General features: G+C 39.1%; 112 protein-coding genes, 4 tRNA genes and 2 pseudogenes. 54 read left to right on the forward strand and 64 right to left on the reverse strand.

The features are described from left to right. Positions 1 to 68: 68 nt before the first annotated feature. The 3 genes from FY049_RS11840 to FY049_RS11850 all read right to left on the reverse strand — a co-directional run bounded on the left by FY049_RS11840 (position 69) and on the right by FY049_RS11850 (position 3,030). A complete protein-coding gene (locus FY049_RS11840) occupies positions 69 to 1,154 on the reverse strand; it encodes a DUF6670 family protein (protein ID WP_353163539.1) in 1,086 nt (361 codons plus the stop codon). Positions 1,155 to 1,180: 26 nt separating this feature from the next. Next, entirely contained in the window at positions 1,181 to 2,008 is an 828-nt protein-coding gene (pssA, locus tag FY049_RS11845; protein WP_105713951.1) for a CDP-diacylglycerol--serine O-phosphatidyltransferase, read from the reverse strand. Between the two features lie 164 nt (positions 2,009 to 2,172). Further along, positions 2,173 to 3,030 carry a 23S rRNA (adenine(2030)-N(6))-methyltransferase RlmJ gene (locus tag FY049_RS11850; protein ID WP_004717951.1) on the reverse strand — a complete coding sequence of 286 codons (858 nt, stop codon included), beginning with the start codon at positions 3,028 to 3,030 and terminating at the stop codon, positions 2,173 to 2,175. 116 nt (positions 3,031 to 3,146) lie between these two features. On the opposite strand from FY049_RS11850, the gene FY049_RS11855 reads away from it, so the two are divergent. Further along, complete coding sequence (locus FY049_RS11855; protein ID WP_004717953.1) at positions 3,147 to 3,749, forward strand: 2OG-Fe(II) oxygenase; 603 nt, start codon at positions 3,147 to 3,149, stop codon at positions 3,747 to 3,749. A 104-nt stretch (positions 3,750 to 3,853) separates the two neighbouring features. Then, positions 3,854 to 4,381 carry a hypothetical protein gene (locus FY049_RS11860; RefSeq protein ID WP_004818848.1) on the forward strand — a complete coding sequence of 176 codons (528 nt, stop codon included), beginning with the start codon at positions 3,854 to 3,856 and terminating at the stop codon, positions 4,379 to 4,381. Between the two features lie 129 nt (positions 4,382 to 4,510). Here FY049_RS11860 and FY049_RS11865 read toward each other — a convergent pair whose 3' ends face one another. The 4 genes from FY049_RS11865 to FY049_RS11880 form a co-directional block, all read right to left on the reverse strand. Then, positions 4,511 to 4,765, reverse strand: coding sequence for a DUF2789 family protein (locus FY049_RS11865; protein ID WP_004818847.1), 255 nt, complete (start codon positions 4,763 to 4,765; stop codon positions 4,511 to 4,513). A gap of 233 nt (positions 4,766 to 4,998) precedes the next feature. Further along, positions 4,999 to 5,985 carry a malate dehydrogenase gene (locus FY049_RS11870; RefSeq protein WP_004717959.1) on the reverse strand — a complete coding sequence of 329 codons (987 nt, stop codon included), beginning with the start codon at positions 5,983 to 5,985 and terminating at the stop codon, positions 4,999 to 5,001. 170 nt (positions 5,986 to 6,155) lie between these two features. Next, the gene (locus FY049_RS11875) at positions 6,156 to 6,815 is read right to left on the reverse strand and encodes a ribonuclease T2 family protein (protein WP_004717962.1); all 660 of its coding nucleotides are present in this window, start codon (positions 6,813 to 6,815) and stop codon (positions 6,156 to 6,158) included. Positions 6,816 to 6,853: 38 nt separating this feature from the next. After that, a complete protein-coding gene (locus tag FY049_RS11880) occupies positions 6,854 to 8,827 on the reverse strand; it encodes a transglycosylase SLT domain-containing protein (RefSeq protein WP_446083754.1) in 1,974 nt (657 codons plus the stop codon). A 289-nt stretch (positions 8,828 to 9,116) separates the two neighbouring features. On the opposite strand from FY049_RS11880, the gene miaB reads away from it, so the two are divergent. Genes miaB through ybeY form a run of 3 tightly spaced genes read left to right on the forward strand, consistent with a single transcriptional unit; the run spans position 9,117 to position 12,214 of the window. After that, positions 9,117 to 10,571 carry a tRNA (N6-isopentenyl adenosine(37)-C2)-methylthiotransferase MiaB gene (gene miaB / locus FY049_RS11885; protein ID WP_004717965.1) on the forward strand — a complete coding sequence of 485 codons (1,455 nt, stop codon included), beginning with the start codon at positions 9,117 to 9,119 and terminating at the stop codon, positions 10,569 to 10,571. A gap of 38 nt (positions 10,572 to 10,609) precedes the next feature. Beyond that, a complete protein-coding gene (locus FY049_RS11890) occupies positions 10,610 to 11,719 on the forward strand; it encodes a PhoH family protein (RefSeq protein WP_004717967.1) in 1,110 nt (369 codons plus the stop codon). A gap of 9 nt (positions 11,720 to 11,728) precedes the next feature. Next, positions 11,729 to 12,214, forward strand: a complete 486-nt coding sequence (gene ybeY / locus FY049_RS11895; protein WP_004818840.1) for an rRNA maturation RNase YbeY — start codon at positions 11,729 to 11,731, stop codon at positions 12,212 to 12,214. Between the two features lie 121 nt (positions 12,215 to 12,335). Here ybeY and FY049_RS11900 read toward each other — a convergent pair whose 3' ends face one another. Beyond that, a complete protein-coding gene (locus tag FY049_RS11900; RefSeq protein ID WP_446083755.1) occupies positions 12,336 to 13,187 on the reverse strand; it encodes a PHP domain-containing protein in 852 nt (283 codons plus the stop codon). A 44-nt stretch (positions 13,188 to 13,231) separates the two neighbouring features. Here FY049_RS11900 and FY049_RS11905 point away from each other — a divergent pair, with 44 nt between their 5' ends. The 4 genes from FY049_RS11905 to mnmC all read left to right on the forward strand — a co-directional run bounded on the left by FY049_RS11905 (position 13,232) and on the right by mnmC (position 16,729). Continuing rightward, positions 13,232 to 13,846: an inner membrane-spanning protein YciB gene (locus tag FY049_RS11905; protein WP_004717972.1), complete on the forward strand. Its 615-nt coding sequence runs from the start codon at positions 13,232 to 13,234 to the stop codon at positions 13,844 to 13,846. A 26-nt stretch (positions 13,847 to 13,872) separates the two neighbouring features. Then, positions 13,873 to 14,175 (forward strand): YciI family protein, encoded by a 303-nt coding sequence (locus tag FY049_RS11910; protein ID WP_004717974.1) that lies wholly within the window; start codon positions 13,873 to 13,875, stop codon positions 14,173 to 14,175. A 4-nt stretch (positions 14,176 to 14,179) separates the two neighbouring features. Continuing rightward, positions 14,180 to 14,701, forward strand: coding sequence for a hypothetical protein (locus FY049_RS11915; protein ID WP_446083756.1), 522 nt, complete (start codon positions 14,180 to 14,182; stop codon positions 14,699 to 14,701). Positions 14,702 to 14,800: 99 nt separating this feature from the next. Beyond that, the gene (gene mnmC, locus FY049_RS11920; RefSeq protein WP_262782144.1) at positions 14,801 to 16,729 is read left to right on the forward strand and encodes an FAD-dependent 5-carboxymethylaminomethyl-2-thiouridine(34) oxidoreductase MnmC; all 1,929 of its coding nucleotides are present in this window, start codon (positions 14,801 to 14,803) and stop codon (positions 16,727 to 16,729) included. Positions 16,730 to 16,778: 49 nt separating this feature from the next. Here mnmC and FY049_RS11925 read toward each other — a convergent pair whose 3' ends face one another. Then, positions 16,779 to 17,093, reverse strand: a complete 315-nt coding sequence (locus FY049_RS11925; RefSeq protein ID WP_004717980.1) for a rhodanese-like domain-containing protein — start codon at positions 17,091 to 17,093, stop codon at positions 16,779 to 16,781. A 91-nt stretch (positions 17,094 to 17,184) separates the two neighbouring features. Between FY049_RS11925 and FY049_RS11930 the strand changes: the two genes are divergently transcribed. The 3 genes from FY049_RS11930 (at position 17,185) to FY049_RS11940 (ending at position 18,898) form a co-directional block, all read left to right on the forward strand. Further along, on the forward strand, positions 17,185 to 17,673 hold the full coding sequence (locus FY049_RS11930; protein ID WP_004717983.1) for a YajQ family cyclic di-GMP-binding protein: 489 nt from the start codon (positions 17,185 to 17,187) through the stop codon (positions 17,671 to 17,673). Positions 17,674 to 17,701: 28 nt separating this feature from the next. Further along, positions 17,702 to 18,205, forward strand: a complete 504-nt coding sequence (locus FY049_RS11935; RefSeq protein WP_446083757.1) for a DUF4442 domain-containing protein — start codon at positions 17,702 to 17,704, stop codon at positions 18,203 to 18,205. Between the two features lie 171 nt (positions 18,206 to 18,376). Then, on the forward strand, positions 18,377 to 18,898 hold the full coding sequence (locus tag FY049_RS11940) for a nuclear transport factor 2 family protein (protein WP_446083758.1): 522 nt from the start codon (positions 18,377 to 18,379) through the stop codon (positions 18,896 to 18,898). An 81-nt stretch (positions 18,899 to 18,979) separates the two neighbouring features. Here FY049_RS11940 and FY049_RS11945 read toward each other — a convergent pair whose 3' ends face one another. From FY049_RS11945 to FY049_RS11955, 3 genes are all read right to left on the reverse strand, one after another. Further along, positions 18,980 to 19,348: an acyl-CoA thioesterase gene (locus FY049_RS11945; RefSeq protein WP_154130156.1), complete on the reverse strand. Its 369-nt coding sequence runs from the start codon at positions 19,346 to 19,348 to the stop codon at positions 18,980 to 18,982. A gap of 74 nt (positions 19,349 to 19,422) precedes the next feature. Further along, the gene (trxC, locus tag FY049_RS11950; protein ID WP_419258116.1) at positions 19,423 to 19,854 is read right to left on the reverse strand and encodes a thioredoxin TrxC; all 432 of its coding nucleotides are present in this window, start codon (positions 19,852 to 19,854) and stop codon (positions 19,423 to 19,425) included. Further along, positions 19,855 to 20,751, reverse strand: a complete 897-nt coding sequence (locus FY049_RS11955) for an alpha/beta hydrolase (RefSeq protein ID WP_446083759.1) — start codon at positions 20,749 to 20,751, stop codon at positions 19,855 to 19,857. It lies immediately after the preceding gene. 126 nt (positions 20,752 to 20,877) lie between these two features. Between FY049_RS11955 and FY049_RS11960 the strand changes: the two genes are divergently transcribed. After that, on the forward strand, positions 20,878 to 21,216 hold the full coding sequence (locus FY049_RS11960; RefSeq protein ID WP_056516927.1) for a TIGR01244 family sulfur transferase: 339 nt from the start codon (positions 20,878 to 20,880) through the stop codon (positions 21,214 to 21,216). Between the two features lie 253 nt (positions 21,217 to 21,469). After that, complete coding sequence (gene msrA, locus FY049_RS11965) at positions 21,470 to 21,991, forward strand: peptide-methionine (S)-S-oxide reductase MsrA (RefSeq protein WP_004717992.1); 522 nt, start codon at positions 21,470 to 21,472, stop codon at positions 21,989 to 21,991. A gap of 115 nt (positions 21,992 to 22,106) precedes the next feature. Here the strand turns inward: msrA and FY049_RS11970 are convergent, their stop codons facing one another. The 5 genes from FY049_RS11970 to FY049_RS11990 all read right to left on the reverse strand — a co-directional run bounded on the left by FY049_RS11970 (position 22,107) and on the right by FY049_RS11990 (position 25,856). Continuing rightward, positions 22,107 to 22,511 carry an ExbD/TolR family protein gene (locus FY049_RS11970; RefSeq protein WP_004717995.1) on the reverse strand — a complete coding sequence of 135 codons (405 nt, stop codon included), beginning with the start codon at positions 22,509 to 22,511 and terminating at the stop codon, positions 22,107 to 22,109. Further along, positions 22,511 to 23,134, reverse strand: a complete 624-nt coding sequence (locus FY049_RS11975) for a MotA/TolQ/ExbB proton channel family protein (protein WP_446083760.1) — start codon at positions 23,132 to 23,134, stop codon at positions 22,511 to 22,513. Before FY049_RS11975 ends, FY049_RS11970 begins: the two co-directional genes overlap by 1 nt. Positions 23,135 to 23,165: 31 nt before the next feature. Then, positions 23,166 to 23,990: an energy transducer TonB family protein gene (locus tag FY049_RS11980; RefSeq protein WP_004818828.1), complete on the reverse strand. Its 825-nt coding sequence runs from the start codon at positions 23,988 to 23,990 to the stop codon at positions 23,166 to 23,168. 221 nt (positions 23,991 to 24,211) lie between these two features. Further along, a complete protein-coding gene (gene purU / locus FY049_RS11985; protein WP_446083761.1) occupies positions 24,212 to 25,078 on the reverse strand; it encodes a formyltetrahydrofolate deformylase in 867 nt (288 codons plus the stop codon). Between the two features lie 85 nt (positions 25,079 to 25,163). Continuing rightward, a complete protein-coding gene (locus FY049_RS11990) occupies positions 25,164 to 25,856 on the reverse strand; it encodes a TetR/AcrR family transcriptional regulator (RefSeq protein WP_034611676.1) in 693 nt (230 codons plus the stop codon). Positions 25,857 to 25,967: 111 nt separating this feature from the next. Here FY049_RS11990 and FY049_RS11995 point away from each other — a divergent pair, with 111 nt between their 5' ends. The 4 genes from FY049_RS11995 (at position 25,968) to FY049_RS12010 (ending at position 29,887) form a co-directional block, all read left to right on the forward strand. Next, positions 25,968 to 27,416 (forward strand): coniferyl aldehyde dehydrogenase, encoded by a 1,449-nt coding sequence (locus FY049_RS11995; RefSeq protein WP_016539261.1) that lies wholly within the window; start codon positions 25,968 to 25,970, stop codon positions 27,414 to 27,416. Between the two features lie 165 nt (positions 27,417 to 27,581). Beyond that, on the forward strand, positions 27,582 to 27,818 hold the full coding sequence (gene rpmB, locus FY049_RS12000) for a 50S ribosomal protein L28 (RefSeq protein WP_000048256.1): 237 nt from the start codon (positions 27,582 to 27,584) through the stop codon (positions 27,816 to 27,818). Between the two features lie 12 nt (positions 27,819 to 27,830). Further along, complete coding sequence (gene rpmG / locus FY049_RS12005; protein ID WP_003654787.1) at positions 27,831 to 27,986, forward strand: 50S ribosomal protein L33; 156 nt, start codon at positions 27,831 to 27,833, stop codon at positions 27,984 to 27,986. 182 nt (positions 27,987 to 28,168) lie between these two features. After that, the gene (locus FY049_RS12010) at positions 28,169 to 29,887 is read left to right on the forward strand and encodes a cation:proton antiporter (protein WP_004718008.1); all 1,719 of its coding nucleotides are present in this window, start codon (positions 28,169 to 28,171) and stop codon (positions 29,885 to 29,887) included. A gap of 263 nt (positions 29,888 to 30,150) precedes the next feature. Here FY049_RS12010 and FY049_RS12015 read toward each other — a convergent pair whose 3' ends face one another. From FY049_RS12015 to FY049_RS12035, 5 genes are all read right to left on the reverse strand, one after another. Beyond that, positions 30,151 to 30,429 (reverse strand): hypothetical protein, encoded by a 279-nt coding sequence (locus FY049_RS12015; protein ID WP_004718010.1) that lies wholly within the window; start codon positions 30,427 to 30,429, stop codon positions 30,151 to 30,153. A 108-nt stretch (positions 30,430 to 30,537) separates the two neighbouring features. Further along, positions 30,538 to 31,041 (reverse strand): DUF6586 family protein, encoded by a 504-nt coding sequence (locus FY049_RS12020; protein ID WP_004718012.1) that lies wholly within the window; start codon positions 31,039 to 31,041, stop codon positions 30,538 to 30,540. A 220-nt stretch (positions 31,042 to 31,261) separates the two neighbouring features. Further along, positions 31,262 to 31,513: an RNA recognition motif domain-containing protein gene (locus FY049_RS12025; RefSeq protein ID WP_004718014.1), complete on the reverse strand. Its 252-nt coding sequence runs from the start codon at positions 31,511 to 31,513 to the stop codon at positions 31,262 to 31,264. Positions 31,514 to 31,599: 86 nt separating this feature from the next. After that, positions 31,600 to 33,591, reverse strand: coding sequence for an ATP-dependent helicase (locus tag FY049_RS12030; RefSeq protein ID WP_056516924.1), 1,992 nt, complete (start codon positions 33,589 to 33,591; stop codon positions 31,600 to 31,602). Positions 33,592 to 33,779: 188 nt separating this feature from the next. Beyond that, positions 33,780 to 34,916: a glycerate kinase family protein gene (locus FY049_RS12035; RefSeq protein WP_224964688.1), complete on the reverse strand. Its 1,137-nt coding sequence runs from the start codon at positions 34,914 to 34,916 to the stop codon at positions 33,780 to 33,782. Between the two features lie 99 nt (positions 34,917 to 35,015). On the opposite strand from FY049_RS12035, the gene FY049_RS12040 reads away from it, so the two are divergent. Further along, the gene (locus tag FY049_RS12040) at positions 35,016 to 35,465 is read left to right on the forward strand and encodes a carboxymuconolactone decarboxylase family protein (protein ID WP_034611667.1); all 450 of its coding nucleotides are present in this window, start codon (positions 35,016 to 35,018) and stop codon (positions 35,463 to 35,465) included. Between the two features lie 187 nt (positions 35,466 to 35,652). Here the strand turns inward: FY049_RS12040 and FY049_RS12045 are convergent, their stop codons facing one another. The 6 genes and pseudogenes from FY049_RS12045 to FY049_RS12070 all read right to left on the reverse strand — a co-directional run bounded on the left by FY049_RS12045 (position 35,653) and on the right by FY049_RS12070 (position 41,745). Continuing rightward, positions 35,653 to 36,216: an HdeD family acid-resistance protein gene (locus FY049_RS12045; protein WP_004718021.1), complete on the reverse strand. Its 564-nt coding sequence runs from the start codon at positions 36,214 to 36,216 to the stop codon at positions 35,653 to 35,655. Between the two features lie 137 nt (positions 36,217 to 36,353). Beyond that, a complete protein-coding gene (locus FY049_RS12050) occupies positions 36,354 to 37,112 on the reverse strand; it encodes a hypothetical protein (protein WP_446083762.1) in 759 nt (252 codons plus the stop codon). A 244-nt stretch (positions 37,113 to 37,356) separates the two neighbouring features. Then, positions 37,357 to 38,070: pseudogene (locus tag FY049_RS12055) on the reverse strand (NYN domain-containing protein); the annotation flags it as partial. A gap of 111 nt (positions 38,071 to 38,181) precedes the next feature. Beyond that, complete coding sequence (gene topA, locus FY049_RS12060) at positions 38,182 to 40,824, reverse strand: type I DNA topoisomerase (protein WP_446083763.1); 2,643 nt, start codon at positions 40,822 to 40,824, stop codon at positions 38,182 to 38,184. A 26-nt stretch (positions 40,825 to 40,850) separates the two neighbouring features. Then, positions 40,851 to 41,300 (reverse strand): ammonium transporter, encoded by a 450-nt coding sequence (locus FY049_RS12065; RefSeq protein WP_004718027.1) that lies wholly within the window; start codon positions 41,298 to 41,300, stop codon positions 40,851 to 40,853. A 106-nt stretch (positions 41,301 to 41,406) separates the two neighbouring features. Further along, complete coding sequence (locus FY049_RS12070; protein WP_151801769.1) at positions 41,407 to 41,745, reverse strand: winged helix-turn-helix transcriptional regulator; 339 nt, start codon at positions 41,743 to 41,745, stop codon at positions 41,407 to 41,409. A 148-nt stretch (positions 41,746 to 41,893) separates the two neighbouring features. Here FY049_RS12070 and FY049_RS12075 point away from each other — a divergent pair, with 148 nt between their 5' ends. Continuing rightward, entirely contained in the window at positions 41,894 to 42,640 is a 747-nt protein-coding gene (locus FY049_RS12075; protein ID WP_224964685.1) for an SDR family oxidoreductase, read from the forward strand. 105 nt (positions 42,641 to 42,745) lie between these two features. Here the strand turns inward: FY049_RS12075 and FY049_RS12080 are convergent, their stop codons facing one another. The 8 genes and pseudogenes from FY049_RS12080 to FY049_RS12115 all read right to left on the reverse strand — a co-directional run bounded on the left by FY049_RS12080 (position 42,746) and on the right by FY049_RS12115 (position 51,745). Then, positions 42,746 to 43,783 carry a hypothetical protein gene (locus FY049_RS12080; protein ID WP_224964684.1) on the reverse strand — a complete coding sequence of 346 codons (1,038 nt, stop codon included), beginning with the start codon at positions 43,781 to 43,783 and terminating at the stop codon, positions 42,746 to 42,748. 140 nt (positions 43,784 to 43,923) lie between these two features. Then, the gene (locus FY049_RS12085) at positions 43,924 to 45,663 is read right to left on the reverse strand and encodes an acetyl/propionyl/methylcrotonyl-CoA carboxylase subunit alpha (protein WP_056516905.1); all 1,740 of its coding nucleotides are present in this window, start codon (positions 45,661 to 45,663) and stop codon (positions 43,924 to 43,926) included. Between the two features lies 1 nt (position 45,664). Continuing rightward, entirely contained in the window at positions 45,665 to 47,245 is a 1,581-nt protein-coding gene (locus FY049_RS12090) for a 5-oxoprolinase subunit B/C family protein (protein ID WP_224964683.1), read from the reverse strand. Between the two features lie 19 nt (positions 47,246 to 47,264). Next, positions 47,265 to 48,071, reverse strand: a complete 807-nt coding sequence (locus FY049_RS12095) for a putative hydro-lyase (RefSeq protein ID WP_446083764.1) — start codon at positions 48,069 to 48,071, stop codon at positions 47,265 to 47,267. A gap of 19 nt (positions 48,072 to 48,090) precedes the next feature. After that, complete coding sequence (locus FY049_RS12100) at positions 48,091 to 48,849, reverse strand: LamB/YcsF family protein (protein WP_004718041.1); 759 nt, start codon at positions 48,847 to 48,849, stop codon at positions 48,091 to 48,093. 35 nt (positions 48,850 to 48,884) lie between these two features. Beyond that, positions 48,885 to 50,136: pseudogene (locus FY049_RS12105) on the reverse strand (NRAMP family divalent metal transporter). Positions 50,137 to 50,467: 331 nt separating this feature from the next. Next, positions 50,468 to 51,376 carry a LysR family transcriptional regulator MumR gene (gene mumR / locus FY049_RS12110; RefSeq protein WP_004718045.1) on the reverse strand — a complete coding sequence of 303 codons (909 nt, stop codon included), beginning with the start codon at positions 51,374 to 51,376 and terminating at the stop codon, positions 50,468 to 50,470. A gap of 123 nt (positions 51,377 to 51,499) precedes the next feature. Further along, on the reverse strand, positions 51,500 to 51,745 hold the full coding sequence (locus FY049_RS12115) for a SlyX family protein (protein ID WP_004718047.1): 246 nt from the start codon (positions 51,743 to 51,745) through the stop codon (positions 51,500 to 51,502). Between the two features lie 35 nt (positions 51,746 to 51,780). On the opposite strand from FY049_RS12115, the gene FY049_RS12120 reads away from it, so the two are divergent. Next, on the forward strand, positions 51,781 to 53,691 hold the full coding sequence (locus tag FY049_RS12120; protein WP_446083765.1) for an ATP-binding cassette domain-containing protein: 1,911 nt from the start codon (positions 51,781 to 51,783) through the stop codon (positions 53,689 to 53,691). 123 nt (positions 53,692 to 53,814) lie between these two features. On the opposite strand, the gene FY049_RS12125 is transcribed toward FY049_RS12120, so the two are convergent. Further along, positions 53,815 to 54,264, reverse strand: a complete 450-nt coding sequence (locus FY049_RS12125) for a GNAT family N-acetyltransferase (protein ID WP_446083766.1) — start codon at positions 54,262 to 54,264, stop codon at positions 53,815 to 53,817. 365 nt (positions 54,265 to 54,629) lie between these two features. On the opposite strand from FY049_RS12125, the gene FY049_RS12130 reads away from it, so the two are divergent. Further along, positions 54,630 to 54,845: a hypothetical protein gene (locus tag FY049_RS12130; protein ID WP_262782164.1), complete on the forward strand. Its 216-nt coding sequence runs from the start codon at positions 54,630 to 54,632 to the stop codon at positions 54,843 to 54,845. Between the two features lie 127 nt (positions 54,846 to 54,972). Here FY049_RS12130 and FY049_RS12135 read toward each other — a convergent pair whose 3' ends face one another. Both FY049_RS12135 and FY049_RS12140 read right to left on the reverse strand, forming a co-directional pair. Then, positions 54,973 to 55,950, reverse strand: coding sequence for an acyltransferase family protein (locus FY049_RS12135; protein ID WP_446083767.1), 978 nt, complete (start codon positions 55,948 to 55,950; stop codon positions 54,973 to 54,975). A gap of 37 nt (positions 55,951 to 55,987) precedes the next feature. Continuing rightward, positions 55,988 to 56,539 carry an O-acetyl-ADP-ribose deacetylase gene (locus FY049_RS12140; protein ID WP_446083768.1) on the reverse strand — a complete coding sequence of 184 codons (552 nt, stop codon included), beginning with the start codon at positions 56,537 to 56,539 and terminating at the stop codon, positions 55,988 to 55,990. 117 nt (positions 56,540 to 56,656) lie between these two features. Between FY049_RS12140 and FY049_RS12145 the strand changes: the two genes are divergently transcribed. Together FY049_RS12145 and FY049_RS12150 are read left to right on the forward strand one after the other, a co-directional pair. Beyond that, positions 56,657 to 57,592: an LpxL/LpxP family acyltransferase gene (locus FY049_RS12145; RefSeq protein WP_335954349.1), complete on the forward strand. Its 936-nt coding sequence runs from the start codon at positions 56,657 to 56,659 to the stop codon at positions 57,590 to 57,592. A 185-nt stretch (positions 57,593 to 57,777) separates the two neighbouring features. Continuing rightward, entirely contained in the window at positions 57,778 to 58,341 is a 564-nt protein-coding gene (locus FY049_RS12150) for a hypothetical protein (RefSeq protein ID WP_166783073.1), read from the forward strand. Positions 58,342 to 58,379: 38 nt separating this feature from the next. On the opposite strand, the gene FY049_RS12155 is transcribed toward FY049_RS12150, so the two are convergent. Together FY049_RS12155 and FY049_RS12160 are read right to left on the reverse strand one after the other, a co-directional pair. Then, positions 58,380 to 58,697: a hypothetical protein gene (locus FY049_RS12155; RefSeq protein WP_224964677.1), complete on the reverse strand. Its 318-nt coding sequence runs from the start codon at positions 58,695 to 58,697 to the stop codon at positions 58,380 to 58,382. Positions 58,698 to 59,028: 331 nt separating this feature from the next. Next, positions 59,029 to 60,147, reverse strand: a complete 1,119-nt coding sequence (locus FY049_RS12160) for an endonuclease/exonuclease/phosphatase family protein (protein ID WP_446083769.1) — start codon at positions 60,145 to 60,147, stop codon at positions 59,029 to 59,031. 185 nt (positions 60,148 to 60,332) lie between these two features. Between FY049_RS12160 and asd the strand changes: the two genes are divergently transcribed. The 5 genes from asd to truA all read left to right on the forward strand — a co-directional run bounded on the left by asd (position 60,333) and on the right by truA (position 66,290). Next, positions 60,333 to 61,451, forward strand: coding sequence for an aspartate-semialdehyde dehydrogenase (asd, locus tag FY049_RS12165; RefSeq protein WP_056516877.1), 1,119 nt, complete (start codon positions 60,333 to 60,335; stop codon positions 61,449 to 61,451). Between the two features lie 162 nt (positions 61,452 to 61,613). Beyond that, positions 61,614 to 63,119 (forward strand): FimV/HubP-related protein, encoded by a 1,506-nt coding sequence (locus tag FY049_RS12170; RefSeq protein WP_446083770.1) that lies wholly within the window; start codon positions 61,614 to 61,616, stop codon positions 63,117 to 63,119. Between the two features lie 46 nt (positions 63,120 to 63,165). Further along, positions 63,166 to 64,461, forward strand: coding sequence for a hypothetical protein (locus FY049_RS12175; protein ID WP_446083771.1), 1,296 nt, complete (start codon positions 63,166 to 63,168; stop codon positions 64,459 to 64,461). Between the two features lie 48 nt (positions 64,462 to 64,509). Further along, positions 64,510 to 65,484, forward strand: a complete 975-nt coding sequence (locus FY049_RS12180) for an asparaginase domain-containing protein (RefSeq protein ID WP_333664578.1) — start codon at positions 64,510 to 64,512, stop codon at positions 65,482 to 65,484. 8 nt (positions 65,485 to 65,492) lie between these two features. Then, complete coding sequence (truA, locus tag FY049_RS12185; protein WP_004718082.1) at positions 65,493 to 66,290, forward strand: tRNA pseudouridine(38-40) synthase TruA; 798 nt, start codon at positions 65,493 to 65,495, stop codon at positions 66,288 to 66,290. Positions 66,291 to 66,375: 85 nt separating this feature from the next. Here truA and FY049_RS12190 read toward each other — a convergent pair whose 3' ends face one another. After that, positions 66,376 to 67,386: an AraC family transcriptional regulator gene (locus tag FY049_RS12190; RefSeq protein ID WP_004718084.1), complete on the reverse strand. Its 1,011-nt coding sequence runs from the start codon at positions 67,384 to 67,386 to the stop codon at positions 66,376 to 66,378. A 228-nt stretch (positions 67,387 to 67,614) separates the two neighbouring features. Between FY049_RS12190 and infA the strand changes: the two genes are divergently transcribed. Continuing rightward, entirely contained in the window at positions 67,615 to 67,836 is a 222-nt protein-coding gene (infA, locus tag FY049_RS12195) for a translation initiation factor IF-1 (protein ID WP_004718087.1), read from the forward strand. A gap of 359 nt (positions 67,837 to 68,195) precedes the next feature. Beyond that, on the forward strand, positions 68,196 to 68,597 hold the full coding sequence (locus tag FY049_RS12200) for a hypothetical protein (protein WP_327858081.1): 402 nt from the start codon (positions 68,196 to 68,198) through the stop codon (positions 68,595 to 68,597). Between the two features lie 145 nt (positions 68,598 to 68,742). Here FY049_RS12200 and leuB read toward each other — a convergent pair whose 3' ends face one another. The 4 genes from leuB to leuC form a co-directional block, all read right to left on the reverse strand. Next, the gene (gene leuB / locus FY049_RS12205) at positions 68,743 to 69,822 is read right to left on the reverse strand and encodes a 3-isopropylmalate dehydrogenase (protein ID WP_224964671.1); all 1,080 of its coding nucleotides are present in this window, start codon (positions 69,820 to 69,822) and stop codon (positions 68,743 to 68,745) included. A 42-nt stretch (positions 69,823 to 69,864) separates the two neighbouring features. Beyond that, complete coding sequence (locus FY049_RS12210; protein WP_004718093.1) at positions 69,865 to 70,434, reverse strand: hypothetical protein; 570 nt, start codon at positions 70,432 to 70,434, stop codon at positions 69,865 to 69,867. 105 nt (positions 70,435 to 70,539) lie between these two features. Continuing rightward, positions 70,540 to 71,190 carry a 3-isopropylmalate dehydratase small subunit gene (gene leuD, locus FY049_RS12215; protein WP_004718096.1) on the reverse strand — a complete coding sequence of 217 codons (651 nt, stop codon included), beginning with the start codon at positions 71,188 to 71,190 and terminating at the stop codon, positions 70,540 to 70,542. Positions 71,191 to 71,211: 21 nt separating this feature from the next. Beyond that, on the reverse strand, positions 71,212 to 72,660 hold the full coding sequence (leuC, locus tag FY049_RS12220) for a 3-isopropylmalate dehydratase large subunit (RefSeq protein ID WP_004718099.1): 1,449 nt from the start codon (positions 72,658 to 72,660) through the stop codon (positions 71,212 to 71,214). 424 nt (positions 72,661 to 73,084) lie between these two features. Here leuC and FY049_RS12225 point away from each other — a divergent pair, with 424 nt between their 5' ends. After that, entirely contained in the window at positions 73,085 to 73,333 is a 249-nt protein-coding gene (locus tag FY049_RS12225) for a DUF2061 domain-containing protein (RefSeq protein WP_171252552.1), read from the forward strand. 29 nt (positions 73,334 to 73,362) lie between these two features. Here the strand turns inward: FY049_RS12225 and FY049_RS12230 are convergent, their stop codons facing one another. Beyond that, positions 73,363 to 74,001 (reverse strand): hypothetical protein, encoded by a 639-nt coding sequence (locus tag FY049_RS12230; protein ID WP_224964670.1) that lies wholly within the window; start codon positions 73,999 to 74,001, stop codon positions 73,363 to 73,365. A 421-nt stretch (positions 74,002 to 74,422) separates the two neighbouring features. On the opposite strand from FY049_RS12230, the gene FY049_RS12235 reads away from it, so the two are divergent. Then, positions 74,423 to 75,280 (forward strand): LysR family transcriptional regulator, encoded by an 858-nt coding sequence (locus FY049_RS12235; protein ID WP_004718104.1) that lies wholly within the window; start codon positions 74,423 to 74,425, stop codon positions 75,278 to 75,280. Between the two features lie 120 nt (positions 75,281 to 75,400). On the opposite strand, the gene FY049_RS12240 is transcribed toward FY049_RS12235, so the two are convergent. Both FY049_RS12240 and FY049_RS12245 read right to left on the reverse strand, forming a co-directional pair. Next, positions 75,401 to 75,643: a DUF2789 domain-containing protein gene (locus FY049_RS12240; RefSeq protein ID WP_004718105.1), complete on the reverse strand. Its 243-nt coding sequence runs from the start codon at positions 75,641 to 75,643 to the stop codon at positions 75,401 to 75,403. 178 nt (positions 75,644 to 75,821) lie between these two features. Next, positions 75,822 to 76,472: an HAD family hydrolase gene (locus tag FY049_RS12245; RefSeq protein WP_096732890.1), complete on the reverse strand. Its 651-nt coding sequence runs from the start codon at positions 76,470 to 76,472 to the stop codon at positions 75,822 to 75,824. A gap of 184 nt (positions 76,473 to 76,656) precedes the next feature. On the opposite strand from FY049_RS12245, the gene FY049_RS12250 reads away from it, so the two are divergent. Both FY049_RS12250 and ptsP read left to right on the forward strand, forming a co-directional pair. Beyond that, the gene (locus FY049_RS12250; RefSeq protein ID WP_004718109.1) at positions 76,657 to 77,160 is read left to right on the forward strand and encodes an RNA pyrophosphohydrolase; all 504 of its coding nucleotides are present in this window, start codon (positions 76,657 to 76,659) and stop codon (positions 77,158 to 77,160) included. Between the two features lie 77 nt (positions 77,161 to 77,237). After that, complete coding sequence (gene ptsP, locus FY049_RS12255; RefSeq protein ID WP_004718112.1) at positions 77,238 to 79,532, forward strand: phosphoenolpyruvate--protein phosphotransferase; 2,295 nt, start codon at positions 77,238 to 77,240, stop codon at positions 79,530 to 79,532. Between the two features lie 31 nt (positions 79,533 to 79,563). Here the strand turns inward: ptsP and FY049_RS12260 are convergent, their stop codons facing one another. Then, the gene (locus tag FY049_RS12260) at positions 79,564 to 79,752 is read right to left on the reverse strand and encodes a DUF7230 family protein (RefSeq protein WP_151957446.1); all 189 of its coding nucleotides are present in this window, start codon (positions 79,750 to 79,752) and stop codon (positions 79,564 to 79,566) included. A gap of 327 nt (positions 79,753 to 80,079) precedes the next feature. Between FY049_RS12260 and FY049_RS12265 the strand changes: the two genes are divergently transcribed. Continuing rightward, positions 80,080 to 81,105, forward strand: a complete 1,026-nt coding sequence (locus FY049_RS12265) for an OmpA family protein (protein ID WP_446083772.1) — start codon at positions 80,080 to 80,082, stop codon at positions 81,103 to 81,105. 524 nt (positions 81,106 to 81,629) lie between these two features. Further along, the gene (locus tag FY049_RS12270) at positions 81,630 to 81,824 is read left to right on the forward strand and encodes a hypothetical protein (protein ID WP_004718119.1); all 195 of its coding nucleotides are present in this window, start codon (positions 81,630 to 81,632) and stop codon (positions 81,822 to 81,824) included. A 212-nt stretch (positions 81,825 to 82,036) separates the two neighbouring features. Here FY049_RS12270 and FY049_RS12275 read toward each other — a convergent pair whose 3' ends face one another. Then, positions 82,037 to 83,695 (reverse strand): acyl-CoA dehydrogenase family protein, encoded by a 1,659-nt coding sequence (locus tag FY049_RS12275; protein WP_446083773.1) that lies wholly within the window; start codon positions 83,693 to 83,695, stop codon positions 82,037 to 82,039. Positions 83,696 to 83,775: 80 nt separating this feature from the next. On the opposite strand from FY049_RS12275, the gene FY049_RS12280 reads away from it, so the two are divergent. From FY049_RS12280 to FY049_RS12295, 4 genes are all read left to right on the forward strand, one after another. After that, positions 83,776 to 84,411 carry a TetR/AcrR family transcriptional regulator gene (locus FY049_RS12280; RefSeq protein WP_034611615.1) on the forward strand — a complete coding sequence of 212 codons (636 nt, stop codon included), beginning with the start codon at positions 83,776 to 83,778 and terminating at the stop codon, positions 84,409 to 84,411. Between the two features lie 507 nt (positions 84,412 to 84,918). Then, on the forward strand, positions 84,919 to 86,439 hold the full coding sequence (locus tag FY049_RS12285; RefSeq protein ID WP_004718136.1) for a catalase: 1,521 nt from the start codon (positions 84,919 to 84,921) through the stop codon (positions 86,437 to 86,439). A 102-nt stretch (positions 86,440 to 86,541) separates the two neighbouring features. After that, positions 86,542 to 86,988 (forward strand): thiol-disulfide oxidoreductase DCC family protein, encoded by a 447-nt coding sequence (locus FY049_RS12290; RefSeq protein ID WP_446083774.1) that lies wholly within the window; start codon positions 86,542 to 86,544, stop codon positions 86,986 to 86,988. After that, complete coding sequence (locus FY049_RS12295; protein ID WP_105714048.1) at positions 86,975 to 87,373, forward strand: DoxX-like family protein; 399 nt, start codon at positions 86,975 to 86,977, stop codon at positions 87,371 to 87,373. The genes FY049_RS12290 and FY049_RS12295 overlap by 14 nt, the downstream gene beginning before the upstream one ends. A gap of 2 nt (positions 87,374 to 87,375) precedes the next feature. On the opposite strand, the gene FY049_RS12300 is transcribed toward FY049_RS12295, so the two are convergent. The 4 genes from FY049_RS12300 to FY049_RS12315 all read right to left on the reverse strand — a co-directional run bounded on the left by FY049_RS12300 (position 87,376) and on the right by FY049_RS12315 (position 90,743). Further along, the gene (locus tag FY049_RS12300; RefSeq protein ID WP_239046538.1) at positions 87,376 to 88,026 is read right to left on the reverse strand and encodes a hypothetical protein; all 651 of its coding nucleotides are present in this window, start codon (positions 88,024 to 88,026) and stop codon (positions 87,376 to 87,378) included. 64 nt (positions 88,027 to 88,090) lie between these two features. Beyond that, positions 88,091 to 88,615, reverse strand: coding sequence for a hypothetical protein (locus tag FY049_RS12305; protein WP_446083775.1), 525 nt, complete (start codon positions 88,613 to 88,615; stop codon positions 88,091 to 88,093). A 56-nt stretch (positions 88,616 to 88,671) separates the two neighbouring features. Next, entirely contained in the window at positions 88,672 to 89,802 is a 1,131-nt protein-coding gene (locus FY049_RS12310; protein ID WP_081409385.1) for an MBL fold metallo-hydrolase, read from the reverse strand. Positions 89,803 to 89,804: 2 nt separating this feature from the next. After that, entirely contained in the window at positions 89,805 to 90,743 is a 939-nt protein-coding gene (locus tag FY049_RS12315) for a cation diffusion facilitator family transporter (RefSeq protein ID WP_004818752.1), read from the reverse strand. Positions 90,744 to 90,871: 128 nt separating this feature from the next. Between FY049_RS12315 and FY049_RS12320 the strand changes: the two genes are divergently transcribed. The 3 genes from FY049_RS12320 (at position 90,872) to FY049_RS12330 (ending at position 93,577) form a co-directional block, all read left to right on the forward strand. After that, positions 90,872 to 91,330 (forward strand): GNAT family N-acetyltransferase, encoded by a 459-nt coding sequence (locus FY049_RS12320; RefSeq protein ID WP_004718150.1) that lies wholly within the window; start codon positions 90,872 to 90,874, stop codon positions 91,328 to 91,330. A gap of 542 nt (positions 91,331 to 91,872) precedes the next feature. Further along, on the forward strand, positions 91,873 to 92,781 hold the full coding sequence (gene hcaR, locus FY049_RS12325; RefSeq protein WP_446083776.1) for a DNA-binding transcriptional regulator HcaR: 909 nt from the start codon (positions 91,873 to 91,875) through the stop codon (positions 92,779 to 92,781). Between the two features lie 124 nt (positions 92,782 to 92,905). Then, positions 92,906 to 93,577 carry a DUF1345 domain-containing protein gene (locus tag FY049_RS12330; protein ID WP_056516824.1) on the forward strand — a complete coding sequence of 224 codons (672 nt, stop codon included), beginning with the start codon at positions 92,906 to 92,908 and terminating at the stop codon, positions 93,575 to 93,577. 139 nt (positions 93,578 to 93,716) lie between these two features. On the opposite strand, the gene FY049_RS12335 is transcribed toward FY049_RS12330, so the two are convergent. The 4 genes from FY049_RS12335 to FY049_RS12350 all read right to left on the reverse strand — a co-directional run bounded on the left by FY049_RS12335 (position 93,717) and on the right by FY049_RS12350 (position 96,922). After that, positions 93,717 to 94,322: a glutathione S-transferase family protein gene (locus tag FY049_RS12335; protein WP_096732858.1), complete on the reverse strand. Its 606-nt coding sequence runs from the start codon at positions 94,320 to 94,322 to the stop codon at positions 93,717 to 93,719. A gap of 57 nt (positions 94,323 to 94,379) precedes the next feature. Next, positions 94,380 to 95,081, reverse strand: coding sequence for a helix-turn-helix transcriptional regulator (locus tag FY049_RS12340; RefSeq protein ID WP_034611595.1), 702 nt, complete (start codon positions 95,079 to 95,081; stop codon positions 94,380 to 94,382). An 80-nt stretch (positions 95,082 to 95,161) separates the two neighbouring features. Further along, the gene (locus tag FY049_RS12345) at positions 95,162 to 95,830 is read right to left on the reverse strand and encodes an HAD-IA family hydrolase (RefSeq protein ID WP_004818744.1); all 669 of its coding nucleotides are present in this window, start codon (positions 95,828 to 95,830) and stop codon (positions 95,162 to 95,164) included. A 153-nt stretch (positions 95,831 to 95,983) separates the two neighbouring features. Continuing rightward, the gene (locus FY049_RS12350; protein ID WP_446083777.1) at positions 95,984 to 96,922 is read right to left on the reverse strand and encodes an RluA family pseudouridine synthase; all 939 of its coding nucleotides are present in this window, start codon (positions 96,920 to 96,922) and stop codon (positions 95,984 to 95,986) included. 770 nt (positions 96,923 to 97,692) lie between these two features. Here FY049_RS12350 and FY049_RS12355 point away from each other — a divergent pair. The 6 genes from FY049_RS12355 to FY049_RS12380 all read left to right on the forward strand — a co-directional run bounded on the left by FY049_RS12355 (position 97,693) and on the right by FY049_RS12380 (position 104,005). Further along, complete coding sequence (locus FY049_RS12355; protein WP_419338343.1) at positions 97,693 to 101,112, forward strand: Rne/Rng family ribonuclease; 3,420 nt, start codon at positions 97,693 to 97,695, stop codon at positions 101,110 to 101,112. Positions 101,113 to 101,319: 207 nt separating this feature from the next. Further along, positions 101,320 to 103,161 carry a long-chain-acyl-CoA synthetase gene (locus FY049_RS12360; protein ID WP_151956656.1) on the forward strand — a complete coding sequence of 614 codons (1,842 nt, stop codon included), beginning with the start codon at positions 101,320 to 101,322 and terminating at the stop codon, positions 103,159 to 103,161. A 195-nt stretch (positions 103,162 to 103,356) separates the two neighbouring features. Next, positions 103,357 to 103,432: transfer RNA gene (locus tag FY049_RS12365), tRNA-Lys, on the forward strand. Between the two features lie 92 nt (positions 103,433 to 103,524). Next, positions 103,525 to 103,600: transfer RNA gene (locus FY049_RS12370), tRNA-Lys, on the forward strand. A gap of 93 nt (positions 103,601 to 103,693) precedes the next feature. After that, positions 103,694 to 103,769 (forward strand) — tRNA-Lys (locus FY049_RS12375). A gap of 160 nt (positions 103,770 to 103,929) precedes the next feature. After that, positions 103,930 to 104,005 (forward strand) — tRNA-Lys (locus tag FY049_RS12380). 399 nt (positions 104,006 to 104,404) lie between these two features. Here the strand turns inward: FY049_RS12380 and FY049_RS12385 are convergent. Continuing rightward, positions 104,405 to 107,380: a cytosine permease gene (locus tag FY049_RS12385; RefSeq protein WP_446083778.1), complete on the reverse strand. Its 2,976-nt coding sequence runs from the start codon at positions 107,378 to 107,380 to the stop codon at positions 104,405 to 104,407. 608 nt (positions 107,381 to 107,988) lie between these two features. Here FY049_RS12385 and FY049_RS12390 point away from each other — a divergent pair. Beyond that, a complete protein-coding gene (locus FY049_RS12390) occupies positions 107,989 to 108,759 on the forward strand; it encodes a TorF family putative porin (protein ID WP_262782199.1) in 771 nt (256 codons plus the stop codon). A gap of 222 nt (positions 108,760 to 108,981) precedes the next feature. Here the strand turns inward: FY049_RS12390 and FY049_RS12395 are convergent, their stop codons facing one another. Continuing rightward, positions 108,982 to 109,653 (reverse strand): hypothetical protein, encoded by a 672-nt coding sequence (locus tag FY049_RS12395; RefSeq protein WP_446083779.1) that lies wholly within the window; start codon positions 109,651 to 109,653, stop codon positions 108,982 to 108,984. 328 nt (positions 109,654 to 109,981) lie between these two features. Between FY049_RS12395 and FY049_RS12400 the strand changes: the two genes are divergently transcribed. Then, positions 109,982 to 110,242: a PspC domain-containing protein gene (locus tag FY049_RS12400; RefSeq protein WP_224964658.1), complete on the forward strand. Its 261-nt coding sequence runs from the start codon at positions 109,982 to 109,984 to the stop codon at positions 110,240 to 110,242. 139 nt (positions 110,243 to 110,381) lie between these two features. Here the strand turns inward: FY049_RS12400 and FY049_RS12405 are convergent, their stop codons facing one another. The 3 genes from FY049_RS12405 to FY049_RS12415 all read right to left on the reverse strand — a co-directional run bounded on the left by FY049_RS12405 (position 110,382) and on the right by FY049_RS12415 (position 113,945). Then, the gene (locus tag FY049_RS12405; RefSeq protein ID WP_224964657.1) at positions 110,382 to 111,482 is read right to left on the reverse strand and encodes an HPP family protein; all 1,101 of its coding nucleotides are present in this window, start codon (positions 111,480 to 111,482) and stop codon (positions 110,382 to 110,384) included. Between the two features lie 122 nt (positions 111,483 to 111,604). Further along, positions 111,605 to 112,021 (reverse strand): lysozyme inhibitor LprI family protein, encoded by a 417-nt coding sequence (locus tag FY049_RS12410; protein ID WP_224964656.1) that lies wholly within the window; start codon positions 112,019 to 112,021, stop codon positions 111,605 to 111,607. 439 nt (positions 112,022 to 112,460) lie between these two features. Continuing rightward, positions 112,461 to 113,945 (reverse strand): FAD-binding oxidoreductase, encoded by a 1,485-nt coding sequence (locus FY049_RS12415; protein WP_224964655.1) that lies wholly within the window; start codon positions 113,943 to 113,945, stop codon positions 112,461 to 112,463. 153 nt (positions 113,946 to 114,098) lie between these two features. Between FY049_RS12415 and FY049_RS12420 the strand changes: the two genes are divergently transcribed. Both FY049_RS12420 and FY049_RS12425 read left to right on the forward strand, forming a co-directional pair. Further along, a complete protein-coding gene (locus FY049_RS12420) occupies positions 114,099 to 114,617 on the forward strand; it encodes an exonuclease (RefSeq protein ID WP_446083780.1) in 519 nt (172 codons plus the stop codon). Between the two features lie 240 nt (positions 114,618 to 114,857). Beyond that, positions 114,858 to 115,250: a hypothetical protein gene (locus FY049_RS12425; RefSeq protein ID WP_056516786.1), complete on the forward strand. Its 393-nt coding sequence runs from the start codon at positions 114,858 to 114,860 to the stop codon at positions 115,248 to 115,250. The last annotated feature ends 93 nt before the right edge of the window (positions 115,251 to 115,343 follow it).

A 115,343-nucleotide genomic window follows, 5' to 3' on the forward strand; every position in this document is an offset into this window, starting at 1 on the left:
TTATTTTTCATTATATCTATCACTTGCTTATTTATTCTTCTAAATTGGCCTTATTTCTGTTTTTTGGTCTATTTTTTAAGCATGATCAGCACAGGACTGCTCGATTTATTTGATAATTTATTGTCTTTATCTATTTCCTGCCATTTTAAAGGGCGGCAATCTATATATTCACAGTAACCACCCTCACCTTGATAATATTCATCATTGAGATGTAGTTGATAAACAAAACTTCCAACATAACCCGCGGCTAAGCCAAATTTATAATCACCACGGCTTTGTGCTTGAATATCAATTTTGGTATTTTCATCTTGATATTGCCATTCAAACTCGCGTGGTAAATACATCTCCTGATGATTTACTGTTGTCACTTTAGGGAACACCCGATGAATATTGAAACAGACCTGTCGATCAAGCATTTTTGTTTCATTGTTTTGAATATCTCGAATATAGATACGTGAATGTAAAATATTATTCATCTGATCACGACTATGCATAAAAATAATCTGTAGATCATCATTCACTTGAATCAATTGATATGTATACAGCGCATAAGGCAGATAAGGAAAATTCACTGTTTTCATATATTCAAAAACAGCATTTTGTTCAATTTGGTAATTTTGATCTTTGTATTGAATTGTCCCTTTACAATGTGCAACCAAAGACCAGTGCTGTGCAAATCCAAATTTCAAATGAATAAAATGAGAAATCAAAGGTATTGTTGTAATGCTTAAATTCACACTCAATTCGTCATCTTGTCTTTGAATAGTAAAATCAGGAATTTTTCCAAACACTTTTTCTTTTTGACCAAATGTATAGGTCACATTGCTATTTTCATCAAGGTGAAATTGGCATTCATGCTGAATTGAGTATGAGTTTAATTGTCCCACCATATGGGGGCTGGAGCTGACCAGTAAGGTTGCTGTATCTAAAGCAGTTGTTGAGATTTCATTGTTATTGCAAAAAACAGGACTATTGGGCTGTCCAATCAAACTAAAAAAATTGAGGTAATGCAACGGCGCAGGTAAATTGGCAAGCACTAATTTTTGATGAATAATTTTATATCTGTCTTGTGGGGGATGACAGCAAAGTTCTATAGGCTTTTGAGCTTGATTCAGCTGTTTAGACTGATCTAAGAAATCTTGAAACAACCGCATATCAAGCCCCCTTACCTTTTTATCTTTTATTCAACAGTAGTCTTTCTCGCTAAGAATGTTGTCACAAAACCAGAAATCGCATAGATAATCGAAATGACTAAAATCCCTACAGGAATATTATAAGTGATTGCTGCAAGGATAAAAACTGCTATAGGCAACACAAAGAATGGAACACGTTTACGGTCTACTGTTTTAAAAGAATAATATTTAATATTTGATATCATCAACAAACCCACTGCAATGATAACAAATGCATTGGTCGCTTGAATCGCAACATCTTTTAAATCAAAAATATAGGTAAAATCTTGTCCAACCCATACCCATGCAATAATAATAATCGCTGCCAATGGGCTTGCCACACCGATGAAATAACGCTTATCGACCACACCAATTTGTACATTAAAGCGGGCTAAACGAAACGCAGCACACGCGGTATAAACAAAACAAGCAGCCAAGCCAATCCGCCCTAGATCATGCAAACTCCAGCTATACATCAAAATTGCTGGCGCAACACCAAATGCCAAGAGATCAGAAAGTGAATCGAATTGTTCACCAAAAGCACTTTGTGCACCAATTGCACGAGCAACACGACCATCTAAACCATCAAATAGTGCTGCAAGGAAAATCGCATAAACGGCTTGAGTGAAGTCACCATTCATACTGGCAATGATCGAGTAAAAGCCAGATAACAATGCAGATGTTGTAATCAGGTTAGGCCACAAATAGATTCCGCGACGTTTGACCTTCTGCCCTTCATGGGTATGCTCTTCTTCTTCCACTTCAAAAGTAATGCCATCAAATCCATGGTCTTGATTAGAAGAGTTTGGGCTTTCTGGTTTATTTATATTTGTCATTTTTTGAATCCTATCTATGGCTCTTATGGAGCTGTTGATATCTCACTTAAATATTTTATCACATTCATTTTTAAGTGAAATTGATGTGAATTACTCAATGTATTTCGTCTTAATTTGTAATTCACACCATCGTTCATGTTTCTGTTGATATCCAATCGAATGGATTATTCACCCACTAACCAGCGAACAGCAGCATGCCCACCATTTTCACTCATACGTAAATGTGGGAACAACCATTGCAGTGCCTCATCAGCGTCGTTAGAGAATTTCCAAGGTGGATTAATCACCAACAAACCACAACCATTCAACCCGACTGGTGTGTCATCTGGCCAAACACAAACTTCACAGACCAACTGACGGCGAATCCCTGTTTTCATCATTTTCTTTTCAAAACGATCAATCATGGCACGATCTTTAATTGGATACCAAATTGCAAATACGCCTGTTGGCCATTTTTTATGTGCAGTGGCAATCAACTCGACCAATTGCGGAAAGTCTTTACGTTCTAATTCATAAGGTGGATCGATCATCACCAAACCACGTTTTTCTTTTGGTGGAATAACCCCCAAAAGACCTTCATAAGCATCACGCTCATGTAAACCCGCACGTTTATCACGAATATTAAAATACAATTGTTGAAACACATCACGCTGCATTTCAAAAATAGTCGCTTTATCAATGTCACGCATGCCTTCAAGCGCAAACCATGGTGAACCTGGATAAGCACCTTTACCTGAACCTGCACGCATATCTTCAACAATTTTAAGATATTGTTTTACACCTTCAGGCGCATTACGTTTAATCGACTCATCAAGCTTAACCAGACGATGAATACCGGTTAAGAATTCACCTGATTTTTGTGCTTCAGAAGTAGATAAATCATATTTACCTGCACCACCATGTGTATCTATATAGCGATATGGTTTGTCTTTAGTATTTAGACGTGTCAAAAGTTGCAGCAATAACACATGTTTCATGACATCGGCAAAGTTGCCTGCATGGAAATGGTGACGGTAATTCATGTTTCGATTAATTCCTGAGTTCAACAATCATTTTAACACGAAAAAATATTTCTTCACTGTCCATCGTTTGTTCTAATATAACAACATATCTTTATTGCACTATTTTTTGGTAATTTATGGAAGCGCTGCTACTCCCAAAGTCATGGAATGTTGATCAAATTCTTGATGATTTAGATCAACATGGATTTACCATTATTGATCATGCTTACTCCGCTGAATACGGACTTCAACTGGTTGCAGAATGTACTTCAAATTTAAATCGCTTTCGTGAAGCAGCAATTCAAAATGGTGTGATCAGCAATATTCGCAGCGACCATATCTTGTGGATCAATGAAGAGCTCACGATCGCACAACAACATATTGATGCACTCAAACAGCTCTCGCAAATTTTAAACTACTCATTTTATTTAGGCATTCAGGATGTAGAAGCACATTTTGCCTGCTATAACGCAGGTGAATTCTATGCACTTCATCGCGATAATCCACAAGGTAAAAATGGTCGTATGATTTCTACGGTGTATTATCTACACCAAGAATGGCAGGATGACTGGGGCGGAAAGTTACACTTACAGGATAAAAATAATGTTTGGCATACAATAGATCCCCAGCCTAATCGTATTGCCATGTTCCAAAGTGATTTATTACATGAAGTGCTAGAAGCCAAACATCAGCGACTATCAATTACCGCATGGCTAAGAAGCGACAATACTGTGTTGTAATATACTCAGTTTTCAAATTTGCAACGCTGTATCTCTATAGGCCAAGCTTTAAATTATTGAAATAGACCTCATAATACTCTTCATAAATTCAGAGGATTCAGCACATGTTTGATAATACAAAACAAATCATCTCGCGTATTGGGGAAACAGATCAATTGTATTTGTCAGGCAATACACCTGAACTTGCACTTGAACGTGGGGACTTACGCTTACAACTGGTCACTCAAAGTCATTCAAAGCAGGAACAAATTCATTTCTTGCAAGAAGCCATTGTTTTACTTGAAACTGCACGATTTGAATATGAAGAAATGCCAATGTCAGTCTACATTCAGCTTTCTTTGCATTTGGCCAAAGCTTATATGATTTACTTTGAATTAACCAAAGAATCACGTTATGCCTTGATTACGCAGCAGATTTTAAAACCATTGGCACAACATCATCATGCTGATATTTACTTTATGTTGGCTTATGCATCTGTGAGTAAAAATGAATTTGCATTGACTCGTCACTGGCTGAGTAAATATATCAAGACAACTGATTTTGATTTAACCTTACTGCAACAACACACTGCCTTTAGACCTGTTCGCAATGAAGCTTGGTTTAGTCAAATGATTCAGTCTAAATTACATTGATCAGCGCTATGCCCTTTCAAAATAACTCAATTTGTTATTCGTTTTGATCAATGCTAATTTGATCGATGCGAAATAGAAAAGATGGCCATAACGGCCATCTTTTTTGTTGCTCTGGGGGAAACTAAATCATTAGGCTGTTAGCTTATACGCATCTAGATGTAATTGTTGGTTTAACTCGTCAATCCAAATTGCCCAATCATCATCTTGTATCAAATGACTAATTAATAAGTCACGTTGAGATTTATTCCAAAACGGCGCTTCATGTAATGAAAGATTTGCTGGCAATTGATGAGTGCGTACATATAGCTCAATTGCTGCGGGACTATTTGCCAAACCAAGTTGAGAAAATAGTAATTCTAAGGATGGTGTGTTCGTCCTGAGCATATTGCCTCCTTATATAAATTTATTTGTCATCTTTTATTCAATTAACTTATAAGAAAATAATTTTAAAAGATAGTCTAGATTTTAATTTTCTTGTTTCAATTTGTGATTAAAAAACAAACAAATGTTGGCTTAATATAAATTATCTATTCTCAAGATGTTTGATTTGAAGCATAAAAAAAGCACTCTAAATAGAGTGCTTTTTCAAAATTAATCTTTAAAAGATTAATTTTTAATTATTTAAGCATATCAGCAATAGCTGCGCGCTCTTCTTCAAGTTCTTGAAGTGTTTTGTCCATACGTTCACGGCTGAATGCATCAATTTCTAAGCCTTCAACACGAGTGTATTCGCCATTTTCACAAATTACAGGAACACCGTACATCACACCTTCAGGAATTCCATAAGAACCGTCAGAAGGAATACCCATTGTTACCCATTCGCCATTGGTGCCAAGCGCCCAATCACGCATATGATCGATCGCAGCATTTGCAGCAGAAGCAGCAGAAGAAAGACCACGCGCTTCAATGATTGCAGCACCACGTTTACCAACAGTTGGAAGGAATACGTTTGCGTTCCAATCAGCATCGTTGATTTTGTCTTTTAAGCTTACGCCATTTGCAGTTGCAAAACGGTAGTCCGCATACATTGTTGGAGAGTGGTTACCCCAGACTGTAAGGTTTTTGATATCCGCTACAGCAACACCCGCTTTTTGAGCAATTTGAGTCAACGCACGGTTGTGGTCAAGACGTAACATTGCTGTAAAGTTCTTCGCTGGAAGATCTGGAGCAGATTTCATTGCGATATAAGCATTTGTATTTGCAGGGTTACCTACAACAAGTACTTTAACGTCACGGCTCGCAACTTCGTTAAGTGCTTGGCCTTGACCAATGAAGATTTCACCGTTCACTTTCAACAAGTCAGCACGTTCCATACCAGGACCGCGTGGACGTGAACCAACCAATAACGCGTAGTCAGCATCTTTAAATGCAACTTTTGGATCATCAGTACCGATCATGCCAGCCAATAATGGGAAAGCACAGTCATCTAATTCCATCATTACGCCTTTAAGCGCAGCTTGAGCTTTCTCAAATGGAACTTCTAACAATTGCAAAATAACGGGTTGGTCTTTACCAAGCATTTCACCGCTAGCGATACGGAATAATAAGCTGTAACCGATTTGACCAGCTGCGCCAGTAACGGCAACGCGAACAGGTTGCTTCATGTAATTATCTCCAATGAGGATCGTTAATGTGATTAAACGGTTAAATCCGTTTTAATCGAATTATCATAAACGGCAAAGATTGTACTCCAATCCTTTAACAGTTGCATGTAAAAGAGAATGCTTTTCAACAAAAGTATGATAGGAAATATAAATAAAATTCCTCAGAAGAACTAATAAGTCCCTTTGATCGAGAATGTATTTGGGCAGTTTGAAACGATGTGATTTGAACATTGTTTATACTGACCATTGACCCGATAACACACTTGAACCTCGGTTAACACTGGGTTTGATGATGAACTTTGACAAGTAAAACGGATACTGTCGTTATTCATTCCCGGGTTTAATCTAACAAATTGAGTTTTTAACGCATTATGTTGCACATTTTTGTTTTCAGAGCTGGTTAAATCTGCAGGAATTTTCAAACGATCTGCTAAATTAATCACAGTTCTAAAATATTGACTCGCATTCATTGGAACACAGCCACCCACACTACGCCACAATTGAATACGTGCATTTTCCTCAGGCATTACCCGTGCAACCACCTTAGCTTGTAAAGGCGTTAAACTTGCAGATGTATTCGTAGTGCAATTCCGCTCTGTCGTTTCAGGCAACAGACCTGTGATTGTCAATGAATAACCTTCGAGACATTTGCGTTGCTTTTGTTTTGAAGAATCAAGTGCACAGACAGCAGGTGTCAACTGGACTTGCATGACATAGCCTTGTAATTGCGGTGCAGCATGTAACTGCACATTGAGCCCAAACAATCCCGCAAAGCATAAGCTCCATGCTAAGCAAGATTGTTTCAATTTACGCAAAATTTTGAAAATCATTGATTTACCAACAAAGTTTCATCCAAGTCCAAATAGTTTTATTGTGAAACACGGGTTGGAATAACAGGCATACGACTTTCAATCGCTTGAGGCCCTTGTCCCAACAAGATTCCATAATGTGCTGCATTGGTCATCACATTTTTTACATAGTCACGTGTTTCATTCAGAGGAATAGATTCTGTATATTGATCTGCTGAAAGATTTTGATAATCTGGTTGCCAACGTTTCGCGCGATTTGGCCCAGCATTATACCCTGCGGTTGCCAAGACAGGATTACTGCTTAATTGACCATGAATCATCGATAGATAGAAAGTACCATAGCGAATATTGGTATTGGCATCACTGAGCGCAGCAGGATTATAAGTTTCACCCATTTGTTTTGCCACCAACTTTGCAGTGCCTGGCATGATTTGCATCAAACCACCTGCACCAACATGTGAGCGAGCAGCAGTTACAAAACGGCTTTCTTGGCGCATTAAACCATAGGCCCAAGCAGGATCAATACCCGCATTACGGCTATGACTCACCACTAACGACTGATGAGGTGTTGCATAACGATAAACATAGTTATGTTTTTTCTCAGTACGTTCTGCCGCATAAATTGCACGATCATACCAGCCCATCTCAGTTGCACGTTTTGCCGCAGCAAGCAGCAACCCATCATCATGTTTTAAGTATGCCTGACGTACTGCCCAGTTCCATTCCCTATTGGTATAAGTTGCAGGTGCATTAATATTTCGTAAAGTAAATGCACGACGGAAATGAATATCGCTATTTAAGCGTTGCTGATCATCAGTTGAAGGCTGTTCTCTGGCAGGGCTATCATTATACTTTTGCCCCAAATGATCTTTAGCAAGCAGATTATGATAATCATCACCCGACATTGCCAATCGTTGATAGATATCTTTGGCGGTTCTTTTAGATTGTGCATCATTGCGTTGTTCTGAAGCACGCGCCAACCAATATTGCCAACGGTCTTCTTGCTTTTGTGTCACGCTCATACTGTCTATTGCACGAATCACACTTTCCCAAGCCCCAAATCGAATGGCTTGTCGTGCATAAACTTCTGCTTCTTCTGCACTGAAAGGCACACCATAGCTTGCATCAAAATTTTGCAGTACTTCACGATTAAAATTATTTTTCATGACGGTCGTTCCGCCGATATAACCGACTGTACGATAAATATATTTTTGTACATCTGCTGGTACACCCTGAACCAACTTAGGTACCGACTGCAAAGCGCTGGTTAAATCCGTATCTGCTGCACGACCCAGTGCATAAACCAAATAAGCATAATCTTCTACATTGTTTTTTGGTGCAGACCATAAATAATTTAATGGATTGGCTTGGATTTGGTTCAATTGGGTTAACGATAAATTAACGCCAATCGTTTGTGCGGTAGCGATGGCTAGACCAGACTGCCCTGCTCTCAGTTGTGTATATAATCGTTGTTGGCGATCTTGGGCGGTCATGAGTGGGCTACTAAGCATCATGCGGCCTAAACCATTGCATGATTCAGGTTGAGAATTGGTTGCCAACCAAACATCTTTAAATTCAGCATAGACCAAAACGTCTCCAGTTTTCGCACGAACTTGAGCAACAGCACAACGTTCTGCTTGATCTGGATTAGAGACATATTGCAATACAGGTTGCGCACTGGCGTAATCTGCTTGTTTCACCTTTTCTTCGACATAATCCGCAGCTAACTTTTCCGCCATCGCCGATTGAGGATAACGTTGCGCAAAGCTAATAATATTTGCAGGAGGTTGAAAAGCGAGATTTGAATTCAGTGACCAATACTCAGGATAATAGCCCAAAGCATCATTTTGCATTGAAGAACGGTATTGTTCTAAAGCGCTTGGATTATTTGCATTACGTAAAGCATCATTAAACTGCTCTTCAGCAGCATGAGCCACTTGCAGGCTTGTACATGCAACTGTTCCTAAAAGGTAAAGTTTTAATTTATTTTGCTTAAGTTGCTGCTTTAACACCGTTTTTCTCTCAACCTGCATGATGTGCCTTTAACATACTGATGCACTTATTTGTGCCTAGTTTAATTATTCTAATCCATTTCTACTGTTGTGTTATGTAACCTTATGATTCATCATTAATATTGTTCTCTATTTTTTCTTCATAATTTTCATTTTCAATGCCCTACAATCCAATAAATGGCAATAGCCGCTAAATATTTTCCTGAGTTCACTCTAAATGCTATAAAATAGCGCGCCTTTTATGAGTCTGTTAAAATAGCAGGCTTAGTACACATTCAAAATTCCCTTTATTCATAGGAAAGACGCCTCCATGACGGTTCAAACCTTCATTCCCAATGGTGCCAAAGCTGCCTCAGAAAACACTGTAACCCAGCCACAGCACACCCCAGCCGACGGTGCAGTAAAAAAACTGTATATCGAAACGCAAGGGTGTCAGATGAATGAGTATGACAGTCATCGTATGGCAGATCTTTTAGGCGACTCACACGGTTATATTTTAACCAAAGATCCAAGTGACGCAGATATCCTGTTAATGAATACCTGCTCAATTCGAGAAAAAGCCCAAGAAAAAGTATTTTCTGAGTTGGGTCGCTGGCGCAAATTAAAAGAAAAAAATCCTGATCTCGTCATCGGTGTTGGTGGATGTGTTGCTTCTCAAGAAGGCGACAACATTCAAAAACGTGCACCGTATGTCGATATGGTTTTTGGCCCTCAAACCTTGCACCGTTTACCGCAAATGCTGGATCAGCATGTTGAGCAAATCGAAAAACCGAAAAAAGACAAAATTAAACTCGTAGATATTTCATTCCCTGACATTGAAAAATTCGACTTTTTACCTGAACCGCGTGTTGAAGGTTACAAAGCGTTTGTTTCAATCATGGAAGGTTGTTCAAAGTACTGTTCTTTCTGTGTGGTTCCCTATACTCGTGGTGAAGAAGTTTCTCGTCCTTTGGATGATGTCTTGGCAGAAATTGCCGGTTTGGCTGAAAAAGGCGTTCGTGAAATTAGCCTTTTAGGACAAAATGTAAACGGTTACCGTGGTGAAACTTTTGAAGGTGAAATTTGTACCTTTGCAGATTTATTACGTTTGGTTGCAGAAATTCCAGGAATCGGTCGTTTACGCTATACGACTTCACATCCGCTAGAATTTAATGAAGATTTGATTCAATGCTACCGTGACCTACCACAAATGGTTTCACATCTGCATTTACCTGTACAAAGCGGCTCAAATGATGTGTTACAAGCGATGAAGCGTAACCACACCATTGATGTCTATATCGAAAAAATTGCCAAACTGCGTAAAGCTCGTCCAGATATGCATTTATCTTCAGATTTCATCATCGGCTTCCCTGGTGAAACTGATGCACATTTTGAAGAAACCTATCAGTTTATCCAAGATTTAGACTTTGATCATTCTTATAGTTTTGTTTATTCAAAACGTCCTGGCACACCAGCGTCTGAATTACCTGATGACACTTCTGATGCAGTCAAGAAAGAACGTTTAGCCAAAGTTCAACACTGGATTAAGCAATCAAGTATTCGTAAAACCGATGCGATGTTAGGGACCATTCAACGTGTACTGGTTGAAAATGTTTCTAATAAAGATCCAAATTTATTGGTCGGTACAGCTGACAATACACGTTTAGTAACATTTGTAGGTGACGCCTCTTGGGTCGGACGCTTTGCAGAGATTGAGGTTACAGAGATTAAGACCCTAAATTTAGTTTATGGAGAACTCTTGAATCTTGAGCCTGACGTGGCGTAATGTAAGGGTATAGACTTTACTTTAAAAAAGGATATCTCTTGACTGCAGCGATTCGACGTACAGTAGCTTTTCCAGGTATTTCAGTTGAACGTTTAAAAAGCATGTTAGGTGCTTATAACGGTCATCTGAAACAAATCGAACAACGTTTAAATGTCAACATTTCTCATCGCAACGATAACTTCTATATCGATGGTGATTTAGAAGCAGTTGAGAGAGCTGAAGGTTTATTGCAGCGTTTGCATGCAGAAGCTGAACTCTCTCAGCAAATCAGTGCTGATACGATTCATTTGATGATTCAAGGCAGCCAAACTGACCGTGAGTTACAAGACGACCTTTCAGACAATGAGCATACCGGTTTAGATGATGTCTGGTTGCAAACGCGTAAAGGTCGAATCAACCCTCGTGGTGCCAATCAAAAACGTTATGTACAACGTATTCTACAAAGCGATATTTCTTTCGGAATCGGCCCTGCAGGTACAGGTAAAACCTATCTTGCAGTCGCTGCTGCGGTAGATATGCTAGAACGTAATGAAATTCAACGGATCCTTTTGGTTCGCCCTGCTGTTGAAGCTGGGGAAAAACTCGGTTTCTTGCCGGGTGATTTAAGCCAAAAGATCGACCCATATCTACGCCCGCTTTATGATGCATTGTATGAAATGCTTGGCTTTGAAAAAGTTGCAAAACTGATTGAGCGTCAAGTGATTGAAGTTGCACCGCTTGCTTATATGCGTGGCCGTACATTAAATCATTCCTTTGTGATTCTCGATGAAGCACAAAACACCACCCCTGAACAGATGAAGATGTTTTTGACCCGTTTAGGTTTTGGTTCTCGTGCAGTGATCACTGGGGATATTACGCAGGTCGATTTACCACGCGGGCAACAGTCTGGTCTTGCTCACGCATTGCGTATTATCGAAAAAATCAAAGAAATTCACATCACTCGCTTCCATTCCCGTGATGTCGTTCGTCACCAGCTGGTACAAAAAATTGTAGAGGCTTATGAAGGATGGGACAGTGAACAATACCGTTTAAGTGCTGAAGCACGTGCAGAACGTAAAGCACGTCAAGAAGCCTTAATTTCTGAAAATGATTCTGCCGCAGATGCTCAACATGAAGAACATACTGCTGCAAATCAGGAAAATGTTTAAGGACTGTTTTTGAAACTTAGCTTATCGTTACAACAAGCGTTTGAAGCACCAGAATTGGTGCTCAAACGTGTCTATGTAAAAAAAGTCATTGAAACAACACTACGTCATATTGATGTAGACCAAGATTGTGAAATCGGAATTGCGTGTGTTGATGAAGATGAAAGTCACAAATTAAATTTTGAATATCGTGAAAAAGACAAACCCACCAATGTATTGTCTTTTCCAAGTGAGATTCCTGAAGAAGTTTTACCCATGCTCGATGCATTACCCATCGGTGATTTAGTCATTTGCATCCCCGTGGTTTTACAAGAGTCGATTGAACAACAAAAAACACCTATTGAGCATTTCACTCATATGCTGGTTCATGGCACCTTACATTTAATGGGTTATGACCATGAAACTTCTGATGATGATGCCGAGGAAATGGAAGCGCTCGAAATTGAAATCTTGAAAAAACTAGGCTTTGAAAACCCTTATACTGTTAAAGAAAGTTGATTTTATAATCAACCCAAATCCCTCTACCATAGAGGGATTTTTTGTTTCATTCAAATGAGATGCCTTTCCAAAACAGATCTCATTCGAAAATCTAAGTATTTGAATACATCATCACGATGTATTATCGGAAACTCTCCCAAATCCCTACTTGCCCTTCTTTAACACGTGGAATATTGCCCAATTTAATCCAAGGCATATTGTCACCATGAAAATCACTCCCCACAGAGACTTTTAAACCATATTCAGCAATCATTCGATCAACCATTTGTCGTGTTGAAGCGGGTTCCATTGCGGGTGGAAGCTCAACAGCATCCCCACCATATTGTGCAAAGATTTCAATTAAATAACGGGTATTTGTTGCTGATAGATCATAACGTGTTGGGTGTGCCAATACTGCAAAACCTTGACTTTCATGAATCACTTGAATGGTTTCTGCCAAACCTAAACCATCAAATTTTACATAGGCTTTTTTACCTTCCTTAATGTATTTATCAAATGCCTGCTGTGCACGCTGAACAAAACCCTTTTCTACAAGGGTCTTGGCAATATGCGTCCGAGTAATCCGATCAGGTTCACCATCCACCTTTGCCACAACTTCTGCATAAATATCCTGATGAATCAAAGGAATTAGCAGATCACAGATTTGCTTGGCTCGCTCAGCACGAATTTTCTTCTGTTGCGTTAAAAGCTGTTGTAATGGTTCAGGATTTTGCATATTGAGCGCAACAATATGCACACCATAACTTTTTTTAGTCTCAGGTCTGGACCATTGACTAGAGATTTCTACACCTGAAATGATTTGAATTGGTTGATTTTTTGCAAATTGTTCAGCTTGTATTAAGCCATCCATGCTATCGTGGTCCGTCAATGCAAGTGTATGTATGCTTTTCTCGATGGCAGCTTGAACCAATAACTCTGGCGTCAGAATCCCATCAGAAATATTACTGTGAGTATGTAAATCTATGCCTTGCATCTTTTATACTATCCCATCAACCTGAACAGACTAGATACTTTAACATGAAAGCACTTTTAGACTTTGTGCCCCTCATAATTTTCTTTTATTTATACAAAACGGTTGATCCTAAAAACACCGATCATCCATTATTACAATTGATCGGCTCAGCAGGTGGTGTAAATAACAACAACATTCTTGTTGCAACTACAGGTCTGATTATTTCAATGCTTGTGGTCTATGGTGCATTATTCATTTTCCAAAAATTCCGTCTGGATAAACAACAATGGTTTGTTTTGTTCATGACCGTCATTTTTGGCGGAATCACCTTAATGTTGAGTGATGACTTCTATATTCGCCTGAAAGCTGCAATTTTGAATTTAGCCTTTGCTGGCGCGTTCTTACTCTCTCCCTATTTTGGTAAAGAAAAGAAGCCACTCATTCAAAGATTATTTGGTCCTGTTTTAAACCTGACTGAAAAAGGCTGGAAAAATCTAAACTTTGCATGGGCTGCAATGTTCATTGTCATGTCTTGTTTACATATTTTCTTCGCATTTTTATTTGCAGGTGGAAAATATTGGGGTGAATTTACAGCATTTGGTGACATGATCGTCATGTTTTCCTTTATTATTATCCAGTTTGTTATATTACGAAAACACTTTAAATCTACCGATGAATAAAGTGTTTTAGAAAATCGAGAAATATCATGCCATTATTTGTAATTACGTGTACAGATCAAGCAGGTACAGTAGAAAAACGTCTTGCTGTACGCCCACAACATTTAGCTCGACTCGAGAAGTTAGATGCTGAAGGCCGTGTCATCGTGGCTGGGGCGATGCCGATTGATCGTGAAAATCCACAAGCAGGTTTTTATGGCAGTACTTTAATTCTCGATTTTGACAGCCGTGAAGCTTTGGATGAATGGTTAAAAGACGAACCTTTCTTAAAAGAAGGGATTTATAGTCATATTGATGTTAAACCATTCAATAAAGCATTGCCTAAGGGATAACATAATGCGCGTTGTCGTCCAAAGCTTACTTAGCCTGACTTTAAGTTCTTTTGTACTTTTATCACCTGTTGTATCGGCTGAGCCTACTCAATCTTCAGCGACTCAAGCAACGACGGCAGCGCCTACTCAGGCGGCCCAACCTGTTGCACCGCCAAAACCGAGTATTATTTCTGCTGTAGCAGGTGCAAATTCCAGCACCCAAACACAGGCGCAAGCACAAGAAAACAAACCTTTAACGGCTGAACAAATTAGCAAAGAAAAAGCGTCTCAAGATGCCAAAGCTAAAGCTTTGGTTAAAGACCAAGCAACACGTTTACAGCAACTTGAAAAGGCCAATTTAGAAGCCCTTTCACAGAACCAAGAATTACAACTCAAAAATGACAATCTGGGTGTACAAGTTCAAGTTCTACAAAGTGAACAAAGTGCGCAAATGTTCTTATATGGTGCTGCGACCATTGCTGTTGGTGTTTTACTTGGCTTTTTAATCGCAAGCTATATCTATACCAAACGTCGTCGTCAGTGGTAAGCCCACTGCTTTGACTTTGCACTTAGAAAGTTTCACGCTATAACCTGATACTGCGAAATGTCAGGTTTTTTCATTTTAATTATCAAAAGGTAATCTGCTTTGTCAAATGCCATTCAAACTGCCGATTTAGACTGGCAATGTATTGATGGAATTGAAGTTCCAATTTCCAAACAATTTGGTGATGTCTATTTTTCTAAAGACAACGGGTTACTTGAAACCCGACACGTATTTTTGAATGGTAATGATCTTTCAACACGACTTGCAGATTTAGATGATTTTGAATATTTCTGTGTTGGTGAAACTGGCTTTGGTACAGGATTAAATATTTTGGCATTGTGGCAACTTTGGCACAATGTTCGTCCAGATAATCACAGCCACCTACATGTGATCAGTGTAGAGAAGTTCCCCTTGTCTAAACAGGATTTAACCCGTGCGTTGAAGGTCTGGACTGAACTTCAACAATTTTCTGATCAGTTGATTCAACACTATCCATTACCCATCGCAGGTTGTCACCGTTTAAGCTTTCCAGAAGCGCGTTTTTCAATTGATCTGTGGTTAGGTGATGCACATGATGTATTTCCAGCAATGGTAAAAGCCCAACAAGTTAATGCATGGTTTTTAGATGGATTTGCACCCTCTTGTAATCCAGATATGTGGGAAGACAAAGTTTTAAACAATATTGTCAGACTGTCAGATTTTGGAACAACTTTTGCCTCATTCAGCGTGGCAGGTGTGCTTAAACGGGGTCTAAAACAGCATGGAATCACTATTTCACGTCCGCGTGGTTTTGGTCATAAACGTGAAATGCTAAAAGCCATTTGGAATCCATCTGAGCAAGCAGTCGAAGAAAATCAATCACAGTCAATGGACCTTGCAGCGCAAAATATTCAAAAAAAAACACGGAAAAATCAAAATAATTTCAATCAACGCCAAATCGCCATCATTGGTGCTGGAATTGCAGGTCTAAGCTGCGCATGGGGATTTGCCCAAAGAGGACATCAAGTTACGATTTACGACCAATCAGCGCCTTTAGCAGGTGCTTCTGGTAACCCTCTAGCCTTATTAAATCCGAAACTATGCCCCATCGAGCAAAGTTCGGAACATTTAATGACCTTGGCTTGGCAACATGCCCTACAGCACTATCCAAAATTTCAGGCTTTTCGTGCTATTGCGGTTCAACAATTAGTACAAAAAAATGCTGAACATTTACTGGATTTAGCAGCGCAATATCCTCAAGATTTACTCAAAACTCAAACAGCCGATGATTTAGAGCTACAAACCACGCTAGAGAGCTTACAGCTCACTCAAGCGGGTTCAATTTATCCCCAGCAACTCAAAGACCAAATTCTTGAACATCCGCTGATTCAATTTAAACATGCTCACATTCATAGTATTGTTCAATCGAATCATCATCAATTAACACTACAAGATAGCCAGCACACAGATCTTAGTGATTTTAATCATGTGATTGTATGTTGTGCCAAAGAAAGCCATGCTTTTTTTGAGCAGTTCCCTATACTCAAACCGATCCGTGGACAAGTCAGTTGGCTCAACAATATTAAACACCGATTAGATCCGCAATACGCCTACAGTTATGGTGGCTACTGCATGCAGCTTGATGAGCAGCATTTGATTTTAGGTGCTTCTTTTTATCCAAATCGTGATGACACTGAAGTTTTGCTTGAAGACCATGTGCATAACTATGAACTTATCCACAGTGTGTTTCCACAATACGCAGAATCACTCTGCAAAGTGGATGAATGGCACGGACGTGCTTCAGTACGAGCCCAAAGTCTGGACTATTTTCCATTACTGGGAAAAGTTGAAGCTGAGAAAGAGATTTATACATTTTCTGGGCTTGGCTCTAAAGGTTTTTTATTTGCGCCCTTGTGTAGTGAAATCTTGGTGGCTTTGGTCCTTAATCAAGCTTGCCCGATTCCTCAAAATTTATTGCAAAAATTAAATCCAAACCGCTTTCAAAAGAAAGTAAAAGCCAAAAAACCTTATTTTAAACCGATTCAATCATGATTCTTTTTTATTGATTATCTGTAATAAAAAAGCGCCTTTCGGCGCTTTTTTATGAACCCTGTTCTAATGGGAGACCTGCATCACGTGCTGCACGTGTTCCCCCCATAAGTACAACGTAATCACGAGAATCATCTAAACTCTCTAATTTTTCAGCAGCTCGAGGCGCTTTACTTCCACCACCACATAAAATGTAAATGGACTGATCCGAATTCACTTGAGTCAAGCTCTCAGCACTTAAACCATCTATAGGCTGATTTACAGCCCCTTTTACATGGCCTTCGGCAAAGGCTTTTGCATCACGAACATCCCAGATAACTGCATTTTCTGGGAACTCAAATGTTGTAATTTCTAATTTACGGATCATTGTGCACTCCTTTGATGTAAACAACACTTGGCAAATGAAGAAAACATCCCTAGCATCTCAGATATTCTTTCCATTTGTAAAGGTCTAAACTATGCCATCTTTCGATATTGTTTCAGAATTAGAGATTTTTGAAGTAAATCATGCTGTTCAAAACACACAAAAAGAAATTGCAACACGCTTTGACTTCCGTGGTCAGGACGTTTCAATCGAAATTAATGAAAAAGCCAAAGAAATTAAAATTTCAACTGAAAGTGATTTCCAATGTGAACAAGTCTATAGCATGCTTGAAAATCATTTCTTTAAACGTAAAATCGATATTCAAGCCCTTGATCCACAAAAAATGACGGCTTCAGGTAAAAATATTGTGCAAGTGATCAAGCTTAAAGATGGACTTGACTCAGATACCGCAAAAAAAATTAATAAAGCCATTAAAGAAAGTGGCGTCAAAGTGCAATCTTCTATCCAAGGTGACAAGATACGTGTAACTGATAAAAAGCGCGATACATTACAGCAAGTTATGGCATTTTTAAAAGAACAACAATTCGGTGTACCTTTACAATTTAATAACTTCAAAGACTAAGGTCTTTAGCAACACTATAGGTTAAGACATGACTCAGACCAACCGTTTATCTAAACTTGTGAAAGCGACTTCTAAATTCCCTAAAGGCATTCGTAGTACGCTCTGGAGTAAGGCGTTTGGTCGAGTTGTGCCTATGGTGGGCACAGCCAATATTAAGTACCTAGAAGTCAGCCATTCAAAAGTTGTGGTGGAAATTAAAAACCACCGTGCTATGCAAAACCATATTGGACAATTACACGCTGTTGCAATGGCGCTGATTGCTGAAACAGCAACAGGCTTTGTCACAGGTATGAATGTTCCTGATAGTTCAATTGTATTGATCAAAAGCATGCATATTGAATATAAACGACCGTCTAAAGGTGATATGACAGCAACAGCGACATTGAGAAAAGAACAAATTTTAGAAATGCAAAGCTCTGAAAAAGGTGAAACACTGGTTCCAGTCACCATTATGGATGAGTCTGGAAAAGAGCCTGTCGAATGCCAAATGGTGTGGGCTTGGGTGTCAAAAGAACGCCTAAAAAAGAAATAAATACAAATCTGCAAATGTAAATAAAACTTACTGTTTAGTTAGTATAAAATTTACCAAAGTACAAATAATGAGTGACGATTATTCACTATATTCATGCTTACTTACTCATCAAGATGGTGTTATTTCCACCACCATCTTGAACTATTAAGACTTGAACTATAGAGAATAACCATGCGATCAGCTACGCCAAGAAAAATTATTTTACTCAGCCTCATTCTAAGCCCTATTTTGTTTCTCACTGCATGTGCCCAAAATCCAAGTCACGTTGCTACTGCTGCAACGGGCAACACATTAGCAGCGAAATCAAACACCCAACAAGCGCAACAAAATAAAACCATTGTGACTGATTTTTATGAAGGTGTATTTCAAAAGCATCAAGTTAAAGCATATGCAGATCGTTATATTGGTGACCAATATATTCAACACAATCCGCGTGTTCCAGATGGTAAAGCGCCCTTTGTAAATCACTTTACCCAGTATTTCCAAAAAAATCCTGAAGCAAAAAGTGTAATCAAACGTGCTGTCGCAGAAGGAAACTTAGTATTTTTACACGTTCATTCAGCTCAAAATCCACAAGATCGTGGTGTTGCGATTATCGATATCTTTAGAGTCGAAAATGGAAAAATTGTTGAACACTGGGATGTACAACAAGCTGTTCCAGAATCAAGCGCCAACAGCAATACCATGTTTTAACACAGTATTTAAATCAAACGATCTAAGCACCTATTCCATAAGAAATCCCAAACAATGTTGGGATTTTTTTATCTTGAGCATTCAAGCACTTTGCGACGCTAAATACTTCTGCTTTACATCTTCAGGAATTTGGCGTTTATTTCCCGCAACATCTACAGCGACAAAGGTAAATACACCTGCAGTGACACGTTTGGCAGCACGAGAACTGTCATGACTATCCCAAACTTCGATCTGCATTTGAATCGATGTATTACCGACCTTTAAAAGCTTGGTATAACAGCTGATCACATCCCCCACTTTTACGGGAACAAGAAAAGTCATCTGATTAATCGAAATCGTTGCACAACGCCCTTTACTAAAGCGTTCTGCATGAATTGCACCAGCCAAATCCATTTGTGAAACAATCCAACCACCAAAAACATCACCACTCCAGTTTGTATCTGCTGGCATTGCGATGGTTTGTAAAGACAGTGTACCTTCAGGTTTTACATGAGAATCTGACACAATAACTCCGAGCCCGTGAATTACTTATGGGCATTCAATTGTTGATCTAACCATTCTTGTAATTGGTTAGCACGTAACGCACCACTTATTCTAGCAACTTCCGTGGTTTTATTCATTAAAACCACGGTTGGGATACTGCGAATATTAAATGCACTACTTAACCGTGGATTCGCTTCAGTATCAATTTTAGCAAAAACCACATGGGGGTTATTTTTTGCAACTTCAGCAAAATGCGGTGCCATCATTTTGCATGGGCCACACCACTCTGCCCATAAATCAATCATAATTGGCAAATCACTATGACTGACAAAGTTACTGAAATTTTGTTCATTTAACTCAATAGGAGCAAGTGCAATCAAATTTTGATGACATTGACCACAAGTGGGTTGAGCATTTAGTTTATCTTCGGGAACTCGGTTTTTTGCGCCACATGATGGGCATACAATAATCATCTAGCTCACTCCAATATGTTGATGTAAAAACTCTAATTGGGTCAAAATTGATTTTTCCAACCATTTCCCATGATAAATATCAAAATGTGCCATATCCCATTCATGATATTGCACAAAAGGTGCAATATTTGTTGCCGTTTCTCGGCTAGATTCAATGGGGATAAAACTGTCTTTTTTAGCCGCAATAAATAGCACAGGAATATTAATACTTCTGACAGTCTGAATTGGTCTAAAACGGATTAAATTAAAAAATACCCGTGCCGGAACTTCACCACTCCAAAAGTAGTCTGGATTTACAATCGACATATAGCCGTTATAACTATCTTTGGTCGGAATAAAACATAAATCAAAGGGATGTACCACAGGTAAGGTTCGTGGAAGCATACCAACTTTTGCCCCCATATAATCTTGACTGGATATTTTTAATGCCTTGGGTAACTGTTGAATTGGAAACAATTTTGCAGTTTCTGCCCCATCCACATAAGGCACTTGCACCATAATAGCTTGGACACTCTTTAGCTCATTTGCAAGACTAAGTACATAGCCTCCACTCAAAGAGGTCCCCCAAAGCGCTATTTTTTTTGGATTAATTTTCTTTTGTGTTGCGACATAACTGACCACGGTTTTCCAATCATCCAACTGATTCTGCAATGAAATCAGTTCACGAGGAAAGCCTGTACTTCCTCCCCAAAAACGATAATCAAACAGCACAACCGCATAGCCTGCCTGTGCAATTTTTTGCGCATAGCTCACCAACTTAAATTGTCTTAAACATGCAAATCCATGAGCCATAATAATAACAGCAGGTTTTTTTAGATTTTTAGGTCGATAAAAATCCGCCGCTATGACTTCTTGTCCAATGGGAATATATAGTGGTTCAACTGTATATGCGTACATACACACTCCATTGCGTTATCTTTTATAGATATTTCTTTTATAAATCTTTTATCGTTCAAACTCAGTTCTGAGCTTAATGCTATTATATATAGCATATTGGATTTTAAATCATATAGGAGTGACGAAATGAGTGAAAATGTTGGTTTTGCTGGTCAAATTGGTCCAGAACATATTGCTCAAGTGGCAGAAAAAGGCTTTAAGTCTATAATGAATAATCGTCCTGATATGGAAGGCGGAACAGAACAGCCTACAAGTGCTCAAATTGAAGAAGCTGCACGTGCTGCAGGTTTGGACTATGTATTTCTACCTGTCGTTGCTGGTCAAATCACAGAAGTTGATGTCAGAAGCTTTGCCAACCGCTTTAACGAGCTTCCAAAACCAGTACTCATGTTTTGTCGTACAGGTAATCGTTCAAATAACCTCTATCAAATTGCAAAACAAATGGATTTATTAGATGACGAATAAATTCTCATGAATATAGAAGGCATTCTATTGAATGTCTTTTGGTTCACCTTAAATGGAAAAGCTTAAGTTTTTACAGCAATTCGAATAGATTGCACTTTTAAAATTTTGCAACAATTTAAACAGATCTGTTTAGTGAATCAAACAGGTATTGTACCTATGCTTAAATGGTTATATGACAAACTAAGCAAGTTCACGATATGATCTTTGGCATCGTTTCGTCTTTTCCATAATTTAAAAATAAAGGGATCTTCACATGCAACAGGCTCTATTTGGTGGTGGCTGCTTTTGGTGTACCGAAGCCGTATTTTTACAGCTCAAAGGTGTCAATCACGTAGTCAGTGGTTATGCTGGCGGGCATACTCCCAATCCAACTTATGAAGCAATTTGTAATGGGGATACCAATCATGCTGAAGTGATTTTGATTGAATTTGATGAACAGCAAATCAATTATCAACAATTACTCACGGTTTTTTTTGCAATTCATGATCCAACTACATTAAACCGCCAAGGCAATGATATTGGAACACAATATCGTTCGGTGATTTATTACTTCAATGAACAGCAAAAACTTGAATCTGAACAATTTATTGAGCAGCTTAAAGCAGATGGTTTAAATATTGTGACTGAACTCAGTCCAGCACCCACCTTCCATCCTGCCGAAGAATATCATCAAAACTTCTTTGCCCGTAATCCTGCGCAAGGTTATTGTAATTTTGCCATTCCACCAAAATTACTCAAACTTCATAGCCAATTTCAAGATCTTTTAAAAGAATAAGATCACTGAAAATACTTCACTTTATATAACAAAAGTGAACTAACCCAATAGCCAAAATATCAACATAAAAAAACCTCCTTAAAAGGAGGTTTTAAAATATTTGTAATTATTTAAATTAATTATCACTCATAAAGGCAAGATCATTTAATCCTGCTTCACTTGCACGAGACATCACTTGTGCAACGGTATCATAGCGAGATTCTTTATCCGCTCTCAACTGTACAGCTGGTTTTACTGGCTTTTGACCTTCTTCATCAAATCGTTTAGCCAATTCATCTAAAGTGATGACTTTATCATTCCAAGCCACATCGCCATTCTGATTGATACTGATGGTAATTGCTTCAGGTGGAGGCGCGATTACTTCAGCAGTGGTCTTTGGTAAAGTTAATGGTATCGATGGGTTAGCAACGGTGGCTGTCACCAAGAAGATGATCATCAATACCAACATAATATCGATCAGCGGAATGAGATTCATCTCATTCATGCCAGAATCGTTGTCTTCTCCCAATTGAAAAGCCATTAAGCTTGACCTCCAACTAAACCTTTACTGGTAGATTCAGATTCAACTTTTTGCGTTGAAGAATCTTGTTGTAACATCGTATCAATTAACAAACCATGTGCTTGATCTTGCAACTCATTTGACAATGTACGGTTAAAACGTACGCAAATGTTATATGCCAATACCGCTGGAATCGCAACAGCAAGACCTAGACCGGTCATGATCAATGCCTCACCAACTGGCGTTGCAACTTGAGCTAAACCTGCTTGACCACTTTTACCTACAGCAACAAGTGCGTGGAAGATTCCCCATACCGTACCAAATAAACCAACAAATGGTGCAAGTGAAGCAATCGTTCCTAAAACTGAAATACCTTTTTCAGCATTGGCCTTTTCTGCTGAGATTTGACGTAGTAACGCTTGTTCTGCAACTGCTTTACGTTGGTCAAAGCTTAATGGCGCAAGCTTGGCTTTTAATGCTTTTAAAGCCTGAGCAAGGTGATCCTGAGCAACCTGCTTGAGTTGACGCGTGCCTAGAATACGCAAAATGAACACAGTCCACGTTGCAATAGACATTGCCAATAACACGAAATACAGTGTCTTACTGACCGCATCAGCATGTTGCCAATAAACTGAAAAGTTCATATGCACATTTCCTAATTCTTAAAAAAATTATTTACTTTTTAGAGACCGACAATGCAAAATCTTGCCTAATTTTAAATGGTACACCCGCACCATTTTCTCTATAAGCTTTAAATTTTGCAGATTGAGTCTGCTTAACAACATAACTATCTAAACTTGAATTACCACTGGATTGAAGAATACGGACATTGGTAATATTTCCGCCCGCATCCGCAGTAATTTCTAGATTCACAACTTTTGTTCCATCTTCTGGAGACATCAGTTTAAGTAATTGCTCTTTTGCGATACGTGGACTACGACTCCAAGACACCTGACCTTCATTTACATTACGCGGCGTGTTTCTTTGCTCTTGATCACGACGTTGACGATCGCGCTCATCTTGCTCACGTTTTTGACGATCACGTTCATCTTGTTCACGTTTCTGCTGTTCCGCACGCTTCTGATCATCTTGACGTTTTTGCTCATCTTGACGTGCCTTATCCTGCTTCTGTTGCTCTTCTAAACGCTTTTGTTCTTCAAGCTTTCTTGCCCGATCATCATTTTCTACAGGTTTTTTCTGCTCAATGATTTTTGGCTTAACCACAGGTTTAGGCTCAACTTTCTTCTCTATAGGTTTCGGTTGAACTTTAGGTTTGATGGGTTCAGATGGAGGAGGTGGCGGCGGTGGAACATCTTCTTTTAACTTTAAAAATTTGATTTTTAAAGGTTCTTTCTTTATTTGAGGCAGTTCAAATGGTTTCATATGACTTACCCCCCACAACACACCTACGTGCCCGACAACAACTGCTAACACTGCAGCAAGGACTTTTTTCTTCATCGGTGGTGGCGTTTGAAGTGGTGCAATGGAAGACTGACTCATAAGAATCTAAATACCTAAAATTGAGCAAACTACAAAAAATTATTCAGTTTGTAGATTAAGCTCATCGGATAGAACAATTAAAGTGCAACAATGATAAATGAGAAGTGTTTTCATTTGCAACTGGTTTTTCAATGTTTTTAATCGATTTTACAAATTAAAAATAAAAAAAGGATGCTTAAAGCATCCTTTTTTACGACTCATATTAAATGAATATTCACATGTTATTGAAAAACAACAGTCTTATTGCCATCGACAATAATACGGTCTTCTAGATGCCATTTTACCGCTCTAGCAAGTACGTTACGTTCAACGTCTTGGCCTAATTCACGCAGTTGATCCACAGTAAAATCGTGGTTTACTCGTTCTACATCTTGCTCAATGATTGGACCTTGATCTAGATCAGCCGTCACATAATGCGCTGTTGCCCCAATCAATTTAACGCCTTTTTCATAAGCCTGTTTGTATGGATTTGCCCCCACAAAAGCAGGTAAAAATGAGTGATGAATATTGATCACTTTCATTTCCCACTTTTGTACAAACTCTTCATCGAGAATTTGCATATAACGCGCGAGAACCAATAAATCATTCCCTTGCATTAACTCATCGATCTTTGTATAGACTTCACGTTTATTTTCTTTATTAACAGGAACCACATAGAAAGGAATACCAAAGTTTTCTACAGACTCACGTAAGTCTTCATGGTTTGAAACCACTTGAGTAATTTCACAAGGTAAGCCACCACGTGAATGACGCCATAACAACTCAAGCAAAGCATGGTCAACTTTAGACACCAAAATACCGACTTTTTTAATGTCGCTCACCAAAGCCAAACGCCAATGCATACTATAACGTTCAGCCACATTGGTTGCGAAAGTTTGAATGAGACTCTCACGACGGGATTGCAAATGATCAAGTTCAAACTCAACACGCATAAAATAACGCCCGCCCTGAGCTTCAGTTGCGTATTGATCAAGCGCAGTAATGTTCGCGCCCTGATGATACAAAAAGCTCGATACAGCTTGCACGATTCCTGGCTTGTCTTCACAAGTAATCAGTAGACGCGCTGTGTTGGCAGTAGTCATGTTCATGTTGATGGATATCACTTATAAGTTAATTTAAAAAACAGCCGAATATTTTAACGCTTTTTCATCAGCTTTCAATCTTGATTCAGCATCAATCGCGTTTTACCGCAGATAAACTGGCAAATAATTCCGAAGAACCGAAGCTTTCTAGCAAACGTTCATAGGTTTCACGGCTTTCGCCACGTAAATAAGGACCTTCTAAAAACACCATCTGGCGCAATGCTTGCCAAATCCATTTTTCATCTAAATGGTTGGAATCACTTAAATGCCCAGACATATACAGGAAGTTTGTCCAGTTGGTCAGGACAATCCAAATATTGATGATGAGTGCTTCAATTTCAGAAGGTGTCATCTGCATCAGTCCCGCTTCAACAAAGGCATGATAAATTTTTTGCCCTTGTTGCATCACCTTGCCAGCAAAGCGAGGATAAATTTTTCTAAAGTCGTCGTTATTTTCAATTAAATGGTAAACATCACGATGTAGAAAGCGATATTCCCATAGCTGACTACTTAAAACTTGGAAATAACGGATTTTGTCATTCGCATTGACTCCACGGTCATCGGGTAATGACAGCATATCTAAAGTTTCTTTTTGGTATTGTTCCATCAATTCTTTGATGATTTCTTGTTTGTTTCGAAAATGATAATACAAATTTCCAGGACTGATCCCAAGCTCTGCTGCAATATGATTCGTTGTAACTGCACGTTCGCCGCGCTCATTAAAAAGTTGCAGACTAATCTGCAAAATTCGGTCTTTCGTTTTCAAAGTTTTGGAGCTCGACATCCTATTACCATTTTTAACCGTTAGCACAAGCTAACATAAAGTGACTTGACTATTTAGAGTATTTACTCTAAAAATTATATTATATTAACCTATTCGTAAATGGTGTTTGTCATGAACAGTCATACAAAAACAAATTCAATGACTTCTTACTCACCTGAAGTTCAACGTATGCATGACATTCTTGAACAACAGAAAGTCGCTTATCAACGCTACCCTGTTCCTACAGCAAAGGAACGTATTGAACGTTTAGCTCGCTTAAAGAAAGTTCTGGTAAAATACCAAGATCAATTTGCAGAAGCAATCAATCAAGACTACGGCAATCGTTCAATCAGCGAAACTAAAATTGGTGAACTACTCACATGTTTAGAACAAATTAAATATTATAGCAAGCATTTAACAGCATGGATGAAACCATCTAAGCGCCATGTGTCTATCTTACACCAACCAGCCAAAGCTTGGGTGCAATATCAGCCTTTAGGTGTGATTGGAATTATTGCACCATGGAACTATCCATTATTGCTTTCTGTTGGCCCACTGATTTGCGCCTTGGCTGCAGGAAATCACGCAATACTCAAGATTTCAAGTTCATCTTCTAATTTTGGCTTCGTACTTGAAAATGCACTCTCAGAAGCATTTCCACAAGAATTGGTTGCCGTGGTCAATGGCGGTGGTCAAATTTCCGATGCATTTTCACATTTAGCATTCGATAAAATCATTTTTACTGGCTCTACCAATGTCGGTAAAACCGTGATGTCCGCTGCTGCCGAAAATCTAGTGCCTGTTATTCTTGAGCTTGGTGGTAAATCACCTGTAATCGTACACCCTTCAAGCGATCTCAATCTGGTCGCTGAACGTATTGCTTTTGGTAAATTGTGGAACTCTGGTCAAACCTGTGTAGCACCAGACTATATGTTCCTACCTCGAGGAAAAACTGCCGAGTTTATTGAAAGCTTTAAACAAGCTGCAACAACAATGTACCCGACGATTCGTGATAATCAAGATTACACCAGCATCATCAACGATAAGCAGTACAACCGTGTTCAAGGTTATTTAGAGGATGCACGTCAACAAGGCGCTGAGTTGATTGAAATCAATCCTCAAAATGAAGAATTAGCGAGTGTACGTAAAATTGCCCCAACATTCTTAACAGGTGTTCTACCTACAATGGACATTATGAAGAATGAAATCTTTGGTCCAGTGCTTCCAATTATGGAATATGATCAAATTGACGATGTAATTGACTTTATTAATGGCAGACCGCGTCCACTTGCTTTATACTATTTCGACTTTGACAATGCCCGCGCAGAATACGTTTCTCAACGTACCCATTCTGGGCATTTCGGTCAAAATGCCGTAGTTACCCATGTTGCACAAGACGATTTACCATTTGGTGGCGTTGGTGCATCTGGCATGGGCAAATATCATGGCCCAGAAGGTTTCTTTGGTTTATCACATGAGCGTTCAGTAATGTCTATTCCTAAGCTATTTAGCTTAAAATTCATATTAGCGCCTTATGACAAAGCCCTAAATAAGATTTTAGAGAAAACTTTCTTACGCTAACTGATCAAGGCATGATCTATCAAATTAGATCATGTTGCGTTTTGACGAATTCCGCTTGTCTTTTAAGCGGAATTTTGGTATAAAACGCCCCTTGAATGAATTCAATCCGTTTTATTTTGACTGGCCATACAGATTTGCTGTTGGCTAAATCAATGGAGTTACACCATGTCTAAGGTTTGCCAAGTTACCGGCAAGCGTCCAGTCGTTGGTAACAACGTCTCACACGCCAACAACAAAACTAAACGCCGGTTCGAGCCGAACCTGCATCACCACCGTTTCTGGTTAGAAAGCGAAAAACGTTTTGTACGTCTTCGTCTAACCACTAAAGGTATGCGTATTATCGACAAATTGGGCATTGAAAAGGTTGTTGCTGACCTTCGTGCTCAAGGTCAAAAGATCTAAGGAGTCTGAACCATGCGTGATAAAATTCGCTTAGTTTCTACTGCTGGTACAGGTTATTTCTATACCACTACTAAGAACAAACGTACTATGCCGGAAAAAATGGAAATCAAAAAATTTGATCCAAAAATCCGTCAACACGTAATCTTCAAAGAAGCTAAAATTAAATAATTTTAGTTTTCTTAAAAAATACGATCCATTTGGGTCGTTTTTTTTGCCTTTTTTTTCTTCGACTTGTTAAACTCTTTAGCGAATTTGGCACTGATTGTGCATTTTATATGGCTTTATACAAAGTCATTACCTTAAGAAATGATTTTTTGAATGATTTCTCCTGAAGATTTAAGGAGTATTTAGTGCCTCATGATGTAGATCTGATTATTTTACTTGCAGTTGGTTTTGGTATAGCCCTGATCTTTGGCTATATCGCTGCACGATTACGCCTGCCACCTTTGATTGGTTATTTAATTGCGGGAATTATCATCAGCCCCAATACCCCAGGTGTTGTTGCAGACATCGCGCTGGCCAATCAGCTTGCTGAATTAGGCGTCATGTTCTTGATGTTCGGTGTCGGAATGCATTTTTCCCTCAACGATTTAATGCAAGTCCGAAAAATTGCCCTCCCTGGTGCAATTTTACAAATCGCGGTTGCGACCTTACTGGGTATGGCAGTTTCCATCTTTTGGGGCTGGAGCTTTGGTTCTGCACTGGTCTTTGGCTTAAGTTTATCCTGTGCAAGTACGGTGGTTTTACTCAAAGCATTAGGTGACAAAGGGCTACTTAACTCGGTGAATGGTAAGATTGCCGTTGGCTGGTTGCTGGTCGAAGATCTGGTCATGGTTTTAGTCTTGGTTCTACTGCCTGCAACAGCGGTACTTTTAGGCGGACATCCTATTGCAGGACATGAATCTGATCAAAACATTTGGTTAACACTCGGCATCACCCTATTAAAAGTAACTGGTTTTATCGCCTTTATGCTCATCATTGGGAAACGCCTTGTGCCAATGATTATGCAATATGTGGCACGTTTAGGCTCTAGAGAGCTTTTTACTTTAACCGTAGTCGCAGCGGCAGTTTCAATCGCTTATGGCTCATACGCAATCTTCGGCGTTTCTATGGCACTTGGAGCGTTCTTTGCCGGAATGGTGGTTAAAGAATCAGATTTTAGTCATCGTGCAGAAGAAGAAACCTTACCTTTACGCGAAATTTTCTCGATTTTGTTCTTCGTTTCTGTCGGGATGTTATTTGATCCACGTATTATTGTGGAACAGCCTCTGCATATTTTAGCAGTCATTGCCATTATTATGATTGGTAAGACGCTGGCAGCGATGGCATTGGTGTTATTTTTCCGTTATCCCATCAATACAGCATTAACAGTGGGCGCCAGTTTGGCACAAATTGGAGAGTTCTCCTTTATTCTGGCAACCTTAGGCTTGTCACTGGGATTACTTAGCCCTGAAGCGCAAAACTTAATCTTAGCGGGTGCTTTATTTTCTATCACCCTCAATTCATTTCTATTTTCTGCGATCGAACCTGTGCAAAACTGGATCCGTGAGCGTTCGCATTTAGCGCGCTTACTTGAGCGTAGCGGTGACCCATTGGCGATGCTTCCAGATGAAGTTGATCAAGCGTATTTACGTGATCAAGTGGTGATTGTTGGTCATGGTGAAGTCGGACGTCGTATTACCAAAACATTGATGGATGATGGCATCAAAGTGGTCATCGCTGAAGAGAACCGCGAAATTGTAGAGAATTTGCGTGAAAAAGGCATCGCTGCGGTTTCTGGTCGAGCAACAGAACCCAGTGTTTTGATTCAAGCCCATATCCAACATGCACGACTATTGGTGATTTCACCGATGGATATTGTAGATATTCATAAAATTGTCGATACTGCTAAGCTGCTTAATCCTGAGATTCAAGTGTTAGTTTGTGCTGAAAATAAAGAAGAGGCTGAAGTGATCCGTAAAGATAATGTTGGTGAAGTCTATTATGCAAAAGAAGAAATGGCGAAAAACATGAGTAATCATATTTTAAACCAGATCCAAATTGCTCATCATCATGAACCAACACATTGAATTAGGATAATCTTTAAAACGTAGATCTTTTAAAAGGCAGCTAAAACCACACGACTGTTCTTTGTGGACCTTGGAAAGTCGTGGTGCTTCCATTATGTAATGGTATCGATAACGATGTTGGATGGGGGATCACCACCCCATCTAACAAAAGATTTAAAACTTCTAGAATTTGATGCCATTTGCGTATATCAGGTTATTTGCATACAAAGAAAAACGCACTCGAAAGTGCGTTTATTGTATTTATTCTAGAATAAATGAAATCACTAGCTCATAAATTTTGGTTGTTCATCAACAACTTCAGCGTGCCATTCATCTGCCTGTTTTTCAAGTAACGCAAATAATGCAGCCTGAATCATCTGTTGTGCAATCGCTGGCGTTTGATCACCCAGTAATGCTTTCACTTCTTCATTAAATTGAATAGTGACCAAGGGCTCTTTTTCAGAACCTGCATTACGCAGTGCCAGCTCCCCACTTTCGAGCTGTACCAACTCCAAAATAGCTTCCTGATTTCCAAATAACTCTTTTAACTGTTCGATAGACATAAATCCTCCATGCTCAACATGGGGCAAGGTGCTGAATGCACTTTGCATCTTGTAGATATTTTATATAGTCATTTAAAACAAAATTTCAAGTATATCTGATCAAAAAGATCAGAATTCAACCATTTCATTACGAAAACCATCAATAAGTTGCGATAAATCTCGGTGCCACTCTCTTAAAATCTTTGTATCAGGCAACCAAGCTTGTGGTGTTTGCGTCACTTTGATAATTAAGTTTGATGATGTTTCATCCTCTGGTTCTGGTGCACTTGGTTCAGGTGCATATTGACAAAGTCGATACGCTCTTTTAAGTTCAGCAATAAATCCTTCTTTGGCTAATTTTTGCATCACTAAAACTTCTGGTGAGACTTGTCCTTTAGCCGCCATATTTTCTTCGATTGACTTTAAGGTTGGGGAAAAATCATTTAAACGGTAATAACGTACCAACTCTTGCAGAAATGCTAAAACCGCGCCATGTAAATGAAATACTGCTGCTTCACGATGTGCTTGAGCTTGTTGAACATTTTCAGTTTGTTCTCCCTGCATACATGCAAGACGAGCAAAATAAAGTTTTTGATTGGTACGGTCTGCATGAAAGCGAGCTACACGTGACATGGAAGTTCCCTAAGATTTTGGCATTCTTTACAGTCTTAGCTTAATCTTTATTGAACAAAAATCACAATGAATTTTATCCATGTTGTATGTCAATAAAATAGATAGCGCTCGTTTTTACAAAAATATCAATTTAAGTTTTTATTTTTATCATGGTTTGACGAGATTATTTAAATACTAAAATAAAAAAGGAGCAATAAATGCTCCTTAGACTATCTGTCAATTATGCTTCTGGCTTATCTTCCGCTGCTTTTACACGAATTCCATGACCATGTAAGCGCAAGGTATTTAAACCTTTAATCGCTTTAACTGCTTCTCTACCATGTGGCATTTCAACAAAAGCAAAACCTTTCGATTTACCTGTTGCAGCATCAAGTACTAGAGTACAAGTATCTACTGTACCGTATTGCTTAAATAACTCTAACAATTCAGCTTCAGTTACAGTACGTTCTAAATTACGAACTAAAATTTTCATCTCACAACCTTAAAATATAAACGAGGCAAAAAACATCAAAAAGCACTCGCCTACCTACTTTTTGAATGAAAAACGATTGCTATAGTTTAATCTAGATCTATACCAAAATCTAAATTAATCGCCCGACGCTCGATTAAGGCACTTTTTACAGTTTGCTCTCGCTGTCTATAGTGAGTTTCTGTGCTACATAAATTTCGAGTTAAATCATTGAGAAAATAACTTTCAATCTTACGCCCTTGTTCATCTGTTTGCGTATGTGCCCAAAAACTTAAATTTTGTTTGGTTAGAATAAGTTCATTTTGTGCGCGTGTTAAAGCCACATAAAGTACACGGCGCTCTTCTTCAACTTCATCGAAATTGCCTTGTGCACGTGCATTTGGGTATTGCCCCGCAGAGACATTTGCCACATAGCAAACCTTTTGTTCTGTCCCTTTAGCAGAATGGATGGTAATTAAAGTCACCACATCATCTTGCGACTGACGCTCAATTTCACTGATTGAAACAGGGTCAAGTACATATTCTTCTAAGAACTCGCTCAGTTGGGTATGTTTAGACGCCAGTTGCTTGACCAGATCAAAATCACCCACTCGTTTATGCCAATCTTTTTTGGCATAGTTTTCTTCAAGTTGGTTGAGAATAGCCTCTACACCGAGTTTTACACAGGCTTCAACTTCGGTTTTTAATACACTCATTTGCTTCATGATCAGCAAAGTATTGTCAGGAATGCGCCCAAACTTCTCTAATTTTTCTGTAATTTTCTCAATATCTGCATCCAGTAAGAGCTGTTGCGCCAGCTTACTCGCACCGACGTCGCCCACGCCATTCCATAAGGTTAAAAACCGCATCCACGCAATATCATCCAATGGGTTAGCAATAACACGCAATAAACTCAATAAGTCTTTGACATGCGCTGTTTCAAGCAACTTCATCCCTCCAATAAATCGGTAGGGAACATTGGCTTGGATAAAAGCAGCCTCAATATGTCTTGCCGCAAAGGCTGAGCGCACCAACACCATATGGTCATGCCAAGCTGAACCTTCCAATAAATGCCGCTCTTTGATGTCGATCGCGATCCATTTTGCTTCATCAAACTCATTTGGAAAAACATGCATTCGCGGTTTAATGCCATCACCACGATAAGCTTCAAGTTTTTTATCGTAATGAATCGAACTTTGATCGAGTAACCAGTTGGAAAAATCTAAAATTTCTTGAGTAGAGCGATAATTTTTTTCTAATTTGAAAATCTCTGCATCTGGCACACGCTCTTTAAAATGGTGGATATTTTCAAAATCCGCACCACGAAAACCATAAATCGACTGTGCATCGTCTCCCACGCAAAACAGTGATGTTTTATCTTTTAATGGTTCAAGAATTGCCCACTGCAAAGGATTGGTATCTTGCATTTCATCAACCAGCATGTACTGACATAAGCCCGCAACATAATCCGCTAAACCATCGGACTGTGCCAAAGCAGAAGCAACCACGGCGAGAATATCATCGTAATCTAGAAAACTACGTGCCCGCTTACGGGTTTCGTACTCTTTCATGATTTCTGCGATTTGCTCTTTATCGTCTAAAAACTCAGGCAGTTGCTTTTCTAAAGCTAAACTTAGTTTTTGCCGAGTATTGCGTGCAAAGGAATATAAATCACAAAGCTGTTGTGGTTTAGGCAAGGCGTTGGGATTCTTTTTATCATCCTTTCCACGAATCAAACGGAACAACATCAATTGATCATCACGATCTATGATCGAAAATTGATCCAATCCAAAAGCTTTTGGCACGCGTCTAAGTAAATACATGCAAAAGGTATGAAATGTAGATGCGCGTAACCCTTTGGCCTGATCACCTAAAGCAAGTTCTACCCGCGCCACAATCTCGCTGGCAGAACGGCGGGTAAATGTCAAAATTTGGATTTGATTGGCAGGAATGCCTTGATCAATTAAGTATGCAGCTCGTGCCACAATGGTTTTGGTTTTGCCACAACCTGCCCCAGCAAGAACTAGACTATGTTTTGTTTCAGTCGTAGCAGCTTGTTTTTGTTGAGGGTTTAATTCATTAATCAGGTTGGCTAAACTCATTTTCACTCATCATTTTATGGATGGCTGCTAGTTTAGCAGAGCTATAGTGAAATTATGCATTTTAACCCAAGAATCAAGTCGTGAATTGACGCTTAAATCAGGACATACCAATGAAGAAAAATTCAAGACAATAAAAATTTATCGTCCATAGCAGCGATTAAAGGAGGGCTTCTACAATAAAAACCGCCTTATAGTCTTAACAACCGTGCCACACTCTCACAACAGCGTTCTAAATTTTGCTCACCATGCTTTAATGCTGTTGCTAAATCACATGCACCATCAACAATACCAAAAATTGCACTAAAGCCTTCTGCATAAAGCTCCTCGACGCCTTCACCGATATGCCCTGCAAAAACAATCACAGGTTTATTCAACTGCTTGGCAACTTGCGCTACCCCAAAAGGTGTTTTGCCAAACTTGGTTTGAAAATCAATACCACCCTCTCCAGTAAACACATAATCTGCTTGTGCAATCATCTCCTCAAGTTGGGTTTCTTTAATCACGATTTCCACACCAGAGCGTATTTTTGCACCCGTAAAAGCCATAAGTCCGAAACCCAAACCGCCTGCAGCACCAGCACCCTGTAGATTTGCAACATCAACATTCAACTGTTGTTTCACCAACGCAGCAAAATGATCAAGGTTTTGATCTAAGATCCCAACCATCTCAGCAGTTGCTCCTTTCTGTGGCGCAAAAATAAAAGAAGCACCATTTGGGCCACATAATGGATTGTTTACATCACTGGCAATAATAATCTCAGTCGCTTTTAAACGCGCATCGAGTTGTGAAAGATCAATGCTTTTGATCTGCTGAAGCTGCCCACCACCCACGTCTACAGGGTGGTTATTCTCATCTAAAAATTTTGCCCCTAAAGCCTGTGCCATCCCGGCACCAGCATCATTGGTAACACTACCACCCAGACCAATAATGATTTTACCAACACCCAAATCCAAAGCGGCTTTGATCATTTCGCCTGTACCCAGAGTTGATGTAATTAAAGGATTGCGTTGAGACTTCTCGATCAGATGAATACCGTTTGCCAGCGCCATTTCTATAACAGCTGTTTGACCGTCATCAATTAATCCCCAATAGGTCGATATTCGTTGCTGAGCCAATGGACCAGTGACCTCAACATATACTTTACGACCACTTCGTGCAGAGACCAAAGCATCGACTGTTCCCTCACCACCATCTGCCATAGGTACATGAATAAACTGTGCATCAGCAATGACTTTTTCAATGCCACGTTGCATTGCAAAACAAGCTTGTTCGGCTGTTATACTTTCTTTAAATGAGTCAGGCGCAAGAACAAAAACTTTAGACATGAGCAAATGCATTTTGGTGAGATTCAAAAATTAACATAACGATTTTTCGAGTATAGATAAACTAATAAATTCATAACTAAGACTAAAGAAATGACAACTATGCAACGTGTAAACCTTGGTAAGACTGCCCCAGAACTATATAAAACGGTCATCGAGCTTGAAAATTTATCTATGCAAAAAGTTCAGCAAGCTGGGCTTGATGTTGGATTCTCTCATTTGCTCAAATTAAGAGCCTCGCAAATTAACCAATGTGCTTTCTGTGTTCGTATGCATACCCAAGATGCAATTAAAGCGGGCGAGTCAACGGATCGTATTGCGTTGATTAGTGCTTGGCGTGAAAGTGAATACTTTACTGAAAAAGAACGTGCGGCTTTAATTTTAATTGAAGAGATCACTTTAATTGCCAATCAACATTTTCCAGATAGCGCTTATGAACAAGCTGCACAGCATTTATCCAGTGATGAAATCACGGCGATTGAATGGGTTGCGATTGTGATCAACACATGGAACCGTATCGCCATTTCCAGCCAGTATAAAGTCGCGAAATAAGCTGAGTTTCAACGCTTAAATCATTTATCTAGGCAGCACCTCGCTTTTCAGGAATGTTAATTGAGATAAGATTTAACTGAATACTGCTCTAGTTGCATAAAAATTTACACCAAAATGCAAAACGCCTGATCTCATTGATCAGGCGTTTTGTTAAAAGCACATATGATTTAAAACATTAAATGAAACCTTAATGACTCGCAGGTGGGATTTGTTTAATTGCCGCAGCAAAGGTGAGATAGTTGACTCCTTGGAATAAAATATCCACACCTAAAAATAATCCGAGTACCCAAAAAGGAGAATCTGGTGATGCCAGAATAATTGCACCTGTTGCCAAGGTTAAAAGCCCTGAAAATAATGTCCACCCCCATCCAGACATTGGTTTCAACATAAATGCATTAAAAATACGAATAAAACCGCCAATCAATAAAGCAATTGCCAGTAAATTGGTTAATACCACTGCAGTGGTAATCGGAGATTTAAATGCATAATAACCCGCTGCGATATACAACACACCAAACAACGCCCAAAGCCAGCGGAAGCCACCATCAAAAATTTTAAATGCTGCAATCAGGTGTAAAACCCCACCGATCATCATTAAAGCACCAAACAATGCAACAACCGTCAATGTTGCCATACCCAGTGAAGCCAATAGCACTAATCCAAAGATCACCAATAAAGCTCCAAGCAGAAGATACCATTTACGGTTTTCATGGAGTTGATGACGAACTAAATCATTTCCTACAGTACGCATAATTCTTCTCTTGGTTGTTATTCATTCATTTTATTGTTGATCTAATTCAGGTGTTTGTCTGTATAAAATCTGCATCTATACCAGAATAAAGCTTTGTTTGAGCAGAATCTAAGCGATAAACAGCACAGCTCTATACACTACTTCACCCAACCCATTTCTTGTGCAGTGAGTCGACTGATCATGGTATCTTCTAGATCTTCAGGTGTCTTACTTTTGCTTTCTGAAAGCGCAATATAGCCGCCCATAATTTCTGCACGCTGTTGTGGATAACGTGGTTGTTGTTCAGGATTGGCATAGCCTGTCGGATAGAGAGGCTGCCCTGTTGTAAAATCATATTTGTCTTTTGCACCAAAGGTATGCAGTAACTCATGTACAAGAACGACTTTATTACTCGAACTTTGCTTCGGCGATGCAAATAGATTCACAGAACCAATACGCCCACGTTCCAATGCAGTAGAGTGTTTCAATACTTTCTGCAACTTGAGATCATAATAATTTAAATACAGGGTCACTGATGGTGAGCCATCTTCTCCTTGATGCTGTTTCCATGCATAAAATCTAAATTTTAAGCTCCACAAAACTGTATCCAAGATACGACCTGATTCTGGGAACTTAGGCGGCAAGGTATTTAATTCACGTCCAAGCTGAAAATGAAACGAAATCGGTTGCCCACGAAATGCTTGAGACTGTAGACCTAAATAATGTTCAATTTCTTCAAGATCATCTGTTGAAATTTGCTGAATATAGGCTGATGTGGAGCGTTGACCATCTGCATTGATCGGATGTAATAAAACAACGATTGGCTTGCTCCAATCTTGATTCATATCACGCCATGCGTTCACTGCAACAATCAACAGAATGACCAGTAAAATACCAACTCGAATCTTTTTCCACATTCTTTTTTTTCAATCCTTACGAAATTGATTTACCCAATTTAATCTTATTACCATTGAACTCAACCCAACCGCCATTTATTGATAAAATTGCTTTTTCAATCGAATCATAACCATATGATTCGATATTTAATTTAGGCTCTAAAGTTTTAATATTATTAACAACACTTTTAATATCGACCCAATTATTAGTTTCAGAAGCTACTTTTAAAGCCTCCTGAGTTAACTTGATGATTACTTTAAAATTTATTTTTCGTACAAGTAACTGGCTTTTTACTTCTTTAATTTCAAATAGTTCTAATGATCTAATCAGCCCTGAAAACTTCGCTCTACCATATACCCTTGAATCGAAATCAGGTTTAACCGCACTTAAGTATTGATTCACAGTTAATAAGTTTGCCCAGCCATGCTCATCTGCTTTATCTCGAATTGTTTTTAGAATAAGTACTAAAACATCTTTATCAATACTGATCTGACCTTGAGTAACCTTTTCGTTAATATTTAATTTTAAATCAATTGGTTCCCCATCTATAAAATTTTTGACATCAATGAATTTATCGCATGCGCTCACAAATGAAATAGGAGTAGAACTTTTACCAAAACCATGAACAAATAGCCCCTTTTCACGGATTTTTAATGCTAATGGAGTAAAATCGCTATCACTGGATACTAAGCAAAAACCATCGAATGTTCCGCTATAAAGTAATTCCATAGCATCTATGACCATAGCAATATCTGTTGCATTTTTACCAACAGTATAAGCATATTGTTGAACAGGGCTCATACCATATTTTAAAGCTATCTCATACCAACCTTTTAAAGTTGGATTACTCCAATCCCCATAAACACGCTTTACACTTGCAATTCCATATTTCGCCACTTCTTCCAATACAGAAGAAATCGAATTGACAGATGAATTATCCGCATCAATTAAAACAGCAAATTTTTTAGTATTTTCCATAACATCCCCCATTTTTAATTTTTTCATCAATCAATTCATCATAACGTTTTCAATAAAAATTGATATAAAAAATGCCCACCTATGTGAGCATTTTATTGATTATTTCAAAGCTTAAGCTTCTACCCATTTCCCATCTTGGTAGACCAAAGACCATTTGGTTTGTTTACCTTCTGGAGTTTCTGAACCAATATATTGCGCTTGGTTTTTACGGCTAAACTTAACCAATGTTGGATTACCATCTGGATCTTGATCAGGTGCTTGCAAGATAAACTGATACTTAGGATCAAGTTGATCTGCAACTGAACGTAACTCCGCAACCTTCGGTGCACGTGTTTCGCGTACTTTAGGGAATTTGCTTGCCGCCAAGAATAAACCCGCTGCTCCATCACGTAGAACAAAGTAATCATCATGTTTGACTGAACGTAAATGTTCCATTTTGATTGGGTCGACACGAGGTGGCGCTGGCTGACCATTTTTCAAAACTTTACGGGTATTGTCACAACTCATACAAGCAAAATATGGACCAAAACGACCCGTTTTCAACTGCATCTCGCCATCACATTTATCACATGGAATGGTTGGACCATCATAACCCTTGATTTTGAACTCGCCTTCTTCCAGCTCGTAACCATCACAATCCGGGTTATTTCCACAAATATGTAACTTGCGACCACCATCAATCACATAGCTGTCCATTGCAGTACCACATACTGGACAACGTTTTTTCGACATTAAGTCAGCAGTTTCAGCACTGTCATCATCAGAAAGTATAGCCAACGACTCAACTGGTGTTAAATTCAATGTCCCTTTACAGCGTTCTTTTGGTGGCAAGTTATAACCAGAACAGCCAAGGAATACACCCGTCGTCCCTGTACGAATCTGCATCGGGCGTTCACATTCTTTACAGTGAACAGCTTCAACTTCTACAGGTTGATTACGGCGCATGCCGTTTTCGCCCTGTGCTGTGGTTAAACGCTTTTTAAAATCACCGTAGAAACTATCTAACAGCTCTTTCCAATTACGTTCACCATCTGCAACTTTATCCAATTGACCTTCCAAATCTGCAGTAAATGCATAATTCATCAGGTTATTAAAATTCTCGTCTAGACGATCGGTAACAATTTCACCCATCTTCTCTGCAAAAAGACGGCGATTGTCGAGTTTGACATAACCACGATCTTGAATCGTCGAAATAATCGCAGCATAAGTCGATGGACGACCGATTCCACGTTTTTCCAACTCTTTTACTAAAGATGCTTCAGTAAAACGTGCAGGTGGTTTAGTAAAGTGTTGAGAAGGATCAAGTTTCTCAAGTTTGAGAATTTCACCCACTTTGACTGCAGGTAATAAAACATCATCATCAGACTTGTTCGGACCACGAACTTTGGTAAAACCATCAAAAACTAAAGTACGACCTTTGGCTTTGAGTTCTACACCATTCGCATCAACCAAAATCGTTGAGGATAAATACTCTGCTGGGGTCATTTGACATGCAACAAATTGACGCCAGATCAAATCATATAAACGTTGTGCATCACGCTCAACACCCGCCAAACTATCGCCTTTTAAGGCAACATTGGAAGGACGAATCGCTTCATGGGCTTCTTGCGCATTGGCTTTATTCCCATAACGATTTGCTTTAGCAGGTAAGTACTTTGCACCAAATTCAGTTTCAATATGATTACGCACCATACTGACAGCATCATCACTTAAGAATGTTGAGTCAGTACGCATATAAGTAATAAAACCAGCTTCATATAAGCGCTGTGCAAGCATCATGGTTTTCTTTACTGAAAAACCTAAGCGAGTACTTGCAGCTTGTTGCAAGGTTGAAGTGATATAAGGCGCACTTGGATTGACCTTCGTTGGCTTATCTTCACGTATTGCAACTTTATATTCAGCATCTTTTAAAATTTTCAATAAAGCATCTGTTTGCGCTTTATTTTGTAATTTTAATGTTTTGCCGCCTTGTTTGACTGCTTCTAAACGAATTTCATCTTTTGCAGAATGAGTGTCTGCAAAAACTTGCCAGTATTCTTCAGGAATAAAGGCACGAATCTCACGCTCACGCTCGACCACCAATTTTACTGCAACCGACTGTACACGCCCAGCAGAGAGGCCACGCGCAATCTTTTCCCACAGTAGTGGTGAAACCATGAAGCCCACCACACGGTCGAGAAAACGACGTGCCTGTTGCGCATTCACACGGTTTAAATCTAGACGTGTAGGTTGTTTAAATGCTTCTTGAATGGCATTTTTGGTAATCTCGTTAAAGACCACACGATGGTAACGGCTATCATCACCACCAATCACTTCTCTTAAATGCCATGCAATCGCTTCTCCTTCTCTATCCAAATCCGTTGCGAGATAGATTTCATCTGCATCTTTGGCTAGTTTTTTGAGTTCAGCGACCACATGTTCTTTGCCTGGAAGCACTTCATATTTGGCTTTCCAACCATGCTCAGGATCGACACCCATACGATTGACTAAAGCGGATTGTGCTTTTTCAGCCTTCTGTTCATCCGTCAACTTGGTACGCGTTGCAGGCTTTTTTTCTGTCGATTTACTTGAACCACCTGTAGGTAAATCACGAACATGACCTACCGAAGACTTCACAATGTAATTTGAGCCTAAATATTTATTAATCGTTTTCGCTTTTGCAGGCGACTCCACAATCACTAATGCACGTTTTTTCCCAGCATCAGGAGAATTTGCTGTTGTGCTTTTGGATGTGGACCGAGGAGCGTTCGCCATAATAAACCACTGTTCCTATTATTAAGTTAAATTTCAGCCAATTTAAGTAAATATGCCTTCATATCATCAAGCTGTGTTGCTCTGAGGTCAGATTCTTCATCCCAATAAAGCCCTACACAGTTGGCCTGCATATCAATAGCATAAATCCCTTTTAATGCAATGGGAAAATCTTTAAATTTCTCATCACCGAGGACCACTTGAAGCTTTTGCTCTTCTACACGGGCGCGCATCAAAGCTAAGCGTGCATCTGGAATCAGTACACTATAATAAGCCACCATACTCGCACGAGACTCTGTTGCCATCGGGATTTTCGTCCACTCTGGTGCAGCCACTAAACGTGGGTGTAAGCCCATCTTGCGTGCTTTCTCTCGCATTAAACCTAATGCTTTTTCTCTAGGGCTTACGCGTAAGCCAAAAATTGAGCCCAATACAAAAACAATAATAACGAGCGCAACCCAAAGACCAGTGTGTTCCATAGTTCACCTTTTAATTCCTATATTAGAGTTGCATAAGCTGAATATAAAACGCAAGTTTAAAATTAAAATTACCGCCAATTACTGATTTTGAGGTCAGTTTAATTTCTTATTTTTCATTCATATTTTTTTCATAAAGCTCCATCCAGCTTCCCAATGACTGAATAGCACTTTGCAGCGTTTGTCCTAATTCGGTAATTTGATATTCCACTCTAGGCGGTACTTCTGGGTAAATCTGCTTGGTTATAAGTTGGTGTTGCTCCAGCAGTTTTAAATGTTTCGACAACTCTTTTTGTGGGATTGGTGCTAAAGCCTTCTGTAATTGGTTAAATCGAACAGGATGTTTTGCTTCAATAAGATGATAGACAATTGGCAATACCCATTTTCCCGAAAATAATCCAACAAATCGCATAATCGAACAATTTTGCTCATATTGCAGTGTCGTCATTTCTCTACCTTACATAAAGCTACATTTTATAGCCTTTGAGTTTAGTCTATTTCAAACCAAACAACGACTAAGTCACCAATTGGTAAGTACTTACTTTGGCAAATAAATTTTCACAATATAAGAGTTTGTAGACATTTTAGTGAAAAACATGCGATTAAAGAATAAAACGGTTTTAATTACTGGCGCAACCAGTGGAATCGGTTTTGCAGCAGCACAACGTGCAATAGAAGAAGGTGCTTTTGTTGTGTTTACTGGCCGAAATCCAGATCAAATTGTACTGACACAAGAACAATTCGGCAGCCAAAGTTTGGGCATCCAATGTGATCACTCAAGCTTAGTATCACAAGATCATTTTATTGAGAAAATGCAAGAATTATCCATTAAATTCGATGTGATTTATATCAATGCAGGCAATGTTAGCCATGAAGCATTTGGACAATGGACCGTTGAACAATTCGATGCGATTTTCGACACCAATGTAAAAGGTCCATTTTTTCTGATACAAAGCTTACTTCCAATGATCAAGCCCCATGCTTCAGTGATTTTATGTGGTTCGACCAGTATTCATATTGCCTTAGAGAAAAGTAGCGTTTATGCTGCCTCAAAAATCGCCTTGCGTTCTTTGGTTAAGACCTTATCTAGAGAACTTTTAGCCCAGCAAATACGATTTAACTTACTTTCACCGGGACCAACCTTAACCCCTGCCCTCAACAAAGTTGCGAGTACACCCGCTGAAGTTGAACAGCTCAAAGCCAGTATTGAAAATCTTGTGCCAATTCAAAGGTTGGCGGATCCAGTCGAAATTGCCAATGCCTTTATTTATCTTGCTTCTGATGAAGCTAGATTTATTGTCGGTAGCGAACTCTTGGTCGATGGTGGCGTAGCAAATTTATAAGCATAAGCAAAGCTATAAAAATACAATGTATGGCTTAATAAAAAAGCGCTAAATATTCAAATCTAAGCGCTTTTTTATGTTGCTCTGAGCAGCTTAAAAATCGCCCTAATTTAAATACATTTCATGACTATAAACAACTTCATGACCATTCCAATAAATATAGCCTTTTTCAATCAACTCTTTAAGCAATAAACGGATATCTGATTTTGGAAACATTTGCTCCAATAAATCACGCAACTCATAAATATCTTTAGGTTTATCAGTTTTTAAATTATTCAATTTATGAATAACTTCAATTTGCACTGGATCTATTTTTGCAAAGTTTTTAAACAAAACCTGATGTACTGCACCCACTGAATCTTGCTGATCCATTTCGTGTAACACCTGATCTGAATCAACACGTAATTTTTCTAAAATTTGATCAATTTTTTCAAGTTTGATATTGGGTTGTGCTGCGGATTCAGTCTCAGTTGGAAGTGCTAAAACAGGTTTATCGATATCGAGACTTGTCCATTGTTTCAAGACTTTTTTACGATAAGCCACCTGATCATCAAAGCGTTTGACAATTTTTAAATTGATTAACATTCCAACCAGATGCTGAGCTTTTTCTGGCACAACTTGCAAAATATTCACAATAGAATTCTTTAATTTTTCAATGGTATTCGGTTTGCCTGTCATCTCTCCCAAAGCATCGCAATACTTTTTAACCATTTGCAAATACGGCTTATTTTGAATGGTTTGTAGACTAGGTATCGAGTACTTGTTGCGTTGACGTTCCAACGTGGATTGGACTTGAATAAAACTACACGCTAGATCAGCGCTACGCATCAGATCTAACAATAAGGAACAACTTGGCATCGCAGAAATGACTTCAATCTGCATCTCTGGCTCTAATAATGCCAATAATTGTCCCACCACAACTGCATATTCATATTCCTTTTCAGATGCATTCGGTACTTCTAAAATCACCACCTGACCACTGCTCACCCAGCCTGAAAATTCAGTTAAATCTTCCAGTGAGTACTGGAATTGTCCCGTACAATTGAAAAGATAGAGTGTTGGGTAATGTTCAATAATCTCCCGCAGCATTTTGGCTGTAGGCATATTATTTTCAAGATCGAGAAGAACAGCTTTATTCGGCATGGTCAAAAAGTTTGCAACTGAACAGTGGCAAGCATTACAACCAGCTTTCAACAAAAGGTCAAATAAAATTGGAAATTTAATCCTAAATTCCCAATTCCATCTGACTTAAATGTATAAGCTTTAGATTTTAAAGATAAATATTATTGGATGGTTGCAATCACTTGATCAGCCTGACACGTGCTCCCGACTTCTTTCAGCAATTCAATTTGACCACTTTGATGTGCCAAAACTTGAACTTCCATTTTCATAGCTTCCATAATTGCCACAACTTGCCCTGCACTCACTTGCTCTCCGGTTTGGACTTTCCATGCAATAATGGCCCCATTAATAGGCGCTTGTAAGTGCTCAGGTTGAAGTGCGAACTCTGTGCTTTGCGCTGGTTGTTGCTCCACCTGAACTGCACCTTGAGCAAACATTCCTGCAGGTAGGCCTAGACGGTGTAATTTCCCATCAATTTCGATATAGCTTAAAACCATCGCTTGTTGATGCTGAGGAATCGCGCGTCGAGTTGATTTTAAGTCTTGTTTAAAATCATTTTCAATCCAACGCGTATGTACTTTAAATTCGTCGGTAAAATCAGGCTCATTCAGCACGGCACGATGAAAATCTAAAACTGAAGCCACCCCCTCAATTTTAAACTGCTTTAAAGCGCGTTTTGCGCGACGTATTGCGATTTCACGCGTTTCCCCCGTCACAATCAGCTTTGCCATTAAAGAATCGAAATGGCTGGAAACCAGAGAGCCTGTACGCACGCCAGTATCGACACGCACACCATGACCAAAAGGTGCTTCAAATAAACTTAGTGTACCAAATGCTGGAATAAAACCACGGCTAGGGTCTTCTGCATTGATACGAAACTCAATGGCATGGCCTTGTGCTTTAGGGGTTTCTTTGATCGATAATTCTTCGCCCAAAGCCACCTGAATTTGCTCAACCACCAAATCAACTCGCGCTGTTTCTTCGGTCACGGGATGTTCAACTTGCAACCGCGTATTGACTTCTAAAAATGATAAAGTTCCGTTTTGGCTCAATAAATACTCGACTGTCCCTGCTCCAACATACTGAGCAGCCTGACAAATATTTTTTGCTGAAGTTAAAATCTCTTGGTAAATCTCATCACTGATAAATGGTGCTGGAGATTCCTCAACTAATTTTTGATTGCGGCGCTGTAAAGAACAATCGCGTGTACCTAAGACCACCACATTCCCATGCAAGTCGGCAATCACTTGCGCTTCCACATGACGAGGATTGTCTAAGTACTGCTCAACAAAGCATTCGCCACGACCAAAGGCCGCTTTTGCTTCACGGACAGCAGAGTCATAGAGTTCTTTCACTTCTTCAAGCTTCCAAACCACTTTTAAACCACGACCACCACCACCAAATGCCGCTTTAATTGCAATAGGCAAGCCATATTGTTTTGCAAAGGCTAAAGCCTCATCTGCATTATTCAATGGGTCTTGTGTGCCTTGTACCAAAGGAGCACCCACTGAAGCAGCGATTTTACGTGCTTCAATTTTATCACCCAACTTGGTAATTGCTTCAGGAGATGGGCCTACCCACTTCAAGCCTGCATCAATCACAGCTTGTGCAAATTCAGCCCGTTCCGATAAAAAACCATAACCAGGATGCACCATGGTGGCTTTTGATTTTTTAGCAATATCAATAATGGCATCAATATTTAAATAGGTTTCTTTTGCGGTTGCGCCAACCAAACCCCATGCTTCATCTGCAAGTTCGACATGTAAACTGCCGATATCGTCATCTGCATACATTGCCACAGAAGCAATGCCCATATCACGACAAGCATGGATAATACGCACAGCAATTTCACCACGATTGGCAATCAATAATTTTTCATTTACATATTTTTGCTGGTTCATCTTAGTTCTCGATATCTACAAATTCGGCGATTTTTCTAAATTTGATATGGCAATCCGCAGGTATTTGTGCCACCAAATCCCAATGATGCTTGGCAACCGAAGCAATCACAGGATAACCACCTGTTAATGGGTGATCATTCATAAACAATACAGGTTGACCATTGGGTGGAATCTGCAAAGCACCAATACATGTGCCTTCGCTTTCCAATTCATGGTGAATCTTACGTGTTAAGGGCGCTTTCCCAGATAAACGTAATCCCACTCGATTACTTTCATTGGTGACTAACCATGCTTGATTGCACAGTTTTTCAATACTGCTTTGCTCAAACCAATCCGTTCGAGGTCCCATCACAATATCAAGTTCAATCGTATCGCCAAGGGACGGGAGATTGGATTTTGGCACTTCGTTGATGCTGATATTGGATGGGACGACTTGACCTTGGTAAATGACATCACCCGTTTTTAAAGGGGCTGGACCAAGAATGGCTAAACTGTCAAAAGAACAGCTATTTAAAATGGGTTGAATATCCAAACCACCACGAACCGCAAGATAATTGCGTAACCCTGCGCTCGGCGTTTGAATTTGAAATTCATCTCCCTCATCCAGTGCAATCGCCTGATAGCTGTCAAAATCTGCTTTTTGACCATCTGCAAATTTCACATGGATATTGGAAATTGCACCTGCCACGCTAATGACAGCTGAATTTTGCATGACTGCTTTTAAACCACCATTTAGCACCTCAATCACAGGCGTATCCGTTGGATTTCCCACGATTCGATTGGCACAATGCATCGAAGCGACATCCATCGCCCCTGCTGTACCCACACCGATATTGCTGTGCTGAAAACGGCCTTCATCTTGAATCGAAACTTGCAAGCCAGATGCCGTGATTTTGAATAGGGAGTGTTTTAAAGTTAAATCTTGTCGTGGTGTGATTTGCTTGGGCACATCCACAGATACAGGATGATGGGTTATATCCTCAAAATGCACCCGCATTCCTGGTCGTAAAAGCGCAGGATTTTGACGCTCCAAATCCCACATTTTTTCTGACGTTGTTCCAATCAATTGCCAGCCACCCGGACTATCTTTTGGGTAGATACCCGAGTATTGCCCAGCAAGCCCAAGTGAACCTGATGGAATTTTTTTACGTGGTGTTTTTAGACGAGGAATATCTGTAAAGGGCTGATCAAGGCTACTCATATAAGCAAAACCTGGAGCAAAGCCAATAAACGCAACGTCCCAAGTGCTTTGATGATGTTTTAATATCAGATCGGCTATAGAGAGGCCTTGAAGTTCCGCCACTTGTGCTAAATCTTCACCATCGTAACGAATCGGAATAATCACTTCCTGCGTATTTCGATCAAAGCCTGAATCAAGGTTTAAAGTACCAATCAAAACACTCAAGGTTTTAAAGTCAGTCTTGATTTCGTTAAAACAAATCAAAATTGTTTTTGCAGCAGGAATTAAATCTTTGATTCCATTCAAGTGTAAATTTTGCAATTTACTGTATAACGCCAAAGTTTCTTCTAAACTAGAAAGTTCAATCAAGAAACTGTCGGAATTTACCGATAAAAATCGCATTTACTGATCCTTTCTTGTCTTAACGCATCCACGCACGATCAGGTATGTCAGTAATCAACATATGTCCTGGTGCATGGCTAATGGCAAATGGGATTTTCGAGTTCATGATTGCAGCTTGAGGCGTTACACCACATGCCCAAAATACTGGAATTTCACCCTGTTCAATACGTGAGGCATCACCAAAATCTGGCTGATTGATGTCGCGTATGCCCAAACTTTCAGGATGACCAATATGTACGGGAGCACCATGAACACTCGGCATACGTGCCGTAATTTTTACAGCCTCAGCTATTTGATGGGCAGGAATGGGGCGCATAGAAACCACCATATTTCCTGAAATACGTCCAGCAGAAAGGCATTCGATATTACTCAAATACATCGGTACATTGGTCTTGTCATGGATATGACGCACTTCAATCCCCGCTTCTTGCAAAGCTGTTTCAAAGGAGAAACTACAGCCAATTAAAAAGGTCACTAAATCAGGATGCGCGTTATAAAGCTCACTCGCATCCGTGAGCTCATCAACCATTTCACCGTCTTTCCAAACACGATATCGTGGAAAATCCGTACGAATATCTGAGTCAGTAGCCAATCGAGAGTGGTATACGCCTTCTTCCAAAACATCTAATACAGGGCAGCTTTGCGGATTACGCTGTGCGTACAACAAGAAATCATATGCCCAGTCTTTAGGTACAGAAATCATATTCACTTGGGTCATCCCAGCAGCCATTCCTGCTGTAGGTTGGTCAAAACCTGCACGAATTTGTTGTCGCGCATCCAATGCAGCTTTTAGCTGAACTGGATCGGCTTTAATCTCTTTAAACATGTGTCTTGTCCTTATTGTTTTATGCACAAAATGAACGAACTTGAATGTCGTTTGTTAACAGCTCAGCTTTAATCGCTGCGGACATTTCTAGTGCACCTGCGGTATCACCATGCAAACAAATCGTATCGGCTTGAATTGGGGTAAATACGCCATCAATTGACTCAACCCCACCATTTTTCAACATCGCAACCACACGTTTTGCCACAAACTCAGCATCATGCAAAACAGCACCTTCCAAACGGCGTGAAACCAGTGAGCCATCGCGGTTATAAGCACGATCAGCAAAGGCTTCTGAAACCACTTTTAGACCTGCCTGACGTGCTTGTGCAACCAAATTTGACCCAGCCAAAGCAACCAGTACCAATGCAGGGTTATACATTTTAATAGCTTCAATCACGGCTTCGGCTTGTACAGAATCTTTGGCAATGGTGTTATACAACGCCCCATGCGGCTTGACATATTGCACTTTTGAACCAGCAACTTTTGCCAAACCGTCAAGCGCCGAAATTTGATAGAGCACATCCGCGATCAGCTCATCTTGAGACAAATCCATATTACGGCGACCAAAACCAACCAAATCTGGGTAGGAAACATGCGCACCAATCGTGACATCTAATTTCACTGCTTGTTGAAGCGTCTTCAATATTCCCAACGGGTCACCTGCATGAAAGCCACAGGCAATATTGGCGCTACTGACAACAGGTAAAATTTGCTCATCATTGCCCATTTTCCACGAGCCAAAACTTTCACCCAAGTCACTATTTAAATCGACATACATTGTGATCATTCCTTTTCAATTGAGTGTGGAGTTGATTAGAGCTTGGTGAGGTAATTAAATACCGTCGTGAATGACATATAACCCATCCACCATGTGAGTAAGCAGGTTAATACACCCAAAACCAGCAACCATTTTGGATAATTATAATTGCCCATCATGTCTTTACGACATGCCGCAACATAGACAAAAATCGTTAAACCAATTGGTAATACCAAACCATTAAAACCACCCACAAAGATCAGTAAGCCCGCAGGTGTTGCACCTAGAATCACGTAAAGCAACAGGGCTAAAGAAATAAAGCTAATGGTGAGGTAGTTGGTATGTTTAGTGGTTAAGTTCTGTTTAAATGCGGACATAAATGAAACAGAGGTATAGGCTGCACCAATTGTGCTACTGATTCCCGCTGCCCAAAAAATCAAACCAAACAGTTTAAAACCAAATGTACCCGCAGCATATTGGAATGCTTGCGCAGCTGGGTTGGCATCGTGACTTGCTAAATCAATATTTGCACCACTGACCACAACCCCTAAGAATGCCAAGAACAATACATAACGCATGATCCCGACCACCACAATACCTTTGGTTGCGGCTCTGGCCACTTCATCAATATTCTCTGGTCCAACCGCACCTTTGTCCAATAAACGATGTGCGCCCGCATAGCAGATATAACCACCTACGGTACCGCCAACAATAGTTGTAATGATGGCGAAATCAATTTGATCAGGTGCAAAAGTTTGTTGAACGGCTTGCCCCACTGGTGGCATGACAATGAATGCAACGATCACGATCAAAACGATTTTGAGCAACCCCAAAATAATCATGCTCTTGTCCATCGCCAGAGTGGCTTTTCTGGAAGCAAAAATCAGAATTGCCAAAGCACCACTCAGCACGCCGCCGACCTTGGTATCCAACCCAAAGAGTGCATTTAAGCCCAGTGCAGCACCCGCAATGTTACCGATACTAAAGAAAAACCCACCTAAAATGACCAGAAATGCGAGTAAGTAACCACTCCCCGGTAAGGCTTTATTGGCAATATCAGAAGCGCGCATTTGCGTTAAGGTGACCACACGCCAAATGTTTTGCTGAACAACATAATCAATAATGATCGAAACCAGGATTGCAAAGCCAAATGCAGCACCTAATTTCACTGTAAATACAGCGGTTTGAGTTAGAAAACCTGGCCCCATCGCAGACGTTGCCATCATAAAGATAGATGCAACAATTGCCCATTGACGGTCAGACAAAAAAGAAGATTTCAATAAAGACATGTAGGCGTTCCTCATCCATTTGAGCTTAATCAACGCTATTTCAAGTGAAACAAAGAACATCTATTTTTCTAAAATACGAGATTCTTTAATCCTTTAAACTTTTAAGATTTTCTGGTTATGCTGAACCAAATCTGTATTTCAAATAAAAGCATAGGCGAAGGTCAGTCACAATAAGACTTTATCCAAAATTCATTAAACATAAGATATTGAATTTATATATTTTTATTATTTTTAAAATCATTTAATAATGAATATTTATCACTTTCTATAAGTTCTCATTATCAATATTTCATATTTTTGCAATTTTTAAATCAAAACCAAAGCTGCATAAAATGCCGTTTTATTGTTCATTATCTAATTTTATTATTCAGCTTTTTCATGGCATTTTCCGAAGTTAAAACCGCTAAATCCGTCAACTTTTCTTTTAATGCGGTGTTATTGCCTTGTGTATAGATTGCGGTAAAGTGGAATGTCTTTAATTGGATTGGCGTATCCAAAATTTCCAATCGCCCATCTAAAATTTCTTTGATTGCCGTTAGTTTAGGTACCACTGCAATCCCTAAACCTTGTTCAGCTAAACGTAATAATGTGACCAACGAATAACTTGTGATGGATAGCGGTTCATCGATCTTCTGTTCTTTCATTTTGGCTTTGAGCTCTTTATAAGGATAGGTAATTCTTGGATAGGTTAAAATGGTATGCGACATCAATGTCCGCAATGACATCTGCCCGATTCCACCTTTAAATGAAGGTGATGCCAGAAAGCTTAATTCAAAATCACACAATGAACGTTCTATACATTCAAAAGGCAAAGTTGGCCCCAGTAAAAACGCCATATCCAAATCACCAATGCGTACACCTTCTTGTAAATCTGGAGTTAAATTCACCACGATTTCGATGGAAACTTTGGGAAACTCTTGCTGGACTTGCTCCATATACTCCACTAGCCAAGTATGGACAATCGTTTCGGAAACCCCCAAACGAATCGTTCCTGTTAAATACTGACTTTCTGTAAGTTCAGCCACCAAGTCTGTTTCCAGTCGCATAAACTTTTCAGCATATTTAAATAAGGTCATGCCCTTATGCGTGGCTTTGATTTGACGAGAACTGCGATCAAGCACTTTAAAACCGAGATCATTTTCAATCGCAGTAATTTTTTGAGAAATTGCAGGCTGTGTCGTGTGAAGCTTTGTTGCGGCTTTATTAAAACTGTTTAAGGTCACCACCCAATAAAATGCTTCGAGGTTTTTTAAGTTCATAATCCATTTTAACCCACAAATTTAGCGCTTGCGTTATGCAAATCCTTTGCCAATATCACTGCTATGTGTGAATTTACACCTGATTCAGCACACCTCAGCCACTCATATTTCACATCCGTTGCATCAATAATGCGGAGGACGATTGGTCATTGGGTCAAATGCTGCAATACCTTCTGACAAATCAGCAGATTCTATACGTTGGTAAATTAACTGCATTTGTTTTTTTAAATCAGCGATTTCCAAGCTTTGTTGCGCCACTTGATCATTTAATTGTTCGACTAAATCATCTAAAAATGCAATTCGGACTTGCAAATCTTCTATGGGTGCGGAAAATGACGCCTGATCATCAATATTTTTATGTTTAGTCATTTTTAGTCCTCAGTGTGGGATGTTTAGGAAACCGTATGGCCTATATTACTATAAGGGATGTCCAACTTGCGTTTGGTGGACCTGCCCTGCTCGATGGCGCAAACTTCAATTTAGAACGAGGCGAACGAGTCTGTCTGATTGGTCGTAACGGTGAAGGTAAGTCTACTTTACTCAAACTGATTGAGGGAAGTTTATTGCCTGATCAAGGTGAAATTGCATTACAAAATGGTATTACAATTTCTATGCTTGCTCAGGATGTACCGATGGATTCGGGCAAAGTTGCCGATATTGTTGCCGAAGGTGCAGGAGAAGCCGCGCTCGTCCTAAAAGAATACCATGAAGCCAGCGATGCTTGTGTATTAGGTGATATGGAAGCTTGTGATCGTATGGGCAACCTACAACATAAGCTCGATTTGCTCGATGGTTGGGCATTAGAAACCAAAGTAAATTCTATCTTGAGCAAAATGGGCTTAGATCCTGAAGCAGATTTAGCAGATTTATCAGGCGGGCGTAAACGCCGTGTACTTTTAGCACGTGCATTGTTGACGCAACCTGACGTTTTATTACTTGACGAACCAACCAACCATTTGGACGTAGAAAGTATTGAATGGTTAGAGAAATTCTTACTCGATCAAAACAATCTCACCCTGTTATTTATTTCCCATGACCGTGCTTTTGTTGACAGTATTGCGACACGTATTGTGGAGTTGGATCGTGGTGTTTTACGTAGTTATGAAGGTAACTACTCACGCTATCTCGACTTAAAAGCACAGCAAATGGAAGCTGAAGAAAAGCAGAATGCGCTGTTTGATAAACGCTTGGCTGAAGAGGAAACTTGGATTCGTCAAGGGATCAAAGCACGTCGTACCCGTAACGAAGGTCGTGTACGTGCATTAAAAGATTTACGTGAACAATCTAAAGCACGTCGCTCACAACAAGGTAAAGTGAGCATGGCGACTCAAGAGGCGAATCGTTCAGGTAAATTGGTCTTTGATATTGAACACTTAAGTGTGGCTTTTGGTGATAATGCACCGATTATTAAAGATTTCTCTGCGTTAGTACTGCGTGGCGACCGTATTGGTTTAGTCGGTGATAATGGTGTAGGTAAAACCACCTTGATTAAAGCCATTTTAGGTGAACTTGAACATGCCGGTTCGGTGAAAACAGGTACACAGCTTGAAGTGGCTTATTTTGACCAATTACGTAATGCGCTAGATCTTGAAAAATCAGTAATGGCCAACGTGTCTGAAGGCTCAGACTTTGTCGATGTTAATGGTGGTCGCCGTCATATCTACAGCTATTTACAAGACTTTTTATTCTCGCCTGAACGCGCACGTACTCCAGTAAAAGCACTTTCAGGTGGTGAGCGTAACCGTATCCTTTTGGCAAAGTTATTGCTTAAACCGTCTAACCTTATTGTGATGGATGAGCCAACCAATGACTTAGACATGGTGACTTTAGAATTACTCGAAGAGATGTTGAGTGATTATAAAGGGACTTTGTTATTGATCTCACATGACCGTGCATTTATGGATAATGTTGTGACATCAACTTGGGTATTTGATGGTAAAGGCAATATCGATGAATACATTGGTGGCTATCAAGACTATTTAGAACAACGTCCAGATCAACGTGTTGTCGATCAGAAAAGTGATGTAAAAAAAGCCATTGCTAAAGCGGAAGCTGCTGCGACGCCTGCTGAACCAGCCGTTAAAAAAGTGAAGTTGAGTTATAAAGATCAACGTGCTTTAGAACAGTTACCCGCAGAAATTGAAGCTTTGGAAAAAGAACAAGCTGAACTGACTGCAAAACTTGCAGATGGTTCTTGGTTTTTGACTGATGCAGATGCAGCCACCAAAGCGTCGCAACGACTTGGTGAGATTGATGAACTGATGCTTGAAAAAATGGAGCGTTGGGATGCATTAGAAGAAATGATCAAAGGTTAATTCTTGTAAAATCTTTAAATAAAAAAACTCCGCAAATATGCGGAGTTTTTATTGAGCCTGCCGACATTGAAACCAACAACATAGATCAATCATCTTATAGATATACAATACATATTTTCAGCTTTATGTATTAACCAGATTCAAAGACATTGAAACATAACGCAACCCATGATTTTCAATGGTTTCATCTTTCACCACAAAGCCAAATCGTTCATAAACAGGTTGTGCATTACAGCTTGAATTTACCGTAAATACTGAAACACCAGACTTTTGCACCTCCTGCAAGATAAAGTTCCACATTGCTCGGCCAACTCCCTGAGCTTGCTTCTCTTTCGTTATAAAGAAATGAATCAAATGGACAGGATTCTTATACGCAATAACACCGATCATCTGCTGATGATTGCTATAAACAAAATAGTGAATTTCAGGATTCTCAAACATTTTTTCAATCATACTTACGCAAAACAGTTGTCGCCCACTGTCATTAATTGCAAACTCATCAATAAAAGGCGCAATCAATTGGGTAATTGCAATTAAGTCCTTTATGGTTGCTCTTCTGATTGTCTTATTCATGTGAGAGGCATTCCAATAGTGGAGTAGCAGTAAAAGATCAAAATGCTAAATTTAAGTCTGTAATCAGAGTTCCGTTCTCTAGCTAATACTTTAAATGATACATAACAGACTCTTTCATTTTTAAAAATAAACGCACTTATTTAAATGGCTCAGTTCAAGTTAAAATGACGGCAATACTTTACTGATTAAAATTAAATAAAACTTAAAAAATCAAAGCACTTACCATTCCCCACTCATCTTACCAATGATCATTTCATTTATACTGAATTTCGCTACAAGCACTTCATGATGTTTCCATACAAATCCACCAAGATATGATTATCGAATCTAGTTCAGATCTCGAATTATTTAGTGAGAATATGATCATGAAAAAAGTTACATCATTACTTGTTGCAGCATTCACCACAGCAATTTTCGCAGGCTCTGCAATGGCAGCGACTCCAGCTCAGCATTCAACTCAAGCGGTTAAAACCCATCAAGTGCAAAAACAACATAAAGCTGGTCATAGCCAAAAACACCATGCTGCTGCACAAAAATCAGCAACAGCAAAAAAAGTAGAGGGTAAAGCAGCAACCAAATAATCCACTTTAAAACGTTGTTTTAAAACTGTTGCTTTATAAAATTATGATCCTCATGCTTAAAAGCTACACCAACAGTGTAGCTTTTAAATTTTTAGCGAATGCTCTGGATCGCTTCAAATCCATTCAGCTACTTTAAACCAAACTTCTCAACTGGCTTAATTAACCATAAGGACAATTTTCTTAATAAAATATCAAAAAATTGCTGTTGCAACATCCAGCAGGTCAATACAGATAAACCAATACAAATCCCAATTTCCACAAAAATATGAAAATCCAGTTGCCAATAACGTGCAATCAACATCACCACAAAACCATGTAGCAAATACACCGCAAAGGTGTTTTTTCCAAGTTGCACACAGCCAATATTCAATAGTTTTGTCCATGCAAACATCGCGAAAATGCCCAAACTCGACACCAAAAGACAGCCTATTCTGATCCACGTACCATCCCACATACTTACCTTAAGTTGCTGATAACTTAAACTGCCATATAACCAAAATGGGTTGATTTGGGTGAAATATACCAAGCTTGTAATGCCCATTACGATGAATCCAGCTAAAATTTGAGTGAATTTAAATTGCTGAATTTTCTCGACAATGGTTTTGCCATAAAGTGCACCCATAATAAAAAATGGAAAAAAGCTAAAAATTCTTCCGATAGAGTATTGGTAATTGTTCCATGGGCTTAAGCCGACACATAAAGCAAGAATCAGTGCAATCAGCAGTGCAAATTTTGTTTTTATCAAAAAATGGGTAAGCGTTGTCCATACCATCATGCCCAACAGATACCATAAGATCCAATAAGGTCGTTCAAACACATTCCAATTAAGCTGAAATTTACCTGACCAGATCGCATCAAATGCAGGAAATAAAATTTGAAAAGGTAAATAGAGCGCGAAAAAAAATAAAATATTCTTAAACCATTTACTGTCTTTAAACAACATGCCCGAAATAAAGATAAAAGCAGGCATATGTACAAAATAAATCGTACCTAATAAGACATGATCAATCGGATCTTTCCAACCGATCATGCGTTCTAGAAAATGCCCGAGAACCACTAGAAATATCAGTGTTGCCTTACAACTGTCTAAGTATGTATCTCTCATCGCAAGGTTGTCTAAAATAGTCAGTGAATAACTACGATTATATACCTAAAACATGCACCTGCTTTTGATCAATCTCAGCAAGATGCTGGCGATAGATTTTAAAATTTTCCAAATCAAAACACACGAAACTGACTTCCTCTAAGTTGTTCGTCTGAGTTAAAAACTTAGTCACGCTGTTTATGGCGATAAATGCTGCCTCTGATTTGGGAAAACGATAAATCCCTGTTGAAATATTCGGAAACGCCAGTGTTTTTAGCTGATATTGCTCAGCGAGTCTTAAGCTATTGAGATAGGCTTTCTCAAGAAGTTCATTTTCAGCATGCTGTCCATCTTGCCAAGTGGGACCCACTGTATGAATCACATAATTACAGGGCAACAACCCCGCTGTGGTAATCACTGCTTCACCAACTGCACAACCACCCTGTCGAGCTCGGATCTTTTGACAATCCTCCAAAATAGCAGAACCTCCTTTACGATGAATTGTACCATCCACACCACCACCGCCAAGTAACGAGGTATTGGCAGCATTCACAATTGCATCCACCTTTTGAACTGTAATATCACCTTGAATTAACCGAATTATTTTCACGTCATGCTTCCTTGCGTATCCTCAATGAGAGTGAATGACATCTTGAATTTTCTTCTTTAAACCGCTTCATGCTACACTCCTTTCAGTTTTAACTTCCCCAAAATTTACAAAACTGCTATGAGTAAAAAGCATCAATACGAGCCTGGAAAATTTTATTGGGCATTTTTACATCCGAAATATTGGGGAATCTGGATTGCGATTGTATTTTTGATGATCCTCGCGATCTTGCCTTGGGCAATTCAGTACCGCTTAGCAACACTGTTAGGCAATATTGCCTTTGACCGACTGAAATCACGTCGTGAAACAACAACGCGTAATTTAGAAGTCTGCTTTCCAGAATGGTCGCCTGAACAAGTCATCGACAACTCAAGACAAGTCTTTGTTGATCAAATGGTCGGGGTCTTTGAAACCTTAAATGCATGGTATTCACCACAATGGTTTAAAAACCGTGTCAGCATTGAAGGGCTAGAGCATATCCAACAGGCCAAACAAAACGGTCAAGGTATATTGCTACTCGGCACTCATAGCACCATGCTTGATGCTGGTGGTTATTTATGTGCACAATTTTTTGAACCCGATGTGGTGTATCGCCCACAGAATAATCCTTTACTCGATATGCTGATTTATCGTTGTCGTGCAACGATTTATAAAGCGCAGATTGATCATGATGATATGCGTGGATTGATTCGCCATCTGAAAGAAGGTGATGCGATTTGGTATAGTCCAGATCAGGATTTTGGATTAAAACAAGGGGTGATGGCTCCCTTTTTTGGTACACCCGCTGCAACGGTAACGGCGCATCGACGTTTATTGAAAATATCAAAAGCTGTCGCAATCCCACTGTATTTTTATCGTGATGGTGATATCAAAGATCCAAAATATCATGTGCTTATTGAACCTGCTGTTGATCCATTACCCAGTGAAGATGAAATGGATGATGCGATTCGTGTCAATAAAATCATTGAAAATCAACTGCGGATCGCACCGACACAATATATGTGGTTTCATCGTCGCTTTAAAACACGTCCAAAAGGCTACCAGAAAATCTATTAAGTTTAAGTGTTTTTGTTTTAACAATCAGGAGATATAAAATATCTCCTTTTTTATTTTGGTCATCTCGCGTCTAAATAGCATCGTTCATGGCGAACTGCGTCTAGTTACACATGCCCACTTTCTTGATCAAACAAAGCGAATTAAGATTTATCAATAATAAATTCAAATTTAAGGAAAATAAAACAATGAATATCACCAATAAAGTTCTTTTTTCATGTTTGATCAGTTCCAGTTTGATGTTTGCTGCATGTTCAGAGCAAAAAGCAGATATCGCCCAAAACAAAACCTCAGAAACTACGTCTAGTGCAACAATTCAAGGCAATTGGAAAAGCAAAGCGACTGAACTGAGTACAGCCAACGCAACAGAGATTACAACAGACTTGGCTCAACTTAATCAGATCGTCAATCACGCAAATACGCAAGCACTTCAATTAAGAGCGGAGCTTCAATCAGCTGCTCCCCAACCTGAAAAGCGCCAGCATATTTTACTCAAAGCCAATGATATACAAGCGAAAACTCAACAACAAATCATGGCATTAAATTTAAAAAGCAGTGAAGTACAAAGTCTACGCACACAAATGATTGATAATTTAATCACCAGTCAGAAAATGTATACGCTTTCAACAGCCCCAGATTTTGATGCAAATGCACCCAGCGATGAATTTGAGCAACTTGGTAAACGCTCAATGGCGCTTCAACAAAAAATTTCTGCTGAAATGGACGCCTTAAATCAACATTATGGAAAATAAAAAACAATCTGGATCATAAGCGGGTTAAGTAGAAAGACCTAACCTTTCCATACCCGAAAACGTGCCATCGCCCAAATCACATAAGGCCAAAAAATCATATTGACTATGCTATGGATACTTTCCCAAATACGCCAATAGCCTCTACCAAAAATATCTGCGCGTGCATTAAAGATTTCAATTACAAAGGCAAGCACCACTGTGGCGATAATCGCAAAATTTGATTTAAGTTGTCTTTTATGAATTGCAGCAACAATAAAATAGATAATTAAACCTACATAGATAAATAAAGCATCACTACTTAAACCTGTAAAATGTTTAAGACTTGAAGCGAATTCTTGAACTTTTGCGAGAAACATAGCCACTCTTTTTTATTTTCAATTTTGTCTATTCTAAATTATATACCATAAATAAAGCATAACCCGAGTTCTGCATCCTGCAAAACTCGGGTTCATGAGGTTGTGCTTTCACATCTTATTCTTATTTTCTTGGTTATCCATTCCAACATCAAATCCTTGATGATTGCTCCATCGACTTTGTCTTCCTTAGTGAGATTTTCCGTTCTCATTCCCTGTGTCGATAAGTAAAGATTAAAACGAATATGCTTTGCATGCTATCCGCTTAGGGCCTAAATCCATGTAAGTAATTGCTTACAAAAATCAGCCATTTTTTAATTTTATTGTCAGACAATCAGGTTCCAGCTTTATAACTTTGCGCAATTTCATCAGTCACCAACTTCTCCTCTTTCTCTGCTTTTTCAATCCCTTCCTGAATTGCCTCTTGCGCTTCCCTTTCATCTGCATCGGTTTGCTCTAACTCTTCTTGAGTTTGCTCAAAAATACGCCCTGTTTGTAATACCACATAAATCGGAAAATGATCTGAACCCACATGAGGCAACCGCTGCATATGTACTAAAGCAAAATCTGTACTGTGAAATAAATGATCCAAAGACCATCTCAAAAATTTATAGTCAGCATGGAAGGTGTTGATATATCTGCGCCCCACACGTGGATCGAGCAAACCACTAATACGCTGAAATAAACGTGTTGTACGTGACCAAGCAACATCGTTTAAATCCCCCATAACAATACAGCTCTCATCCAAGTCTTTGATCTGATCCCCCACAATAAGCAATTCAGCATCACGTAAAGTCGAGTCTTTGGCTTCCGTCGGGCTTGGTGGTTTAGGATGTAAACAATACAGTTGCACCGCTTGCCCAGATGGTAAAATCACCGTGGTATGAATAGACGGAATTTCATCACTGAGAATGAATTTAACCTCTGTATCGACCAACTTGAGTTTGCTATACAAATGCATCCCATAGAGATTATCTAAAGGTATAGCCACACGATAAGGATAATCTTTTTCAATTTGAGCCAATTCATTTTGCCAAGTTTGATCAGTTTCAAGTGTCAAAACAATATCTGGCTGGTGCTGTTCAATTTGCTCAAGTAATAAGTGATATTGATCATTCGGTGTCAGCACATTCGACACAATAACTGAAATTTGCTGATCAGGATTAAGCTGATCTTTAGTCACCTGTTTGACTTGTTTCTTCCAAATGAAGGTATAAGGCAAAACCATCTTTAATTGAAAAGCTAAGGCAGCAATCAATAAAAATAAAATCACTTCACGAACCAAGTCCCACGGCGCTGTCCAAAATAACATCAATACCAATGCAATCAGACCAACAAATAATATCTGCAAGCGTGGAAAATCAGCACCTCTAAACCACCATTCATCACGGGGAATCAGTGACCAGAAACTTAGCCAAATCACAATCAAAGCAAGTACTTCTATCCAGATCATATTTTGTCACTCTTATATTCTTAATTTTTGAATGATTCATAAATTAATATCAATTTTGCATGTATCATAAACAAGATATATTGCACAATATAGTTGTGTTTTCATTGTGTATGCTATTGCAGTTACACACTCTTTTGATACACTCAAACCCCCTTTTATTTTTTAACGCACCGAGGCAAAGTGACATGAAAGTAGGTCTGGTCGGTTGGCGCGGGATGGTTGGTTCTGTCCTTATGCAACGTATGGTTGAAGAGAATGATTTTGCTCATTTTGAGCCATTCTATTTCTCTACCAGTAACGCAGGTGGTGAATCGCCTGCTTTTGGTGGTAAAACTGCTCCAGCACTTATGGAAGCGACGGACATTACCAGTCTGAAGCAAATGGATGTCATTATTACCTGTCAAGGTGGCGACTATACATCAGAAGTCTTTCCTCAGCTAAAAGCTGAAGGTTGGAAAGGCTATTGGATCGATGCAGCTTCTACATTACGTATGGACGATGAAGCAATCATCGTACTCGACCCAGTCAACTTAAATGTTATCAAAGATGGTTTGGTCAATGGTATTAAAACATTTGTTGGCGGTAACTGTACGGTTTCTTTGATGTTGATGGGCATGGGTTCACTGTTCCAACACAATTTGGTGGAATGGATGACGGCGATGACGTATCAAGCCGCTTCGGGCGCTGGCGCGCAAAACATGCGTGAGCTGATCACAGGTATGGGGTATTTATATAACAATACTCAAGACTTGTTAGATGATCCACGTTCTGCGATTTTAGACATCGACAGTCGAATTGCCGAATTACAACGTGGCGAAGCTTTCCCGAAAGCAAACTTCGGTGTGCCTTTAGCGGGTTCGTTGATCCCTTATATTGATAAGCAACTTGAAAGCGGTCAATCTAAAGAAGAGTGGAAAGGTCAAGTTGAAACCAACAAGATCTTAGGTAATGCTCAGATTGTTCCAATTGATGGTCACTGTGTACGTATTGGTGCAATGCGTTGTCACTCTCAAGCCTTAACATTGAAATTGAAAAAAGATGTTCCGCTTGATGAGATTGAGGACATGATTCGTCAGTCTAACCAATGGGCAAAAGTGGTTCCAAATACACGTGATGCATCAATGACGGATCTTACTCCAGTCGCTGTAACAGGAACTCTATCTGTGCCAGTAGGTCGTTTACGTAAATTAAATATGGGTAAAGAGTATTTAGGCGCATTCACTGTAGGTGACCAATTACTTTGGGGTGCTGCTGAGCCTTTACGTCGTATGTTACGTATCTTAATCGACTATAAAAATGCTTAAAGTCACAAAAAACTCATAAACAATGAAAAAGCCGATCTATCTTGATCGGCTTTTTTATGTAACTATATTTATGTAACTCTAATGTTAATATTTTACATATAGACTACAGCTAAATATTGTATTATGGGGATGCCTTGAACTTTGTCAGAGCAATGGATAGAGATGACTGTATATAACAAATTAAAAATTGCCATTTTAGCCATCATGACGTCGCAAGCGGTGAGTGCGATTACAATAGACCCGATCCAAGTTCAGTCAGGGTCTGGTGATCTGCTTTATGCTGAAATGAAGTTTAGTAATGCAAATCCAAATGAAAAAATAGAAGTCGGATTAGCCGATGCAGATGATATTCAAAATATTGGTATTTCCGCGCAAGCACCTGGGCATTTAAATTTTTATACTCGTCGTTCAGGAGATGGCACTGGGGTGATTGTGATTACCTCTTCTCGTCCGATTGTTGAATCTGAATTAAATATATTATTAAAAGTCAAAGAAGGGAGTGCGACCCATATTCAGCAAGTCAAAGCCCCATTGACTCGTGGGCGTAGCAACGTCCCTGCTCCAATGAGCAATGCCTTAGTCAAAGAAAAGCCTCTGACACCTCAAATCATCGTCAGCGAAAAGGATATTGCATTAAATTTACCAACCAGCACGCAATACCACGTGACAACGCCAGAAGTCGTAACTCCACCAGCTATGGCGACCAAAGCAACGACGACAACGGATTCAGCTGGTACTTTAGCAATTAATGTGATTGCACCACCAGCACTCAAAACAGAACAAAAAACAACTACAGTTGCGACAACCACACCACCTGCAGCTACAACCAATACTCCAAACCATCTTCAAAGCAATCATCAAAGCAGCGCTCAGAATACGCCACAAACAACGGCGGTAACTGTACAACAAGTGCCTCAGCCACCAGCCGAAAAAGCACCAGTGCAATCTGCAAAAGCTCAGACCCCACCCGCTAAATTAGACGAGCAAAAAGCAGAATCACAAAAGCCAAAAGATTCCAAAGCTGAGACCAAGCAAGCAAAATCGAATGAGCCTCGCGTAGAGAAATCGAAAGCGGAGTCACAAAAAGCGCTTAAACAGCAAAAAGCCAATAAAGCATTAGATAAACAACCTAAACATATTGTTCAGGCCAATGAATCACTGTGGAAAATTGCATCTCGGATTGCAGCAGAAACCAATCAAAGTGTTCCAGAAGTGATGCGACAAATTAAAGCAAATAATGCCAATGCGTTTATTCAAGGTGATGTAAACCGTATTCGTCGTGGCGCTGCACTCAATCTAGCAGCCAGCTATCGTCAAATACCACAAAGCAAAAATAAAGTTGCAACGGCTGCACCTGAAATTGCCAAAAAGCAATCGGGTTCTGCCAAATATCGCTTAGATCAAGCAGAAATGAGTTTAGTCGCAGACAATGAACAACCCGCTGCTCAGAGTCAAGGAAAGCAAAATACACAGTTGAATCAGACCACTACTGAATTATCTACAAAAGTTATGACATCTCGTGAAAAAACGGTTAAATTACAGAAGAATGTGAACCAACTTGCAGCAGGTTTACAACAAAAGAATCAGCGAATTCAATTATTAAATGCTCAGCTCGCTCAATTGCAACAGCAATTACAACAGCAGAATGCAAAAAAACCAAATAGTTAGGATATTCAAAATATTGATTCATTGTGCTCAATGAAGGGGAAATAAAATGTTGTTGTATGTGATTCCATTTGTTCTACTCTTGGTCGTGGCGATCGTGCTCAAAAAACGAGAGGATGCCAATAAAGAGAATGCCAGTGCCAATAACAAAAAAAGTAACAATAAAAAGACGTCAAAGAAAAATGTTGCACGCACTGCGCGTACCTCAAAAAAACAACAGACCACTGTTGTTGAAGATGAAGTTATTGTTAAACAAGCAACAAAACCATTAAGCCCTGAATTAAAAACTAATATTGAAAAGCTAATTGCTGAGAAAAACTATTTCTCTGCTGAAGCAAAAATCAATCAAGTTTTAAACCAAGACAATGCTCAACATGAACTTTATCTTTATCTTTTAGACGTGCATCTGGCACAAAAAGATGAATTTGCAGTGAATCAGTTGATTAATCATATTCGTTCATTGGGCTTAGACGAAATCGTCATTCAAGCCGAAGAACGACGAAAAGCCAATCAAGCTGATCACCCAGTTGAATCGATTGCTTTTGAGCCCTCAAGCCCTGTCGTGCCAGAAAGCAAAAATACAGCTGCCTTTGATGCCTTGATTGGAAATACAGAAACAATTTCACAACCCGCTGTATCTAAAACCGAAACGCAAAATCTGGCACAAGTCGATGCGCTAGAATTCGATCATTCAACGCTTGTTGAGCAGAAAGTTGAGACACCGCAACAACCTGTTCAGCCTTTAGAATTTAATCTAGATCCTGTACCTGAAAAAGCGCCAACAGCACCTGAGCTTTCTTTTGAAGTAGTTCCTCCTGCCCCAGAAATTAAAACTGAAACTGTTAAGCCGTTAGAGTTCACGTTTACAGCAAATGAACCTACAGCAGTTCCAGTTGAAAAAACAGCAGAAGTTGAAATCGCACCAGAATTCAAACTTGATTTTGCTGAACCGATTACGCCAGTAGCTACTAAAGAAAGCACACCAGTACGTGATTTTGAATTTAAACTCACGCCTACTGAACCAGAGACACAGCCCACTTTTAGTTTTGATCTAGATCCGAAACCTGAAACAGTTGAGCAAGTGCATAGCACAGCAACACTTAGCCTTGAAACGCCTAGTGAAGCTGAAACCAGTATGGCCATAGATGCAAACGACCCATTACTCCATTCATTCCCTGAGCTGGCTCAAGTGAATGAAGTTCAATTAAATTTAGACCTTGCTCAACAATATCTAAATTTGGGTGCATATGCTTCCGTTCGTGAGCTACTCTCACAAAACGAAGCAGCGTATACCGCTGAACAACGCCAACAATCACAAAATTTACTCAATCAAATAGCTTCTTAAATCTATTCGTCTTAAGATAAAGCAGTCATGAATGGCTGCTTTTTTATTATGAACAAAAAAATTGCTTTAATTTACATGGGTGGAACTTTTGGCTGTATTGGCGAGCCTTTAGCGCCGATGCCTGATGCTGAGTTTATTCCACAACTCAAAAAGGTCTTAGCACCTCAGTTTAAAATTGAATGCTTTAAGGCACTCAGTATCAAAGACAGTAGTGCATGTACGGCCATTGACTGGCTTATGCTGATTCAACAAATACAAAGCCTACAACTACAAAATTTCCAACACTTTGTCATTATTCATGGTACAGATACGCTCAGTTATGCTGCTGCGACCTTATCACGCTTTTTAGCTGAGTCCTGTCATGTCGTCCTTACTGGAAGCCAATATCCACTGCTCAATATTCAAGGGGACAATACTCGAGAATTCACCGATGCGCTGGATAATTTAAATACCGCACTCGATGCCGTCACTCGACTTCCTGTAGGCGTGTATTTGGCTTTCTACCATCAAGTGATTCATGCAAGAACCACATTAAAAGCTCATAGCACTGCTTTAGATGCGTTTAAAGGACTCAAAGCCGAACAACAAATAGCGGTAGATCATTCCGTCATTCAGGTACAACTTTCACATATCGAAAAAGCCAAATCGCTCAATATCGTCAATTGGATGATGGTGCCGACTGAAATATTACAGTTTGAACGTAATCTGGAAATTTTCTCCAAACATGCTCCGCATTTCTTGATCATTCAAGCTTATGGGGTAGGTAATTTAGCCGTAAATGCGGGCATTATCCAAAAAATTAAAAGCTTGCAGGAAAATGGCTGCCAAATCATTTTATCGACTCAAGTGCCTCTAGGCGGCATGGATCAACGCTATGCGATTAGCCAATGGATCAAAGATTCAAAAATTTTGGTCAGTGATGCACTGAGCCAAGCAGATCTTTATGCCAAAATTGTTAAAATTTATTTACAATACCCCTCTTCGGAACAATGGCATGACCATTGGTATGATCATCCTGAATAGAGGTATTTATGCAACGTTTTGCAATTGGTATTGAGTTTTGTGGCATGCGATATAAAGGTTGGCAAACTCAACAGCCTGGCGTACGTAGTATTCAGGAAACCATGGAAAAGGTGCTCAGTAAAATTGCCGACGAGCCTATTATTTTACATGGTGCGGGTCGTACTGACGCGGGTGTCCATGCGACCAATATGGTGGCCCACTTCGACACCAATGCGATTCGCCCTATACGTGGTTGGTTAATGGGTTCAAATAGTCAATTACCCAAAGACATTTCAATCCAATGGATTAAAGAAATGGATAACGATTTCCATGCACGCTTTAAGGCAAAAGCTCGTCGTTATCGTTATGTGGTCTATCAATCAGCAAACCGCCCTGCCTTGTTACATAAACAAGTAACACATGCCTATTATCCACTCGATGTGGATAAAATGATTGAAGCGGCGCAAAAATTTCAAGGCACGCATAATTTTGAAAGCTTCCGCGCTGCTGCATGTCAGTCCAATCAGCCTGTACGTCATGTCAAACATTGTCGCTTAATTCGTCATGGCAACTATCTAGTTCTCGATATTCAGGCAGATGGCTTCTTACACCACATGGTACGTAACATCATGGGCTGCTTACTTGAGATTGGCCAAGGTCTATATGAAGTGGATCATATTGATGAAATTTTTGCGGCACAAGATCGTAAAGCGGCAGGAATCACTGCACCACCAGATGGGCTTTATTTTATTCATGCAGATTACCCAGAACAATTTGAATTGCCTCAACCACCGTTAGGGCCACATTGGTTAAATATGCCTGAATAATTTTTGCGGCTACATATAAAAAATCCTTCTCAATAGAAGGATTTTTTATTAAAACTGTTCAGTTCGTTTCCCGTAAACATACGACTTAACGCTGTTTACGCTTTCTATATTCCACAGGCGTTTCATTGGTCCAACGTTTAAATGCGCGGTAAAAAGTACTTGGCTCAGAGAATCCAGTCAAATAAACAATACGCTCAACACTTTCAGTGGTATTGGCCAACAGTTTCTTGGCTAAGCGACAACGATAATCAGAAAGAATTTGCTGAAAACTGGTATTGGCTTCCGAAAGCTGTGTACGTAAACGACGTGGGGTAATGCTGAGTTGTGCAGCAACAGTTTCAAGGGTTGTTTCACCACTTTCCAAGGTTGAACCTATGGCACGGCGTACTTCACCCACCAAATCATAACGTGCAAGCTCTTGCAGTTTTTCAATTGCAAGTTGTTCATGCAATTGCAATAACTCAGGCTCCGCTTGCCACAATGGATATTCTAAAATGGAAGGATCAAAATAAAGACGTGTCTCTTTTTGTCCTAAACTGACAGGACAACCATAAACACGATAATACTCACCATCAGAAGCGCCATTGGCAAAATTAAAATCGATGTAAATCGGTTCAAATCGTCCTTCAGTGATAAATTTAAAGAAGCGTAAAATCCCTGAAATAGCACATTCTGAAAAATGACGGTTAACGATGTTCTCACCCCAAGGCTGCTCACCATTGGTTAAATAACAACGTCCATCATCATCAATGATCAATTTGGCATGAAATGCATCGCTAATTAAACGTTGATAAGCCAAAGCACGCTTTAAGCCTTCGCCAAAATTTTCACTTGAAATAAACAGGTGTTCGATGACTTGCCCACGATACAGTGGCAAGTGCTCTCCGAGATGTAAACCAATATCTGGATCATTACTGACTTCCTCCGCAGCGACCCAAAATGCAAATTGTGCATTCAACGGTGTTCGAGCATTTTGGTCAACCTGACCCAATGCTACCCCAGCCTTTGATAATATTTCTTCTGTCGGCAATCCTGCACGACGGATCGCTTGATAGCCTAATCGTAAAACAACCGAAGCATCAGTTAGCTGACTCACGCAGTGCCCTTCCTTGTATGTTATTCATTTATACTTAAAACATTTAATTTAGATTACAGTCGATTGACCAAACTGACAATATTTATCCGCTTTTTTTTGTAGAAATTGTTTAACAATATGTTCGCTTATTTTCAAGTCATCTACCGCCTTGTAATGCCGAATATTCTTGTCTTTCTGCAAAAAATTGCCTATAATTTGCGCCTTTCCAATTTGATCATCAGGTAGGCTATGGCCAATAAAGAGGAACTTATCGAGTTCGAAGGCGTTGTCACCGAAACGCTTCCTAATACTATGTTCCGTGTGCGTTTAGAAAACGGTCACGAAGTGATTGCTCACATTTCTGGTAAAATGCGTAAACACTATATTCGTATTTTAACAGGCGATAATGTAAAAGTTGAAATGACACCATATGACTTAACAAAAGGTCGTATTACATATCGTGCACGCTAAGTTTTAGTGTAAGCAAAAGCCACTTTTAGGTGGCTTTTTCATTATCCACAAGATTTACCCTCCTGCTTACGATCTTTTATCGTCTGGCAACTATACATCTGACACATTAAAATCTGTTTCATATACCTATTTATCACTTGTAATCCATTTACTTCAAAGTTGATAGCACTAATTTGTTCTAAATTTTAATACAACTGATCTTTTCACAGCTTCACCAGTTCTGTCTGTTTGACTCTTTTTAGTAAAATCTATACCACTTGGTTTGCCCAGCAAATGATCTAGATACATATGCATGTATATTTATTATACTAAATAGAGATCATTTCTAAATTAAGTTAACTATGGATCAGGTGAAGCTTATGAAAATACATGTATGTATGTTTTTATTGGCATCTATTGCACTTGTTGGATGTAAAAGCTTAAACACCCGACCAGCAAATTTAGATCAATATTTACAGCAATTCATTGGTAAAACCAGTGTTGAAATTCAAAGCAATTTAAATTTTAAGGCAATGGGGTATCAGGTAAGCGATAAAATCCAAACCAGTAATAGCACCTTAAGCTATACCATCCTTAGACCAATCAATATCCCCATGGCAGGAGGCAATGCGACTGTAGGTCCTAATGCAATGGGTATGCCAGTGATTCGTTATGATACGATGGGCACGCCAAGCTATGACATAAATTTTAATTGTAAAGTCACTTTTCAATTAAAAGATGGTATTGCTGAATCTGTTGAGTATTTAGGTCGAGCCTGTTAGCTATTTTAAAGCAAATCTAACACCCATCGGTATAATGACGAGAATATGGATAGACTTTTATCAAAACTTATCAGAAGCTAAAATTTAACAATAAAAAACACAGCTTAAGCTGTGTTTTTTATGAGTAAGTATCTAAAACAAGTGCTTATGCAATCGCCGCAACGACAGCCTCGCCCATTTCAGCCGTACCAACTTTACGCATACCATCAGACATAATATCGCCAGTACGCAAGCCTTGGTCTAAAACTTGCCCTACAGCATCCTCAATGGCTTTTGCAGCCACTTCTTCACGGAAGGTGTAGCGTAGCATCATTGCCACAGAAAGAATGGTGGCAAGTGGATTAGCAACGTTTTGGCCAGCAATGTCAGGGGCAGAACCATGACAAGGTTCATACATACCTTTGCCATTCTCATCTAAAGAAGCAGATGGAAGCATACCAATAGAGCCAGTTAGCATTGCTGCTTCATCAGAAAGAATGTCACCGAACAAGTTCCCTGTCACAATCACATCAAACTGTTTTGGCGCACGAACCAATTGCATTGCTGCATTATCGACATACATATGTGAAAGTTGAATATGTGGATATTGTTGTTCTTTAAGTGCAGTCACTGTCTGCTTCCAAAGCTCAGTCACTTCAAGCACGTTGGCTTTATCCACTGAACAAACTTTACCACCGCGTAAGTTTGCCATTTCAAAAGCAACTTTTGCGATACGTTTAATTTCAGACTCTGAATAAACGTCAGTGTTATAACCTTGCTTCTCACCATTTTCGAGTTCACGAATACCGCGTGGTTGACCAAAGTAGATGCCACCCGTCAATTCGCGAACAATAAGGATATCTAACCCCGAAACTATCTCTGGTTTAAGACTAGATGCATCCGCCAATTGCGGATAAAGGATTGCAGGGCGTAAGTTAGCAAATAGATTTAATTCACTACGAATTTTCAATAAGCCACGTTCTGGGCGAATTGAACGTTCAATGCTATCCCATTTAGGACCGCCTACAGCACCCAGTAAGATTGCATCTGCTTTTTTCGCTTGTTCCGCTGTTACAGCTGGATAAGGTTCGCCATGTGCATCAATTGCTGCACCCCCTAACAAACCTTGTTCCCATGTTAAACCTAAATTAAATTTATCATTGACACGTGTCAGTACTTTTTCAGCAGCAGCAACGATCTCAGGACCGATACCATCACCTGCCAAAATCAAAATTTGTTTAGACATTTGTAGTTCCATTTATTGTTCAGTATCTATACTGATGTGAGATTAAATCTTCTGTTCAACAAATTCGCTCACGCCAGTCACCGCATTATGCGGGCGACAAAAACGGCGAATTGTCCGTTTTTCTTGAATCATATCGACACATAGCGGTGTCGGTGAAGAAACATTCAGTAAACTTCCTGAACCCTGTGACCTTAAGCGATACATCTTAAATGTGTATTTTTGATTTGCTTTAAAATCATGAATAACATGGAAAACTTCAGCATGCTGTTTAGTGATTGGATAGAATCGAATCACCATCTCATATTGCTGAGGTGGAATCGTTAAATAAACACCATTTTGATCTAAAGGCTCACCTGTTAATTTGAGATAACCCTTTTGAATGGCGCTACGATTGGCACGTTGTGCACGTTCATCCATGATAATCACATCATTTAAGCGCGCAAATTCACAATGCTCTGCACCTGAACAATAGACAGAAACCGAATTTTGGCTGACATGTTTATTTTCAGCTTGCTTGATACGCATTAAATCAACCATTTGAGTGGATTGACATGCACTAAGCATAAAGCTTGTTAAACCGATTAAAACACTGCAACTCAAAAACTTAGTCATTGCTCAACCCCAACCCTCACTTCACTGAGTCAACATTCATTTTGTTATACTCGCATGTTAGCAAGAGTTAGGCATTCACGCTATGTGTAAAATGTTCGCTGAAAATTAACCTTGAATTTCAGCAAATACCCAAGGGCGTGATTGTTTGGTTTTTTCTTCATAAGCACGAATTTCATCCGCAGCTTGTAAAGTCAAACCAATATCATCCAAGCCATTCAATAAACAGTGTTTACGAAATGGATCTACTTCAAATTTAAAAGCTTCACCACTTGGTGTACGAACTTCTTGAGCTTCTAAATCAATGGTTAATTGATAGCCTTCCTGAGCAGCACATTCTTTAAATAATTGATCAACAACAGATTCAGGCAAAATCACTGGCAACATGCCATTTTTAAAACTGTTATTGAAAAAGATGTCAGCATAGCTTGGTGCAATCACTGTACGAAAACCATACTCTTCCAATGCCCAAGGCGCATGTTCACGACTCGAACCGCAACCAAAATTGGCACGAGAAATAAGCACAGATGCCGCTTGGTAACGTGGCTGATTCAAAATAAAATCAGGATTCTTCGGACGTTTAGAATTGTCCTGTCCCGGATAACCTTCATCTAAATAACGTAATTCATCAAATAAGTTATCACCAAAACCGGTGCGTTTAATTGATTTTAAAAACTGCTTTGGAATGATTAAGTCGGTATCTACATTGGCACGGTCTAAGGGTGCAACAATACCCTGTTCAACGGTATAAGCTTTCATGTCTTTGCTCCTTAAGCCTGATTAGAATGAACGTACATCAACAAAGTGACCTGCAATTGCTGCCGCGGCTGCCATTGCTGGACTGACAAGGTGAGTACGTCCACCATTGCCTTGACGGCCTTCAAAGTTACGATTTGAAGTCGATGCACAATGTTCACCCGGTTGTAACTTGTCAGCATTCATCGCCAAACACATTGAACAACCTGGCTCACGCCACTCAAAACCAGCTTCGATCAAGATTTTATCTAAACCTTCCGCTTCCGCTTGTTGTTTCACTAAACCAGAGCCTGGAACAACCATGGCCTGTTTAATACTAGACGCTACTTTTTTACCTTTTGCCACTTCTGCAGCAGCACGAATATCTTCAATACGTGAGTTGGTGCAAGAACCAATGAATACACGGTCTAATTGAATATCAGCCAATGCCTGACCTGCATTTAAACCCATATATTGATACGCACGGGTCCAGTCATTACGCTGCACATCATCTTTGGCCTGTTCCAAAGTTGGAACTGCTTGAGATACAGGGATCACCATCTCAGGAGAAGTGCCCCAAGACACTTGTGGTTCAATTTCTTCACCATTTAAAACCACGATCGTATCAAAATGTGCATTTTCATCAGAATGTAAAGTATTCCAATACGCGACTGCCGCATCCCACTGTTGACCTGTTGGTGCATAAGGACGATCTTTAACATATTCAATCGTTTTATCATCGACCGCAACCATACCAACACGCGCACCACCTTCGATTGCCATATTGCACACAGTCATACGCCCTTCAATTGACATATCACGGAATACCTGACCACCAAATTCAATCGCATGCCCCGTACCGCCAGCAGTTCCGATTTTACCAATAATTGCCAAAACCACATCTTTTGGGGTAACGCCTTGACCTAATGTTCCGTCAACACGCACCAACATGTTTTTCATTTTCTTCTGTACTAAGCATTGTGTTGCCAATACATGTTCAACTTCTGACGTTCCGATCCCGTGTGCCAAACAGCCGAATGCGCCATGTGTCGCTGTATGCGAGTCACCACATACCACCGTCATACCCGGTAAAGTTAAACCTTGTTCTGGTCCAACGACATGTGCAATACCTTGACGTACATCGTTAATATCAAACTGCACCACATTAAAGGTTTTACAGTTATCATCTAAGGTCTGAACTTGGATACGAGAAGTATCATCTTCAATCCCAGCAATTCCTTCTGAACGCTCTTTGGTTGATGTGGGAACATTATGGTCAGGTGTTGCAACGTTAGCACTTAAACGCCAAGGTTTACGCCCAGCAAGTTGTAAGCCTTCGAATGCTTGTGGAGAAGTCACTTCATGCAATAAATGACGGTCGATATAAAGTAATGCTGAGCCATCATCACGTTGTGTTACAAGATGGTCATCCCACAATTTGTCATACAAAGTTTTTACTGATTCTGTTTTTGCTTTTTGGTTTTCGCCTGCCATGTCGAAATGCTCCACTGGACTGGGTAATTCTTTCATTCACTCAATTATAACCACGTTTTTACATAAATCTAATTTATCATTTTTATTAATTTAAAAACTTTTTGGAATTGATTTTATCCAAATAAATGCTCCTAAAATCACCTTTATAAAGTATTTAAATCAATGACATATTTTCAATGGCTTTAAAAGCACTTGGCTTAATCATCAATAAAAAATAGAGCTTAGACAAATAAATGTACGTCCTAAACCATAAATTAAGCAAATCCGTTATTTAAAAAGAAGTCAATAAATTCTATATCAACAATCACGATGCAATGTATAAAGAATAAAATATCGCTTTATCCAATCAACATTAATCAAAAAAACCTTTTTACATTACAATTGATAATGATTATTATTTAACTATTGAATTAAATAAGTGGTGATTCTCATGGCGAGTATCCAAAATTTCCTACAAAGCAATCAACGTGTTTTCAAAAAAACCTTAAGCTATTACATCATGCATATCACAGTGGCAATGCTGGTTGCTTATGCGGTGACTGGTAATTTTTGGATGGCCGTGACATTAAGTTTACTTGAGCCAACTGTACAAGCATTTGCATTCTTTTTCCATGAAAAGGCTTGGAATAAACGAGACCAAAAGGCCGCACAAAGCACTGAAATTAAAGTCTAAATCATATGTATTTTCTGTGGCTGGAGGTGTTAATCACCACCGCCTCCTCCACAGCTGCTACAACTACTACAAGAGGAAGATGAATCAGCACTTGTACTATGTGAATGGCTCGAATCACTGGATGAGCTTGATCCTGAACATGAGCTAGAAGAACATGATGATGTCGCAGAAGCCTGTGGAAGATCTGAAGTTGAACTCATCATTTGGCTATACATTGTCATCATAAACGGTAAGCTAAAAATTAAACCCCGCTCCCATCGAACATGGGCATCAACCTGAAAAATTCGCGGTAAGACCTGCGTGTTTTGTGGATTCAATCCATGTAAAGCACATGCCCCATGCCAAGTATTAAGCAATTGCTGTCTCTGAGCAGCTCGCTGTGATTCAGATGCTTGTAAATCATGTGGTTTATGAATCAATTCATAGCCTAAAAAACGTTGGCTCATGGACTGATAAAAGTCATCAAATTCTTCAATCAATATATGCCATAACGCATCCACTGAGTGTGAAGGCATTGCATAAGCTCCCCTACGCCACAAATGAATTGCTAAATAGTCTTTAAAACCTTCTTCAATCAATGGATAAGAAGATTGTCGAATGTTTGGATGTCTTTGTTTAAAAGCAAGCCAAATACGATTTGGAAATTTAAAACTCTCCAAATCTTGCATTTTTCTTAGGCGATTTAACCGAAGCTTCAACCAAATTATACTGAGAATAGCGATGATAATGCTGGGGAAATAGATATTAAAAAAATATAAAAAGATTAAACCTAAAGCAGAAAATATCAATATTGTGGTAAAAAATCGAAGCCAAGTTTTAGAGAAGGTATTTCTAGTATGTTGTTGAAAATAGTGAATAGTGGTGTCTGTTGATTGATTCAAATAGCTTTCCTTTTGTTGTTTTTATGCGCTGACTATAAATGAGCTTTGCTTAAATTGTATAGTAAAAAGTTGTATTAAAATTTTTCCAAAGCACGAATAGAACCAATCACTTTGCTAAAAATAAAAAAATTTGAAAATTACTTTGATTAATTCTTAAATTTTCTAAATAATGAATTACGCATAAAAATTCTTTATGGATGGAAATATTATGAATCTCGCTGCTTTTGAAGCCTTTGTCAAAGTTATGGAAACAGGTTCGATTTCTATGGCAGCAGAACATCTGTTTATTACTCAGCCAGCTGTCACCAAACGCATACATAGCTTAGAAGAATATTTCGGCGTCAAACTTTTTGAGTCCGCAGGTCGTGGTGTTCAAGCCACACATGCAGCACATTCATTATTACCTAAAGTAAAAAACTGGTTAAATGAATTGGGAGATATCCACCATACCCTAAGTCATGAACAAGGCGAAGTTCGAGGAAAACTTAAGATTGGAACCAGTCACCATATTGGCTTACACCATTTACCACAACATTTAAAAAAATATGTGCAGCATTTTCCTGAAGTCAAACTAGATGTACATTTTGTGGACTCTGAACAAGCGCATGAACAAGTGCTTGCTGGGGATTTAGAACTGGCATTTTTAACTCTTCCGCCACAAGGTGATGAGCGTTTGCGTTATATCACGATTTGGAATGATCCTTTGGTATTCGTGGTTGCACCCTTTCATCCTTTGGCACAAAAAAAGAACCTTAAACTTGAAGATCTGATCGAATACCCAAGCTTATTGCCAGCAGCACAGACTTATACCAGTCAAATTACCTTGGCAGAGTTTGAAAAGAAAGGTTTAAAGCCAAAAATTACCATGAGCAATAATCCGCTTGAATCTATTCGGATGTTGGTTTCCATTGGTTTAGGCTGGTCTGTTTTACCTAAAACCTTGTTAAATCAAGACTTACAACAACTTGATATTCGTTTTGAAATGAACCGCCAATTGGGTATGGTTTGGCATCCTGGACGTACCCAGTCTAGAGCTGTACAGGAATTGATTGAAATGATGAAATAATCTCTGCAATAAAAATCCCTTATCTTGTTACTCAAAATAAGGGATTTACATATTACACAGGAATGATCATACTCATCTTTCCCCCTCATTCCCTTATAAAATCTTCATTGCACAATTTTTTTACTTTACCGAGTCTTCATGTAGAGACTCGTTTAACTGATCAACCACTAATGCCCATTCACCATCAGATTTAATTTTTTCAGCAAGAAACTGACGTTGTCCCTCACTCCAATAAGATGCGTCTGTAATTAGAGTATCTGCATCCAACTGGTGATTTTCAATAAAACTTTGAATTGCTTCTTCGCTAGAATCCAAGCCGAGTTGTTCAAATAAATTGGTCATTCTTGGACGTGTCTGGCTCATTATATAATCTCCGTCAGTTTTAAAAGTGCTCAAATCAACATAGCATTTTTACACTATAAATGAAGTACAAAATCTTCATTTATAAAAATATTTACAAAACTTCTCATTTTTGACAGAACAATCAAACCATAAAAAAGCAGTGATCAACACTGCTTTAAATCACAATAATCAGCCCAGCTCAAATCGACCAATCTTGGATATCCCAACCCTGTTCTTTTGCAAGATGCTCAAGACGATCATCAGGATTTACCGCAATCGCATGGTCAGCATATTCCAATAAAAAACGGTCATTAATAGAATCTGAATAAGCCCATGATTCAGTGACAGTACGACCATCAAGCCATTGATCCAAACGTGCCAATTTACCTTTTTGGTAACATGGAATATTGGTCACTTTCCCGGTGTACTTCCCATCTTTTATTTCAGCATTGGTGGCAATAATTTCGCTGATACCAAATTCACGGAAAATAGGTGCAGTAATAAAATCCGAGGTTGCCGTAATACCAACCAACGCATGTCCTAAATCTTTATGTTTTTGAATCGCGGCAAAACCAGCTGGACGCATTTGTGGACGGATCACTTTTTGCATAAACAACTGATGTAACTCAGTTAAATAATCATTATCGTGTTGAGTAAGAAACTCAAAGACAAATTCATTATAAGCAATTGGATCAAGCTTGCCTGCTTTATAGTCTTCATAAAACTGATCATTCATCGCACGATGTCGGACTGGATCGACCAAGCCTTCATTGACTAAGAACTCTCCCCAAGAATGGTCAGAATCTGTATTTAATAAGGTGTGATCTAAGTCAAACAGCGCCAATTCCATGAAAATACTCGTTTAAACTGAAATTTAAGAAAAAAATTGTAAATCTATCACCGCTAGTCGATAGAAATTCGTTAAGATCATAGCAATTTTAAAACATTATTACTTTGACTTTATCGAGTTGGACAAAAGAGTGTATGTCCCCATATATAAAGTCAAATGAAATTAACAAATTTTAGGTAGCCAAATGATCGACTCAGAAGGTTTCCGACCCAACGTCGGGATCATTTTGGCAAACGATATTGGACAAGTTTTATGGGCAAAACGCATTGGACACAATGCTTGGCAATTTCCTCAAGGAGGCATCCAGTTTGGAGAGACTCCTGAGCAAGCTCTATTTAGAGAACTACGAGAAGAAGTTGGGCTCCTACCCGAACATGTCCAAATTATTGCCCAGACAGATGACTGGTTGCATTATCGTTTGCCGCTTCGATACATTCGCTCGGATTCCGATCCGATTTGTATTGGACAAAAGCAAAAATGGTTTTTACTGAAACTCACAGCTTCAACGAAACATATTCAGTTGAATCTCTCTGACCCGCCGGAGTTTGATCAATGGCAATGGGTTAGTTACTGGTACCCGCTTGGACAAGTGGTGAATTTTAAACGAGATGTTTATCGTAAAGCGATGATGGAGTTATGTATGCGAATGCCGCAATATACAGCTGAAATTTCTTCAAAATATGAATGATTTTTCAAGGTAGTACTGTTATAAATAATACTGATGAAGTCGCTTTAAAACATAGCTTAAATTAGGAGCATACATCCATGTCGAACATGCAACTGGACACATTAAGACGTATTGTACAAGAGATCAATGCGTCAGTCAGTTTGCATGATTCTTTGGAAATCATGGTCAATCAAGTTTCCGAAGCCATGCATGTTGATGTTTGCTCTATTTACCTTTTAGATGAACGTAACCAACGTTATGTACTCATGGCAACCAAAGGCTTAAACCAAGAATCTGTAGGGACAGTTTCCTTACAACTTGGCGAGGGTTTGGTTGGTTTAGTAGGTCAACGTGAAGAGATTGTCAACTTAGACAATGCGTTTAAACATGAACGGTTTGCCTACTTCCCTGAAACAGGGGAAGAGATCTATAACTCGTTCCTTGGTGTTCCAGTCATGTATCGCCGCAAAGTGATGGGCGTGATGGTGGTTCAAAACACCGAACCTCAAGATTTTAGCGAGGCAGCAGAATCATTTCTGGTGACCTTATGTGCTCAACTCTCTGGGGTAATTGCTCATGCACATGCAGTGGGTAATATTGATGTTTTCCGTAAACCCAGCAATTCATCTAATTACAAGACCTTCCAAGGTTCATCTGGTGCCGGTGGTATTGCACTTGGTCGTGCCATCATCCTTTACCCTCCGGCAGATTTAGCTTCAGTCCCAGACCGTGATGCGGATGATATCAGTGAAGAACTTAAGCTTTTAGATCAAGCCATTGCGTCTGTACGCAATGAAATTCAATCGCTTGATGACAAAATGCAAGATTCACTCATGGCGGAGGAACGTGCTTTATTTAGCGTGTTCTTACGTATGTTGGATGAAAATGCGCTACCTGCTGAAATTAAAGAAATCATTCGAGATGGGAGCTGGGCGCAAGGTGCAGTTAAAAATGTGATTGAACGCCATGTTGCGCTTTTTGCACAAATGGAAGATGACTATTTACGTGAACGTGTCTCTGATTTAAAAGACTTGGGACGCCGGATCCTCGCAGCATTACAAGAAGGTGATACCAGCCATAAAGAGATCACCTCTGAAAGTATTTTAATTGGAGATGAGATTAGTACGGCTGCTTTGGTTGAGCTTCCTGTAGATAAAATCGCCGCGATTGTAACCTCTGAAGGGGCTGCCAATTCACACATGGTGATTGTCGCCCGTGCACTCGGTATTCCAACTGTCGTGGGTGTTACTGAGCTGCCGGTAAATACACTTGATGATGTTGAGATGATTGTCGATGCTTATCAAGGTCGGGTTTTTGTCAATCCACCACGTCGTTTACGTACACGTTATAAAGAAATCCAAAAAGAAGAAGAACAAATTGCCAAAGATTTAAAACAATACGAAACCAAAGATGCCATTACCCCTGATGGTGTTGCAGTAAAGCTGTATGTCAATACCGGTCTAATGATTGATGTGGTACGTGGAGTTCAACGTGGTGCAAAAGGTGTAGGACTTTATCGTTCTGAAATTCCATTTATGCTGCGTGAACGTTTCCCGGGCGAAGAAGAACAGCGTGCGATTTATCGTCAACAGCTTAGTCACTTTGCCAACAAACCTGTGGTGATGCGTACACTTGATATTGGTGCGGATAAAGACCTGCCATATTTCCAAATTGAAGAAGAAAACTCAGCTTTAGGATGGCGTGGCATTCGTTTTACTCTCGATCACCCTGAAATTTTTTCTTCACAAATTCGAGCAATGTTAAAAGCCAGTATCGGCTTAAACAATCTGCATATTTTATTGCCAATGGTCACCAGTGTCAGTGAAGTAGAAGAAGCACTTTACTTACTAGAACGAGACTGGATTGCGGTTCAGGAAGAAGAGCAAGTTAACTTCGCCAAACCAAAAATCGGAATTATGGTTGAAGTACCGAGTGTACTTTTACAAATTGGTGAATTTGCTGAATTGGTCGATTTCTTCTCAGTCGGTTCAAATGACTTGATTCAATATTTATTGGCAGTTGATCGTAATAATCCACGTGTATCCAGTGTTTATTCACACTTCCACCCTTCTGTACTTCGCGCTTTAACACGTTTGGTTCAAGAATGTCATAAGTATGAAAAACCGATCAGTATTTGTGGAGAAATGGCAGGCGACCCACTCTCAGCTATCTTACTTATGGCAATGGGATTCAATACATTATCGATGAGTTCAAGTAATATTCTGCGAGTGCGTAAAGCAATTTGTCATGTATCAATGACAGATGCACAAAAGCTATTAGAAGAAGTGATTGCGATGAATAACCCACTCATGGTCAAGAGCTGGATGGAGTATTACTTTAAACATCATGGTTTGGCTGATATGGTGAAATCGAATCGTCTAGTCAATATTTAATTGTTTATTTTTATTAGATTTTTATAATTATTCAAGCAAAAATTGCAGTCCACAAAAAAGGCCGATAATCATCAGAATATCGACCTTTTTTGTGTTTATCATAACCACGTTTTGCATTCTTTTTACGATCTACAAACACTTGGCTTTTGTTGACTTCATGCATGTGTTTGGCCACAAAGTTGTGAATCACAACCTCTGGCGTTGCTTTTTTCTTTGCCATTTTCTTTACCTATTTTGCTGTATACCACCTAATCAGTGGGAATCTGATATTACGCTTTTTTGTGTAGAATACAAGTATTTGTATTGATCAAGTTTGTCACTATTTCCTATTGCACTCTTTTTACCTATTGCATCAAGGCAAATTTTCAGATTTATCTCAAATTGATTTTAATCATCAGAAGATCATCTTTAATTTAATTAAAATTTTACAAATCAGATTGAAAACTTCATGTAATTCATGAGTATTGTTATCTATAGTATTTAAAGAAATTTGAATATAAATATGCTCAATAAAATATAGGGTAATGAATTAGAACTGGAGGATCATGTGTTCAATCAAAAGAAATTATCGAGTTTTCTACTATTATTGGTTATTCCTACACTTGGTTTAATCGCATGTAGTAAACCAGAGAAAGCGGAAGTCATAACAACTGAATCAAGTGCGAGTTCTGTACCATCTAAAACCGTGAAAACTGAATCTACAGAGAACACTTTTGATCTCTCCAAGATTCCAATTTCAAATATTACACTCGGTCAGTTTCCATATATTTCTTTGCCAAATGGCTATCAGTTTCACGAAGCAACAACCGTAAGTTTTGAGAAAATACCATTTTGGACAGGTCAACATATCGAAAATGTTGAAGGTCAATTGTATAGTGCAGCCATTCAACAAAATGAAAATTATAAAGAAGGAAGTTTTTTAGAATTGCAACGTAATTTGGAAAATGTAATCCAGCAATTGGGTGGCAAACAAATTACACAGAGTAAAATTCCTCAACAAGAATTAGAAAAGATCCCACAAAAATTCCAAGTCGATTATGTTGCAGGATTGGGAGATGTTTTTAATAACCCGACACAGACCTTTGTGATACGTCAAGCGAATAAAAATATTTGGTTCCAATTGACACAGACAGGGAATGGACATGCTGGCCTATTCGTCGCGGAAACTAAACCTGTTGAAATTACAGCTAAAGCATTAAGTCAAAACCAACTCAAAACAGCTTTGGATAAGGACAATAAAGTCAATATTGAGGTTAACTTTGCCACGGATCAAGCGAATATTTTGCCTGACTCTCACCCCCAAATTGAACAAGTCATTCAACTGCTAAAAAACAACCCTGAACTCAAATTGAGTATTAATGGTCATACAGATAATTCAGGTGATACCAAACATAATCAAACGCTTTCAGAACAACGTGCAAATGCTGTTGTTAAGGCTTTAACCAATAATACAGGAATTCAAAAAAGCCGTTTAACAGCCAAAGGCTTGGGAGATACACACCCTATTGCGGATAATTCAACTGAAGACGGTAAAGCTTTAAATCGTAGAGTTGAGCTGATTAAATCTAATTAATTCGGTGAAATGCTGAGTTCAATGAACAAAGAAAACCCATTATAAATAAATGGGTTTTCTTTTAAAAATAGCTTATTCACTACATACACGATGTACACAGTAAAACTCTATCTAGCAATCGTTTTACATCCACAGCTTGCACATATAACATTCCAGCCACTCGTCCATAAAACACACTATAAGGTGTTTTAATAAAAGCATCCGCAACAAAATCAGGTGCATGTTATTTCAGTAAAATAATCTCTGCCAAGATGACCTAGTGACGGACTAAGCGACGTACCATAAATTGCAATGCATCCGCTTGTAATCTACTGTTGATTCTTCCATTCACAAACAAATTTTTATTAAAAGATAAAAACTGCGATAACAACAACTTATTTGCTGAAATAAAAGTTCAATTACAAAAACTTTCAATAAAATACAAAAATATTAAATATTTTCAACAATATAAATTTGCCAAATTTTAAAAATGCATATATATTGTATATACATTTTTGATTATCACCTTTGGGGATAAATACGTCATGGCTGAATTACCCAAAAAGACAAAGGTGAATAAAAAAGATGGGCAACTCTTAATTCGCATTAACAGTGCTGAGCGTGACCAGTTTTTACAACTCTGTGAAACGATGGATACCAGTGCAGCACGTGAGTTAAGAAAATTTATCCGTAGTTTTATCAAAAAACATCAGCCAACGGATACTCAAACTAAGGAGTAACATGATGTCTAAGCAAGTTAAATCTTTAAAGCAGAAAATCAAAGCACGTTTGGAAAAAATCTCCAAACACGAAGGTAAATTGAAAAAGCTCAAAAAAAAGCTTAAAAAACAAAAGTAATTTCGATTACACATCCCAAGCTTGAACTTTGATAAAAGTGGCTTAAAAAAGCGGCATTATTTATATAATGCCGCTTTTTACGTTTTCGAAGGGATTAAGCTAAAGCTCTATCTAACAAACGTTTTACATCCACAGTTTGTGCATCTAACATTCCGACCACGCGTCCATAAAACGCACTATAACGTGTTGCAATAAAAGCATCCGCAACAAAATCTGGTGCATGTTGTTTCAGTAAGATAGCTTGTGCCAAGACGACCAAGCGACTGACTAAGCTACGTGCCATAAATTGCAATTCATCTGTTTGTAAGCCACTAAATAATTTAAATAAAGCTTGTAATTCATCTTGTAAAATTGAATCTTGAGCTGCAACTTGTGCAAATGATTTAAATAAGACTTCAATTGATTCACGGTCACGTTGGATTGCACGTAATACATCCAAACACATCACATTACCAGAACCTTCCCAAATAGTATTTACAGGGGCTTCTTTAAAAATACGTGCCATGATTCCTGTATCGACATAACCATTGCCACCGAAGACTTCCATCATCTCACCCGTCAACTCCACAGTACGCTTACACACCCAGAACTTTGCTGCTGGTGTCATGATTCGTCTCCATGCCAGAGATAATTCATCATCACTCTCATAGCAATGCGCAAGATGAAAACTCAATTGCATGGCTGCTTCTGTTTCCAAGGCTAAATCCGCCAATACCGCTTGCATCAACGGTTGTTCCGCCAAATGTTTACCAAAGGCCTTACGCTGACGGGTATAGGCAATACATTGCACCAAAGCCTGACGTAACATCGCACTTGAACCGACTGAACAGGTCAAACGTGTATAGTTTGCCATTTCAATAATCGTGGGAATCCCGCGCCCAGCTTCACCGATCATAATGCCCCAAGCATTTTTAAATTCAACTTCTGAGCTTGAATTACTGCGATTACCCACTTTATCTTTGAGTCGCTGCACTTGAACTGGATTCTTTGTCCCATCTTCCAGCCAACGCGGTACAAAAAAGCAGGCCAATCCAACTTGTTCAGTTTTTGCCACGACTAAATGTGCATCACACATCGGGGCGGAAAAGAACCATTTATGCCCTGTCAGTAAATATGCTTGCCCACGTCCTGACTCAGCTACAGGAACAGCCCGTGTTTCATTGGCGCGCACATCTGACCCACCCTGCTTTTCCGTCATCCCCATACCCAGCCAAATTGATTTTTTCTGAGAAATCGGAATGTCACGCTCATCATATTCAGTCGATAAGAGCTTTTCACCAACTTTTGCCCACAATTCAGGTTCATTTTGAATTAAGGAAATACTGCCTAGCGTCATAGAATTAGGGCATAGATTGCCACACTCGACTTGTCCACTCAGGAAAAAGCGAGCCGCCCAATCGACCCATTTTGAACTTGATTGTGGATGATTAAATGGATGTGCATGTGTGTCAAATTGTCGATTTAGCCGCATCCATTTATGCCATGCAGGATGAAACTCTAAAAAATCTTTACGGCGACCACGAGCATCAAAACTATGTAATTCAGGAGTATGTCGATTGGCCAAATCGGCATATTCATAATATTCAGTAGAACCCGCAATCTTTGAAAACTCAGTTAGGCGTTGCTGATCCTGACTGCCATAACGTTGCAAAATTTCTTGTAAAACTTGATCTGTAGTCAATAAATTATAATTTTGCAGTTCGTCAAACTGATTGCTGATTTCATGTGTTTGCCAATTCTCTGCTGTGTTCATCCTGAATTCCTGTCTTGTTGTTTTAACCAATTGCATTCAGTATAGAAGAAAATACCTTCAAGGATGTTCGGATTATTTTTATGGCTTTACCTGCAATCAATGTGCGTCGTAAACCACGCCAATCAAGGGCACGTATCACCCAAGAAGCGTTGATGGAAAGCTTTGTTCGGCTTTTACATGAACATCCTGCCAATAAAATTACTATTCGTGAAATTACCGATCTTGCTGGTGTGGGTTTAGGGACGTTTTATGAGTATTTTTCTAAAAAGGAAGATTTGATTGCTTTAACCATTCACCAACATGTAAAAAGCAATGCAGAAGTCTTAAAAAGTTATGCACAAAGCGTGTATGACTTATCCACAAAATCAGATTTTCAAAGCTATTTACAGCAAATCATTCATTTTCAACTTGAGCAAATTCAAGCACAACAATTTTTATGGGCCCAGTCTTTCTTGTTAGAACGACAGGTTTCCAGTATTGAAACATATCAAAAAAGTTATGCCATGATGGTAGAGATGTGGCAAAACATGCTGAAACCTTTTATTCAGGATGATGAACAACTCAAACAGATGAGTCTAAATGTACAACGAATTTGCTATGGTTTTGTCTCGCAGACATTGTTGATCGAGCCTGAGTTTAAGGATTGGAAAGTTTTGGAGGCGGATATGGTTCAAATCATAAACAGCGTTATATGTATTAAAAAACAGATTTTCTAAAATTGAATACTATCAATTTTCGTTTAGCAAAATATTTTCAAATGGGTGAAGACAAGCTGAATGTTTCCAAGTCCATTTTCACTAAAAAACACTATCTATTGATTTTTATTTATTTTGTATTTTAAACCATCATTGTTATCGTAAATAAAAGCTGAATTAATGTTTTTCTATCAGTACACAGAGCTCTGCCCTATTAATCGTCAAAACAAATCAATAATAATATTTTTATCAATTTCACAAATATAAAAAATCACTCTAAAGTAAAGTTATCGCTTTAAAACATTGCTTGCTCTTCCTTGATCAACAATATTTTTAAAGCAGATAAAGACCGGTAAGTTGTTTCTAAAAATAAATGACAAATCATTTATTTTTAGATCAATTAGATTTAACAATTGTTCACTATATTGGTTTTTCAATTACGGTTAATGTCATGTAATAGCGAATATTCTTTATCTATTCCATCTATTCAAAAATGAATACATGATTAATTAAAAATGGAGAAATAGAATGAGCCAAGACTCAAAAAAATGTCCTGTAACCCATCTGACAACGGCTTTTGGTGCACCTGTTGTAGACAACCAAAATAGTTTAACGGCAGGCGCACGTGGTCCTCTACTGGCACAAGATTTATGGTTAAACGAGAAACTGGCCAACTTTGTACGCGAAGTTATTCCTGAGCGCAGAATGCATGCAAAAGGTTCAGGTGCTTTTGGTACATTTACCGTAACTCACGATATTACTCAGTACACACGCGCTAAAATATTCTCACAAATTGGCAAACAAACAGAAATGTTTGCACGCTTCACTACTGTAGCTGGTGAACGTGGTGCAGCAGATGCAGAACGTGATATTCGTGGTTTTGCACTCAAGTTCTATACCGAAGAAGGTAACTGGGATCTCGTTGGCAATAACACACCCGTCTTTTTCATGCGTGATCCACGTAAATTCCCAGATTTAAATAAAGCCGTAAAACGCGACCCTAAAACCAATCTACGTAGTGCAACCAACAACTGGGATTTTTGGACATTATTACCTGAAGCTTTGCATCAGGTGACGATTGTAATGTCTGATCGTGGTATTCCAAAAAGCTTCCGCCATATGCATGGTTTTGGTAGTCATACGTACAGCTTTATCAATGCAAACAATGAACGTTTTTGGGTCAAATTTCATTTCCGCACCCAACAAGGCATTGAAAATTTAACCGATGCTGAAGCAGAAGCGGTTGTTGCTAAAGATCGCGAAAGTAATCAACGTGATTTATTTGATTCGATTGAAAATGGTAACTTCCCAAAATGGAAGCTCCAAATTCAAGTGATGCCTGAAACAGATGCAGAGAAAGTCCCTTATCATCCATTTGACCTTACCAAAGTTTGGCCTCATGCAGATTATCCACTGATTGATGTGGGTGAGTTTGAGCTAAATAAAAATCCTGAAAACTTCTTCCTTGATGTAGAGCAATCGGCTTTCGCACCAAGTAACTTAGTTCCAGGTATCAGTGTTTCACCTGACCGTATGTTGCAAGCGCGATTATTTAACTATGCCGATGCTCAACGCTACCGTTTGGGTGTGAATTATCAACAAATTCCTGTCAATGCTGCACGTTGCCCTGTTCATTCTAATCACCGTGATGGTCAAGGCCGTGTCGATGCAAACTATGGCGGTTTACCACACTATGAACCGAATAGTTTTAGCCAATGGCAGGAACAAGCTCAGTTTAAAGAACCACCATTAAAAATCAGTGGCGATGCAGATTATTGGGATTTCCGCCAAGATGATTCGGATTATTTCAGCCAACCACGCGCTTTATTCAATTTAATGAATGATACGCAAAAACAAGCACTGTTTGATAATACGGCGGGTGCGATGGGTGATGCACTTGATTTTATTAAGTATCGTCATATCCGTAACTGTTATGCATGTGACCCAGCGTATGGTGAAGGCGTGGCAAAAGCCTTGGGCTTAACTGTTGCAGATGCACAAGCTGCACGCGATAGCGATCCTGGTAAAGGTCATCCTGGTTTTCAATAAGCCTAGCTCAATAAAAGTCATTCAATAGAAACCGCCTTCGGGCGGTTTTTTATTTTGTATAAATGCACTATATTGAAGAAACTCCCAATCGCGAGTAAAGCCATGCAACAGAAAATTGAAGCGATAATTCAACAACATGACATCATTTTATTTGATGAAATCTGTGTGTTATGTAATGGCTGGGCAAAGTTTTTAATCAAATATGATACACAGGCACAATTTAAATTAACTTCAGTACAATCACCTTTAGGGCAAGACATCTTAAGACATTACCAAATGCCCACTGAGCAATTTGAGAGCATGTTGGTGATTAAAAATGGGCAAGCCTATAGTGAATCCACTGCGTTTTTAAAAGTGATTGAAAGCTTAGGACGGCCTTTTTCATGTTTAAAAATGGGTTATGGGATACCCAAATTTATCCGAGATTTTCTATACCGCCGAGTCGCTTTAAATCGCTATCGTTTATTTGGTACAACTAAACAGTGTTTACTGCCTTCATCTGAAAATAAAAAACATTTCTTGGAACATAGCATTGATGCAAAATTCTAAAGCACTTCAGAATGCCCTATTGACCATTCATATTTCACTGGCTGTATTATGGTTTTATCAAGGGCTCATCCCTAAAATCATATATAAAGTCATCGAAGAGCAACAATTTTGGCAATTTACAGGGATTCAATTGTTGCCCATTCCTAGACTTATTGAACTCTCAGGATTTGGAGAAATAATATTTGGTGGATTATTTCTTATTTTTAGACAATCAAAGCTTCTGCATTATTTAAATATCATCGCGATGCTGTTGTTTTTACTGGTTGTCGCGATCGTTTATCCACACTATTTTGCGCAGGGTTTTAATCCTTTCATCATGAATACCGCAATGGCTGCACTGTCTATTGTCGCAATTCAACTTCTCAATGCTCAAAAAGCCGAATAAACTTACATTCGCACATTTGTACCAAACTGCTCTTTCCATCCTTTGGTTTCAGTGGCAATTTGCTTGGCAAGTTTGCTTTTCACTTCTTGAATTAAGCGCGCCCGTTCCTGTCCATGCACAAATCGACCTTTATAATCACTTTGCATGGTTTGAATATATTCACTCAGTGCACGTTGTTGTTGCTTGGTTTTTGGAGCGGTATGCAAAAATTGAAGGTATTCCTCATCTGGGTTTGTGCTAAGCGGATCACCCAAAATATCTTCAACATATAGTACAGCACTGACTAATTTCACTTTACCCTTTGCATCCACAGTATAGGTTTGTTTACGCACACCATAAGGATAGGTCCAGAGTCCCTGCCGATCACCCGAAGCCCAGTAGCTATAAAAAATAATATTGTTTTCTTTGATCTCATAATCACCCAATTCAATCTGGAGAATACTACAGTCACCCGTGGTTGAATAAATTGTATGCGTGAGCAACTTTTGATTATTTCGATATAATTCAATATCTTTACGTAAAGAATCAGCTTCTTCTTCATTCATCACTGTTTTCAACTCAAAATTATTTTGATTAATTTGTATATTTTGAGTCTCAGCAAAAGCTGTACTAGATAATGCCAGTAACATCAATAAAGTTTGGATTATTTTCATTATTCATCTCCCTTGATTTTTCAATCAGGAATCAACACTATTTTTTAGTTTGGGTAAATACACCCTAATCCTGACACAGCTTTTCCAAAACTGGAAGTATTTCACCAGCCTGACTAAAAGGTTGTGTTTGACGATAATGCTCGACCTTTTTAACCAGTTTATAGTTTTTATCGTCCTGACTTTTAAACTGCTCAAGTCGTGTAAATGTCCGATCCTTACACAGTACTTGATAATAATTAATCATGTATTGCCTTTTTGGGTTCACACTTTTAACCCAAGCTTGAATAAGTTGATTACCATCAGATATTGTGGTGATACTTTCAAAAAATTGATTATTTGAATTTTGATGAATTAATTTCCATTCATCACCCGTTTCCAAATCATATTTTTCATTGAGAGGTTTAATACTCTCTGTATCATCTGCTGCTGGACTATCTTCGGCTGTTGCCATAGTCATCTGATCTCCATCAGCACAAGGCGCATCTGAAACACAATCCACCTTAGCCGCTTGAGTTAGGTCTATAGATTTTGCAGCGACTGAAGTCATCACCAAACAAAACAACAAAGTACTGGATAAGATTTTTATCATTTTTAGTGTGTTCAATTTTTTAGCGCTCTCAATTTTTATGGCTCAATAAGGGTCCACTACACCACCAATTTACGGCCTTCACGAATACAGTAGAATGGATTAATCATTTTTGATGAATTCTTCATAGCCTTTTGTAAATCCTGCTCAGGCTGTTCCCGCGCTTCATCCGTCAATTGGAAAGTACGGTAATGAATTGCCAAAGAACGCTTGGCTTGTAAATCTAAATGCGCCTGAAAAGCATCTTGTGGATTCATGTGCATATATTTCATTAGCGCTCTTGGTTCATACGCACCGATTGGCAATAACGCAATTCGCGGTGAACCTAAACGTTTTTGAATTTCTTTAAAATGCGGTGAATACCCCGTATCGCCAGCAAAGAAGAAATGACCATGTTGCGATACCACAGAAAAACCGCCCCACAATGCAATATTCTGATCACGTAAACCACGACCCGAACCATGCTGTGCTGGGGTATAAATAATTTTTAAGTTTTTAAACAATGCAGATTGCCACCAGTCCATCTCAATCACATGGAACTCTTTAGGCAAGTAACAGGCATTGCCCAAACCTGTATAGATTGGCATGGCAAACTTGTTGTGTAGCCATCTTAAAGAGGCTAAATCCATATGGTCATAGTGATTATGACTGAGTAAAACTGCATGAATCTCTGGCAATTGCTCTAAAGCAATTCCAGCAGGAATCACACGTTTTGGTCCACGCCCATGTTTTGGACTGACATAGTCGGCCCAAACAGGATCAGTTAAAAAGTTATAGGGACCAATTTGAACCAGTACAGTCGCATGGCTCACAAACCAGATTTGCCAATCATGCTCATCGGCATCTGGTCGATTCTGAGGTAATACGCGTTTTGCCGCATAGAATTCTGATGATTCTTTTTGAGTATCCACATTCCAAGTATATGATTTTCGGGTACCCAGCCATTTCATCAAATCCCAACGGCTACGCCCTTGTGGTTTACGTACTTCATTAAAGAATCGTTCACCATTGTGTTGATTTGAACCAATCACACTAAATACAGGTTTATACCATGTATGTGACAGACAATTTTCAGTATCAATTCGATAATGCAATTGTTGAACTTGCTGAGATGGAACAGTCTTATTTTGCATTGTGTTGTCTTGTACCGTTGTATCTTCAAGACGGACCATTGGCTCTTGTTTCGACATGATTACTCTAAACGCCCTTTCATTCTTTCAAGCCATACTTGCTGTGTTTGTGGCTTCACGAATAATGCCACGATTTCGGGATGAATACTTTTAATCTTTGCTTCAATTCTGTTCACACAGGCTTCGATATCATCTGAAGTTAAACTATCTTTAAACTCTAGACTTAAAGAAGCAATCACTTGATGTGCACCCATTTGTTCAGTCAGTACGCCATTTGCTGAATACACGGCAGGATCTTCCTGAGCAATTTTCAATACATTATGACGCAGTTTTGGATCTGCTGTTTCACCCATCAACAACCCTTTGGTTTCCCTTGCCAAAAGCAGGGCTGAGATGGCTAAGACAACACCAATCAGTACCGAAGCCACACCATCTAAAACGGGTAAATTAAACTGCTGAGCACAAAATATTCCCAGCAATGCAATGATTAAACCAATTAAAGCTGCTGAGTCTTCAAATAAAACAGTAAAGGTTGTCGGATCTTTACTGCGACGAAAGGCTTCAAAATATCCCATTTGACCTTTGGTCTTTTTAAATGTTTTCAACGCAATAAACCATGAAGTGCCTTCACAAAGCAGCGCAAACCCGAGTACCACATAATTGACCAATGGGGATTGTATAACTTCTGGATGACGAATATGTTGAATACCCTGATAAATTGAAACCACAGCACCTAAAGCAAAAACCAACAATGCGACAATAAAGGCCCAGAAATATAACTCTCTTCCATAACCAAAGGGGTGATGATAATTTGCAGGCTGTTGTGATTTTTTTAAACCATACAGCAATAAGATTTCATTTAAAGTGTCTACGACAGAATGGACTGCCTCACTAAGCATCGCCGAACTATTTGTAATATAAGCGGCAACAAACTTAACCAGAGCAATGGCTAAATTGCCCAAAAGTGCTGCATATACAACAATTTTGTTGGAATCTGACATTTATTGTCCTGTTTTTTTATCATCAAATACATCAATTTGATTTTTATATCTGTCCTGCTTCATATTAGCGAAACTATCTGTGATTTTTCTTTATTTTTTGTTGCTTTTCACAATTGAGTGAATCTTTTATGGAACCCAATTTAACCAATATTCTAAATACTCCGTCGCAGTCTCATCCACAATTATTAAAAATTTGGGAAGCTTCTGTACGTGCGACTCATGACTTTTTAAACGAACAGCATATCTTACAAATTAAAACGCTCATCATTCAGCATCATTATTTTGATCATGTGCAGTTGTTTCATGTGGAACGTGAAGGGCAAATCGTTGGGTTTATGGGATTGGCTTATCAAAAGATTGAAATGTTATTTATTGACCCTAAATTTTTTGATCAAGGCATTGGTTCCATGCTCATTCAAAAAGCCCTTGAGTTAGGTGCGCATGAGGTAGATGTCAACGAACAAAATATTCGTGCTTTGGAGTTTTATAAGAAACATAACTTCCAACAAATTGCGCGTTCGGAACTTGATGCTGAAGGTAATCCATTTCCAATTTTGCATTTGAAACTAAAGAAGCCATCCGTCTAAACGTTTTGAGATAAAGTGATATCAAAAACATCAGCATGAACACCCTCATCAACTTTAGAATCCATAAATACCAAACCGACTTTACCCTATCTCCAAGTCGGTTTTTGTAATTCTCAGCATGATCATGTTTATCAGACAGATTGAAACAACTTAAACCAGTGCAATCAACCACTTTTCAAATGTTCGTTCATATAAATCTGGTTCTCTATAGATTGATGACGAGATACTTCAATTAAAACATCGATATCAATTTTTCCATTCCTGAAAGTACGCTTATGACAAGTAAGGGCCGTAGATCAATTGATGTAACTTTGTACAGTTGATTGCTTCTAGACTAGAGCTTAGAGAAATATTTTTTGTTTTAATTAAGATATTTTATCAATTATTCGCTATGTTATTTTCTATATTAAAATAACAATGATTTTAAAAAGTTCATTTATTTTCTAAATACTATAATCGTCTTCACCTGACAGTTGTTTATAGATTATACTCTTTGAAAATCTTAGTAAGACATTTTTTGGATTATTCTTTGGACGCGTTATATGGAATTACGACATCTGAGATACTTCATTACTGTGGCTGAAGAACTCAACTTTAGCAAAGCAGCATTGAGACTTTATACAGCACAACCCTCACTCAGCCAACAGATCAAAGATCTTGAAGAAGATGTCGGTGTTCGGCTGTTAAATCGGACCAAGCGTAAAGTTGAACTTACTGAAGAAGGTGCTGTTTTTCTAGAGCAAGCACGCTTAACTTTAACACAAGCCGATAAGGCTGTTGCTATGGCAAGACAGGTCTCCAAAGCCAGACAGCTATTGTTAAGGATTGGGTTTGTACCCGTGGCTGAAATAAAGATTTTCCCTTATGTCTTACCAAATTTAAGGGTACAAAATCCTGAGCTAAAAATTGAGTTATTAAGCTTAAATAACCTTGAACAAATGCGTGCATTGAAAAAGGGTGAGCTAGATATCAGTTTTAGCAGGCACAATTTTCATAATGATGAAATCGAAAGTAAATTTGTGCTCCGTGAGCCGTTAATTTTTGTTTTACCCAAAGATCATCCTTTAGCCAAGTATGAACGTATCCCTGTTAAAGCGCTCAATGGGATCGATTTTATTATTCCTGCTGAAGAACAATCCACGACTTTGCACAACACCATTTTAGAGTTTGCCAAACATAATCATATTGAATTGAATATCGTCCAAAAAGCTGACAATATTTCATTGAATATTAATTCAGTTGGGGCGGGCTTAGGCTGTACAATTTTGCCAAGCTATATTGCGCCATTAATCAACAGTAACACCGTCATTCGACCTTTAGATATTGAGCTTCCCTATCTAGACTTGTATGTAAGTTATCGAAAAAGTGCTGGCTCTGTTGCGATACAAAAATTCATTGAACTATTAACCAAAGTATTTTATCTGGATATCAATCGTTTAGAGCAAAAATAAGACCGCTGCGACAAGACATAGAGCGTAGGCTTATTTTTTAATATGACGACTTAAACCAATAGAACTTAATGCTCATTTTCTTTGCTCAAATATCCATCAATCTTTAACTCAGGCGGTGTTCATCATGTTAGGACGTGCATTTCACCAACTTCGATCAGGCATTCAGTCTCGCCCATATTTCTTTATTAGTTTTCTCCTCACAGCAGTTGTGTATATGGGGATGTCTTTGAGCACAGACTGGCAGTGGTCAACCAATTTGTTATTCAGCTGGAATATTGCCACCCTGGTCTATTTAATCCTGACCATGAAAATGCTTTGGGCAACCAATCAAGCGCATATTTTAAAGCGTGCTCAGCAGCAGGATGCCAGCAAATGGATCATTTTGCTGTTGGTTGTGCTCTCACTCATCATGTGTTTTATTGCCATTATTATTGAATTGGCACATTTGCCCGATGTGACTGGAGTTAAAGCAGGACATATCGCCTTAGCAATTTTTACCATCATTTTTGCATGGTTATTTATGCATACTATCTTTGCTATTCACTATGCACATGACTTTTATTTGGCAGTGGAAAATCATCAAGATGGTGGATTGGACTTTCCAAAAACACCTAAACCAACCTACCCTGAGTTTTTATATTTTAGTTATGTCATTGGTACTTCTGCACAAACAGCAGATGTATCGATTACATCTCGTTCGATGCGCGTTTTAAATATTCTCCATATCCTTTTGGCGTATGGATTTAACACCACAATTTTGGCGATCTGTATTAATGTTGCCGCAGGTTTTATTTAACTGAAGTAAAAATAGAGGGGTTAACACCAAAAGCCAATCTCCAAAGCTTTTTTATCATTTTTCTGCGCTTGAATGTGACTAAAAAACCTCAATGCAAACCCAGCACGAGATCATGCTAAGTTTGCATCGTCTTGATGATTTAGTCGCTAAAAAGTGCTTGATTATTTCTTAAGTTTTTTCGGCTTTTGATTGAATTAAGATATTTTTCAATTGCAGGATGGCTTTCAATCTCTGCCATCTTCAATTGCCAAAATAACATGGAACCAACAAACACATCGGCTACCGTAAATTGCTCACCACATAGATATGGTTGAGCCTGCTCCAAGCCCTGAATTAAAGCCGTATAGGTGTCCTGAAAGTTTCCATAGCCAATATGCATTTTTTGCTCGTCGGTAATCTCAACTTTTAATGCGCGATCCGTCGTGGCTGCATCCCACGGTCCAGCAGCAAAGAATAACCAACGGAAATACAAGCCACGTTTTGGATCATCCAATGCTGGTGCAAGTCCTTGATCAAAAAACTTATCTGCCAAATAGGCGCAAATTGCAGGCATTTCGTAAATCACCACATCGCCATCGACTAAGGTGGGTACTTTGCCAAATGGGTTAATCTTTAGATAAGATTCCGACTTCATTTCAGTGTGATAAGCCAACTCAATTTTTTCAAATTCAGCACCCAGTTCAATCAGTAGCCATTCAATAACAAGACCTCTAGACTGCGCGTTGCTATATAGTTTTAAGCCCATTTTTCCATTCCTTTATAGTGGTGTATTGAATATAAAGGGCGGCTGTGTCAGTTTTTGTCAGGAGCTTTTGAGCATGGATTTTTTTTGCAGCTCTTTTTGCCACCATGCCTGAAAAAGATGGCGCTTAAACTCTGGGTAAATGATTTCGGTCACAGTTAATTTTTGAATCCGATCTAAACGAAAATTTCGAAAATCCTCACGTAATTCACACCATGCAGCCAACAACATTTTGTCATTGAAATACCCTAAGACAAAAGGCCAAAGCATACGGCTAGAGATATTTTGTTTTTCATCTAAATAATGCACTTCAATCTTGACCTGATAACGAATAGCTAGACGCACTTGTTCGACAATTTTTTCATCAACCACAAGCCAATGGTTGATAGACCGAAGCATGGTTTCATCAATCAGTTCTTGTTTATTCTTGGGCAATACCGCATTGAGTTTGGCCAAAACTGAATGTGCAGCATTTTTCAATGCTGGATCCGGCACTGACCTTAACCAATGCAATGCCAAAAACACTGCTTCGACTTCCGTTTCATCCAAACTCATCGGAGGCAGTAAAAAGTTTTCTTTCAGCTGAAATCCTAAGCCCGCACTGCCCTCAATATTGACACCTTGGTCACGTAAACTTTCAATATCCCGATAAACACTTCGGACACTAATTTCCAAATGTTCTGCTAAGCATTGCGCGGTAATGGGATAACGCTGTTCACGTAAAAGTTGTAATAAAGTGAGTAATCGAATAGAACGGCTCATGGTCAATTTTCTTATTATATCTCTTTGGTTTTATCTAAGTTTACGCTGAGGGCAATCTGCAAACAGCGTAAAAACAGCATCTAAGCAACTTCACTGGCCTTAAGCTGTTGAGTTAAAAACTGATGTAAATGATCGACGTTATCCGCGATCGTCAGCGGATTAAAACGCTGTAATACATCAATCGCATGCACCCCATAACTCACCCCAACACGTGGCATGGCAATATTCTGTGCCATTTCTAAGTCATAAGATGTATCGCCCACCATAATGGCTTGCTCCGCCGAAATTCCAGTGTAATCTAAAATTTCAGCCAACATCAATGGATCTGGCTTGGATTTGGTTTCGCTCGCTGCACGGGTGATCTCAAATAAATCCTGACTCTGGGTCTGAGCTAAAACACGATCTAAACCACGACGGCTTTTCCCTGTTGCAACTGCCAATTTGATATTTTGATTTTTTAAATCATGCAACATTTCAGAGACACCAGCGAACCACAAATCATCTTTGGAATGCTCAACATAATGATCGCCATAGCATTTCAAAATTTCAGTGTGTAACTCAGGGACTTGTGGAAATAACACTTGAGCAACTTCAGGTAAACCTAAACCAATAATACTTTTCGCAGCATCAGCTGTTAACGGTTGGTCAAAGGTTTTTGCAGCAACCAATAAACTCGCCACAATTTGCCCAACTGAATCAAATAAAGTGCCATCCCAATCAAAAATGATAAGTTCTACAGGTTTTTGCATGAATTATTTCCAATATTTGCTCAGTTTATGCATGACTAATATTTAGATCTTATGCACTTTACATGACAAGCTAACGCATTTTTAAACACAAAGGGAACTTTTCATAAAACAAGTTCCCTTTGTGTAAAAGATAAAGTGAGCAGCAAGATCGAATTAATCTTTCTTTTGTGCTCTTAATTGTGCAACCAAGCTTTGCATATCTTCGGGTAAAGGCGCTTCGATCACAGGATAACCAGGAATTTCAAGTCGCATTGCATGTAGGCTCAATCGACGAGCTTTTGGTCCACGATACTCTGTTTCATGACCATACTTATCATCGCCCACCAAAGGATGACCAATACTTAAACCATGCACACGAATTTGATGGGTACGACCTGACAGTGGAGAAGCATAGACCAGTGTCGCATGCATAAAGCGCTCGGCAACTTTCCATTGTGTCTTAGATTCTTTACCTTCTTCTGAGACACGTACACGACGTTCACCATTGGACAGTTCATAGCGCAATAAAGGTTGATTAATCAACTGTTGATCTAAACTCACTTGACCTTTAACAATCGCAGCATAGGTTTTTTTAATTTTATGCTCACGCAACATATCTTGTAGCACCTTCAATGTGCTGCGTTTTTTACTCACCATCACCAGACCCGAAGTATCGCGGTCAATACGATGAATCAACTCCAAATATTTTTTACCAGTTGCCGCGCGTAAGCCTTCAATTAAGCCATATGCCACACCGCTTCCACCATGTACGGCAATTCCAGACGGCTTATTGACCACCAATAAACCTTCGTCCTCATACACCACACGGCTGAGTAAGCTTTGTGCAACCTTATCGGATACAGGTGCATCAGTTTCGTCTTTTTGCTCAAAGCGAATAGGTGCAACACGGATTTGATCGCCAATCGCTAGCTTAGTTTCTGCTTTTATACGCTTCTTATTGACGCGCACTTGACCTTCACGAATTAAACGATAAATACGGCTTTTCGGCACACCTTTCAGGCGAGTAAATAAGAAATTATCGATGCGCTGGCCTTCTTGATGCTCGTCTACTTCAAACCAAGTTACATTTTGCCATTGTTGCGTAGAATTCATACAGTTAGGTGATCCAATAAAAAACTAAAATTTGATTAAAAACTGATCATTTAGACTATGCTTTTCATACAAAATAAGCATATAGCCCATAGGCAGATGATTCAAGGTTTGCTATAGTCAGCGCACGGATACCACCGTAAGTGAAATTTAGTGCCACCCTTTTTTAAAAATGAAAGCGTGACACAAACGATAAAATTCACGACAGATGCGGAAAGGTCCCAAAAGAATATGCCGACGCCGAAGGCTTTTATTATATCGGCAAAAAGACAAACTGTTGCGTTTAATTGTACTTAAAGTACAGAAATCAGTTTGTTTAAAAATATATGTCGCCAACCCAGACGTTGGTTTTTAAACATAAACTGATACACATCAGGCAAGTCGCTGTAGAGTGTTATTCAGGACATAAGTGTTTGAGGCATTGGAACTGCACAATTTGTAAAGGTACGATGATAATTCCGTATCAAGACGCTCTCACAAAAGTTGAGATGCTCTTCGAGCAATGTGATAGTGAAAGACGAATCAAATCAGTCATCCAATGCACCACTTAAGTGCCAGTGAAGAGCTCAAAACTTTAATCGTGCAAAGATTAAAGAAGTATTGCAGCATCAATACAGGCATCAAACCCAACCTTGCTCAAAACAAGTGGGTAAATTACTCAGATCATATTGGATGTATCCGTGGTTTGAGCATTGATCCAATATTTTAGATGTTCGCTTCACTTAAAAAAGATAGCGAGTTGTTGGTGTGAATCACTATTAGGTGTTACACCCATGAAACGTATGTTGATTAATGCAACACATGCCGAAGAAGTTCGCGTTGCACTCATCACTGGTCACCGTCTTTACGATTTCGATTTAGAAAACCGTACACGTGAACAAAAGAAAGCCAATATCTATAAAGGCCATGTCACTCGCGTAGAGCCTTCTTTAGAAGCTGTATTTGTAGAGTATGGTGCGGGTCGTCAAGGTTTCTTGTCGATGCGCGAAATTGCCAATACCTACTACAAGGCAGACCCTCGCCAAACATCAAATATTCGTGAACTCATCACTGAAGGCACTGAACTTTTGGTTCAAGTTGAAAAAGAAGAGCGTGGCAACAAAGGCGCTGCACTTTCAACTTATATTTCCCTTGCTGGTCGCTATTTAGTCTTGATGCCGAACAACCCGAAAGGTGGTGGTATTAGTCGTCAAATTTCGGGTTCAGTTCGTGAAGAACTTAAAGAAATGTTGGCGTCATTAAATACCCCACGTGGTATGAGCGTAATCGTTCGTACAGCAGGGATTGGCCGTTCACAAGAAGAACTGCAACTTGATCTTCAACATTTGTTAGACCTGTGGGCACAAATCCAAGGTACAGCAAACTCTGGTCCATCACCAATGCTTGTTCATCAAGAAGCTGGTGTGGTGACGCGTGCTATCCGTGACTATTTACGTGATGATGTTGCAGAAATTTTAATTGACTCAGAGCAAGCCTATAACGAAGCCTATAACTTTGTTAAAGCGGTAATGCCAAATCAATTGGATAAGTTAAAAACCTATACGTTAAATGAACCGTTATTTGCGCATTTTGGTATTGAAAGTCAAATTCAAACAGCTTATGAACGTGAAGTTAAACTTCCTTCAGGCGGTTCAATTGTAATCGACCAAACTGAAGCACTGGTTTCAATCGACATCAACTCGGCGAAATCAACACGCGGACATGATGTAGAAGAAACTGCACTCAGCACCAACTTAGAAGCAGCTGAAGAAATTGCTCGCCAATTACGTTTACGTGATATTGGTGGTTTGGTGGTGATCGACTTTATCGATATGACCAAAGAACGCAACCAACGTATGGTTGAAGCGAAACTTCGTGAAGCGACGCAAAGTGATCGTGCCCGTATCCAGTTCGGTCAATTGTCACGTTTTGGTTTAATGGAAATGAGCCGTCAACGCTTACGCCCATCTCTTGAAGAAGCTACAGGTTATGTATGCCCTCGCTGTCATGGCACAGGTATGGTACGTGATCTACGTTCTCTTTCTCTTTCAATTATGCGTAAAGTTGAAGAGATTGCATTACGTGAACGTCAAGGTGAAGTTCAAGTTGAAGTGCCTGTTGAGATTGCAGCATTCTTATTGAATGAAAAGCGTCACAGTCTGGTTTACTTAGAACAAACGTCAAATGTGCGTGTTACTGTACTGCCACATCCACATTTAGAAACGCCACATTACGAAATCTCATATAACCCAGAAGGTTTTGCGCCAACTAGCTATGAACGTACTGAAGCTACCCGTTCAAGCGAAAAAGAATTGGGCTATGAGTCATCTGAATGGCATTTGGAAGAAGAGCAAACGCAACACAATGCTGCGCCAGCTCAAGCACAAAACAATAAGCAAAACAGAAAGCAACAACCTGCTCAAGCTCAAAAAGCTCAGCAAGCGGTTCAAGCACAAGTTGCTCAACCTGCTTCTAGCCCATGTGCTTGGTTAGAAAATCTGTTTGTACAAAAACAAGCAGCAACTGTTGACCAATCACGTACTGCAAACAATGCCGCTGCAGCCATTGAACAAATGATTAACGGTGGTGCTGTAAGCCGTGGTCAATTTGGCCAAGTAAATAGCAATAGCGCGCCAGCTGCAATTGAAGCTCAAGTTATTGCTGAAACCAATGCTTATCTTTCACATGCACCTGTTCAAAAACAAGAACCGCGTGAATATGAAAAACAGGGTGAGAAAGAAGAACGAGCTCCGCGTAACAACAACAATAAAAACAAAAATCGCAACAAGCACAAAGAGTCACGTGAACAAAACACTGATCAACATCAAGTGATTGAAGAAGTGGTTCAGGTGCCTCGTCAAGAGCAACGCCAAGAACAGCGTCAGGAACAACGTGATCAACGTCGTCAGCAAAAGCAGCCACGTCAACAGCATGATCAAAATGCTGAAACGAATCATGCTGAACAAGCTGTTCCACGTCGTGATCGTAACCATCAGCAACGTCCAAACCGCCCAAATCGTCATCGCGATAGCAGCGTGTTTAATGATGAGCAACAACAAGCGCCAAACAACAATGCGCCTGTAGAGCATAATCAACCTCAAGAGAAACAACCTAAGGTTGAACTCATTGACACCCCGAAGCATGCAGCACTTGAAACAGCTTTAGTGGTTAACCTTGATCAAGCTCAAAGTGAAATTGTGGCATTAAACCCGCAACAAGTTGCTGCGCCAGCAAGCAACAAGCCGAAGCGTCATGATCGCAATGAAAAAGCTGAAACTGTTGCTAAAGCACCTCGCGTAGACGCTCAACCAGCTACTGCACCGGCTGTAGAAAGCCAGGCTGTAACTACTGAAGCAAAAACACCTGCAGCAGCAGAGGTTCAAGCAGAACAGCCTGTGCAACGTGCCAGCAATGACCCGCGCCAAAAACGCCGTCAACAACGTGACGCTGCTCAAGCAAAAGCGGCAGCGCCTAAAATCGCACCATCTCAAGTACCGACATTAAATCAGTACACAGTGGGAACTTTGATTCGTCATGTCTATGGTGATGACTGTGCGGTATTGATTGAACAGTTTGGATTAATTCCAACATTCAATCGCGCGTTAGTTAAATTCACTGAAGAATATTCAGCGACCTTAACTGTGGTAGAAAAGACCGATGTACAAAGCAAGCAGCCTGTAACACGTGATGTTGCTATCTCTAAAGCAGCACCAGAAGCACAACCTGCTGATGTTTTAGACTTAACGCCACCGAAGCCTGAGAATGATCGCCGTGTAGCGAATGATCCTCGTGAACGTCGTCGTTTAGCAAAACAAGCGGCTGTACAAGCAAAGCAAGAGCATCAAGCTGAACTTGAGCAACAACCAGAAGAAGTGAAAACTGAGATTCAAGCAAGTCCAGTTGAAGCCGCACCTGTGGTTACTCAGGCAGAAGAAGTGCAAGCTGAAACACCTGTAGAAACGGCAGTTGAAATAGCGCCTGTGGAAGTTCAAGTGGTTAAAGCAGCTCCTGCTAAGTCAGTTGAGAAAGCAGTTGTTGCAACTGAAAAGGCGAAAAAGCCACAACAATCGCTTGCTTTAGATACGACTGCTGAAGCTGGTGTAGATGAAGATGCACAAAAGGCAGACAATGTGGCAACAGATGAAAAACCTGCCCGCCCTCGTCGCCCTCGTGGCCGCCCGCCAAAAAAAGCAACACCGCCAGCGGATGAGTAATTTTTAAAAATTTGCTTAAAATGTAGCGATTAAAGAGAACCTAGTCATTTCGATGGCTAGGTTTTTTTGCTATTTTGAAGAGATTATCAGGACATTTGTCAGATTAGGTTGATTGCACTAGTCTTATACGATTAAAAAGACAAATGTAATGTGAGTCAATGACACTCTAAAAATTGTATTGGATTACGAAAAATAAATAGGATTGATATGAGTCAAACAACACAGGCCGATCTCATCGGATTTACTGATGTCGCAGAGCGCTTACCACAGCTCATCAATAAGCTTCCCAACATCCTGACTGGACTTAAACAAGCTTATATCAGAACACCCAATACGCCTGCTGGGCTAGGTCTTGCTTTTGAACGTGCTGTAAAACGCAATCCTTATGGTGATGCGTTATTATTTGAAGATCAACGCTATAGTTATAAAGAACTGAATAACTGGGCCAATCAGATTGCACACTTTTATCTTTCTATTGGTATAAAAAAAGGCGATGCGATCACCGTGATGATCGAAAATCGTCCTGAGCTGATTGCGACCGTGATTGCACTGGCAAAAATTGGCGTAACAACAGCTTTAGTCAATACCTCACAGACAGGTAAAGTCCTGACGCATAGTATCAATTTGGTCAATCCTGTTGCGGTGATCGTCGGTGAAGAATGCCGTGCTGCTGTAGATGAGATTCGTCAAGACTTAAACATTGCTCAAGACCGCATCCATTGGTTTGCAGATCAAAATACAACGCAAGACCCGGGTACAGCACCTCAAGGCTTTATCAATCTTGCTGAAAAAATTCAACAATTTCCAAAATTCAATCCTTCGACCACACAAAGTGTCAAAGGGAAAGATGGCTTGTTTTATATCTATACCTCTGGCACAACCGGTTTACCTAAAGCTGTGGTCTTTACCAACAGTCGTTGGACCTTGGCATATGGAACATATGGTCATGTCTTAAACTTAGGTGAAGATGATGTGATGTACTGCACTTTACCGCTTTACCATGCAACAGGTATGGTGGTGTGCTGGTGTGGTGCTATTGCAGGTGGTTCAGCCTTGGCAATCCGTCGTAAATTCTCTACCTCTGCATTTTGGTCTGATGTCAAAAAGTTTAATGCGTCAGCCATTGGTTATGTCGGTGAACTTTGCCGCTACCTTATGGATGCACCTGCTTCAGAACTTGATCATACGCACCGTGTCACCAAAATGATCGGTAATGGTATGCGTCCAAATATTTGGGGCAAGTTTAAAGAACGCTTTGGTATCGAAGAAATTTTAGAACTTTATGCCTCTAGTGAAGGAAATGTAGGCTTCAGTAATGTTTTTAATTTTAACAATACTGTTGGCTTCTCACCTACACCTTATGCCATCGTCCAGTTCGATAAAGAAAAAAATGAAGCAATCCGTGACAGTCATGGTGCATGTCAAAAGGTCAAAAAAGGTGAAGTGGGCTTATTGATTGGTAAAATCACCAAGCGTTCCCCTTTTGATGGCTATACAGACCCGGAAAAGAACAAGTCAGTGATCATGAAAGATGTCTTTAAAAAAGGCGATTCTTACTTTATTACTGGCGACTTGGTTCGTGATATTGGTTTCCGACACGCGCAATTTGTCGATCGCCTTGGTGATACTTTCCGCTGGAAAGGTGAAAATGTTTCAACAACTGAAGTTGAAAATATTTGTAGTGAATACCCTAAAATCACAGAAGCTGTGGTTTACGGCGTTGAAATTCCAAATACCAATGGTCGAGCAGGTATGGCTGCCATTACTTTGCATGATGGGGAAGAACTGACTGAACAAGATCTAAGCCAACTTGCAGTCGAGTTTAAAAAGAACTTGCCAGCCTATGCTGTTCCGGTATTTTTACGTATCCAACAAATTGTAGAAACGACGGGTACATTTAAATATCAGAAAAATAAATTAAAGGAACAAGCCTTTAATCCTGAAAAAACCTCTGATCGTTTATTGGTTTTACTGCCAAGTGCCAATGCCTATTGCGATGTCACTGCGGAAGTTTTTGCCAATATTGAAGCTTATAAATACCGCTTCTAAAGCTAAAAGCCCTGATTTCAGGGCTTTTTTAGTCCATTTTGTGTTATTTATAACCGAACGTTGCAAACTTTCTTAATTTTTACTTGCGCTCTATCAATATCTTGCTAAAATACGCTCCATCAAAACAAAGTGGTGTTTAAAAACTTTTTAGTTTTCTTGCACTACACATTCAAGCCTAGCTTGGATGAAGGTTCAGGGTCGTTAGCTCAGCTGGTAGAGCAGCGGACTTTTAATCCGTTGGTCCCGCGTTCGAATCGCGGACGACCCACCACTTAATTGTTTTGACCTGTAAATGGATAGCGATAGAAAATTCTCAATTTTCACAAATATCGTGTAAAGCATCGCTTTATACATCCTTGCTCAGGGTCGTTAGCTCAGCTGGTAGAGCAGCGGACTTTTAATCCGTTGGTCCCGCGTTCGAATCGCGGACGACCCACCATCTTCATGTTTCAACCTGTAAATAGATACCGATAGAAAATTCTCGATTTTCACTGATATCGGGTAAAGCAACGTGCTTTACACATCTCGCTCAGGGTCGTTAGCTCAGCTGGTAGAGCAGCGGACTTTTAATCCGTTGGTCCCGCGTTCGAATCGCGGACGACCCACCATTCTTTCTTAAGGCTTCTTTCTGTACAGTTAAAGTACTACAATAGAAACGAAACCTGCAAACGTTCCGACCAAGACCAAACATCTTTATTAGATGCTTCGCCATTCTCGAAATTTTGCTTCATCTTTTGTTCTGGTTTAATCATGTTTTAAACAAGTTCAGGGTTGTTAGCTCAGTTGGTAGAGCAGTAGACTCTTAATCTATTGGTCGTGGGTTCGAACCCCACACAACCCACCAGATTTTTAAGTCATTTATCTCCCTTAAAATAAGCTCAGTTGAATTATTTTTCTGATAACTGCACGTTCTAATCAAATGGATTGCTTTATCATTCAATAACAACAAAGCATCTATACTCAAATATCGGCTGAGATCTTAGTTAACGGTTTTAACTCAAACAACCAAGCCAACAATCGCAATCAGATGACACGACCAAACTGAATAGCTAAAAAACTTTGATTCTTCTTATTGAACGAACAAATATCAAATCATCGCTAGCAAGATAATATTCTCCTGCTTGACGAGTTATAGCATCGCCCCATAACAACATAAAACCGTGCCCAATAATCAAGATTGAGCACGGTTTGATAATGAATAGACTACTCAACTAAAACAATCAACGGAAATTTACCCAGTGGATTATTGCTGTTGAAGGATAAAATCTGCGGCACGTTCGCCAATCATAATACATGGCGCATTGGTATTGCCTGAAACAAGATCAGGCATAATGGATGCATCAGCGATACGCAGATTATTAAAACCAACGACCTTAAGCTTTGGATTGACCACACTCATTGCATCAATCCCCATCTTACATGTTCCCACGGGATGAAATACGGTTGCAGCATATTCACGAACATAAGCTTGATAATCTGCATCGGTTTTAACATCAGGTCCGGGTAAGATTTCTTGACCATTGAACGCCTTAAATACATCTTGTTTTAAAATACGCTGTGCCAGTTTAATTCCTTCGATCAGCACGTGCATATCATGTTCTTTTTCAAGGAAATTATAATCAATCTCGATCTGATTTTGAGCATTAATACGTATTTCACCAATGCTCTTTGGTCTTAAAACACAGGTGTGGATTGCATAGCCATGCCCCCATTCAAACAGACGACCACGATGACTACGATACCCCGGAACAAAGTGGAATTGCACATCTGGTAAATCTGTTGCCAGTGGTGTTTTTGCAAAGCCCCCTGCTTCTACATAGTTGGTGGTTAACCAGCCTTTTCTTTTGAGCGCATACTGGAATGGTGCGGGCAATATAGATGTTAAAGCTCCAACGGAAAAACCGAGTGTTTTTGAACTATTTGTTCTGACGGTTACCAAGCCATCAATATGCTCTTGCAAGTTTTTACCTACCCCAGGTAAATCAACTCTACATTCAATACCCGCCTGTTCCAGCTCGGATTTCGGACCAATACCAGATTTCATCAATAATAACGGCGAAATAAAAGCACCAGCAGAGAGGATTAACTCTTTATTGATTCTGATATCAAAATTTTGTCCTTGTCGTTGCACATGAATCGAGTGCACTTGACCATCACTATGATGAATGCGCTCAACCTCACATTCAGTCACCACTGTAAGGTTTGAGCGTGTCAATATCGGCTGAACGAATGCTTTAAAGCTGGATAGACGCTGACCATCACGTTGAGTCACATCATATATCCCCACACCTTCGCTTGATGCAGCATTAAAATCTTGATTTTCTTTTAGATTGAGCAAAGCAGCAGCTTGGATAAAGAGTTTAGATAATAGGTTCGGATCTTTCGGATGATCGACAAACAACTCGCCATCAATACCATGAAAAGCCAGGTCTTGCTGAATGACATTTTTTTCAGAACGTTTAAAGAATGGTAAAACCTCTTTCCAGCCCCATCCAGCACAACCTTTCGCTTCCCAATTATCATAATCTGAGGCATTCCCGCGAATATAAATCATACTGTTCATTGAACTTGAGCCACCCACCATTTTGCCGCGCGGGGCATGGATTTGACGATTATTCAAACGTTTCTGCGGGGTAGAAAAGAAATTCCAGCTATATTTTTTACTCTTATATAAGGTGATCGTTCCTGCTGGAATCTGAATGCGTGGCGAATTATCAGCAGCGCCTGCTTCAATCAAACAGACACGGGTATTTGGGTTTTCGCTTAATCGATTGGCAATCACACTCCCCGCCGAACCCGCACCAACGATGACATAATCATAGCTATGTTGCTGTAATTGTTGATTGTCTATTTCAGGTAATGTGCGTTTATATAACATTGCCACAACATAATACAGCGGGCTAACCACAAGTAAACCAACCGCCCATGAGATATCCACTTCACCCAGTAATTTGGCAAGCGGACCAACATACAGCGGCGTAGATAAAAATGGAATTTGAATCAAAATCCCAACCACATAACAGATTAATGCAGGCCAATTGAAGTAACCATAAATCCCACCATCAGGTTTAAAGAAGGATGGCACATCATATTCAGTATGATGGATAAAGTAATAATCGATGAGGTTAATCGCTGTCCATGGAATCAATACACACATGAGCAAGAGAATAAAATTGACATAACTCTCGACAAAACTGTCCGAACTTGAAACAGATAAGAACATCGCCACACTAAATAAGCTTAATGCAACTATAGTTCTGGCAAGCACTCGCGGTGACCAACGGTGAAAAATCGTTTGTAGAATAGTGATGCTCGATAAAGTACCACAGTACAAATTCATTGAGTTTGTGGCAGCAATCCCGAGAGAAAAGACGATAATCAAAGCGGTACTAAATAGACCGGAGCCGGTTAAATGAATTAAGCCTTGAATAAAGTCACCACTATAGGCACGAGCAACAGTCAAGCCCAAGATCATTGAAATCAGTGAGCCGAGTGAACAGCCCCAATAGCTTGCCCAAAATGCAGTTTTTGCCCCAGTCGCTTTAGGCAAATAGCGGGAATAATCTGATACATACGGGGCATAAGCCAACTGCCATAATGCGGCAATAGATAAGGTTCCCATAAAGCCAATGCTTGAAAACGTTCCCAGCTGAAAGAAATCTTGGGGAAAGTATTGCGAACTAAATACACGAATAAAAGCAGCAAGCAGCATTAAACCTGAAAGTACCGCAAGGATTTGGGTGTATTTATGAATGAGTTTATAACCAAAAATAACTGCAATCAGACTCCCAATCGCAATAATTGTGATGCCTTGTACCTTAGAAATCGGCTGATAAATTGTATGTAGTGCTTCGCCTCCAACCACCAGATTGGATGCATAAAAGCCCAAGTACATAATCACCACGACGCCAACAACAAGCAAAGCCCCATAGAAACCAAATTGCCCGCGTGTTTGAATCATTTGCGGTACTGCAAGTTGTGGACCTTGCGCAGAATGCAGTGCGACAAAAATCGCACCAACAAGATTGCCTAAAACCAATGCCATTAAGGCAGAAAAGAAACTCAAATTAAAAACTGTAACCGCCAATGAACCCGTAAACATGGTCAATAACATAATGTTTGAGCCAAACCAGATCGTAAATAGATCGCGTGCGTTACCGTGACGTTGATTTTCAGGGATTGCCTGAATCGTACTACTTTCCATAGTTGTGATAGACATAGGAATCCATTCCATAAATAAAAAAGTTATAACCAATCTGAGGATCGGCTTAAATTTTTATATTCAGTATCAAGCCTTTAGTTTTTTTAAAGTAAGGCTAAAAAGGACTGAATAGCATAGTTACCCCATCGCAAAGAGATCAAAATCATTTGCGAAATCATCTTAAAATTTCAAATTAAGACCATTTAATATGTTGAAAATATTGAGGCCAGAATAATCACGAACAAATTAAAGAAAAATTATCTCAGGCTTGTATTTGTTCGATATTCAATATCGACCTATACACCAGCTTGGGTACCACTTGAATTGAAAAAAAACGATGGGTGAAAAGCAGATCATTGATCTAGGGTTAAAAAAAGTAATTTATCGTTCAAAAGAATTTTTTATTAAAAAATAATTACATAAATAATCATTAAAAAAATTTAACTCAATTGGATAAAAGTCATCGTTATACCCAAGCGATTCAGATTTTTTGAGGCATGTGTTCTGAATATTCTATTATCTCTTTATAACATCAGTACTTAAGATAACAAAAACAAAAATGCGTCGTTGATCGACATAAAAAAGGATTTTGGAATAATCCAAATTTTTACGAAAAGGATATCAATATGATTAAACCAGTAATTTTATCGGTAATGCTAACAACAATGGCAACTCATTCTGCTATGGCCTCAGAAACAGGACATTCATCAGGTCTTAGCTTAAGCGGTTCTGCTGCACTGACAACGGACTACCGTTTCCGTGGTCTATCCCAATCTCGTAATGATCCTGCGGTACAAGGGACCTTTGTATTGTCACATGATTCTGGTTTATATGGCGGAATCTTTGCTGCCAATACTGACTTCGGTGGTTCAACATCACCACATTTTGAGTTTACCTCATATATTGGCTATAACACTAAATTCATTTTTTTTGAACAGATTAAACCAACACTAGATTTAAGCTATAACCGATTTAGCTACCCGGGTTGGTCAGATTGGGCATGGCATGAGTTTTCTGCACGTTTAACCATTGATAACGTATTTTTGGCTAAAGATAGTCTCCTCACCAATATTAATTATAGTGATGACTATATTGGATTTGCAGGTAATGCATGGAACTTCACCTTAGGCTATTCAGTACCATTGGCTGAAACAGGTTTTGGTCTAACTTCAAGTATTGGTTATTCCATCATCCAAGATAAAGGTGCATTGATTGATCTCGATGCCGATAATTATGTCGATTGGAAGCTTGGGGTGAATTATCAATTCAAAACGCTTGAAGGTTTAACTGCGGAGTTATCTGCGGTCGGTACCAACTTGAATACCGATCAGCTCTCTAAAAGTGAAAAACGTACAGTCGCAAACGGTGCAATTTTTAGTTTAACCAAAGCGTTTTAACATTGCATTTCTAGACGATACACAATGTTTAACTGCTAACTGATTTTCTAAGATTTGTTCAATTTAAAAAATGCATTTCTGAGATGATCATTCATTTCAAAATTTTAAATGCGTCATTCTGGTGGGTTACACCCTCAAGTCCCACCAGATTGTTTAAATCAACATATGTCTTGATCAAAACAGCGTTCTTATTCAAATGCGCTTATTCGATTGTTTCGCTTTTTAATTATCAAATTTCTTTAACACATAGGCTTTTGTTGGTGCGGTATGGTGTTGACTAAAATAGAGTCGATTTTCTTCAGTGCCATTAACGATTTTATCAATATCCATCACCAAGTCATTTTGTGCATCCACGTTGTAATAGAACTGAATACCTTCAATTCGGTTAATCACGATTTCATGATTTACTTCGTCATAAACCCAAGTATTTTTTTGATAACCACGGTTCGGCTTGATATCATTATTTTCATAGGTCATTTTCCCCATATACACAAAGGTACGATGTGCGGTACCGTCTGGGAGTAAGTTAATAATAAACTCTGCACTACCTTTTTCACACTTGGCAAAAGGATCTTCACAACTCATTTGAACATGATAACGTCCTACAAATGCCTCAGCTTTTGTGGAAACTACGTCGCTTTGCTGGTCTTGCCCTTTCATTTCTGCCATTGCAGGTAAGGTGGCTTGACCCGCAAGATCGGTCAGTTTTTTACCTTCATTTGCATTGGCACGTTGTGGCGTTGGCTGCAAAGCAAGCTCACTGGATGAATTTTGTGTGTCAGATGCACCTTGTTGTTTATCATTTGATTTTGAGGAATCGCAAGCACTCAGTACTGTACAAATACTGATGCCTAAAATTCGAAAAAAAATTACTTTATGAAAAGTTAAATACATAAATCCAAATAACCCAATTACACCGTGCCAGACACATCAAAAATGAATGTGTATATGTATATCTTATTGTGTTGTACCGTTTCTCGAAATCTTAACGGTGTATTTTTTACAAAAGTATAAAAAACATATTTGTCTCAACCATCTCCCTATAAGTTTGGACACTTTTTACATTATTTTTAATGATTTAACTGGCGTTGTTACACAGTCTTAACAATTTTAATCGGTGATTCACTTGAAGAATCAAACAGAAACGCCACTATTTACTTATATAAATTCATTTTTAAATTTTTAATCATGAATGATGATGAATAACTTTAAGGAGATTTAAATGGCCAATTCTGGTTTATATCGTTCAAGCCGACATAATCTGATCGCCGGTGTAATGGGCGGTATTGCTGAACGTTTTGGTTGGAATGTCACATTACTACGCATTATTTTCGTAATTGTTTCATGTTTGAGCGCAGCTTTTCCAGGTATTCTGGTGTATTTAGTGCTTTGGTTAATTATGCCAAAACAAAAATTGCAGCTAAATGAACCGCAAAGCTATGAACGCCCTGTACGAACCATTTATGAAGAGAAAACCCATTAATTGACTTCGATTTAAAGATATTACCCTTTTCAGCTACAACAGTTCCCCCAAACTGCTGTAGCTTTTTTTATACCGCATCATTTTTAAACGGTTTTATTTTAAACGGTTTATTTTTAAACGGTTTTATTTTTAAACAGTATCATTGTGAATTATTGAGTTGTTGCTGTAATGCTGCAATCATATCTGCGCGACTAATGATCCCGACCATTTTTTGATGATCAACCACAGGGATATAATTAAAAGAGCGTTCAACGAAATAAGGTACCAACTCTTGAATCGGTTGTGTCGGCTGTACAGTCACCACTTGTCGATTCATAATTTGTTTGACCAAATGTTCCCAAGGGGCCCGAGCATCGGCAGCGCGTTTAAACCATTCTACAATTTCATACAATGCCAATGTGCCAACCAATTCCCGATCAGCATTGAGCACGGGCAAACTCATCAAATTCACATGTTTAAACTTATCTAAAGCTTGGTGAATATCATCTTGCTCATCCAAGCTCAGCACATCCTTGCTCATAATATCTTGGCAAAGGTATTGATGTACTGCTCTTGCGTTGGCCTTTGCTTGTGCTTCTAAAATGATTTTTTGTAAATCATATTCACTAATATCTAAAAGCTGTGTCTGTTGTTCTAACACATCTTGAATATCTTGCGGTTGAATCGTGACTTTCTGTGTCGGCGTTGGATCCTTAGAACGTGTATTGAGCTGTGCAACCTGTGGATATTGCTTTCCTAACATACGATTAAAAATGATTGCAATCACTAGCAGCAAGACTGAATTGAGTAATACTGGATAAAAAATAAATTGATAACCCAACTGATGAATAGAAGCGCCACCCAATACGGCAGTAATCGCTACTGCGCCACTTGGTGGATGCAATGAATCTGTACTCATCATCAGGAATATCGACAATGCAACAGCAACACTAAATGCCTCGGTTGGATTGGAAATAAAGATGGCACAGGTCACGCCGACTAAACCTGCGATGGTATTCCCCACCACCATATTCCAAGGTTGTGCTAAAGGACTCGCGGGTACAGCAAAGAGCAATACTGAGGACGCGCCCATCGGTGCGATATACCATGCATTAAATCCACCGAGTACATACCAACTGATCAATGATGACACTGCTAATCCAAGCAGTGCACCAACACCACAGACTAAACGATCTTTTAGCGGTAAAACTTTAAAATTGGGTTTTAAGGTATTTAACCATTCAAGTTGCGTATGAAACACGACAGTCCTGCGCTTTAACACGGTTTAAAGTGTGAATTATACGATGTTGTGGTTATAAGATATATTTATTATCTATCTTAAATGGATAAATTTTTCGCTGATATTTCTCATTTACTGATTTTTCACTGGGCATATTCAGTCAATTGATCAAGTCTTTTCCCATATTCTTGCATTGGGCAAAATGCATACATGGGTGAACCAATATAACTTCCAGCATTTTGGCACTCCTGATCAACATAAGCTTTCCATAAGCGTTGTGATTTCATGATGTCATTATAACGTTCTGGCTGATGGTCTATCTGACTCTGTTTTTTGATCTGATCAAGAACTTTGACAATTTCTTTTTCATAATATGCCCTGCTCTGGTTACTACATGATTCAACCACGGCATTGTTAATGTTGCCTAAAGCCAGTTTTTCGATGGTTTGTTCAACACATTGGTTATATACATCGACTGAAGTAGCACTCAGTTCTGCATAAGCCGATATTGAACAAATAGTTGTAGATAAAACCATCATGATTGTGCATGCTCTTATCATATTTATTCCTTTGTTGTTTTGATCATGGCTCAATATAGCAATAAATCGATTTTAAAGGCTTTGTTTTTAGCACCCAGTCTGAGCTTAATCCTATTGGTCGCGTTTTTTCTTTTTATGAATCATCAATATGATATACAGTCTCTACTCACAATATTTGGTATCAGCTTAATCGTTTATCTGATTTATTGCGTTATAGTCATTCCAATTGCTTATGTCATCTCACTTTGGCTTGCACATCAGTATTGGCTTAATTTTTTCAGTATTTTCGTCGGTTCACTGTTGATGTGGTTAATTGTCAGTATCATTGGCTATCTGGTTTTTACTGGATCATTGCCTACACCGCTATGGAAACTATTGAGCGATTGGTTTTTTTATGCAATTTCTTTATTTGCAGGGTGCTGTTATTGGGGTTTATTAAAAGTATTTTCCAGACCATCATTCACGACTCACGATAATGTAGATAGAACTGATTACTAAAAATCTCCTCTGGATCATATTTTTTCTTCAAACTAAAAAAAGCATCCGTTTGCGGATAGGCTAAACGCATCTTGTCGCGACTTACATGTAAGCGATAAGGCAAATAAAATGTGCCTTGGTTTTTAAGTGTAATATCAACCAATTGCTGAGTCAGTTGTTGCATATCCTGCTCTTGTTGTGGGGTCTTCTTTTGATTAAACAGAAACACCAAGCCAAAAACATCCTCTCGGGCATAATTCATAAATGCATCATGATCATGTTCAACTTCACGAATCGTGATATTGAGTAGATCCACTTTTTTAGTTTTTAAAACGGGCTTGAGATCTTGAATAAACTGAGCCAAGTGCTGCTTTGGAATAAAATATTCATGCAATAGATCGGTTGAATGGATATCTTTATTTTCAATCAAGGCGGCATCTTCACTGAGAATTTCATTGCGACTAAATATCGCATAAGGCGATACTGAATTCAGACTACTTTCTAGATCCCAGCGTAGTCGTTTGCCGTATTCACTATCGACAGATCCACGGAACACAATCCGCTTAGTTTCAGCGTTTTTACTTTGCTGTTGTGACAAGGCTAAAGGTTTTTTATCGATTTTTTCAAAATAGTTTAAGGTTGCCTGCTGTAAAAAATGCTTGTCTGAAATACGTAAACGACCATAAGCAAATTGTACATCTGGATTATTGCTGACAATCTTTTGGTACGCGTTTACATAGTCTTCAGGTAAAACTGAAATTGATTGAAATGTTAAAGCGACATTATCCACAACTTTTAATTTTACATCGAGAATAATGCCAAATAATCCATAGCCACCAATCACCAATTTAAACAATTCAGGATGTTCTGTACGACTACATTTTACAATCTCTCCCTGGGCATTCATCAAGGTAAATGACTCAACACTGGATGAAATTGGGGGTGAATTCTTTTGCCAACCATGTCCATTGACACTGATCGAGCCGCCAATTGAGAAATTACTAAACGCTTGCATCACTGCAATTGATTTACCATAGCGGTCTAGATACCGAAGTGCCTCTTCCCACGTTGCACCCGAGCCAATCGTGAGAATATTGCTCTTCTCATCAAAGCTCATATGGTTATAGGGCAACATATTCAGTGCAATACCATCAGGGTAAATGGTATGCCCGCCCATACTGTGCTTAGCCCCCGCAATCGAGACTTTTAGATGATGTTCAGTTGCATATTTAAGTAAAGTTTTAAGTTGTTGTTGAATCGCTTCGGGTGTACTTTCTACATCGACAATTTTATGCACTTTTGTCAAATTAAGATGACTGGCATCATCCCGATAACCTGTAGGAATATGCTCAATTCCCTGTTGCTCATTGATTTTTGTTTTAAAAAGATGAATTGCAGGAATAGAAATAACTGCCAATAGAATAAGGAGAAGGCTTAGCCAAAGTTTGTTTTTCTGTATTTTTTGCATAAGGGATGATTTAAAAATGTTTTAAATTTATTCAATAATTTATAAGCTATAAATATTAAAAAAGCAAAATACCGATAAAGTTTGTCAGCGATCAGAATCATCATTTATAATGACTTCCACCATAAAAACAATATCTTAAAATAAGGAGAATATATGGCTTATATTATGGTGGACATCGAAGCAGATGGTCCAATTCCCGGTGATTACTCAATGATTGCGCTAGGTGCAGTGTTGGTCGAAGATCATTTACATCAACAATTCTACGGTTTACTTAAACCAATTTCCGAGAATTATATTCCTCAAGCTCTCGCAGTTTCAGGCTTTAGTCGTGAAGATACCCTAAGCTTTAACAATCCTGAGCATGTTATGAAAGACTTTGCCAAGTGGGTGAGCAAAGTCAGTAATGATCGCCCTATTTTTATTAGCGATAATAATGGTTTTGACTGGATGTTTTTCTGTTGGTACTTTCATCATTTTACTGGCAGTAATCCCTTTGGATTTAGTTCACAAAATTTAGGCAGTTTGTATAAAGGACTGGTCAAAGATAGCTTTCAAAGTTTTAAGCATTTACGTAAAACAGCACATACCCATAACCCTGTTGACGATGCCAAAGGCAATGCTGAGGCTTTATTGGCATTGAAAAAGGATTATGGATTGAAGATTAAGTTTTGATTGATCTTTTCTAATTTTGCTACAGCCCAATAATGATCTTGTGCATTTTATCATCCTCTAAATTCGCCCCTATGATTTCTAAATAATTCATTTACTTAACATTGAATGAAGCGTTGTGACATCGTCATAATGAACTTCCGACATTCAGCTTTTGAAGCGCCCTCTACCTTTAAAAAGTTTATAAATATAAATTTTCCATGTTAATATCAAATATATAATTTAACTTATTTAATTTTACCAATGAACAAAATAATCCATTTCATCATTTTAACTTCTTCTTTTTTCCTTGCTGCATGTAGTACATCAAATGAACCTGTAATTTTAGAAACAAAGCAAATTGCAATGACGGGCGAACCATCAAGCACACTTGAACTTACGCTGATTAAAAAAGATAAAATCTGCATCTTAAAAGCAAAAACCACTTCTAAAAATATACCAACAATAGAAAAAGATTGGGCTTTTTTTAGGGATGATCTCATTTTAATATCTGAAAATTCAAGCTCGGAACCCGTAATCAATAGTGATGCTCCAGATGCAAAAATTGAAGAGCACATTGAGGAAATGAAAATAAGAAAAGAGGCCAAAGAAATAAAAAGCTTTATCTCAAAAGAAAATCTGAAAAAATGTACATAAGTTGATCTGCGATAAGAATCAATATTTATAGACTAACCTTTGCCACACCTCCCCAAAATCCTTATACTTAGAACCAATTTTTTCTAATACTTA

This window comes from Acinetobacter sp. 1125_18A (assembly GCF_052824985.1).

Excerpts from the sequence above, each read along its gene's own strand:
- FY049_RS11840 (WP_353163539.1), bottom strand. The coding sequence starts at position 1,154 with ATGCGGTTGTTTCAAGATTTCTTAGATCAGTCTAAACAGCTGAATCAA.
- pssA (WP_105713951.1), bottom strand. The coding sequence starts at position 2,008 with ATGACAAATATAAATAAACCAGAAAGCCCAAACTCTTCTAATCAAGAC.
- FY049_RS11850 (WP_004717951.1), bottom strand. The coding sequence starts at position 3,030 with ATGAATTACCGTCACCATTTCCATGCAGGCAACTTTGCCGATGTCATG.
- FY049_RS11855 (WP_004717953.1), top strand. The coding sequence starts at position 3,147 with ATGGAAGCGCTGCTACTCCCAAAGTCATGGAATGTTGATCAAATTCTT.
- FY049_RS11860 (WP_004818848.1), top strand. The coding sequence starts at position 3,854 with ATGTTTGATAATACAAAACAAATCATCTCGCGTATTGGGGAAACAGAT.
- FY049_RS11865 (WP_004818847.1), bottom strand. The coding sequence starts at position 4,765 with ATGCTCAGGACGAACACACCATCCTTAGAATTACTATTTTCTCAACTT.
- FY049_RS11870 (WP_004717959.1), bottom strand. The coding sequence starts at position 5,985 with ATGAAGCAACCTGTTCGCGTTGCCGTTACTGGCGCAGCTGGTCAAATC.
- FY049_RS11875 (WP_004717962.1), bottom strand. The coding sequence starts at position 6,815 with ATGATTTTCAAAATTTTGCGTAAATTGAAACAATCTTGCTTAGCATGG.
- FY049_RS11880 (WP_446083754.1), bottom strand. The coding sequence starts at position 8,827 with ATGCAGGTTGAGAGAAAAACGGTGTTAAAGCAGCAACTTAAGCAAAAT.
- miaB (WP_004717965.1), top strand. The coding sequence starts at position 9,117 with ATGACGGTTCAAACCTTCATTCCCAATGGTGCCAAAGCTGCCTCAGAA.
- FY049_RS11900 (WP_446083755.1), bottom strand. The coding sequence starts at position 13,187 with ATGCAAGGCATAGATTTACATACTCACAGTAATATTTCTGATGGGATT.
- FY049_RS11905 (WP_004717972.1), top strand. The coding sequence starts at position 13,232 with ATGAAAGCACTTTTAGACTTTGTGCCCCTCATAATTTTCTTTTATTTA.
- FY049_RS11910 (WP_004717974.1), top strand. The coding sequence starts at position 13,873 with ATGCCATTATTTGTAATTACGTGTACAGATCAAGCAGGTACAGTAGAA.
- FY049_RS11915 (WP_446083756.1), top strand. The coding sequence starts at position 14,180 with ATGCGCGTTGTCGTCCAAAGCTTACTTAGCCTGACTTTAAGTTCTTTT.
- FY049_RS11925 (WP_004717980.1), bottom strand. The coding sequence starts at position 17,093 with ATGATCCGTAAATTAGAAATTACAACATTTGAGTTCCCAGAAAATGCA.
- FY049_RS11930 (WP_004717983.1), top strand. The coding sequence starts at position 17,185 with ATGCCATCTTTCGATATTGTTTCAGAATTAGAGATTTTTGAAGTAAAT.
- FY049_RS11935 (WP_446083757.1), top strand. The coding sequence starts at position 17,702 with ATGACTCAGACCAACCGTTTATCTAAACTTGTGAAAGCGACTTCTAAA.
- FY049_RS11940 (WP_446083758.1), top strand. The coding sequence starts at position 18,377 with ATGCGATCAGCTACGCCAAGAAAAATTATTTTACTCAGCCTCATTCTA.
- FY049_RS11945 (WP_154130156.1), bottom strand. The coding sequence starts at position 19,348 with ATGCCAGCAGATACAAACTGGAGTGGTGATGTTTTTGGTGGTTGGATT.
- trxC (WP_419258116.1), bottom strand. The coding sequence starts at position 19,854 with ATGATTATTGTATGCCCATCATGTGGCGCAAAAAACCGAGTTCCCGAA.
- FY049_RS11955 (WP_446083759.1), bottom strand. The coding sequence starts at position 20,751 with ATGTACGCATATACAGTTGAACCACTATATATTCCCATTGGACAAGAA.
- FY049_RS11960 (WP_056516927.1), top strand. The coding sequence starts at position 20,878 with ATGAGTGAAAATGTTGGTTTTGCTGGTCAAATTGGTCCAGAACATATT.
- msrA (WP_004717992.1), top strand. The coding sequence starts at position 21,470 with ATGCAACAGGCTCTATTTGGTGGTGGCTGCTTTTGGTGTACCGAAGCC.
- FY049_RS11970 (WP_004717995.1), bottom strand. The coding sequence starts at position 22,511 with ATGGCTTTTCAATTGGGAGAAGACAACGATTCTGGCATGAATGAGATG.
- FY049_RS11975 (WP_446083760.1), bottom strand. The coding sequence starts at position 23,134 with ATGAACTTTTCAGTTTATTGGCAACATGCTGATGCGGTCAGTAAGACA.
- FY049_RS11980 (WP_004818828.1), bottom strand. The coding sequence starts at position 23,990 with ATGAGTCAGTCTTCCATTGCACCACTTCAAACGCCACCACCGATGAAG.
- purU (WP_446083761.1), bottom strand. The coding sequence starts at position 25,078 with ATGAACATGACTACTGCCAACACAGCGCGTCTACTGATTACTTGTGAA.
- FY049_RS11990 (WP_034611676.1), bottom strand. The coding sequence starts at position 25,856 with ATGTCGAGCTCCAAAACTTTGAAAACGAAAGACCGAATTTTGCAGATT.
- FY049_RS11995 (WP_016539261.1), top strand. The coding sequence starts at position 25,968 with ATGAACAGTCATACAAAAACAAATTCAATGACTTCTTACTCACCTGAA.
- rpmB (WP_000048256.1), top strand. The coding sequence starts at position 27,582 with ATGTCTAAGGTTTGCCAAGTTACCGGCAAGCGTCCAGTCGTTGGTAAC.
- rpmG (WP_003654787.1), top strand. The coding sequence starts at position 27,831 with ATGCGTGATAAAATTCGCTTAGTTTCTACTGCTGGTACAGGTTATTTC.
- FY049_RS12015 (WP_004718010.1), bottom strand. The coding sequence starts at position 30,429 with ATGTCTATCGAACAGTTAAAAGAGTTATTTGGAAATCAGGAAGCTATT.
- FY049_RS12020 (WP_004718012.1), bottom strand. The coding sequence starts at position 31,041 with ATGTCACGTGTAGCTCGCTTTCATGCAGACCGTACCAATCAAAAACTT.
- FY049_RS12025 (WP_004718014.1), bottom strand. The coding sequence starts at position 31,513 with ATGAAAATTTTAGTTCGTAATTTAGAACGTACTGTAACTGAAGCTGAA.
- FY049_RS12030 (WP_056516924.1), bottom strand. The coding sequence starts at position 33,591 with ATGAGTTTAGCCAACCTGATTAATGAATTAAACCCTCAACAAAAACAA.
- FY049_RS12035 (WP_224964688.1), bottom strand. The coding sequence starts at position 34,916 with ATGTCTAAAGTTTTTGTTCTTGCGCCTGACTCATTTAAAGAAAGTATA.
- FY049_RS12040 (WP_034611667.1), top strand. The coding sequence starts at position 35,016 with ATGCAACGTGTAAACCTTGGTAAGACTGCCCCAGAACTATATAAAACG.
- FY049_RS12045 (WP_004718021.1), bottom strand. The coding sequence starts at position 36,216 with ATGCGTACTGTAGGAAATGATTTAGTTCGTCATCAACTCCATGAAAAC.
- FY049_RS12050 (WP_446083762.1), bottom strand. The coding sequence starts at position 37,112 with ATGTGGAAAAAGATTCGAGTTGGTATTTTACTGGTCATTCTGTTGATT.
- topA (WP_446083763.1), bottom strand. The coding sequence starts at position 40,824 with ATGGCGAACGCTCCTCGGTCCACATCCAAAAGCACAACAGCAAATTCT.
- FY049_RS12065 (WP_004718027.1), bottom strand. The coding sequence starts at position 41,300 with ATGGAACACACTGGTCTTTGGGTTGCGCTCGTTATTATTGTTTTTGTA.
- FY049_RS12070 (WP_151801769.1), bottom strand. The coding sequence starts at position 41,745 with ATGACGACACTGCAATATGAGCAAAATTGTTCGATTATGCGATTTGTT.
- FY049_RS12075 (WP_224964685.1), top strand. The coding sequence starts at position 41,894 with ATGCGATTAAAGAATAAAACGGTTTTAATTACTGGCGCAACCAGTGGA.
- FY049_RS12080 (WP_224964684.1), bottom strand. The coding sequence starts at position 43,783 with ATGCCGAATAAAGCTGTTCTTCTCGATCTTGAAAATAATATGCCTACA.
- FY049_RS12085 (WP_056516905.1), bottom strand. The coding sequence starts at position 45,663 with ATGAACCAGCAAAAATATGTAAATGAAAAATTATTGATTGCCAATCGT.
- FY049_RS12090 (WP_224964683.1), bottom strand. The coding sequence starts at position 47,245 with ATGCGATTTTTATCGGTAAATTCCGACAGTTTCTTGATTGAACTTTCT.
- FY049_RS12095 (WP_446083764.1), bottom strand. The coding sequence starts at position 48,071 with ATGTTTAAAGAGATTAAAGCCGATCCAGTTCAGCTAAAAGCTGCATTG.
- FY049_RS12100 (WP_004718041.1), bottom strand. The coding sequence starts at position 48,849 with ATGTATGTCGATTTAAATAGTGACTTGGGTGAAAGTTTTGGCTCGTGG.
- mumR (WP_004718045.1), bottom strand. The coding sequence starts at position 51,376 with ATGAACTTAAAAAACCTCGAAGCATTTTATTGGGTGGTGACCTTAAAC.
- FY049_RS12115 (WP_004718047.1), bottom strand. The coding sequence starts at position 51,745 with ATGACTAAACATAAAAATATTGATGATCAGGCGTCATTTTCCGCACCC.
- FY049_RS12120 (WP_446083765.1), top strand. The coding sequence starts at position 51,781 with ATGGCCTATATTACTATAAGGGATGTCCAACTTGCGTTTGGTGGACCT.
- FY049_RS12125 (WP_446083766.1), bottom strand. The coding sequence starts at position 54,264 with ATGAATAAGACAATCAGAAGAGCAACCATAAAGGACTTAATTGCAATT.
- FY049_RS12130 (WP_262782164.1), top strand. The coding sequence starts at position 54,630 with ATGAAAAAAGTTACATCATTACTTGTTGCAGCATTCACCACAGCAATT.
- FY049_RS12135 (WP_446083767.1), bottom strand. The coding sequence starts at position 55,950 with ATGAGAGATACATACTTAGACAGTTGTAAGGCAACACTGATATTTCTA.
- FY049_RS12145 (WP_335954349.1), top strand. The coding sequence starts at position 56,657 with ATGAGTAAAAAGCATCAATACGAGCCTGGAAAATTTTATTGGGCATTT.
- FY049_RS12150 (WP_166783073.1), top strand. The coding sequence starts at position 57,778 with ATGAATATCACCAATAAAGTTCTTTTTTCATGTTTGATCAGTTCCAGT.
- FY049_RS12155 (WP_224964677.1), bottom strand. The coding sequence starts at position 58,697 with ATGTTTCTCGCAAAAGTTCAAGAATTCGCTTCAAGTCTTAAACATTTT.
- FY049_RS12160 (WP_446083769.1), bottom strand. The coding sequence starts at position 60,147 with ATGATCTGGATAGAAGTACTTGCTTTGATTGTGATTTGGCTAAGTTTC.
- asd (WP_056516877.1), top strand. The coding sequence starts at position 60,333 with ATGAAAGTAGGTCTGGTCGGTTGGCGCGGGATGGTTGGTTCTGTCCTT.
- FY049_RS12170 (WP_446083770.1), top strand. The coding sequence starts at position 61,614 with ATGACTGTATATAACAAATTAAAAATTGCCATTTTAGCCATCATGACG.
- FY049_RS12175 (WP_446083771.1), top strand. The coding sequence starts at position 63,166 with ATGTTGTTGTATGTGATTCCATTTGTTCTACTCTTGGTCGTGGCGATC.
- FY049_RS12180 (WP_333664578.1), top strand. The coding sequence starts at position 64,510 with ATGAACAAAAAAATTGCTTTAATTTACATGGGTGGAACTTTTGGCTGT.
- truA (WP_004718082.1), top strand. The coding sequence starts at position 65,493 with ATGCAACGTTTTGCAATTGGTATTGAGTTTTGTGGCATGCGATATAAA.
- infA (WP_004718087.1), top strand. The coding sequence starts at position 67,615 with ATGGCCAATAAAGAGGAACTTATCGAGTTCGAAGGCGTTGTCACCGAA.
- FY049_RS12200 (WP_327858081.1), top strand. The coding sequence starts at position 68,196 with ATGAAAATACATGTATGTATGTTTTTATTGGCATCTATTGCACTTGTT.
- leuB (WP_224964671.1), bottom strand. The coding sequence starts at position 69,822 with ATGTCTAAACAAATTTTGATTTTGGCAGGTGATGGTATCGGTCCTGAG.
- FY049_RS12210 (WP_004718093.1), bottom strand. The coding sequence starts at position 70,434 with ATGACTAAGTTTTTGAGTTGCAGTGTTTTAATCGGTTTAACAAGCTTT.
- leuD (WP_004718096.1), bottom strand. The coding sequence starts at position 71,190 with ATGAAAGCTTATACCGTTGAACAGGGTATTGTTGCACCCTTAGACCGT.
- leuC (WP_004718099.1), bottom strand. The coding sequence starts at position 72,660 with ATGGCAGGCGAAAACCAAAAAGCAAAAACAGAATCAGTAAAAACTTTG.
- FY049_RS12230 (WP_224964670.1), bottom strand. The coding sequence starts at position 74,001 with ATGCAAGATTTGGAGAGTTTTAAATTTCCAAATCGTATTTGGCTTGCT.
- FY049_RS12235 (WP_004718104.1), top strand. The coding sequence starts at position 74,423 with ATGAATCTCGCTGCTTTTGAAGCCTTTGTCAAAGTTATGGAAACAGGT.
- FY049_RS12240 (WP_004718105.1), bottom strand. The coding sequence starts at position 75,643 with ATGAGCCAGACACGTCCAAGAATGACCAATTTATTTGAACAACTCGGC.
- FY049_RS12245 (WP_096732890.1), bottom strand. The coding sequence starts at position 76,472 with ATGGAATTGGCGCTGTTTGACTTAGATCACACCTTATTAAATACAGAT.
- FY049_RS12250 (WP_004718109.1), top strand. The coding sequence starts at position 76,657 with ATGATCGACTCAGAAGGTTTCCGACCCAACGTCGGGATCATTTTGGCA.
- ptsP (WP_004718112.1), top strand. The coding sequence starts at position 77,238 with ATGTCGAACATGCAACTGGACACATTAAGACGTATTGTACAAGAGATC.
- FY049_RS12260 (WP_151957446.1), bottom strand. The coding sequence starts at position 79,752 with ATGGCAAAGAAAAAAGCAACGCCAGAGGTTGTGATTCACAACTTTGTG.
- FY049_RS12270 (WP_004718119.1), top strand. The coding sequence starts at position 81,630 with ATGGCTGAATTACCCAAAAAGACAAAGGTGAATAAAAAAGATGGGCAA.
- FY049_RS12275 (WP_446083773.1), bottom strand. The coding sequence starts at position 83,695 with ATGAACACAGCAGAGAATTGGCAAACACATGAAATCAGCAATCAGTTT.
- FY049_RS12280 (WP_034611615.1), top strand. The coding sequence starts at position 83,776 with ATGGCTTTACCTGCAATCAATGTGCGTCGTAAACCACGCCAATCAAGG.
- FY049_RS12285 (WP_004718136.1), top strand. The coding sequence starts at position 84,919 with ATGAGCCAAGACTCAAAAAAATGTCCTGTAACCCATCTGACAACGGCT.
- FY049_RS12290 (WP_446083774.1), top strand. The coding sequence starts at position 86,542 with ATGCAACAGAAAATTGAAGCGATAATTCAACAACATGACATCATTTTA.
- FY049_RS12295 (WP_105714048.1), top strand. The coding sequence starts at position 86,975 with ATGCAAAATTCTAAAGCACTTCAGAATGCCCTATTGACCATTCATATT.
- FY049_RS12300 (WP_239046538.1), bottom strand. The coding sequence starts at position 88,026 with ATGAAAATAATCCAAACTTTATTGATGTTACTGGCATTATCTAGTACA.
- FY049_RS12305 (WP_446083775.1), bottom strand. The coding sequence starts at position 88,615 with ATGATAAAAATCTTATCCAGTACTTTGTTGTTTTGTTTGGTGATGACT.
- FY049_RS12310 (WP_081409385.1), bottom strand. The coding sequence starts at position 89,802 with ATGTCGAAACAAGAGCCAATGGTCCGTCTTGAAGATACAACGGTACAA.
- FY049_RS12315 (WP_004818752.1), bottom strand. The coding sequence starts at position 90,743 with ATGTCAGATTCCAACAAAATTGTTGTATATGCAGCACTTTTGGGCAAT.
- FY049_RS12320 (WP_004718150.1), top strand. The coding sequence starts at position 90,872 with ATGGAACCCAATTTAACCAATATTCTAAATACTCCGTCGCAGTCTCAT.
- hcaR (WP_446083776.1), top strand. The coding sequence starts at position 91,873 with ATGGAATTACGACATCTGAGATACTTCATTACTGTGGCTGAAGAACTC.
- FY049_RS12330 (WP_056516824.1), top strand. The coding sequence starts at position 92,906 with ATGTTAGGACGTGCATTTCACCAACTTCGATCAGGCATTCAGTCTCGC.
- FY049_RS12335 (WP_096732858.1), bottom strand. The coding sequence starts at position 94,322 with ATGGGCTTAAAACTATATAGCAACGCGCAGTCTAGAGGTCTTGTTATT.
- FY049_RS12340 (WP_034611595.1), bottom strand. The coding sequence starts at position 95,081 with ATGAGCCGTTCTATTCGATTACTCACTTTATTACAACTTTTACGTGAA.
- FY049_RS12345 (WP_004818744.1), bottom strand. The coding sequence starts at position 95,830 with ATGCAAAAACCTGTAGAACTTATCATTTTTGATTGGGATGGCACTTTA.
- FY049_RS12350 (WP_446083777.1), bottom strand. The coding sequence starts at position 96,922 with ATGAATTCTACGCAACAATGGCAAAATGTAACTTGGTTTGAAGTAGAC.
- FY049_RS12355 (WP_419338343.1), top strand. The coding sequence starts at position 97,693 with ATGAAACGTATGTTGATTAATGCAACACATGCCGAAGAAGTTCGCGTT.
- FY049_RS12360 (WP_151956656.1), top strand. The coding sequence starts at position 101,320 with ATGAGTCAAACAACACAGGCCGATCTCATCGGATTTACTGATGTCGCA.
- FY049_RS12385 (WP_446083778.1), bottom strand. The coding sequence starts at position 107,380 with ATGTCTATCACAACTATGGAAAGTAGTACGATTCAGGCAATCCCTGAA.
- FY049_RS12390 (WP_262782199.1), top strand. The coding sequence starts at position 107,989 with ATGATTAAACCAGTAATTTTATCGGTAATGCTAACAACAATGGCAACT.
- FY049_RS12395 (WP_446083779.1), bottom strand. The coding sequence starts at position 109,653 with ATGTATTTAACTTTTCATAAAGTAATTTTTTTTCGAATTTTAGGCATC.
- FY049_RS12400 (WP_224964658.1), top strand. The coding sequence starts at position 109,982 with ATGGCCAATTCTGGTTTATATCGTTCAAGCCGACATAATCTGATCGCC.
- FY049_RS12410 (WP_224964656.1), bottom strand. The coding sequence starts at position 112,021 with ATGATAAGAGCATGCACAATCATGATGGTTTTATCTACAACTATTTGT.
- FY049_RS12415 (WP_224964655.1), bottom strand. The coding sequence starts at position 113,945 with ATGCAAAAAATACAGAAAAACAAACTTTGGCTAAGCCTTCTCCTTATT.
- FY049_RS12420 (WP_446083780.1), top strand. The coding sequence starts at position 114,099 with ATGGCTTATATTATGGTGGACATCGAAGCAGATGGTCCAATTCCCGGT.
- FY049_RS12425 (WP_056516786.1), top strand. The coding sequence starts at position 114,858 with ATGAACAAAATAATCCATTTCATCATTTTAACTTCTTCTTTTTTCCTT.